The sequence below is a fragment of the Streptomyces sp. NPDC045470 genome, from assembly GCF_040646595.1.
Lineage (GTDB): Bacteria > Actinomycetota > Actinomycetes > Streptomycetales > Streptomycetaceae > Streptomyces.
In genome coordinates this window covers 57672-173014 of sequence record NZ_JBEZAN010000003.1, presented here as the reverse complement: position 1 = coordinate 173014, position 115343 = coordinate 57672, and the positions used below count along the sequence as shown (strand labels likewise).

Below are 115343 nucleotides of genomic sequence, written 5' to 3'. Positions count from 1 at the left end.
GCGCGACCTGTGCGGCGGCGTGGCACAAGGGGCGGACGCAGGCGGTGCTGGGCGCGGCGGGCGTGCGGGTGGCCGAACGGGCGCTGTGGCGTCCCGCGGTGTCCGACGTGCCGCCGGACGTCGAGCGGCTGCTGGCGGCCGGGCCGGTGGTGGCCAAGCCGGTCGCGGACGGTTCGAGTGTGTCGGTGCACCGGGTCGACTCGCGGTCGCAGTTGGCTCAGATCGCCGCCGAGCTGCGCTCCGAGGAGGGGGAACTGATGGTGGAACCCTTCCTTCCCGGGCGGGAGTTCACCGTGGCCGTGGTCGGCGACCAGGTGCTCCCCGTGATCGAGATCGAGCTGACGACGCCGGTGTTCGACTACACGGCCAAGTACCAGCCCGGGGCGGCCGTCGAGGTCTGCCCGGCGCGCATTCCGGCCGACTTCGCGTCCCGGCTGCAGGAGTCGGCCTTGCGGGCGCACCGGGCCCTGGGGTTCGGCAGCGGCACGTACTCGCGTACGGACTTCCGCTGCGACGTGGCCGGCGAGCCGATGTGCCTCGAAGTGAACGCGCTCCCGGGCCTGACGGCGACGAGCCTGGTGCCGCTCGCGGCGACCGGGGCCGGCTGGAGCTACCCCGACCTGATCCAGCGCATCGTGGACCTCGCGGCGCGCTGAGCCGGAGGCCCGCCGGGCACACCGCCCAGCGGGCCGACGCCGCATCCGGGTCAGGCGGTCGCGCGCCGGAGGTGCAGATGGCCGTCGAGCGGGTAGAGCGGCGGTGACGCCGGCAGGAGCCGGTCGAACGCGTAGCCGCACTTCTCCGCGACCCGGCAGGACGCCACGTTGTCCGCCTGGTGGAGGAGTTCGAGGCACTCCAGGCCGTCGGCCCGGAAGGTGTCGAAGGACCAGTCGGTGAGGGCCTGCAAGGCCCGGGGGGCCACGCCGCGCCCCCGGGCCCATGCCGCGGTCCAGTAGCCGACCTCGGCGACGGGTTCGCCGGGCACGGCGTTCTTGAGCACCACGTTGCCCGCCAGCCGCGGTGGCGCATCGGGGACCGCTTCCAGTACGGCGAAAGCGAGCCGGTCGCCCACAGCCCAGCCCTGCTTCTCGGCCTCGATCCGTCGCCGCCCGTCGGCTTCGCTCTCCATCGGAGCGCCGGCCCAGCGGCGTAGCTGCGGATCCCGGTACGCCTCGATCAGCGCGGCGACGTCGTTGTCGGTCCAGGGGCGCAGGGTGAGCGCGGGGGCGGCCGGCGTCGCGGCGGCCGTGAGTAAGACAGTGGTATGCACCGGCTGATCATAGGCGGGCAGCGCCCACATGCGAGCCTGCGAGTCCGCGAGCCTTCGGACTTGTGCCTGCGAAACGGCTGAGGCCCGCCGACGCAACACCACGACGACCGGCCTGTGCCCCGGGACGGCCCGACCCGCCCGGCCGTCCCGGACCTGATCGGCGCGGGCGTGAGGGCGTGAGAGTGCGAGGGCGTGAAGACGTAGGCGTACTGGGGCCGGTGCACGGTGCAGTTACGGGATCGGGATCTCCTCGCCCGGCGGGACGAAGAAGTCGACGCCGTCGGCATCTTCGACGTACCCCTGAGCGTCGACCGTGATGGCGGTCGCTTTCCCCTGCGACGTGATCAGTCACGCCAGCACCTGTTCCTCAGCGGGGTCTCGCCCGGCCGCTGGTCCCTCCGGTGCACGCGCCACCCGTCACCGGCAGATCCTGCTGGCCTCGGGTGGTGCCCTGCTCGGCCGCCTGCTCACCGGCGTTCGGGGCTGCCCGGCCATGGCCGTCCTCGGTAACAGAGTGAACCTGCTGCTCGCTGTCCGTCTCGGCTGGACGGCCATGACCTCCTGAAGAAGGGGGCGGGGCGGCCTACTTGACGCAGGTCTCGTCGGCCGCCGGCAGCTTCCCGGTGGCCAGGTACCGGTTGACCTTGGCGTCCACGCAGGCGTTGCCGTACCTGCCGTACAGGGCGTGGCGGTCGGCGCCCTTGAGCGTGAGGAGCTTGGAGCTCGGCAGCAGGCCGTGCAGCGCCACACTGCTCCGGTACGTGGTCCGCGGGTCGCCGGTGGCGGCCACGATCAGGACCGGGGCGTCGCGCCGTACCTGGGTGGGCTCTTCGCGCGGCCGGTCCCAGAAGGCGCACGGGCTGATGTTGTCGGCCATCGGGCCGAGCAGCGGATGCTTGGCACGGCCGCGCTGGATGTCCCGCCAGTAGACCTCGGGGTCGCGCGGGGCGGCCTTGTCCCCGCAGAGGATCGCGGTCTGTACGCCGCCGGGCTGATCGTCGGTCTGGATGAACCGCAGTACGCCGATGAACTCCGGCGACAGCCGGGTCGGTTGCCCGGCCACGGCCTTGGCGAGTACGGAGAGCTGCTCGCCGAGCCCGGCCCGAGCCCGGTCGGTGTCGTCGGCTATCGCGGCGAAGAGCAGGAGCGGCACCTGCGTGTCGTCGATACGGTAGCGTTCCGGCGCGGTGCCGATCGTCAGCGGACGCCGTGCGGACGCTTCGAGGATCCGGCCGATGGTGGCGAGCACCTCGGCGCGCGTGCGGCCGAGGTGGTAGGTGGCGTCGCGGCGGGCCGCCCAGTCGGCCCAGGCAGCGAGGGCCTGGTCGTTCTCCTCGATGGCGTACTGCAGTTGTCGGGGAGAGTAGTCGTCGGGAGCGAGCGCCCCGTCGAGCACCACCCGGTCGAAGCGGCCCGGGAACATCTGGGTGTAGACGGTGCCCAGGTAGGTCCCGTACGAGTACCCCAGGTAGGAGATCTTCCGTTCGCCGAGCGCGCCTCGGACGACGTCCATGTCGCGGGCCGTGTTGCGGGTGCTGATGTGGGGCAGAACCGTCGGCGCGGCGGCCCGGCACTTGTCGGCCAGGCTCTTCTGGAAGGCGACCTGACGCTCGAAGCTCGCGCGGCTCAGACCGGCCGAGAGGAAGTGGGTGCCCACGGGCCAGCCGCAGTTCAGCGGGGTGCTGCGGCCGACGAAGCGCGGGTCGAAGCCGATGATGTCGTAGCGCGGCCCGACCTTCTTCATCGCCTTGCGGATGTCCGGCGGGGACGCGAGGGCGGGCCCGCCGGGCCCGCCGTTGTTGAGCAGGATCGCACCGATGCGATGGCGGGTGTCGGTCGCCTTGAGCCGGGAGACGGCGATGGTGATCGTACGGCCCTGGGGGTCGGAGTAGTCGAGCGGTACGGTGGCGTCCGCGCACTGCACGCCGGCCCGGTCCAGGTCGCGGCCCATCGCGTCGTCGGGGCCCTTGGCGCAACTGCCCCAGCCGAGACGCTGGTGGTAGTAGCGGTCGAGCCCGGCCCCGGGGCCGGTGCGGCGGTCGGCGGCATCCGCCGTACCCGCTGCACTCGCCGTGGCGTCGTGGCTCCCGGCGGGGGCTGAGGCGGGTGCGGCGGCATGGGCCAGGCCGGGGGATGCGGTGAGGCAGGCTGCCAGGGCCAGGCCGGCCGCCGCGGCGCGGCGCACAGCCGGTCGGGCGGCAGCCGCCTGTCCGGCCGAGGCCACCGGGGCCGAGGCGGTCACCGGGCCCGGGGCAGTCGCCAGGTCCGAGGCAGGCACCGCTCCGGGAGAGGACAGCGGGCCGGGGGCAGTCATGAGGTCTCCTTGAGCTGCTGACGACGAGTGGGAGCGCAGAAGGCGGTCTCGGCGGCGGCACGGTAGTCCGCTTCGGCCTGTTCGGTGCTGGGCACCGCGGTGAGGGCGAGCGCGATGCTCCGGCTGCCGGGGCCCACAGCGCCCAGCGCGCGGTGTCCTCCGGGCACCGTCCCGCCGTGCCCCCACCACCAGCCGCCGCACTCCAGCGGCGAGGCGATCAGTCCCAGTCCGTACCGGGCGCCGGGCCACAGCCGGTCCGGGTCGGCGGGCACGGTGCGCTTCATCTCGGCCAGCCAGCGCGCGGGCAGCAACTCCCCGCCGAACAGGCCGTGGAAGAACCGGTTCACGTCGGAGGGGGTGGAGACCAACGCGCCACCGGCGCCGCCGAAGGTCATGTTCCACTCGGTGCCGTCGGTCAGCGGCGCGTCCGGCCCGTCGGTGGCGGAGAAGTAACTGTGCGAGTGCGAACCGTGGATACGTGTACTGTCACCGGGCCAGTAGGTGTCGCGCAGGCCGAGCGGCCGAAGAATCCGGCGGGTCACCTCCGCCTCGACGCCGTGCCCGGTGACCTTCTCGACGATGAGGCCCGCGAGGAGATAGTTGGTGGTCGCGTAGTGCCACTTCTTCTCGGGAGGCGGCATCTTCAGCGCGATGGCGATCAGTTCGCGGGGTTCGGCGTGGCGGAACCGCCACTGTTCCAAGGGTAGCTGGACGAGGGCCGCGGTGTAGTCGGGAAGGCCGCTGGTGTGCTGGAGCAACTGCCGTACGGTGATGGTGCGGCCGTCGTAGTCGTAGCCGTCGCCGCGGATCACCCCGGGCAGGTAGCGCTCGACCGGCGCGTCCAGTTCGATCCGGCCCGCCGCGGCGAGCTGCAGGACGACCGTCGCGGTGAACGTCTTGGTCACGCTGCCGATCCTGAACCGGTCCTCGGCCCGCATCGGGCGCCCGGTCTGCCGGTCGGCCACGCCACGGGCGGCATCCCACCGGCCGCAGCGCGGGTCGGTCAGTTCGGCGGCGACGCCCGGTATCCCGTGCCGGGTGACGAGCGTGTCCAGAGAGGCGGCGAGCGAGCCGCGCGCTGCCGCACAGTCGGCGGATCCGGCCGAGCGTCCGGCGGTGTCCGCCGCGCCCGCGCCCGGCCCGCCCGCGCCCGGTCCAGCCGTGCCCGTCCTGCCCGTGCCCGGTCCGGCCGCTTCCGCGACAGGCGCGACGAGGGCCAGGACGACCGAAGCCGTCGCCAACGCCGCCGCACACCGGCCCGGTCGGCGCGTCCCGGCGGGCGATCTCTTCGTCAGGTTCCGTGTGTGTCTCACGTCGACAGACGCTAGACGCACGGCTGTTCGTACGCACTGGAGAATTCCCCCAAGCACCGGTGTACCCAACCCCCTTGATTTCGGCCGGATCGTGCCGCGTCAGCCCGCCGCCCCAGGGCCTGGGAGACTGACGTGGGGAAGCGGGACCACACCCTTGCGTCGCGAGCGCCCCGTGTAGTCGGCTGTCCCTCATGGTGAAGCGGAGAATTGCCACACTGATCGCCTTCCTGGTCACCGGCTCCCTGGCCACGGGCGTACCGAGCCCCCGCGCGGAAGCCGCCGAGCCCGGCACCGGCGGTGCGTCGCCGTCCGCCGGGTCGTCGGCGCTGCCCGGTATCGACCTCGACACCGTGACCATCCCGGAGTTGCAGACGCGGATGGCGGACGGCTCACTGACCTCCTCGGCACTGACCCGGGCCTACCTGAGCCGGATCAAGACCGTCGATCCCAGGATCAACGCGGTCCTGCGCACCGATCCCACCGCCCTGCGCCAGGCCGCCGCCAGCGATGCCAGGCACCGGCGTGGCGACACCCTGGGACCGCTGGACGGCATCCCCGTCCTCCTCAAGGACAACATCGACACCCGCGACATGCCCACCACGGCCGGATCGCTGGCCCTGGCCGGCAGCCCGCCGGACACCGACGCCGCCCTCGTGACGCGGCTCCGGAAGGCGGGCGCGGTGATCCTCGGCAAGACGAACCTGTCGGAATGGGCGAACTTCCGCGCGACGAAGCCGACGTCCGGCTGGTCGGCGGTCGGCGGGCAGACCCACAACCCGTACGTACTGGACCGCAATCCCTGCGGCTCGTCCTCCGGTTCGGCCGCCGCGCTCGCCGCGTCGCTGGCGCAGGTGGCGGTCGGCACCGAGACGGACGGCTCCATCGTGTGCCCGGCGGGGATGACCGGGGTGGTCGGCCACAAACCCAGCCTCGGCCTGGTCAGCGGCGCCGGCGTCGTACCGATCTCCGCCGAGCAGGACACCGCGGGACCCATGGCACGTAACGTCACCGACGCCGCGCTCACCCTCTCGGTGCTCAGCGGCGGGGCCACCGGGCGTCAGGAGGACGCCGCCCGCGCCCTCGCGGAGGCGGCGGAACGGCAGCCCGGTTCGCTGCGCGGCAAGAGGATCGGACTGTGGCGGCTGCCGTCGCTCGGCGCCGAGGTGGACGCCCTGATGTCCCGTACGGCGGCACAGCTGCGCAAGGCCGGGGCGCAGGTGGTCGAGGTGACGCCCCCGTACCAGAAGCGGCTCGGCGAGCTGGAGTTCCCCGCCCTGCTGAGCGAGTTCCACCGGGACATCGACGCCTACCTCGCCACCCGCAAGGGCCCGCGCGACCTCGCCGAACTGATCGAGTTCAACCGCGCCCACCCGGCCGAACGCACCTGCTTCGCCGGTCAGGAACTGTTCGAGCAGGCCCTCGCCGCGCCGCCCACCACCGATCCGAAGTACCGGGCGATGCGCGCCGAATTGAAGGACCTCTCCCAGCGGTCCATCGACGAGACCCTGGCCGCCAACCACCTGGACGCCATCGCCGCACCGACGAACCCGCCCGCGTGGACGACGGATTGCGCGCGCGGCGACAACGACGTGATCCCGTCGTCCACCCCCGCGGCCGTGGCCGGCTACCCGTCGCTGACCGTCCCCGCCGGATTCCTGGGCGAACTGCCCGTCGGCGTGCTCCTGACGGCCGGAAACCACCAGGACGCCAAGCTGCTGGCGCTGGGAGCGGCGGTGGAGCACCGTCTGGACGCCTGGCGGGCACCGCGCTACCTGCCGACACTGGGGGACGGCGGCCCCCGGTGACATCACGCTCTCGCTGCCCGCGCGTTCCGGTCACGACCGTGACGACCGTGGGGACGTACGGGTAACCCCGCACCTCTCGTCGGGCCGACGCGGCGGCTCGTCGGCTCGACGGGTCGTCGGGTCGTCGGGGAGGTGACGGCAGCGATCCGCGAACCGGCGAAAGGACGGCGGATGCGCGTACTGACGTGGAACCTCTGGTGGCGGTTCGGCCCGTGGCAGGAACGGCGCAAGGCCATCCTCACCGTACTGCGCGACCTGCGACCCGATGTCGTCGGACTGCAGGAGGTCTGGGACGACGGAACGGAGAACCTCGCGCACCGGTTGGCGGACGAGCTGGGCATGACCTGCGCGTGGGCAGCGTCGAGAGCGCCGCAGCGCTGGCAGCGCAGGCTCGGCGACCCGACGATCGCCTTCGGCAACGCCGTCCTCAGCCGGTGGCCCGTCCTCGACCAGGAGGTGGCTCAACTGCCCGCCGGGCCGGACGACGACGGCCGGCTCGCCCTGTACACCCGGCTGGGCCACCCCGCCCACCCGGTGCCGTTCTTCACCACCCACCTGACCTCGGACGTCGACGCGTCCGCGGTGCGCTGCGCGCAGGTCGCGGCGCTCGCCCGGTTCGTCGCCGCCCGCCGTACCGGGACGGACTTCCCGCCGGTGATCACCGGGGACTTCAACGCCTGGCCCGACTCGGACGAAGTACGGCTCTTCGGCGGCTACCGCACCGCCCCCGCCGTCCCCGGCCAGGTCTTCCTCGACGCCTGGGAGTACGCGGACCCCGCCCAGCCCTCGGCGACCTGGGACCCGGCCAACCCCTACCTCGCGGGCTACCACGGGCCCGGCGTCCGCATCGACTACATCCACGTCGGCCCGCCGGGTCCCGGCGGACTCGGCCACGTGGAGTCCGTCCGGCGCACCGGGGACCGGGCGGTGAACGGTGTCTGGCCGTCCGACCATGCGGCCGTCCTCGCTGAACTGAGCGCCGCGGCAGGCCCGGTCGCGAACTGAGGTACCCAAGAGGCGAGGACCCGGAGCGAGGGGGATCACGAGATTCGGCATCACTCCCGGCCCGGCCTGGACTGGCCTGATGCCGACCTAACGGACAGCTAACGCTCGTCTGGCGGCGGCCCGAAGAGCGAGGCAGCTCACTCTTGGACATCGAGTGGTGCCGGAACGATACGGTGAGCAGGTGGCGTCAACACACAGCAGGTCAACGAGGGGTGCGGCGGCGGAGGCCATCACCTATCGGGCGGCGGAGAGCGAGAGTGACCGGTCCGCCGTCATCAAGGGCGAGTTCACCTCGGACACCGTTTTCGAAGTGGTGCGCTCCGAATTCGGGTTCACTCTTCGGCCAGTGCCACTGGATCCGCCGGTACACAAGGTATTCCCCGACGACGAGCCGGAAAGCGACGAGGTTCCGGGCGATTCGGGCGACGAGCGCCGGTTCGTCGCACTGGACGGCGATCGCGTGTGCGGCTATGTGGACACCGCGTACGAGCCCTGGAACCGGCGGCTGACCATCGTCGACATCGAGGTGGCCGGGCCGTACCAGGGACGGGGCATCGGCCGCACGCTAATGCACCACGCCGTCGAACGGGCCCGGGAGTGCGGCGCCGGGCACGTATGGCTGGAGGTCACGAACATCAACGGCCCGGCCGTCCGCGCTTACCAGCGGATGGGATTCGGCTTCTGCGGCCTGGACACGACGCTGTACAGCGGCACCGCGTCCGAGGGCGAGACGGCGCTGTACATGAGTCTCCTTCTCGACCCGCCCTCCGACGGGTCCTGGGCCGAGCCAGGTCCGCGTACCGGAAGTCTGACCGGTCTTTCTCCCGGAGCTGCGTGATCGCGTCTGGCATGCGCCAGTTCCCGTCGCGCGCCCCAAGGGCAGAGCCGCCTCACCGGGAGGCGGCCGGACCAGGGGAGCCCCCATGGCACCGACCGCACCCGACTTCGGTCCCCGCATCGACCCGTACGCACCGTACGACCCGCAGCGCGACTGCGACCCCACGGCCAAACCCGGCGTCACCGGCTTCCGTGACCTGGTGCTCGCCGCCTACGCGGGAACCCGGGACCTGGGCATCAGCCGGTCCTGCGGCAGCGGCGGACAGAGTGAACACAAGGAAGGCCGGGCCTGGGACTGGGGCGTCGAGGTCAACGGCCAGGCCCACCTGGCCGACGACTTGATCAACTGGCTGCACGCCACCGACCGGCACGGCAACACCCACGCGCTGGCCCGCCGCTTCGGCATCATGTACATGATTTGGAACCGCCGCATCTGGATGGCGAACCGCCCCGACGCCGGCTGGCAGCCGTACCGAGGCAGTAACCCCCATACCAACCACATCCACTTCAGCTTCTCCTGGCCCGGCGCCCGCAAGGAGACGACCTGGTGGACGGGCGAGGCTCCCCGGGCGACCGGCCGGGTGAGTGTGGGAATCCCGTCGGTGGTGGACACGGGTTCGGGGATGGTGATTTTTGGTGTGGACGCGTCGGGTGGGGTCGTGCATCGGTGGCAGAGCGTTCCTGGGGGTGCGTGGTCGGGTTGGGTGGGGTTGGGGCGTCCGGGGAGTCGGGCGGTGGGGCGGCCGTGGGCTTTGGTGGGGCGTTACGGGAAGTTGGTTGTCTTCGTGCGGGGGGATGGCGGTGTGCTGTGGCATACGTGGCAGTCGGAGGCGGGGGAGTGGGCGCCCGAATGGGTGGCGTTGGGCGGGCGGTTGGCGAGTGACCCGGCGGTGGTGCTGAGTCCGAACGGTGCGTTGTCGGTGTTTGCTCGGGATCCGGGTGGGCGTGTCACTCATACGTGGCAGCGGGGGCCGGAGCAGGGGTATGCGTGGAATGACGGGTGGGTGGACATGGAGGGTTCGGTCCGCGGGCGGCCCGTGGTGTTGGTGGGGAGGAGTGGGGGGATGGTGCTGTTCGCGCGCGGTGCTGATGGCGGGCTGCATCATCGCTGGCAGACGGGTGTCGGGGGGCCGTGGTCGGCGTGGGTGCCGTTGCACGGTCGTCTGGTGAGTGATCCGGCGGTGGTGCTGAGTCCCAACGGTGCGTTGTCGGTGTTCGGCCGCGACCCTGGCGGGCGGGTCACTCATACCTGGCAGCGTGGCCCGGAGCATGGTCATGCGTGGAACGATGGGTGGGTGGACATGGAGGGTTCCGTGCGTGGACGTCCCACGGTTCTTGTCGGCCGGGACGGTGGGATGGTGTTGTTCGCGCGCGGCACGGACGACGGGTTGCATCATCGCTGGCAGACGGGTACGGGCGGCCCGTGGTCCGGCTGGGCGCCGTTGCACGGCCGGCTTGTGAATGATCCGGCCGTCGTTCTCAACCCGCACGGTTCGCTCTCCGTCTTCGGGCGGGGTCCGGACAGCCGTGTCACGCACACCTGGCAACGCGGGCCCGAGCAGGGGCACGCCTGGAACGACACCTGGGTCGACATGGAAGGCAACCTGTCCGATGACCCGCCGGATGCCGAGACCGGGGTTGAGGCCGGGGCTGAGGCCGGGATTGGTTGCCATGCCCGCGCCGAGACCGAGGTCGGCGCCGACTCCGGTACCGTCCCCCTCCCCACCTCGACGTCCGCATAGACGTCGCAGGCTCCGCCGTACGGCCGTCCCGCGCACACGGGGGTGCGGGGCGGCCGTACGGCGGCTTCACAGGTGCCAGCGGACCTCGTCGGCCGGTGCGTAGCGGCACAGTGCGCCGGTCGACACCGATGCCTGTAGGTGGGTGGCGAGTTCGGGGTGGTGTGTCGTCAGGCGGCGCAGGCTGTCGCGGATGCGGGCGGTCACGTTCTTGCGGGCGCGGTCGGTCTCGTCGCCCAGTCGGCGGGGGCGCCCGGCGAGTCCGGCGGCGTTGCGGAGTTCGGTGAGGAGGGCTTCCCGCTCGTGGTCGTATGCCGCGGCCGTGCGGTCGTCGCCGCGGGCGGCTGCCCTGTCGATCTCGTCGTCGAGCACTTCCAGGCGTCGCCGGTAACGGGACTTCGCCTCGTCGTCCAGGACCACGTCGCTTCCGAAGGCGGCCGCCGCCGCGGCCATGGGCGCGCTGTCCGGGTACAGCAGGCGTGTGGCCGGGACGTCCTGGCCGGGGCGGCCGAGCAGCGTGTGCAGGTCTGCCAGCCCTTTGGCGTCGGGTACGTGGACGGTGCGGCCTGCGTAGCGGAGACGCCATACGGCGCCGTTGCGTACGAACTCCCGCTCGGGCAGAGCAGGTTGAGTGGGCGGTGTGGGGGAGGGGCGGAGGTCGCGGGACTGGTTGGCGATGTGGGGCATGCCCAGTTCGCGGGCTTCGGCCTCGGTGTCGCGGAGCAGCGCGGTGGCCCGGGCCGCGTCGTCGGGGCCCGCGCGGGCGAGCAGGGCGCGGGCCAGTTCCGTACGGGCGCGTACCGACCAGGGGCGGCCGTGGAGCCGGTCGGCGGACCGCCGGGCAGCGGTGAGGTCCCGTACTGCCGCTTCCCACTGCTCCTCGGCGGCGTGCAGCAGGCCCGACCACAGCGCTGCCGGGCCGCTGATGTCCCAGCCGAACAGGGAGACCAGCCACTGCCCCCGGTACGGCTCCAACGCGGCGTGCGCCTGGCGGCAGCGCGCCGGGTCCCGGGACGCCGCCGCGCTCTGCGCCAGCAGCCGGACCCGCAGCGGGGCGATGCCGCGCTCCAGCACGCTGTCGCCGGGCGGGCCGTCCCCGGGGCACGGCACCGCTCCGGCGGTCGAGGCGGTGCCCTGCTCCAACGCGGTGATGCCCGCCAGCACGTGGGTGTACAGCGGGTCCCGTCCCGGTGTGGCGTGGTGGGCCCGTTCCGCTTCCGGGAAGCTGCCCTGGAGGAGGGACAGTGCCCAGCGGTGGTGGCCGATGAAGTACTGGTAGTAGTTGGCGTGGGTGCCGCTGAGGGCCAGGGTTCGGGCGAGCAGGTCGTCGGCTTCGGGGAAGCGGCCCATGAACGCGTACACGACGCTGCGGTCGATGACCGAGATCATGCTGGTCCGGGGCAGTCCGCAGGCGTCCGCGCCGGCCACCATGGAGTGGAACTGCCGGAGGAACGCCGGGTCGTCCAGTTCGAGCAGGGCGACCCAGCGCATGGAAGCCGCCAGGTGCTCCATCCAGACATCGGCCCGGCGGCGGGACACCTCCATCAACTCCCCGGCGACGTCGACCCGCTGTGCCGCCGTGCGCGGCTCCCACACCGCGTGCAGGCGCGCCCACAGCCCCAGGTGCAGGGCATCGTCGTCGCCGGCGGCGCGGGCGGCTGCCACGACACGGCGGGCCACCTCCTCCACCGGCCCGCCGCCGGGAGTGCCAGGAGTACCACGAGCACCGGGTCTGTCGTCGGCGGGGCGAGCCCCGGTGACCAGTGCACGATGTGCCTCGCGCAGCGCCCGGGACTTGAGCCCGGTCCCGTCGCCCCGGCCGTCCGCGCTGTGCAGCGTGAGTGCCACGCGGCCCACGAGCACGGCGTCGCCCGTGCCGGACGCCAGTGTGGCGGCGTCCTCGTACACCAGCCAGGAACGCTCGTGCTCGCCGAGGAGTTGGAGTTCGGCACCGAGGTCGAGGGCGAGCAGCACGTGGCGGTGCGGATCGCCGGTCCCGAGCCGTTCCAGCGCGCGCCGGTAGTGCCCTACCGCCTCTTCGCTCGCCAGCCTGCTCACCGCGTGCCGGGCCGCGGCCACCAGGATGTCCACCGCCTCGCCGGCGTCGAGGGCCGGGCCGGCGAAGTAGGCGTGCCGGGCGAGGTCGGTCGGCCGCGCCCGGTCCCCGGCGCAGGCTGTGTCCCGCAGCGCACGTACGGCGGCGGCGTGCAGATGGCGGCGGCGCTCCTCCGCCAGCCCCTCGTACAGGGACTCCCGTACCAGGTCGTGGATGAAGACGTACGCGTCGGCCGCCGACGGCTCCAGCAGCCCGGCCTCGACCGTCTCCCCGAGCAGCCCGGCGGCGAGCGGTTCCGGTATCCCGGCTGTACGGGCCAGGGTTCCCCGCTCGAAGCGGCGGCCCAGCACGGCGGCGGCACCCAGCAGCCGTACGGTGGGCGCGCCGAGCAGCGACAGCCGCCGGTGCACCACGGCACGGACCCCGGGCGCGACGGCGGCCACGGACTGGCCGGCGGACCACAGGCGGGCCGTCTCCTCCACGAAGTACGGGTTGCCGCCGGTGCGTGCGCACACCTCGGCGGCCGTGGCCGCGTCGGGCCGGCTCCCCGCCGTACGGGCCACCAGTTCCTCGACCTGCGGCGGGGTCAGGCCCGTCAAGGCGACGGTGGTGGCTCGCGCCGCCAGCCGGGGCAGCAGCGGCCGCAGGGGGTGGTCGGGCCGCTGCACTTCCACGTCGCGGTACGTGCCGATCACGAGCAGCCGCTCGAACCAGGCGTGCTGCGCCGTGAACTCCAGCAGGTGCAGCGACGCGGCGTCCGCCCAGTGCAGATCCTCCAGCACCACGGTCACCGGGCGGCTCCGCGACATGACGGCCAGCAGGGTGGTCACCGCGTCGAACAGCTCGAAGCGCAGCGCGTCGCCGGCGCCCGTGCCCTCGCCCAGCAGTACGGAGAGCGCTCCTCCGGCGGCCGTCGCTGCCGCCTCCCACTCCTCGGCGGCCGCGCCGCGCCGCAGGCCCCGCACCGCCTGTGTCCACGGCCAGAAGCCGGGGGTGCCGTCGGAGTCCCAGCAGGTTCCGTGCACCACCAGCATGTCGCCGTGGTCCCGCGCCTCGTCCACCGCGCTGTGCACCAAGCTCGTCTTGCCGATGCCGGCCTCGCCCGTGACCAGCACCAGCCCGCCGTGACTGGCCCGCGCCCGCTCCAGACGGGATCGCAGCATCCGTACGCTGTGTTCCCGCCCGATCAGCGCGGTCTCCATGGGGCCGTCCTTCCGGGCGCGGGTTCGCGGATCATGGGCGGCGGCTCCTGGCCCGCGGTACATCCGCGTCCGGGCATCCGTGTCCGGACAGCCGGGCGCCGTGCCGCCGTTGCCTTGATAGCCGCAGGCCGGGACGGCGCGCGGCGTTACGGACCGAAGTCACCTTCCCGAGTGCACGGACCCGGGCCTCCGGATTCGCTCACGCAGAGGGCGGCGCGCTTCCCGGCGCACTTCCCGGGCGGATGACGGACTGCCGGAGCACACGGCGGCGCACTGCACGGTGTCGGTCACCTGTCAGGGGAATGTCGGCGGACCGACGGGGACCGACAAAGTCTGTCGGCCCGATGTCCACGCCTTGTCGGCGGGACCCGGCACTCTTCCAGTGATCCTGCCGGGTGCCCATCCGGCAGGCGCACGACACGCAAGGAATCACCATGACCCCTCACGTCACGATCATCGGCGCCGGCCTCGGCGGCCTCACCCTGGCCCGCGTCCTGCACATCCACGGCATCCCGGCCACGGTCTACGAGGCGGAAGCCTCACCGACGGCCCGCGCGCAGGGCGGGATGCTCGACATCCACGACTACAACGGCCAACCGGCCCTCCAGGTCGCGGGCCTGATCGACGCGTTCCGTACTCTCGTCCTGGAAGGCCGCCAGGCGATACGGATCCTCGACCGGGACGGGAGCACCCTGTTCGACAAGGCCGACGACGGCACGGGCGGGCGCCCCGAGGTGCAGCGCGGCGAGCTGCGGCAGATCCTGCTCGACTCGCTGCCGGCCGGCACTGTCCGCTGGGGCCACAAGGTCAGCGGCACCCGTGCCCTCGGTGACGGCCGCCACGAGGTGACCTTCGCCGACGGCTCCACCGTCACCACGAGCCTGCTGGTCGGCGCGGACGGCGCCTGGTCACGCGTCCGGCCGCTGCTCTCCGACGCCACCCCCGAGTACACCGGCAGGGCCTTCGTGGAGACCTACCTGTTCGACAGCGACAGCCGGCATCCGGCCACCGCGAAGGCGGTCGGCGGCGGATCACTGTTCGTGCTCGCGCCGGGCAAGGGCATCCAGGCTCACCGGGAGAGGGGCGGCACCCTGCACACCTATGTGGTGCTCACCGAGTCGCTGGACTGGTTCGCCGCCGTCGACTTCACCGACGCCACCGCGGCCGCCGCACGGATCGCGCGGGAATTCGACGGCTGGGCGCCGGAAATCACCGCGCTGATCACCGACGGCGACACCGCACCGACCCTGCGCCCCGTCCACGCCCTGCCGATCGGCCACCGATGGGACCGGGTGCCGGGAGTGACCCTGCTCGGCGACGCCGCCCATCTCTCGGCTCCGAACGGTGAGGGCGCCAACCTGGCCATGTACGACGGCGCCGAACTCGGCAAGGCCCTCGCCGCGCACCCCGACGACGTCGAGACCGCCCTCACCACGTACGAGCAGGCCATGTTCCCCCGCGCCACCGAAGCCGCCACCGAAGGCACCCGACTCCACGAATTCCTCTTCGGCGACGACGCGCCCCACAGCCTCGTCACCGCGTTCATCGAAGACGCGCAGCAGGACTCATGAGCTGCCGGCTGCACGGGGCCCGGCCGGCCCCGGCCGGCCCTCCCGCGCCCACGGCCGCAGCTTCTCCGGATTGCGGACCGCCCAGATCCGGGTGACCCGCCCACCGGAGACGTCGAACGCGGCCACCGTCATGACGACGCCGGCCCGCCGGGCCACCAGGCCCGGCACACCGTTGACCGACCGCTCCAGAAGTTCGAGTCCGGGAGCCCGGTCGGCCATGGCGACCAGGTACCGGGCGATGCGCGCCCCGCCCTCGACCGGGCGCAGGACGGCGCCGGCCAGGCCGCCGCCGTCGGCGGTCAGCACGGCGGCCGGGTCGAGAAGGCCGACGAGGGCCGCGATGTCCTTGGCCTCCCACGCCTCTTTGACCTGCCTCGGCACGTCCGCCCGGCCGGTCGCCGAGGACACCGGAGCGCGCGCGTCGCCCACCCGCCGCCGGGCGGATGCCGCCAACTGCTTGCACGCCGCAGGGGTACGGCCGAGAACGCCGGCTATCTCGGCGAACGGATACCGGAAGACGTCGTGCAGGACGAACGCCACCCGCTCGGCGGGCGTCATCGTCTCCAGGACGACGAGGAAGGCCATCGCCACCGACTCGTCCAGCACGATCTGGTCGGCGGGATCCGTGCCGCCGACGGGACCGGGACCGCCCGCCCGGCCCCACTCCGCGCGGTCGGGCAGCGGCTCGGGCAGCCACGCGCCGACATAGCGTTCACGACGGGCCCGCGCCGAGCCGAGCAGGTCCAGACAGATGCGGCTGGTCGTCGTCGTCAGCCAGGCGCCGGGGGACCGGATCTCCGCCCGCCGACTCCGCGGCAGTCCGTACCAGCGTCCGTAGGCATCCTGTACGGCGTCCTCGGCCTCGGTCACCGAACCCAGCAACCGGTAGGCGACATTGATCAGCTGACGTCGCTCGCCGACCGCCCCGTCCGCGCCGGTTCCGGCCCTACCGACAGTCCCCATGCTCCCGGCCGCCCCCTCGCCTTACCTTTCGCAGGCCCCCGTCGTCGAGTCGGTGAGACCTTATCGGCCTGCTGCCCAGGGACGGAAAAGAGGACCGCGACATGACCACTCGGGCGACGACGACGGAGACGGCGGCAACGGAGACGGCAACGGCGGCGAACCCACCGCGCCGCTTCTCGTTCCTGCGGATCGCGATAGCCCTCCAGACCCTGACCGTCTTCCTTCAGGCGATCTCCGCCGGACTGCTGCTGACCTCGCCCTTCGGAGCGACACTGCACAGTGTCGGAGCCCGTGTGATGTACGGGGCGTCGATGCTCCACGTCCTCGCGGCGGTGCTGGCATGGAAGCCGGGCGGCGGCCCGGCCCGACCGGTTTGGCACGCGTCAGGGTTTCTCGTACTCGCCTCGGCCCAGGTCGTGCTCGGCGTCGCGCATGTCCCGTCGGTCCATCTCCCGCTGGGTGTCCTGATGTTCGGCCTGAGTGTGCTGGCGCTGGCCCGGCGCTGATGTCCGGCCCGGGCGTGCCGGTCCTGGCCCGGCGCTGAAGTCCCGTCGCCGGGGCCCTGTGAAGCCCGTCGCCGCGACTCGACCTCTGGAGTCAGACCGTCGTCGCTCGATCGCCGCGGTCCGGCCGCAGAAGCTGCCGGATGTCGCGTACGGCCGCGCGTCCGGCGCGGTTGGCGCCGATGGTGCTGGCGGAGGGGCCGTAGCCGACGAGGTGGACACGGGGGTCCCGTACGGCGCGGGTTCCGTCCAGGCGGATGCCACCGCCGGGCTCGCGCAGTCGGAGAGGCGCCAAGTGGTCGACGGCGGCGCGGAAGCCGGTGGCGTACAGCACGGTGTCCGCCTCGACGGTGCGGCCGTCCGACCAGACCGCGCCGGTCCTGGTGAGGCGGTCGAACAGCGGCAGCCGTTCCAAGACGCCGCGTTCGCGCGCCCGTCGCACAGCGTCGGTCATCGGCAGTCCCGTCACGGACACCACGCTCTGCGGCGGGAGGCCCGCCCGGACCCGTTCCTCGACCCGAGCGACGGCCGCCCGGCCCTGCTGTTCGTCGAACGGGCCCGTGCGGAAGACCGGTGGGCGGCGGGTCACCCAGGTGGTCCCGGCGGCGGCCCCGGCGATCTCCAGCAGGTGCTGGACGGCCGAGGTGCCGCCGCCGACGACGATCACGTGCCGCCCTGCGAAGTCCTGCGGCCCGCGGTACGAGGAGCTGTGCAGTTGGCGGCCGCGGAAGACGTCCTGACCGGGGAAGCGCGGCCAGAAGGGCCGGTCCCAGGTGCCGGTCGCGTTGACCAGGGCCCGGGTGGCGTACGTCCCTTCCGAGGTGTCCAGCAGGAGCCGGCCGCCCGCGCCGTCGCGTACCGTCCGCACGTCCACCGGCCGGTGCACCCGCAGCCCGAAGGTCCGCTCGTACGTGTCGAAGTACGCGCCGATCACCTCGGAGGACGGCCGGTCCGGGTCGGCGCCGGCCAGCTCCATACCGGGCAGCGCGTGCATCCCGTGAACCTTCCCGTACGTCAGGGTGGGCCAGCGGAACTGCCACGCGCCGCCCGGCCGCGGCGCGTGGTCCAGTACGACGAAGTCCCGGTCCGGCTCGTATCCCACCCGCCGCAGGTGGAAGGCGGCGGCCAGGCCGGCCTGGCCGGCACCGGCCACGACGACCTCGGTCTCCCGCACCCCGATGTTGTTCATGTTTCTACCAACCAGGGTGGGGGCGAAAATCTTCCTCAGGGCCTCAGGGCCTCAGGGCACAGAGGCGCGGCGACTCAGGGCCGCGGCGACTCACCGTCCGCCCGCGACCAGCAGCGGTGCGGCGCCCGACGCGGAGGCCGGGCGCCCGCCGGACGCCGGGACCCCGGGCCGGGGAGGGACACCGTCGGGCAGCAGCCCCCGGGCGGCCAGCTCTGGCCGTACCCCCTCGCCGAACCAGTACGCCTCCTCCAGGTGCGGGTAACCGGACAGCACGAAGTGCTCGATCCCGAGGGCGTGGTACTCCTCGATCCGGTCGGCCACCTCCGTATGGCTGCCCACCAGCGCCGTTCCCGCCCCGCCGCGCACCAGGCCCACCCCGGCCCAGAGGTTCGGGGAGATCTCCAGCCTGTCGCGCGAGCCGCCGTGCAGGGCCAGCATCCGCTGCTGGCCCACCGACTCGCTCTTGCCCAGCGCCTGCTGCGCGGCGGCCACGGTGTCCGCGTCCAGGTCGCCCAGCAGCCGGTCCGCCGTGTCCCACGCCTCCTTCGCCGAGTCGCGCGAGACGGTGTGCAGCCGGATGCCGAAACGGACCGTACGGCCCTCCCGCGCGGCGAGCCCCGAAATCCAGTCGATCTTCTGCTTGACCTGCTCGGGCGGCTCGCCCCAGGTGAGGTACACATCGACGTTGCGGGCGGCGACCGGCCCGGCGGCCGCCGACGAACCGCCGAAGAAGATCTCCGGGAGCGGGTCCGGCGGCAGCGCGGTCAGACCGCCCTCCACCTGATAGTGCGCCCCGTGGAAGTCGAACGGGGCGCCACCCCACACACCCCGTACCACCTGCAAGAACTCGTCCGTACGGGCATAGCGCCGGTCGTGGTCCAGCGCGTCACCGAACCGCCGCTGCTCGGTGGAGTCCCCGCCGGTCACCACGTTCAGCAGCAGCCGGCCTCCGGAGATCCGCTGGTACGTGGCGGCCATCTGCGCCGCCAGCACCGGCGAGATCACCCCGGGCCGGAACGCCACCAGGAACTTCAGCCGGTCGGTGACCTGGGTGAGCGCGGTGGTGGTCAGCCAGGCGTCCTCGCACCACGTTCCCGTCGGTGTGAGGACCGCCTCGAAGCCCAACTGCTCGGCGGCCTTGGCGACCTGCGCCAGGTAGTCGATGTCGGGTGCCCGTACGCCGCTGACCGGGGTGATGCGGTCGCGCCGGACGCCGCCGTCGGTGTACGCGTGCCGGTCGACGAGGGTGCGCCCGTCGCCGCCGGTCGGCAGGAACCAATGAAGATGCACGGTCACGGTGTTAGCCGGCCTTTCCTGAAGAGCTGTCGGTGTGTGGGAGGCTGCCGGCGCCTGGGGAGCTGCCGGTGCCCTGGGAGCCGTAGGTACGCGGCGCCGTGCTCGAAGGCGGCAGGCCGCCGTTGAAACGGGTGTCGACGAAGGAGGAGAAGTCGACGCGGCCGGGGATCAGCCGGAGCGCGGCGAAGGTGTCGGCGATCTGCTGCTCGGACGCGACGGCCGACCGGTCGAGGGCCACCGTGACCGCCGTACCCCGCGTCCGTCTGACCGCCGCCAGCGCCACGTCCCGGGGCAGGCCGGTCTCCGCGGCCCACGCCTTCGCCCAGGCGTCCGGGTGCCGGTGGACCCAGTCCTGTGCCCGCCGCAGCCGGCCGACGTAGTCCTTGAGCGCCGCCGACTTCTCCGGGTCGTCCAGGGCGGCGGGCGCGGCGACCTGGAAGCTGAGACCGTTGACGACGCCTTCGCCGGTGGTCAGGATCCGCGCGTCGGTCTGGTCGAGAGCCTGCGAGGTGTACGGGTCCCACACCGCCCAGGCGTCCACCCGGCCGCGGCTGAACGCGGCCAGCGCGTCGGCCGGCTGGAGATGGTTGAGGGTCACGTCCTGCGGCGTCAGCCCGGCCTTCTTCAGGGAGGCCACGAGCTGGTAGTGCGCGGAACTGCCCTGCGCCACCGCGATGGACCTGCCCTTCAGCTGCGCGGGCCGGGTGAGCGGTGAGTCCTTCTTCACCAGTACTGTCTCACCCGCGGACGAGCCGTGCGTCGCCGCGATCACCTTGAACTTCGAGTTCGCCGCCGCGGCGAAGACGGGCGGCGTGTTGCCGACCCCGCCGACGTCCACCGCGCCGGCGTTGACCGCCTCCAGCAGGGGCGGACCGGAGGTGAAGGTCGACCACTGGATCCGGTAGGGCAGGTCCTTGAGTTCCCCGGCCGCCCGCAGAACGGCCTCCGAACCGCCCTTCTGGTCGCCGACGTGGAGGGTCACCGCCCCCTTGCCGTCCGTCCCGCCACGGGCCCCGCCGCTCCCCGAACCGTTCGCCCGGGACGCCCCGCCGCACGCGGCGAGCGTCAGGAGGAGGGGGAGCAGGAGGGCGGGGAGCAGCAGGGTGGTGCGCGCATGCTTGCGAGTTCCGTTCCGTCGCTCCACGTCCTCTGCCTCTGCCACTGCCATTGCCACCTGCGATCCCTCACTGCCCGACCGCACGGTCCACCCCCTCCACTCCCAGGCGGTCCAGCAACCGTGCGCGCCGGTCGGCGAACCGGGGGTCGGCGATGTCACGCGGGCGGGGCAGGTCGATCTTGTGCTCGTACGCGATCACGCCGTTCTCCATCACCAGCGCGCGGTCGGCCAGCAGCAGCGCCTCGTCCACGTCATGCGTGACGAGCAGTACCGCGCAGCCGCGCTCCTGCCACAGTTCGGCCACCAGCTTCTGCGCCTTGATGCGCGTCAGCGCGTCCAGCGCTCCGAACGGCTCGTCCAGCAGCAGCAGATCGGGTTCGCGTACCAGAGCGCGGGCCAGCGACGCCCGCTGAGCCTCGCCGCCGGACAACGTCTTGGGCCAGGCATCCGCACGGTGCCCGAGCCCCACTTCGGACAAGGCCCGTTCCGCCGAATCCCGTTCAGGTCTGCCCGGCAGCCCGAGCAGCACATTGCGCCACACCCGCTTCCACGGCATCAGCCGCGGCGCCTGGAAAGCGACCGCCTTGCGCCGCGGTACCAGCACCTGGCCCTCGACCTCCCGGTCCAGCCCGGCCAGTACCCGCAGCAGCGTCGACTTGCCGCAGCCACTGCGCCCGAGCAGCGCGACGAACTCACCCGGTGCCACGTCCAGCCGCAGCCCGTCGATGACGGCCCGGCCACCGAATGCCCGGCCGAGCCCCCGCACCCGTACGGCAGCGCCTTCCAGCACCTCCGTCGCTTCCGCCGCCTCGCCCCGCACGGCCTCCCGCCCCTCTCCTTCCGGTTCCACCGGTTCTTTCGGCGCGGCCCCCGTAACTGTCTCCGTCACCGGCCGGTGAACGTCGGTCGCCATTGCAGCAGCAGCCTTTCGAGAGTGCGGACGATGAAGTCGGCGAGCAGTCCGAGGACCGCGTACACCACCAGGCAGACCACGATCACGTCGGTACGGAAGAACTCCCTGGCCTGGTTCATCAGGAACCCGAGACCGTCGTCGGCGTTGACCTGCTCGCCGAACACGAGCGCCAGCCAGGCGGTGGCGAGCGAGTAGCGCAGCCCCGTCATGGCGCCCGGCAACGCCCCCGGCAGTACGACGTGCCGGATCAGCCCCCGGCGCCCGAGCCCCAGCGAAGTCCCGGCCTCCACCAACTGCGCGTCCACGCCGCGGATTCCGGCGTACACGTTCAGATACAGATGGAACGCGACACCGAGCGAGATCAGCGCGATCTTCGGCGCCTCACCGATGCCCAGCCAGATGATGAACAGCGGGATCACACCCACCCACGGCACGGACCGCAGCATCTGCACCACGGGATCCACCAGGTCCTCACCCAGCCGCGACAGCCCGGACGCCAGCGCCAGCAGCACCCCGGCGAGCACGCCGACCGCGAGCCCGACGGCGACGCGTTGCAGCGACACGAACATCGCCGACGGCAACGTCCCGTCGGACACCAGCGTCCAGGCCGTACGGGCGATCGTCCCCGGCGAGGCGAGGATGTCGCTCTCCAGGGCCCCGCTCGCGCTCAGCACCTGCCACAGCGCGAGCAGGAACACCGGCACCACGGCCCGGCGCAGCCAGCGTGGTGCGCTCCGGCGACCGGCCGACACCGGTACGACGGGGATCAGCTCCGGCCCGGTACGCGGCCCGGCCGTCGGCGCCGCCGGCGCAACCGGTCGCTCGTTGCGCGGGGGCGGCGCGACACCGGGCGGCGCGGCCTGATCAACAGTCATGAACACTCCAACTCAAAGAGCGGCGGCACGCGGAAGCGCACGCACCGCGCGCCTGCGGCGGCACCGGACCCGCAAAGGGGAAGTGCGGAGAGAAACAAGGGGGGAAGAAGACGGAGGAATCGTCAGAAATCAGAGGCCCGCCGCCCGGATCAGCGCCCGGATCGGCGGCCGATCGGCGCTGGACGGCCCGAGCAGGACCGGCGATGGGCCGGTGACGGGCCGACGTCAGCGCATCCGCTCGTCAGCGCAACAGCGCAACAGCGCAACAGCGCAACAGCGCAACAGCGCAACAGCGCATCGGCGCGTCGGTGCTCAGCGCATCAGCGCCGCAGCGACATCAACAGCCGCGGCGACACGCGGAGGACGCCACCCGCAGCAGGTCGATGTGACCGCGCGTGGTGAGCCGGGCTGACGTAGACATGTCGCTGAACGTAGCGGCGCGGCTGAAGAAGGGTCAAACGCCGTCTCGCCTGCTGGACCATTGTTGCGCGGGCGTTGCGCGCGGAGCGGGAGCCGAGACCGGTCGAGCGAGGCCGGGGCCGACGGCGAGACCGGGCGAGCCCCGTATGGGCAGGGGCGCGGCTCGGCCGGCCGGCGTGCCGGGATTCGTATGCCCGATCTGAGAGGATCGGTGCATGGCTGCTAGTTTCACGACGCGAGAGATCGACGTCAGGACCGGCTCGCAAGAGGTGGTCCACGACCTGACCCGGGAGTGCGCGTCCTTCCTGCGGGAGGTCGCCGACGGCCGGGACGGTCTGCTCAACGTTTTCGTACCGCACGCCACCATGGGCGTGGCCTTGATCGAGACGGGCGCGGGCAGCGACGACGACTTGCTGGCCGCTCTGCAGGATCTGCTCCCGGCGGACGACCGGTGGCGCCACCAGCACGGAAGCCGCGGCCACGGCCGTGACCACGTGCTGCCCGCACTGGTGCCGCCGCACGCCACGCTTCCCGTCGTCAGCGGCGAGCTGGCGCTGGGCACCTGGCAGTCAGTCTGCCTGGTGGACACGAACGTGGACAACCCGAACCGGCAGGTACGGCTGAGTTTTCTCGGATAGGCCGCGGTCGGTTCGTTCAGCTCTTGTCCAGGGCGGCGACCAGACTGGCCACGATGACGGTGTTGAAGACGAAGGCGACGACCGCGTTGGCCGCGACGGTCCGTCGCATTTCCCGTGAGGTGACGTTCACGTCGGTCGTGCCGAACGTCGTCATGACCGACAGGGCGAAATAGACGTAATCGGCCCAGACCACGGTTTCCGCGCCGGGGAATTCCAGTCCGCGCTGGTTCTCCACCAGGTCGTCGGCGTGAAAGGCGACCGCGAAGGACGCCATCACACAGATCCAGGCGTCCGCGACGAGGACGAGCGCCACCGCGACCCGGGGAGCCAGGGGCAGCGACGACGCGACATATCCGGGGCGCCACACCACCGCCACCGCGAGGGCGGCGACCGCGATGGAGATGGACACCCCGGGCCCGGGTGCGGTCCCGAGTACGTACCGCTGGACGACCGTGCCGCGGGCCGTGCGCCGAGCCCAGAGGCGGATCCGCTCCGGACCGGCCGTCGAAAAGGCGATCAGCGTGGCGACGAGATAACTGGAAAGGTAGGCGAACAGCGCGAAGACGCCGACGTCCGCCGTTGAGATCTGCATGACGCTGTCGTCGACCGCGAAGACCAGCACTGCCGCCGTGCAGGCCGCAATGGCGAAACTCCACGTTGCGCGACGGCGTTCGGAGAGCCAGGAATGCGCCAACGGGCTCCTCCACGTGTGATCATCGGGGAATGCGGCGTCGAGTCCGGTGCATTGCCCCGGGCTTGCTCATACCGTCAGACCGCCCGTAATGCACGCCTGCCCCGGAGCAACGGAGCAGCAGAATGCTAAGTGGTCCGACCCCGTTTTTGAGGCAGGCTCCCGGGGGTTGCGGAGGTTCCTCGGCGGGGACGGACCTGCCCAGTCTCAGTAGGGGCCGTCGGCCAGCGCCGCCGCGATGTTCCGGGCGGCGGCCGCGCCGGTTTCCATGGCACCCTCGATCCCACCGACACCGACCGACGCGATGTCGCCTCCGGCGAAGTGAACGCGCCCGTGGGGCTCGCGCAGCAGCGGAACGGCGCCGCTCAGGTTCCCGGGCCGGTGATGCGCCCACGCCCCCTGGGAGAACTGGTCGCTGACCCAGTCGTGACCGGCGGTTTCACGTACCTCGATGCCCGGGACGAAGGTCCGCAGCGCGTCCTGCACGCCCTCGCGGTCCCCGGCGCCGACGGCCGAGGGGCCGGAGGCGAAGCACACGACGAGCGTGTCGCCGTCGTGCCGGTACTCCACCCGGGCGGTGTTGACGGGGTTCTTGCCGACCGGGGCGAAGGCGCAGAAGGGTTCGACCTCGCCCCGGACCCGCGCCCAGATCTTGGCACTCCGCACCGGGTGTTTCCGGTCGATCATGGCGCGGGCCGGCCGGGCGACGTCGGGGGTGATGCGTACGTCGCCCAGGGTGTTGAGCGGCAGTGCCACGACGGCGGAGCGGGCTCGTATCCGCTCACCGGCGCCGGTGGTCACGAGGACGCCGGAGCCGTCGTCATCGATGGCGCTGACGGGGGTGGACAGCCGGATCTCTGCCCGCGATTCGCCGAGGACGGCGTCGAGGAGCCGCTTGGTTCCGCCCTCGATCGGCCAGAAACCGGCGGTCTCCAGGAACGCGCCCCAGTCTCCGAAGGTCGTGGCCGCCCAGAGGAGCAACTGTGCGACGCCCTGATCGTCGGGGGAGTGGACCAGCGTGGCCAGCGCCCCCTCAAGCACGTCCCTGTCGTGCACGGAGAGGTTCAGCGAGTCGAGCCTGGACGCGATGGTCTCCTTCTCGATCGCACGGTTGTCGACCGCGGTGACGTCGTACGGCATCGGGAAGCAGGCCCGTGCGTCGGCGAAGAACCGGGCGGCGAGGGGAGCGACGGCGTTGCTGTGGTCGAGCCGGCTGCCTGAGTGCACCGTGCCGTCGGCCAGCCAGTACACCGTGTCGATGTCGAGCGGTGCCGCCAGCGGGATGTCGTGGCGCCGGAGTTCGTGCCACACGTTCGGCTGGGTCCAGTGCACATAGGTGCCACCGAGCTCCACCTGACGGCCGAAGGCTTCGGCCAGGTGGGTCCGGCCGCCGACCCTGTCCCGCGCTTCGAGGATCAGCACGGAATGCCCGCTGGTGCCGAGGTCACGTGCTGCGGTGACGCCGGCGAAGCCCGCGCCGATCACCACTACGTCGTATGAGGTGTCGTGAGAGCTGTTGGTCATGGGCCGCTCCGTTCTGTGGTCCTCGCCGTATCCCTGACGAGCAATGTGTCGAACCGGAACCCGAACCTTAACTCGAATACGAATCGAGTTCGAGTTTTGGAAGGGCGTCCCTCGTCGTCAACTCGTCGGCGAGGTGCGCCAAGGGCGTGGCTGATACGATCTCGAATCGTGTTCGAGAAGATTCCGGCAAGTCGGGCGTCGGCCCGCCCGGCGGTGCAGCGCCGTGGGGTGGAGCGCAGGCGGGCCATCCTGGAGGCCGCCGAGGCCCTGCTCGAAGAGAAGGGCTACGAGGCCGCCACGCTCAAGGCGATCGGCGAGCGGGCCGGCATCCCGATCGCCTCCGTGTACCACTACTTCTCCGACCGGTACCAGGTCGAGGCCGAACTGATGCAGCGTCATGCCCATCGCCTCGATGCCCGCATCAGTGCCGCGCTGGACGGCTCCGGTCCGCGCACGCTGCGCGAAGCCGCCGACGCCGTCATCGACCCCCTGCTCGGCTACTTCCGCCGGCATCCCGGCTGCACCGAACTGTGGTTCTCCGGCCGCAGCGCGCCAGTCGTCGAACTGGTCCGCGCCTTCGACGCGGCGCAGGCCGAGCGGCTCCGGCACCTTCTCGTCGAGCGTGAACTCCTGCGCGCCGACACGCCCCGGATCGCCCTCCAGCTCGCCTTCGAGGTCGGTAATCGGCTCTTCGACATCGCGTTCCGGAACTCGGCCGCCGGTGACGACGCCACGATCGACGAGGCGCGACGGCTCATCACCGCCTACCTCGCCACTTACGCCGCGGACGGCGCCTGACGCGTAGGCGCCCACGGGCCGTCAGCCGGTGCGGCGGGGCGTCCGTCAACGCGGGGGCTCGACGATTTCGGGACGCGGTGTACCGACGGCGCAAGGCCGACGATGCGAGGAACGCAACCATCGTGCGCGCTTCCGACTCGCCCTCCCGAGTGCGGGAGCGGCGCCCTGATGATGGGTCATGTCCCGCTCCGTTCTGCTGCCGTTGCGGTGGGCACGCGCGGCGGCCCGGGGCGTGATCCGCTCGCCCTGCCGAGATGTGCGGGGCGAGAGGCGAGGTGTGAGTTGGGCGCCGCGAGATGTGAGTCGCGCCACTCGACATCGAATCGAGTTCGAGTTGTCATCGGGTCTGTGCCGTGGTCAAGGGCTCGGTCGGCGGCCGGTGTTGAGGGTGCACGTCATCGGGCCGGAGATTGACGATGCCTCCCCCGCTGCTTAAAGTCGAACGCGATTCGAGATCGAGAAGCGGTGGGGTCTGCCGCGCGCTGGTTGGTCGAAGGCCCGAGTGCCCCGGCGCGAACCCCCATCGCGCCCCCACGTAGCCGCTGAAACCCGAACAGAGCGCGACGCAACAACAGAGGAGTCCGGCGTGACGAGACCCGGCAGGGCCCCAGGGCGTCACGACTCCGCCGTCATCGGCTGTGTCCGCCGTCCGGGCGGAGCGGGAACGGACGCTCACATGCCTTGCCGACGAAGCCCTCAACGAGGGCACCGACGAGGCCGCCACCGACACCGAAGGCATGGAATGATCACCACAGGCATCACCTACACCTCGTTCACCGGCTGGGTCGATCCCCCCACCGATGCCGTGCCGTCACTCGAAGGCGAACTCACCTGCGACGTCGCGGTCGTCGGCGGTGGACTCGGCGGCATGGCGGCCGCGCTGCGGCTGGCCGAGCGCGGGGCGGACGTCGTCCTGCTCGAAGCCGGCGTCTGCGGCTGCGGGGCGGCCTCGCGCAACGCCGGCCAGTTGACCGGTGCCCCGGCAGGCGATCCCCAGATACTGAGCGCGACGCAGCCGCGCCGATTCCCCGGGATCGTTCGGTTCGCCGAGGAAGCCGTCCACTTCACCGAGAAACTGATGCAGCGGCTCGGCATCGACTGCGACTACGAGCCGACGGGCAACGTCATGGCCGCCGTCACCCGGGGCCAGCTCCGGAAGGCGCGGCGCAACGCGCGGGTCCTGCGGAAGGCGGGTGCGGACGCCGAGTTCGCCGACGGCCGCGCCCTCGGCCTGCCGGAAGGCTTCCTCGGCGGCATCCACGAGCGTGTCGGGGGCATGCTCAACCCCGGGAAGTTCGCGCTCGGTCTCCGCCGGGCACTGCTCGGGGCGGGCGTACGCGTCTTCGAGCACACTCCCGTACGGGCCGTGAAGCCCGGTGGCGCGGGGGTCGTCATCGGTGTGCCGCGCGGCCGGGTCCGTGCCGAGCGGGTCCTCCTCGCCACCAACGCCCACTCCCGCGACCTCGCGATCGCGCCGCGCCGCCTGGCCACGCCGATCTGGGTCAGCATGGCCGAGACGGAACCGATCGACCCCGTACGCCTGGAGGCGACCGGCTGGACGAGCCGCGCCGGCATCGCCACCCAGCACAACCTCATGCAGAGCTACCGCCTCACGTCGCGCGACACGATCGCCTTCGCCGTCCGCCGGATCCAGACCTCGCGAGGGGCGCTGGGGGCCCGCGAGCCGGACGCCGCGGTCGTGGCGGACCTGGGCCGCGGCTTCCACGACCGGTTCCCGTCCCTGCGCGATGTGGCGATCCGCCGGGCGTGGGGCGGGTGGATCGCGATGACACCCTCGTGGCTGCCGGTCGCCGGGGAGGCCGCGAAGAACGTCTTCTACGCCGTCGGCTGCAACGGCCACGGCCTCGCCCAGGCCCCCTACCTCGGCACCCTGCTCGCCGACCGGCTCGCCGACGGCGGACTCCACGGCGACCTCGGCGCCGTATGGCGGGAGCGACCGCGCTTCGCTCCCTCACCGGTCGCCAACGCCCCGGCGCTGCGGGCCGCCTGGGCACTCGACCGGCTGTCGGACCGTATGGGCACGCGATAGCCATGGGGACGAGCACCACGGGATACACGGCGGTGGAATTCGGCGGGGTCGGTGTGCTCGTGGGCCCCGGCCGGGGTGCCTATCCGTACGCCAACTCGCTGCTCGTACGGGGTACGACCGCGACCCTGGTCATCGACCCGTCGCTGTCCCTCGTCACGGACGCGCCCCCGGCGGACCTGGTTCTGGTCAGCCACGCGCACGAGGACCACATCGCCGGCCTCGGCAGTTACGACGTGCCGGTCCACGTCCACGAAGGCGACCTCGCCGCGTTGCGCTCCCGCGAGGCGCTGGTCGCCGGGCTGGGCCTGCCGCCCGACGCGGCCGGCGCCGCCGACCAGCAGCTACGGGACCGGTTCCACGTGCACGGACGTCCGGACGCGCACGGCTTCGACGACGGCACCGAGTTCGATCTCGGCGGACGTACGGTGACCGTCGTGCACCTTCCCGGCCACACGGCAGGCCACTGCGGCTTCCTGATCGAGCCGGACGGATTCCTGTTCGTGGCGGACATCGACCTGACGTCGTTCGGCCCGTACTACGGTGACCTCGGCAGCAGCCTCACGGAGTTCGAAGCGTCGATGCGCCGGTGCCGGGAGATCGACGCGCGCTGGTACGGCACGTCCCACCAGAAAGGTGTGATCGACGGTGCTGCCGCGTTCCGGCGCCGGCTGGACGCCTTCGCCGGCGTGGCGAAGCAGCGGGAGACGGCGCTCCTCACGTTCCTCCGCGAGCCGCGCACCGTCGAGGAGATCGCCGAGCACCGGCTGGTCTACCGGCCGCACGTCACGGGACCGCACGTGCGGCCGGTGGAGCGCCGGACGGCGGCGCAGCATCTGGACCGGTTGACAGGGGAAGGGCTGGTGGCGGAGGTGGAGCGGGGGCGGTTTCGGGCGGTGTAGGTCCGGGCCGGCGTCCGGGGTGCTTGCTGTGAGGCATCCTGGCCGTTCCGTATCGGTGTACCGGGAAAAACGCCGGCGCTAGTGTTCACACCCGGGCCGGCACGGCACGTGTGCCGTGGCGGGCCGGCCGGATGCAGGTACGGCGCGCAGGGGACGGCGGTGGGGAAGGCGTGGGGCGGCGATTATTCATCGCACTGGGGAGCGGGCGTTACTGCAACTTGCCCGAGGAGGACCAACTCCCGGCGGTGAGCGCGGACATCGTGGCGATGACGGAGCTGCTGGAAGGCTTCGGGTACCGGCGGGTCCTCGCCGGGCTGGGGGAGTACGACGGTGCCGAACAGATCCGCCGGAAACTGAGCCACTGGTCCAGGGACTGCGAGCTGACGGCCGACGACGTCGTCGTCCTGTACTTCGCCGGCCACGGAGTGGTGGAGGACCGGGGGCGCCACTATCTGCTGTGCTGGGACTCCCGGGACGACGATCTGGCCGCGACGGCACTGGCCACCGAGGACGTGGTGCGCATTCTCTGCCAGGGGCCGCTCCGCCGGCTGCTGGTCGTCCTGGACACCTGCGCGGGCGGGGCCGGAGCGGCGGAGGGCGCCGGGGTCGCGCTGCAGACCATCGCGTACCGGCAGAGCGGTGGTGACGCTTCGACCGGGCTGTGGTTCCTGGCGTCCGCCCGCCGGAAGGACGTCGCCCAGGAGGGGACGTTCGTATCGGCGTTCCGGGCCGCCGTGGACACCACGACCGGCCGTACGGGGCAGCGGCAGCAGTACCTGGACCTCACCGAACTGGTCAAGGCGGTCAACGAGCGCCTCGACGCCGACGGCCGGGGTCAGCGCGCGGAGCTGGCGAGCGGGCTGGTCACCGGACTGGCACCGTTCCTCCCGAACAGCGGCTTCCGTGAGGACCTGCCGCCGGTCGGCACGGACCTGGAGGTCCAGCGCCGAGTGGCCAGCCGCGATCTCACGGAACACTTCGGCCCCCGCTCGCGGGGCGTCGAGTTCGAGTCGGAGCAGGGGATCTACTTCAGTGGCCGGGTCCGCGTCCTGTCGCACCTGGTGCGGTGGCTCACCGCAGCCGACGGAGACGGGCGTGGACGGGTCGTCACGGGGAGCCCGGGGTGCGGCAAGTCCGCGGTGCTGGGCAGGGTGGTCGCCCTGTCCGACAGCCTCTACCGCGATCGGCTCGACCTCTCGGGCGTCGACCCGGCGACGATCGTCCCCGAAGGGTGCGTCACGGCCGCCGTGCACGCGCGGCACAAGCGGCTGGAAGAGGTCGTCGAGAGGATCGCCCAGACCCTGGGGGCGGAATACGGCGGAACGGCGGCCCTCCTCCAGGAACTCACCCGGCGGGGACGGCGGGGCGCGCCGGTCGTCATCGTGGTCGATGCCGTGGACGAGGCCGGCTCGGACACCGCGGCGGACGCCGGCGGACACGGCGAACCACGCCGGATCACCCGGGAACTGCTGCGGCCCATGTCGGAGATCCCCGGCGTACGGCTGCTCGTGGGCACCCGCCACGAGCTGGTCACCAGCCTGGGCCCCACCTTCACCGTGCTCGACCTGGACGACCCCACCTACCGGGCCGACGAGAACGACGTGACCGGCTATGTGACGAAGGTGCTGCTGGCCGCCGAGGAGCCCGGGGTGCCGACGCCGTACCGCGAGCGGCAGGAGCTGGCCCGTACCGTCGCCCGTGAGGTGGCGAGCCGGGCCGCCGGCGTCTACCTCTACGCGCGGACCACCGCCCGGACCCTGCGCTCCGACAGTGCCGCGGTGGACGTGTCGAAACCGGGCTGGGCCGACGACCTGCCCAGCGAGATCGGCGAGGCCTTCGACGACTACCTCGCACGCTTCGGCCCCGACGAACCCCGGGTCCGGCGGATGCTGCTGTCGTTGGCCTTCTCCGAAGGGAAGGGGCTGCCCCGCGGGCACATCTGGACGACGCTCACCTCCGTCATCTCGGGCGCGCCCTGCACCGAGGAGGACATCGCGTGGGTGCTCGACGTGGCCGAGGCGTACATCGCGGAGGTGACGGACGACGACCGCCGCTCGGCCTACCGCCTCTACCACAAGGCGCTGGCCGAGCACCTGAGGAGGACCGCCGACCGGTCTCCGGAGGAGATTCAGAGGGCGGTCGTCGATGCTCTGACCGCTACGGTGCCCCGGTCGCCCGACGGGACCTCGCCGGACTGGTTCGCGGCCCCGCCGTACGTGCGGCAGCATCTGGCCACGCATGCGGAGGCTGCCGGACGTCTCGTCGGGCTGATCAACGACCCCGGCTTCCTGCTGGCCAGTGAGTCGCTGGCGCTGCTGCGTGCCCTGGCGTCCGTGTCGGTGGACGAGGCGGCGGACGGTCCGCGTCGCATCCGCAGTTCCTACGAGCAGATCGCCCACCGGATGACGCCCGGCCGAGCACTGAGCCACCGCGCCGCCGACCTCCAGTTGTCGGCACGGCGCTGCGGGGCGGACGGACTCGCCGAACGTATCGACGGCCTCGGCGTGGCACTGCCGTGGTCGGCGCGGTGGGCCTGGTGGTCGACCAGTGGGGCGCACCGGCTGCTCAACGGGCATACGGCATGGGTCGGCTCGGTGGCCGTCGGCGCTCTCGACGGACGTCCCGTCGCGGTGACGGGCGGGCGTGGCAACGACCGAACGGCCCGGGTGTGGGACCTGACCACACAGCAGCAGATCGGCGAGCCGCTCGTAGTCGGCATCGGCGTCAGCGCGGTCGCGATCGGCGACATCGGTGACTACACGGTCGCCCTGACCGGAGGGGTGGACGGTAGCGTACGGATCTGGGACCTCTCGGCAGGACAGGAGTACGGAACGGGGCTGGCGGGTCACACCAACACCGTCATGGACATCGCGATCGGTGGCCTCGACGGATCCCCGGTAGCTCTGACGGCGAGCGCGGACGGCACCGCGCGTCTGTGGGACCTGACGAACAGACGCCAGCTGGGACGGAACATGACAGCGCACAAACGCACCGTCCACTCCGCTGCGCTCGGGGAGATCGACGGCCGTCCCTTTGCCGTCACCGGGGGCGCCGACAAGCGGGCCTACGTCTGGGACCTCACGGGCTTGCTGAGCGGCGCCGAGCCGGAGCCTGACGGTGCCTGGCTCACCGGCCACACCGATGGCGTCACTGCCGTGGCTACGGGGCGGCGGGAGGGACGCGCGGTGGCGCTGCTCGGCGACAACAGCGGCATGGTCTCCCTGTGGGACCTGGCGGAACGTCGGCAGATCGGGGAGCCCGTGGCGGCCCATGTGGACTTCTTGCGCGGCGGTGTCACCTCGGTCGCGATCGGTGTGCTCAACGGCGATCCGGTGGCGCTCACCAGCGGCAAGGACGAGGCCAAGCTCTGGGACCTGCGTACCCTGCGGCAGCTCGCCCACCCCTTGCGGGGGCACGTCGGTCAGATCACGGACAGCGCCCTGGCCGACCGCCCTGACGGTCCGATGGCGGTGACGGTGGGCATGGACCGCATGGCCCGTATCTGGGATCTGACGGCGGACCGGCCAGCCGGCAACCACACACGCCGGGTACAGGCACTGGCCTTCACCGAGCACTGCGGCCGGCCGTTGGTGATGACCGGCAGTGAGGACGGCACGGCCCGGGTGTGGGACCTGCGCACCCGGGACCAGGTGGGCCGGCCGATGGAAGGCCATGCGGGCACCGTGGACTCGGTGGCGCTGGGATCGCTGGACGGCCGGGTGCTCGCCGTGACGGGCGGGTCCGACAGCATGATATGGCTGTGGGACGCGTTGCGGGGCGCCCCGCTGGGCTCGCCACTCGAAGGGCACACCAACAGCGTGAACTGCCTTGCCCTGGCCACGGTGGCGCGCCGGACCGTCCTGGTCAGCGCCAGCGGCGACGGCACCCTGCGGATCTGGGACGTGGCCACGCACCGGCCGCTGGTTCCGCCGCTCAGTGGCCATATCGGTTCTGTGGTCCGTCTGGCGGTACGGCAGTGCGGCCGCGGGATCGAGATCGCCGTCGCCACCTCGCTCGACCACGCTTACGTGTGGGGGGTCACCGGCGACGGCGGGGATCTGACCGCGACCCTGCGGCACCATCTCAGCGTCGAGGACTGGAAGCGTACGGCGCGGACCGTCGGTGTGGCCTTCTTCGGAGCCCGGCCCGTGGTGATGTCCACGCACGAGGGAAACACGGTCCACCTGCACGACATCAGCTCGGGCATGCTGGTCGGCAGCCCTTTCACGGGGCATGTGAGCATGGTGTGGTCGGCCGTACTGGGGCGCCTCGGCACGCGCGATGTCGTGGCTTCCATGAGCTCCGACAACACTGTCCGGATCTGGGACCCGGAGGCCGGCAGCCCCCTGGGGGCGCCACTCGCCGGCCAAGTGGCGGCCCCCGTAGGCCGGTTGCCCACCGGCCTCGTCTTCGGCCGTGTCAGGGGCGGAACGATGGGAATCACCGCCTTCTTCCGCGAGGTACGGGTGTGGGACCTGACCACCATGCAACCGGTGGGCGAGCCGCTGTGCGGTGGCGACATGGGGCTCGCGGCGGTGTCCATCGCGGAGATCTCCCGCGGACGCACCGTGGTCACAGGCGCCCGTAACGGGACGGTACGTGTACACGCCGTGGGGGACGGCCGGGGCACCGCTCCGCACCTTGCTTCCGCCCGCACCCTGTGGTCCATGGTGACCAGCGGTGTGGACGACGAATGCCTCCTGGCCAAGTGCGGCTTCTCGGCCTTGGAGGTCTGGAACATGAGCCGTCGGGAGTTGCTGTGGGAACAACCGGGGCACTGGGAACTGACGCGCATCCACCGGCTCGCCGACCGTGTGCTGATCCTGGCCGTCTCTGCCGAGGACTGGTCCATCCACGTCTGGGACCTGATCACCAAGGCGCCCGCGTGTCCCCCCATGCTCGGCCACAGCGCACGCATCCAGAACATGCGGACTGCCACGCTGTGCGGACACGAACTCGCCGCCAGTGCCTCGCTCGACGGTACGGTCCGCCTGTGGGACCTCCGTACGGGCGAGCCGTTCGGGGCGTCGCTGGACGACCACCCGTCGGGAGCGTACGACGTGGACCTCGGTCTGATCGGCGGGCGCGGCGTCGTGCTGACCGGCGCGGGCGACGGGCGACTGCGGATGTGGGAACACGCCACCGGTCACGCGTTGCCGGTCGGCATCGACCGTTCCCCGTCCCCGCTCACCACCGTACGGCTGTCCATCTTCCACGACCGGCCCACCGCCCTCGTGGCCGACAGTTACGGTCTGGTGCGGGTCTGGGACCTGGGGACCGCCGACTGCTTCGCCGAAGCCGACCTGGGAGGCGATATCAACGACGTGGCCATGACCGACGACGGGCAGGTGTTCTTCGCCACCGACATGGGCCTGGCCGCCCTGTCCTTCCGCCGGGCGACGGACCGCCTGCCGGAGGAACGCCCATGACCCGCATAGTCCTGGTGCACGGCATCGGCCAGCAGTTCGGCGGTGGGCACTCGCTGGCCGAGAGCTGGTACCCCTGCCTTGCCGACGGCCTCGCCCTCAACGGCGCCCGGGTGGACCGGGCGGACGTGACCATGGCGTTCTACGGGGACCTCTTCCGCCCCGCCGGGCACCGTGGTGTCGGCGTGCCGGACCTGGACGCCTCCGACGTCACCGACGACCTGGAGCGCGCGATGCTGCTGGCGTGGTGGGAGCAGGCCGCCCGCCAGGAGGCAGGTGTCGAGGGGCCGGGCGACCGTACGCGGCTGAGGACCCCGTACGTCGTCCAGCGGGCCCTGAACGCCCTCAGCCACTCGACCTTCTTCGCCGGGCTGAGCGAACGGCTGATGATTCTCAGCGTCCGTCAGGTGCGGAGCTACCTCACGGATCCGGCGGTACGGCGGCAGGTGCAGAGCCGGATGACCGCGGCGGTGACCGACCGGACCCGGGTGATCGTGGCCCATTCGCTCGGCTCGGTCGTGGCGTACGAATGGCTGTGCGCTCACCCTGAGCGGCGTGACCTCGCCCTCGTGACCTTGGGCTCGCCGCTCGCCGTCCGGAACATCGTCTTCGACCGGCTGCGGCCCGCTCCGGCGGAAGGGCGTGCTGCCTGGCCGGCGGGCGTGAGCACCTGGTGCAACATCGCCGACCGCGGTGATGTCGTCGCCCTGGTGAAGACCCTGGCACCGGCCTTCGGCGACCGGATCGAGGACCGGCTGGTCCACAACGGCGCCAAGGCGCACGACGTCAGGCCGTACCTGACGGCGCGGGAAACCGGTGAGGCCGTCGGCTCCGGCCTGGAAGGCGGAGCCGACGGCCTGCCGGGGGACTCCGGGCACCGCTGACCCGGCAGACCGCCCCGCGACTTCAGGTCCGCGCGGACTCGGCGCCCCGGCGGTCGCTGTTCTTGCCCTTCGGCTCCGGTCGTCCTGCCACCGGTACGCCCAGGGGGCGGGCGAGGCCGGAGACGCCCTCGTCGAGGCGCTGGAGGTGGCGCAGGACGCGGTAGGTCACCGTGCCGGGGTTCGGGGCGCCCGAGCCGTCGGATTCGAGGAGGGAGACGATGGTGGCGCCGGAGCTGACCTGGGCGTCGGTCGTGTCGCCGCGTACGTGGGCGGTGATGGTCTCGATGTTGTGGGCGATGCGCCGGCCGACGCGTTCCAGACGGGGGTCGGCGGCGATCGTCTTGCTGTAGGGGAGCAGTTCGGCGGTGGCCGCCAGGGAGCGGGCGTGGTAGGCGCTGGTCTCCAGGAGGGCGACGAGGTAGCGGACGGTCTGGCGGCGTACGCGCAGCGGGCTGATCGGGTGGGTCAGCGGACGGGTGGAGGCGCGCAGTTCGTCCAGGGCGGTGTCCAGGTCGCGGGAGAGGCCCAGCAGGTCGGTGGCGGGGCCGCCGCTGAGCTGGTCGACGGAGGCGGAGACGACCTCGTCGAGTTTGGTCAGGACGGTGCCGAGGAGGTCGTCGGTGCGCCGGTCGGTGTGGACCGGCAGGACCACGGCGGCGGCGATGATGCCGCAGGCGGCGCCGAGGGCGGTCTCCTCGACGCGCAGAATGAGGACGTCGAGGCTGTAGGTGTTCAGGAGGGTGTAGAGCAGGCCGAGCATCGCCGTGACGAAGAAGGACATCAGGGCGTAGGAGAGGGGCGCCGTGAAGAACATGGCGAACACGAAGAGGAGGATGAGCGCGAACGCCGTCCAGGTGTGGTTGCCGACCAGGCCGGCGAGCCCGACCCCGGCGACCACGCCGAGGACCGTACCGAGCAGCCGCCGGTAGCCCTTGATGATGATCTCGCCCGTCGAGGCGGTGTTGAGGAAGACGACCCAGCAGGTCAGCACGGCCCAGTACCAGCGCTGGGCGGACAGGAACTCGCCGCCGACGATGGCGAGCGTGGAGCCCACCGCGATCTGGAACGCGGCCCGGGTGGTGGGACGCTGGAGCCCCCCGCGGTCGTCCTCCTCGGGCTCCTCCGCGCCGCCGGCCAGCGCGATGTCCTCGGCGTCGAACTCCTCACGGGAACGGGTCGTGGCGGGGGTGTCGTCGGACTCGTCCTGCGGCCCGTCCAGCGCGAGCCGCAGCCCCAGTACGGAACGGGCGGCCTCACCGATGCCGCGGAACACGTCCTGGACGGCGATCGAGGCACGCGGCAGGTTGTCCTCGTCGCGGTAGCCGAGCAGCCGGTTGCGTACGTGGGCGACGGCCGTGCCCGGCTGGTCGGACGCTCCCCGGGACACCAGCAGGTGCAGGGCGTTGAGGTCACGGCGCAGCGTGACGGTCGCGGCGTCCTCGGCCGGCATCTTCGCCGTGGGCAGCGGTGCCTGCGGCAGGTGGAGGGTGAGGGTGTCCGCGCTCTCGGCGGTGCGCGCGTTGAGCAGCAGGACGCCCAGCCGTTCGGTGGCGATCTCGGCGTCCGCGATGCGGCGTTGCAGCAGCGCGGCACCGGCCGCGTCCCGCGTGCCGTCCTCCAGCCGGCCCTGGATCATCAGCGCCGACTCGTGCAGCCGCGCGGTGTGCCGCCGCAGGTCGTCGAGGACCTTGTCGAGCTGCTCGGGACGGGCGTCCAGCAGCTCGATGTGGGTGGCGACCAGTTGGGCGACCCGGGCCCGGAAGGCGCCGCGCAGCCACCGCAGGATGCGCTGCGGTGTCTCCGGTACGACGGTGAAGCGGACGACGGCGCTGCACGCGAAGGCGACGGCCAGGGTGAGCGCCAGGACGGGCAGGGCGGACACGGTGGCGCCGACGAACAGGGAGACGAAGTAGGTCTGGAAACCGATCAGACCCAGGGCGGTCCCGCGGTCGCCGAAGCGGCGGCAGTAGACGGCGCCGAAGATGAGGGCGACGAAGAAGATGTCGCCCGCGATCACCTGACTGTGCAGCAGCGCGCCGAGGGAGACCGCGGCGAGCGCCGTCGGCAGGCCGAGCGCGAGGGTGAGCGCCTGGCCGCGTACCTGCTTCTCCTTGATGGCGAAGGTGGCGACCATCGCCGTCATGGCGCCCGCGACCAGATGCGTGACGTCGGTGCCGACCACGGCCAGGACGACGAGGGTGAGCGCGATCGCCGCCACCGTCCGCAGTCCCGCCATCAGCCGCAGCAGTCCCGGGTCGGACGCCGCGAATCGGTCCCACACGCCGGTCAGGCTCCGTCGTATCTCTGCCCCCACGCTGCCGTACTCTCCCGTCTCTGCCGTGAACTGCCAACGCTTCAGCATCCCATGACCGGGAATTGGCCGGTGGCGGTTGCGGGTGGGGGGACGGTGTTTGTGGCGGGGTTGTGACGATCCGGGAAAGGTGCGGGGAGAGGCCGACGAGGTCGGGCTCGGCCGCCGTCGCTCACGCGTATTCGGGTGATCGCGCGCTATTTCACGGCCGGCGGGGCCGGTGGAGCTGGTGGGGCCGGGACCAGCGGGTATGGCGCAGTCAGTGGTGGAGAAGGTTTGCCGGCGCTCTTATACCTATGCCGACTCCATGCCGATGTCTCTGTCGGTCTCTACGCCGTTCCTGCGTCTCGTCCAGGGCGAATCCGTTCGTAACGGCAGTGGTCAATGTCCTTGTTTATGCGGCGGTCGGCGCCTGCGCTTATGCGGCGCCCGATGATTACGGTGCGGAGAAGATCGCGGAGTTCGCGGAGCTGATGAGGTTCGTGGAGCTGGTGGAGTTCGCGGAGTATTGCGGGTGGCTCAACACCGTTGCTTTTGCACGGCGGTTCGGCTACGGCTACGGCGAAGGCGGGCTGGCGGGCGGGCAGAACGGCCACAGCGCCGGCGGTCACGCCCCGAGGACCTCGGAGAGGTTGTAACGGACCGGCTCCTCCAGTTGTGCGTACGTGCACGACGCCGGTTCGCGGTCGGGGCGCCAGCGCCGGAACTGGGCGGTGTGCCGGAACCGGTCACCCTGCATGTGGTCGTAGGCGACCTCCAGCACGCGTTCGGGGCGCAGCGGCACCCAGGACAGGTCCTTCTTGCCCGTCCACCGGCTGGGGCCGCCGGGCAGCCGGCCCGCCGCCTGTGCCTCCTCGCTGGTCCACTCCTCCCACGGATGGCCCGCGACGGACTCCATCCGCAGCGGCGCCAGCTCCTCCATCAGCTCCTGACGTCGGCGCATGGGAAAGGCAGCGCACACACCGACGTGCTGGAGGCGGCCTTCCGCGTCGTACAGGCCCAGCAGCAGGGATCCCACGACCGGGCCGCTCTTGTGCGGTCGCAGACCCGCCACGACGCAGTCGGCGGTCCGCTCGTGCTTCGTCTTGACCATCACCCGCCGGCCCGGCCGGTACGGCATCCCGGGCGGTTTCGCGACGATCCCGTCCAGCCCGGCCCCCTCGTACTGCTCGAACCAGTCGCGGGCCACGTCGAGGTCCTCGGTGACCGGCGCGGTGAACACCGGATCGGCGGACCCGCGCAGCGCCGTCTCCAGGGCCTCCCTGCGGTCCCGCTGCGGTACGGGCATCAGCGACTCGTCGCCCAGCGCCAGCAGGTCGAACGCGACGAAGGACGCCGGAGTCACCTCCGCCAGACGGCGTACCCGGGAGTCGGCGGGGTGGACGCGCTCCAGCAGGGCGTCGAAGTCCAGTTGCCCGTCCCGGGCGATGACGATCTCACCGTCCAGCACGCAGCGTGGCGGCAGCTCGGTGCGCAGGGCGTCCACCAGCTCGGGGAAGTAGCGGGTGAGCGGCTTCCCCGAACGGCTGCCCAGCTCGATCTCGGCACCGTCGCGGAAGACGATGGCCCGGAAGCCGTCCCACTTGGCTTCGTACTGTATGCCGGGCGGGATGTCCGGGGCGGCCTTGGCCAGCATCGGCTCCACCGGGGGCATCACGGGAAGATCCATGCGGCGATTGTGCGGCGAGGGGTGCGGCCGGGCAGCGGTACGCGCCCGCCGAGGGGCGGCGGGTGCCCGTACGGCCTAGTTTGGTGGCATGGGAGAGTCGCTGGAGCTGGACGTGGGCGGGCGGACGGTCCGGGTGTCCCATCCGGACAAGGTCTACTTTCCGCAGCGCGGCTTCACCAAGGCCGACGTGGTCCGCTACTACCGGAGCGTCGGCGACGGCGTGCTGCGCGCCCTTCGCGACCGGCCCACCACGCTGGAGCGGTACCCCGACGGCGTGGAGGGAGAATCGTTTTTTCAGAAGCGGGCGCCGAAGAACCTCCCCGACTGGATTCCCACCGGCCGGATCTCCTTCCCCAGCGGCCGGTACGCCGACGAGATCTGCCCCACCGAGCCCGCCGCCGTCCTGTGGGCGGCCAACCTCGGGTGTCTGACCTTCCACCCCTGGCCGGTCCGCCGGAGCGACACCGACCATCCGGACGAGCTGCGCATCGACCTCGACCCGCAGCCGGGCACCGGCTATGCGGACGCGGTACGGGCCGCCCTCGCCCTGCGTGACGTCCTCGACGGCCTCGGCCTCACCGGCTGGCCCAAGACGTCCGGCGGCCGCGGCCTGCACGTCTTCGTGCCCATCGCGCCCGACTGGACCTTCACCCAGGTCCGGCGCTCGGCGATCGCGGTGGCCCGGGAGCTGGAGCGGCGCGATCCCGGGCGGATCACCACCTCCTGGTGGAAGGAGGAGCGCGGCGCCAAGATCTTCGTGGACTACAACCAGACCGCACGGGACCGCACCATCGCCAGCGCCTACTCCGTACGGCCCTTCCCGCACGCGCCGGTCTCCGCGCCCCTGAGCTGGGAGGAACTGACCGACGCCGTACCGGAGGACTTCGACGTCGCCACCATGCCGGCCCGCTTCGCCGCACTGGGCGACCTGCACGCCGCCATGGACCGGCACCCCTGCCGTCTGGAGGCCGCGCTCGAACTCGCCGACCGTGACGAGCGCGAGCACGGGCTCGGAGACCTCCCGTACCCGCCGGAGCATCCGAAGATGAAGGGCGAACCGAAGCGGGTGCAGCCGAGCCGCGCGAAGAAGTGACGCGCGCGGCACGGCTCCGGCGTGTCCCCTCAGAAGGCCCCTCGTACGCGCAGTTCGCCACCGGACGCTCCGTCCGGAGCCCGGGCCGTTGCCGCGTACGTGTCGTCCTTGGCGTCGCGGCCGCCTTCCGCGTGGTTGTACTGGCCTGCGAAGACGTGCCGCCCGGCGGGCACGGTCCGGCCCGGCTTCAGCGTCCACCGGTAGACCAGCACGCCGTCGTGCTCGTCCACGGACACCGTGAAGTCGGCCGAGGGCAGTGTGGCCCAGTGGCCGGTGTCCAGCACGCCGCCGGTCTGCGTGATCCGCAGCTCCACGGTGAGCGTGGTCAGTGGCCGCTCCGTCCGAAGGGTGACGTTGCTCTGCGCCCAGTAGGCGTTGCTGTGCGGATCGACCGAGCCGTCCGACCACAGCGGGCCGTCCTCGGTACGGGGCGGAGGAGCGGGGACGGCAGGCCGGTCCTCTCCGGGCCCGGCGGGACCGGCCGGGCGCGTCGTCACCTTTCCCGGACCGGGAGGCTGCACGACCGTCGCCACCGCGTAACCACCGGCGACGAGCGCCCCCGCCGTCGCGGCGGCCGCGAGGACGACCCGCGGCCACGGTCGGGACGGCGCCCGGCGGCGTGGCTCCGCGCCACTCCCGGAGGAGCCCGCCATGCCGCGCTCCGTCCGCGCGAGCATCCGGGCGCGGTCGGGGCGGTGGGCCCGCGCCGCGCCGCGCAACTGCGCGCGCACGTCGTCGTCCGCCATCACTTCCTCCTCCCCGCGAGGCCGTCCACGGCCCCGGCGTCCAGATGCCGCTGGAGTTCCGCCATGCCCCGGGAGGTCTGGCTCTTGACCGTACCGACCGATATGCCCAAGGCCAGGGCGGTGTCCCGTTCCGACAGGTCGAACGCGTGCCGCAGCACGACGCACGCGCGCTTACGGAACGGCAGCCGCTCCAGCGCCTGCCGGACGTCCACGACGGCAGCCACGTCGGGGCCGTCCGACCCCTCCGAGCGCTGGGACCAGAACAGGGCGACACGGCGCCGCTCGCGCACGGTGCTGCGGATCCGGCCGCGGGCCATGTTGGCCACCACGCCCCGGGCGTAGGCCACCGGGTGGCCCGCGTCGCGCACGCGGTCCCATCGGTGCCACAGGGCGAGCAGCGCGTCCGCCGCCAGGTCGTCGGCGGCGTCCGTCTCGCCGGTGAGCAGATGGGCCAGGCGGGCCAGTTCGGCGTGATGCCGCTCGAAGAAGGCGTGGAACTCCGCCGACGCGTCATCGGTGCCGGGGGCGGCGCCCGCGCTTCTCGGAGGGGCGGCGGACGAGATCATGCCGGTCCTTCGGGCTGCGGCGGTTGCGGCCGGTGACCGGTACGGGGGAAAGGGCTGACCACGGGCGGGCTCTCTCGGTCGGGGACACTCTGTCAGGCCCTCAGTTGCCGCCGGTGCGGGAAAGGTTGCCGTCGGTGTGGGAAAGGCTGCTGCCCGTGTGGGTGAGGCTGCCGCCGGTGGGGAAGGCTGCCGTCGCCTGCCGGACGGTCGTCGGCGTCGTACGGGCGGAGCTCCCCACGGGTGCGTCACGTGGGGAGCCGCGCCGTCAGGCCCGGGTCCGGGCCGCGGCGTGCCCGGCGTCCGGAGCTACTTGCACGCGGCCGCCGCCCGTACGGGGGAGGGCCGGGCGGCGGGGGAGAGGCGGTTCACGAACCGCAGCCGCTCCACCGGGTACGCCTTCGGGTACTTCCGGTTGATGATGTCCAGGTTGTCCGCGAGCCGCACGTCCGCGGTGATCAGGGAGAGGCGCAGCATCTTGTTGGTCTGACCGACCACCTGCGTGTCCTTGGCCTCCAGGTTCTGCCCCGTCGCGGCGGCCCGGGCCCGCAGTTCGCCGAGCACGGCGGTGCTCGCGTAGGTGCCGCTCTTCTTTCCCGACCGGTTCTTCAGGAAGGTGTTGAGCCAGGCACGCTCCTGGTTGCCGCCCGCGCCGAACTCACTGTTCACCTGCGGCACGATGCACGGCCGCCGCTTTCCCAGGGCGGTGTCGAGCCGGTTCAGGTACGCCGTGGACTGTTTCGCGTGGATCAGCACCCCGGTGTCCAGCGAGACGTACTCCTTCGGGGCCCGGGGGGAGGTGCGGGACTGCTCCGGGGGCGTGGCGGCGGGTGCGGCTGCCGCGGACACCGCGGTCGCCGTCACGGCCAGGCAGACGGCTGTCAGGGACTTCGTTCCGGGCGCTGTGCGACGCATGTCTTTCCTGCCTGCTGTCGGGGTGGGCGGACCGGCTACGTCCCGTGTGTTCCGGGGACGTGGCGGGCGAGGGTGGCAGGAAAGGGGTGCCCGGGGGGCAAGCCCTCAGCGTGAGGGGGCGGCAATGTCGCACGAACCGGTGAACACGGCGCGGGGCGCACCACCTGCGGCCGACGCGGCCCCGTACGGGTGCGGGACCGGTTCTCCAGCCTCCGCAGAGCGTTTTTCCCAAGCTGGGAAAAGCGCTGGTACGTGCTGGTACGCGGACCGGCTGCACTGCTGCACCTGGCGGAGCGCACGCTTCGTGCGGCTAGCGCTCGTCCCCGCGATCCCGTCGGCCCTCGTTCCCGTCCTTCGTGACCCACCGGTACGCGGCCTCCGCCGTGAATTCCTTCTGCCCGCCCGGCAGGAACAGCCCGGCGCTGCCGAACGCCGGGTCCGCCACCGTCTCCGGTACGTACGGGACCGCCACGCACCGCATCCCCGCCCGCCGTGCCGCCTCGGCGCCGGGCGGCGCGTCCTCCAGTACGACGCAGGTCTCCGGCGCTGCGCCCAGCCGTCGTGCCGCCTCCAGGAAGACGTCGGGCGCGGGCTTGCCCTGCGCGACCTCTTCGGCGGAGACGAGAACCGGCAGCCACGCGTCCAGACCGGTGGCCGCGAGAACCGTCTCGATCGCGGACCGCGAGGAGCCGGAGGCCACCGCCAGCGGGTGCCCGGCCGTGTGCAACCGTTCCACGAACGCCCGCATCTCGGGGAAGACCTCGGTGTGCGCCCGTGCCAGTTCGAGGTAGGCGCGGTTCTTGCCGGCCAGCAGCTCGTCGAGGGGCGCGTCGATGCCGTACTCCCGCTTGAGCGTCTCCAGGGTCTCGCGGGTGCCGATGCCGATGAAGCGGGTGTGGTCTTCCCAGGTGAAGTCGGTGACGCCGTACCGGGCGAGGACCCCGCGTCCCGCCTCGTAGTAGTTCGGCTCGCTGTCCACGAGCGTGCCGTCCAGGTCGAAGATGACGGGCGCGGGGGAAGCGGCGGGACGGGTGGCGTCGGCGGAAATGCTCATGGGCCCAGCATGCCAAGGCGCGTGTCAGCGTGGCCCGGTGGCCCCGCCCACCGCTTCGACCAGCGGCAGCATCCGGTGCGCCACCCGTTCCCGCAGGGCCACCTCGGTCCGCGTACGGACCACACCCGACATCTTGATCAGCCGCTGGATCACGTCCTCCAGGTGCGCCGCGTCCCGAGCGACGACCCGGGTGATCAGGTCCCCGCCGCCGGTCGTGGAGAACGCCTCGATGATCTCCGGCACCTCGGCCAGTTCCTCGGCGACGTCTTCCAGATGCCCCTGGGTGACCTCGATGTGCACGAAGGCGAGGACGGGATGGCCGAGCGCGGCGGGCGAGAGGCGGGGCCCGTACGCGGTGATCACCCCGTCCCGCTCCAGCCGGTCCAGGCGCGCTTGTACGGTGCCCCGGGCGATGCCGAGGATACGGGCGTACTCCCGCACGCTGGTGCGCGGCTGTTCCAGCAGCAGCCGCAGGATCTTCGCGTCGAGCGTGTCCACGGCCATGGGCCAACGGCCTCCTCGGGAGCGGTGCGGGGCCCGACGACTGTACCAACGGTCCACTTGTCGATGCGTACGACGGCCGGTGGCCGGTGGCCGATGGCCGGCGGTCAGCGGCCGCGGCCCTCGGCCACCGCCTACTGGCTTCCGGTCACCGGCTACCGTCTACCGGGCCCCGTCCCGCCACCATCCGTCAGCAGACACCGTCGCCGGGCTTCGGGTTGGCCAGCCTGAAGACGGGCCGCAGTTTCAGGCCCGCCCAGGTGCCGAGCAGCGCCGTCGCACCCCAGATCCAGCCGTGCAGGCTGCCGGAGGCGATGCCGGCGAGGTAGGCACCGATGTTGCAGCCGCCGGCGAGCCGGGCGCCGACGCCCATCAGGACGCCGCCCGCGACCGCCGCGACCGCGGTGCGCCACGGGGTGCCCCGGTGCAGGGCCCAGGTGCCGCCCAGCGCGGCCGCGACCGCCGCGCCGATCATGATGCCGATGTCGGTGAGGCTGGTCCTGTCGGCCAGGACGGGGCCGGACAGCGCGTGCGCGTTCGCGGGCTTCTGCCAGTACGACCAGGTCTCCGGATGCCCGCCGAACGCACTCACCAGCTTCGCGCCCCACAGGCTGAACGCGCTGGTCACCCCCCACGCGCCGCCGGACACGAGGAGCACGCCGGCGCCCAGCACCGCCAGTACCGCCGCGCCGGCGGCCAGCGGCCACGAGCCGCGCAGGACCCGGGCTGCCCGGGTCCTCGCCGACGGCACCGGGCCGGTCGGCGGCGGGTTGCGGCGTGCCTGGACCGCTCGGCTGACGGCCACGACCACGGCCAGCGCCAGGATGGTGACGACCCACGAACCGAACCAGCCGATGTGGTCGGCGAACACGACGGGCTCGAACGCGGGCAGGTTCCGCCACAGGTCGAACTGCCAGGCGGCCAGGGTCGAACCCGCGACGAAGCCGCCCAGCGTCAGCACGATGGAGGTCTGTCCCGACCCCACCGCGAACAGGGTGCCGGAGGCGCAGGCACCGCCCAGTTGCATGCCGACGGCGAAGACGAACGAGCCGAGGAGCAGTCCGACGCCGAGCGGCCCCCCGGAAGGCTCGGGAGCCGACCCGAACAGCCCGGTGCTGGTGCCGATGACCAGGGCGAACAGGGTGGCTGTCGTACCCAGCAGGAGTGCGTGGGCGCGCAGCCCGGCCCCGTTGCCCACGGCGACCAGCTGCCGCCACGCCGAGGTGAACCCGAACCGGGAGTGGAACAGGGCCACCCCCAGTCCGAGTCCGAGCAGCAGGAGGACGCCGGGCTTCGCACCGTACGAGGCGAAGACGTGGACCGACAGCGCCACGGCGATCAGCAGACCGGCGGTGAGCGGCAGCCGGCGGACGGGCGGAGCCGAAGGAGCGGCGGGACGGGGCCGGGAGGTGGGGGAGGGGGCGAGCAGAGCCGGGGCGGGGCGGGGGGTTCCGACGAGTGGATCAGGGGGTGCTGTGGTCACAGCGGGCTCCGTGAGGTGAGCGGTGAGCGGCGGGCCGGGCCGGGCAGGGGAGGGGGCGGACGGCGCGGGTCGGTACCGGACGGTGCCGGGGTGCCGGAGGCGCACGTCACCCCGGAAACGCCGGGGGCGGGGAAGTGATGATCACGGACGTCGGCGCCTGCGGTGCGGCGCCGGCGGCAGGCTTCAGCGGGGACAGAGCCCGTCGTCGACGCACCAGGCCGAGTTCGCGAAGAGCGCGAGACAGAGGAGGCGTGCGGGTGCGGACATGACGACGAGGGTAATGCGTGGACGATGCACGCGGTCGCGGTGTTCCGTCATCCGGACGCGGAAGTGAGACGGGGTGGAAGGCCGGGAGCGGGTGCGGGAGGGGCGCGGAGGACCACGGATGAGACGCGGACGGCACACGGGCCCGAAAACGGTGCGTTTCGAGCCGTCGGGCGATCTTTCGCGCCATTGGCCATCTGCTGGCCCAGGGGTCGCTGTCGGAGCTGTGCCAATGGCACAGTATTTTCCGGCTCTGTTGAGCCAACAGTAGTGTTGATGTTGTCATAGGCGGGTCGATGGCGCTGCGGATCTCCGCGGCGCCTTTTTGATGCGAAGACGCGGAGCCGCGCCCACGGAGCGGCGCGCCGGCGGCCGCGTCACCGAGCCGAGGCGCCGGAGCCGAGGCGCCGGGCCGGACGACAACAGAGCTGAACGACAACAGAGCTGAACGACACAGAGCTGAAGTGACACCGAGCTGATCGACGCAGGGTCGAACAGCGCAGAACCGATCGCCAAGGGGTGGAAACCGTGTTGAAGAGGGTGTTCGTGGCGCCGGACCCGGGACGGCTGCGGCTGCGCAGCGCCGCGCGGGCCGTCGTGGGTGTCGGGCTGGCGGTGGCCGTGTGCGCCGCCGTCGGCCACTCACTGGTCGGTGCCGTGGTGGGCGGGGTCGCCGCGCTGCTCGCCCTCTTCACCGTCGCGGACACGACGGTGCGCGGGCAGTTGGTCTCCACCGCCCTGCTGCCGGTGGTCGGCTTCCCGGTGCTCGCCGCCGCCGCGCTGCTGCACGACCACCCGCTGGTACGGGACACCGCCTTCCTCGTCACGGTCGGGGTGGGCGTCTACGCCCGACGGTGGGGCCCGCGCGGCAACGCCCTCGGCATCTTCGCGTTCATGTCCTTCTTCGAGGCCCAGTTCCTGCGCACGGTGCCCGAACAGCTGCCGGAGCTGTACGCCGCCACCGTGCTCGCGCTCCTCGCCTGCTCGGCCGTCCGCTTCGGACTGTGGTGCTACGAACGCCGTACGCCGCCGCCCGCCGTCCCCGTCCTCCCGGGCGGCCGGGGACTCGCCCGTGCCACGACCCGTCAGGCGCTCCAGGCGACCGCCGGCGGAGCCGTCGCCCTGGCCGCGGGCCAGCTCCTCTCCCACGAACGCTGGTACTGGGCGGTCGGCGCCATGTGGTGGATCTTCGTCAACACCGCTTCGCGCGGCGAGACCGTGGTGCGCGGCTTCCGCCGGATGCTCGGCACCCTCCTCGGAATCCCCGCCGGCCTGCTGATCGCCGTGCCCCTGCACGGAGCCCTGGCACCCACGGCCGTCCTGCTCGCCGTCTGCGTCTTCTCGATCTTCTACGCGTCGCCGGTCTCGTACACCTGGAACATGCTCGCGGTGACCCTGATGGTCGGCCTGCTGTACGGGCTGCTGGGCGTCCTCGACCCGGGGCTGCTCGCGCTGCGCCTGGCGGAGACCGGCGTCGGCGCGCTCAGCGCGCTGCTGGCCGTCCTGGTCGTGCTGCCTGTCACCACGCACGCCACGACGGACGCCTGGATCCAGCGCGCGCTGCGCTGCGTGCACCACTGCACGGCCGAGGCGGCGGCGCGCATCGCGGGCACGGAGAGCGCCGACCCGGCCCCGCTCGTCGCGGAGCTGGAGGTCCTGCTCCGCAAGGTACGGATGTCCCTCGCCCCGCTGGTGCATCCGCTGGCCCCGATGCGTGCCCGCCGGGAACGGGCCCGGCAGGTGCTGGCGCTGCTGGACGACTGTGCCCGTGAGGTCCGCGGGCTGGCGTCCATCGCCGCCGACCCGGTGGCGTCGCACGACGCCCGGCTGACCGCCGCCTGCCAGCGGGTGGAGGCCGCCGTCGAGGCGCTCACCGCTCCGCGGCAGCCCCGCGAGGCCACGGCCGCCACCGCGGCCGCCGCACCGCACGCGCCTGCCCTGGAACCGGCGCTCGCCCACCTGCACGGCCTGGAACGCGCTCTGGCCGAACTGGCCGCCCCGCTGCGCAGCTCCCCGCGTCCGCCGCTGGCCGACGCCTGACGGGGACGGCCGCCGAGCCCGGCCGGTGCGCCGCCGCCGGACGAGGTGAGCCCCTGCCCGATGGCCGGTGTCCGACGGCACGCGCCCGTGAGCAAGCCCCCGGCGGCCTGTTAGCGTCGGCGCGTACAACTCCGTACGACACGCAGGGCGGACGAAGGGCAGGCGTGACGCCGATGGGTACGACAGGCAGCGGACGGCGGGCGTACATCGGGTCCTTCACGTCGGCAGGCGGGCGTGGCATCAGCACGGCGGAGGTCGACCCGGAGACCGGCGCCCTGGCTTTGCTGCACGCCACGGCCGAGGTGCCCGACCCGAGCTACCTCACCGTCTCGCCCGACGGCCGCCGCCTCTACGCGGTGAGCGAGACGTCCGACGGCGCTGCCGCCGCCTTCGCCCTCCACGGGGACGGTCCGGTGCCGCTCGGCGCGCCCGTACCGGTGCGGGGCGCCGCCCCGACTCACCTCGCCCTCTGGGGCGGCCACCTGCTGACCGCCAACTACACCTCCGGCAGCGTCAGCGCTCTGCGCGTAGCGGCCGACGGCAGCCTCGCGGAGCCGGCCGCCGTGCTCCGGCACGAGGGCAGCGGCCCGAACCCCGACCGCCAGGAGGGCCCGCACGCGCACGCCGTGTCGCCCGACCCCTCCGGCCGCTGGCTGCTCAGTGTCGACCTGGGCACCGATTCGGTACGCGTCTGCACACTCCACCCGGAGAGTGGGGAGCCGGTGGTACGTCACGAGGTACGGCTGCGGGCGGGCAGCGGGCCCCGGCACCTCGCCTTCCACCCGCGCGGCGGCCATGCGTACGTCGTCAACGAACTGTCCTCCACGGTCACGCCGTGCCGCTGGGACGCCGCCACCGGCACCCTCACGCCGCTGACCGAGACGGCGATCCTGCCCCCGGACGCGGGCGACAACCACCCCTCCGAACTGGTCGTCTCGCCCGACGGCCGGTTCGCCTGGGCGGCGAACCGGGGCCACGACAGCATCTCGGTCCTGGCCGTGGACCCGTCGGGAGACGGCCTCGCCCTGGTCACCACCGTGCCGTGCGGCGGGCACTGGCCGCGCGACCTGGCACTGCACCCGGGAGGGCGGCACCTCTACGCCGCCAACGAACGCTCCGGTGACGTGACCTGGTTCTCCGTCGACCCCACGACCGGGATACCGGAAGCCGGCGGCTCGATCGCGGCTCCGGCCGCTTCCTGCGTGGTCTTCGCCTGAACTGCCGCACGGCCTGTCCGTACGGAAGTCGTACGGACAGGCCGTGCGGCCACATGGCTTCAGGAGCGCGGGATCGCGCAATTACCGCGCCGGTGCGTGCTGTCCCGCCGCCTGCAGCGTGATGCCCAGCGCCGACGCGTAGTTCGACAGCACCAGGCGGCCGACCGTCCCGTACGCGCCCAGGGGCTCCGCCGCCGCGCAGCCCGCCTCCGCGGCCGCCGCCCCCACCAGGCCGTCGGCGATCTCGGGGCCGATCAGGTACGGGGCCAGGGCCAGTTGCTGCGAGCCCGAGGAGCGCAGCTCCTCCGCCGTCCGGGAGATGGCACCCTCCTCGTCCAGCGCGGCGGCCAGCACCGGCACGGCCAGGCGGGCGGAGAGCAGCATGCCGGTGATCCCGGCGGCCTGGACCGCCTCCTCGCCGCCGACCGTGGCGAGGACGATGCCGTCGGCGGCCGTCGCGACCGTGAACAGGCGCGCCCGGTCGGCGCGGGCCAGACCCGCTTCGGAGAGGCGGACGTGCAGCGCCTCGGCGAGCAGCGGGTGCGGGCCGAGCACGTCGGTCAGTTCGGCGGCCGAGCCGCTGTTCATGACGGCCTGGCGTATCCGGCGGAGCAGCGCGCTGTCCGGTCCGGCCAGCAGCGGTACGACCACCGCGGGCGGGCCCTGCCGCTCGGGCTGCGAGCCGTCGCCGGTACGCGCCTTGTGCTCACCGGCGGCCTGCGCGAGCACGGCCTCCAGCGCCGGGTACTCGGCGTCGCCGCCGTCCACGAAGCCGATCCGGGCGTCGAGGCCGGGCAGCTCGGAGCGGGCGATGCTGGTCACCTCCGCCGCCAGGCTGCGCGTGGCGGCGGAGGGGGTGCCGGGAACGGCGAGGACCAGGGAGGGCGCGCCCTCGGGCGCGGCGACGGGTTCCGGCCGACGGTGGCGACCGGACTGCCGGGGACGCGGCATTCGTACAGGCAGGCCAGGTGCGGCGCCCGAGCTCGGAGAAACTTCGTCAAAACGGGGCGAGCCGGGTGCGGGCCCAGTGGGGGAACTCATGGCGTCGCATGTTAACGCCTCGGGGGTCCCCCGCGCGGCGGGAGGGCTCGGCCGGGAGGTATCCGTCCCGAATTGTCCCGCGCGCCGTATGGGCAGGTCAGAGCCCGAATCGAGCGTCGGTGCGAGCCTGCCGGGGCTCCGGGGGCGAGGGCCGGGACGCGACCCGCCGGGCGCTGTCCCGCGCGCGCTCCGGGCCGTCCGCCGACGGAACGATTCGCCGGACATCCGCGACAACTTCCGGAATTCATCAACTTCCGGAATTCACGGCCGTCCCGGCGCCCGCGCCACGGCGCCGTTTCCTGCCGCGTCCCGTCACCGCCCCTACCGCGAGATCCGCAGCAGCTTCCCGTCCGTGGGCAGCAGCAGCCGTCCGGTGGCCAGCGCCGCGGCGACGCGCAGCGCCCCGCCCAGCGGATCGCCCTGCGCCTCGACCCGCCGGGCGTGCGGCAGCAGCTCGTCGAACGCCGTGCGCAGCGGCGCCAGCAGAGGCTCGCCCAGATGCAGAAGGCCTCCGGTGAAGGCCACCACGCTGCCGTCCGCGGTGGGGCAGACGGCAGCCGCCGCCTCCGCCAGGTGCCGCGCGGCCGTGTTCAAGATGTCCGCCGCCACGGGGTCGTGCCCGGCGCAGGCGGCGACCTCGGGCGCGAACGACGCCAGGACGGCCGTCCGGTCAGCACGCGGGTACAGCATGCCGGGCAGCTCGGCCGCAGGGCCCCACAGCGCCTCCATACGGGCCAGCAGCGCGGCCGAACCGCCCGTACGCCCGTCATACGCGCGCAGCGCCGCCTCCAGCCCGGCCCTGCCGATCCAGGCGCCGCTGCCGCAGTCGCCCAACAGGTGCCCCCAGCCGTCGGCGCGGCGCCAGCCGCCGGCCGCGGTGAGGTCCGTACCCGTCGCGATGACGCCGGTGCCCACGGCGACGACGGCGCCCGGCGTCTGGCCGAGCGCCCCGGCGTACGCGGTCACGGCGTCGGCGGCCAGCGCGAGCCGCCGCACGCCGAACGCCTCCGCCAGGGCCCCGGGCAGCTCGGCGCGCAGCTCCGTGCCGAGCGACGCCATGCCCGCGGCGCCGACGCACACGGCGTCGAGGCGCCGGGCACCCGTGTCCCGCATCAGGTCCTGCGCGGCCGGCACGAGCTGCTTGAGCAACTGGTGGGCGTCCATGCCGTTCGGGCCGGTGCCGATCGGCTCCTGGGAGGTGTACGAGGCGAGCGGCCGCGCGTCCCCCTCGTCCGCGCGGGCGACGGCGATCCGCAGCCCGGAGCCGCCCGAGTCCACGCCGAGGACGTGACCGGGCGCCGGGCCTGCCGCACCGCTCCGGGGCTCAGCCAAATCCGCGCGCGTCCTGCTTGAGGGCGGTGTCCACGGTCAGCGCCGTGGCGACGACCAGGCTCCGCAGCGGCTCGGGGAGCTGGGCGTGGACCTGCAAAACGTAGTTGTCCGCGGTGGTGAACATCGTCTTGGCCAGGCCCTCCCAGGTCTTGGTGATCCGGGCGACCTCGGTGTCGGTGTGGTCGACGATGGCGAAGTTCCAGGCGCGCCAGTTCTCCGCCTTGATGGCGCCGATCTGCTGTCCGCCCGCCATCATCGCAAAGTTGATCTTTCCGATGGCGTTCTGCTGCACGATCTCGCCGACGGGCTGCCCGTCGGGCCGCTCCACCAGCACCTTCGACTTGATGAACTTCGCGGGGCGGGTCAGCGCCAACTGGGGCTGACCGTAGGCGTCCCGGATCTCCAGCCGGTGGGTCATGTACTGGTCGAGGCTGGAGACGATCCGCAGCACCTTCTTCGCGGTGCTCTGACCGACCTGGACGACCGTGCCGAGGGTGTTGCCGTGCTGGTCGAAGACGCTGTACTCGTTCGTCACCTCGATCAGCTTGGCCTTCTGGTTCACCACCAGCACCGGTTCGGTGAACAGCGTGCCGCCGCCCTGGGCGGTGGGGGCGACACCGGCCTGCTGCTGCACCTGGTACTGCACCTGCCCCGGATTGCCACCCGGCTGCCCGTAGCCCGGCTGCGCTCCCGGCACCGGCCCGCCGTGCATCGGCTGACCGGCTCCGGCCTGCTGCCCGGCCGGTACCTGCTGCCCGGCCTGCGGCGCGTACTGCTGCGGCATCGGCTGGACGGCGCTCTGCTGCTGGGGCGCGTACCCCGGTCCGGGGCCCTGCTGGCCATACGGCTGTCCGCCCTGCTGCTGAGGGGCGCTCTGCTGCCCGGCCTTCACGTACGACGGCTGCTGTGCTTGCTGCTGCTGGGCCGCCTGCTGCGGGGCCGGTGTCTGCGCCTGGGCCGGCCGGCCCTCGTGCGTGTGCTCGGTCCACCGGGACCCGTCCCACCAGCGCAGCCGGTCGGGCGTGCCCTGCGGGTCGGCGTACCAACCCGCAGGGATGTTCGCGTTCGTCATGCGGGCACACTATCCCGCAGGGTCAGGGCAGTCTCCAGTCCACCGGCTGCGCGCCCTGCCGCACCAGCAGGTCGTTGGTCCGGCTGAACGGGCGCGAGCCGAAGAACCCCCGGTCCGCCGACATGGGGGAGGGGTGCGCGGACTCCACCGAGGGCAGGTCGCCGAGGAGCGGTCGCAGATTGCGCGCGTCACGGCCCCACAGCACCGACACCATCGGACGGCCCCGCGCGACCAGGGCCCGGATGGCCTGCTCCGTGACCTCCTCCCAGCCCTTGCCGCGGTGCGCCGCCGGTTTGCGCGGCGCCGTCGTCAGCGCCCTGTTGAGCAGCAGGACGCCCTGCCGTGTCCACGGCGTCAGGTCGCCGTTGGACGGCCGCGGCAGCCCGAGGTCGGAGGCCATCTCGCGGTAGATGTTCTCCAGGCTCCCGGGCAGCGGGCGGACGTCCGGCGCGACGGAGAAACTCAGGCCCACCGCGTGGCCGGGCGTCGGATACGGGTCCTGCCCGACGATGAGCACCCGGACGTCGTCGAAGGGTTGTTGGAAGGCGCGCAGCACATTGCTGCCCGCCGGGAGGTACGTACGCCCCGCGGCGATCTCCGCCCGCAGGAACTCGCCCATCCTGGCGATCTGTCCGGCGACCGGCTCAAGTGCCTTGGCCCAGCCGGGTTCGACGATTTCATGAAGAGGTCGTGCAGCCACGACCGTCACCCTACTGGCCGCAGGGTGATCCTCTTCAACCGACGGCCGGATCCGCCGCCCCGCTCAGCCGACGGCGGCTGCCCGTACGCACAGCACGTCCGGCAGGTGCGAGGCGAGCTGCTGCCAGCTGTCGCCGTCGTCCGCGCTGGCGAAGACCTCCCCGTTGCGGTTGCCGAAGTAGACGCCGGCGGGGTCGGTGTCGTCGACGCACAGCGCGTCCCTGAGCACCGTGCCGTAGTGATCCTCTTGGGGCAGACCGTCGCTGAGCGCCTGCCAGCTCGCACCGGCGTCCTCGGTGCGGTACACCCGGCAGCGGTGTTCCGCGGGGACGCGGTCGATGTCCGCGGTGATGGGGAAGACGTACGCCACGTCGGCCCGGCGCGGGTGGGCCGCCGTCGCGAACCCGAAGTCGGAGGGCAGTCCGCCGCCGATGTCCGTCCACTTCGCGCCCGCGTCGTCGCTCCGGTAGACGCCCCAGTGGTTCTGCAGATAGAGCCGGTCCCGGTCCACCGGGTCCTGCGCGATCTTGTGTACGCACTGTCCGAACTCCGGGTCCGGGTCGGGCAGGAACACCGCCTTCACACCGCTGTTCGACGGAGCCCAGCTCCGGCCGCCGTCCTTCGTACGGAACACGCCGGCGGCGGAGACCGCGACCGTCACCGCGTCTGCGTCCCGCGGGTCCGTGATCACCGTGTGCACCGCCAGCCCGCCACCGCCGGGCACCCACCGCTCCCGGGAGGGGTGGTCCCACAGGGGGCGGACCAGCTCGAACGTCTCACCCCCGTCCGCCGACCGGAACAGTCCGCCGGGCTCCGTCCCGGCGTACACCACGTCGGGCGCGGCCGGGCCCGCCGGATGGAGCTGCCACACCCGTTCCAGGGAAGTCTCCGTGTCCGGCGGGTACTTGACGGGCGGGCGGGACGGTTCCCGCCAGGTCTCGCCGAGGTCGTCGGAGTGGAAGACCGAGGGGCCCCAGTGGGTGCTGTCCGCCCCGGCCAGCACCCGGGGTGCCGGGCGGCGGGTGTCGATGCCGATCGCATACACCGCCTGCGCGGCGAAGTGCGGCCCGCTCAGCTCCCAGTCGCCGTGCCGCCGCCGACCGATGAACAGCCCCTTGCGCGTGCCCACCGCGAGGAGGACGTCTGTCTTGTTCGAAGTCTTGCCGGATGCCATGCCGAACACCTCCGGGACGCCGTTGTCTCAGATACCGCTCAGTCTGCACCCGACCACTGACAACGGCCCTCCGGCGCCCCATCCGCGCAGGTCAGAACGTATGTGCCCGCCGTTCTCGGCCGGTGCGGAGCGGCCGTCCCGGCACACGGGAAGGGCCGGCCCCCTGTCGCCAGGGGGCCGGCCCGTCGCCGCCGTTCGGTCGTGCCGCGTCAGTGCCGTTGGTTACGGCCGATGGTCACGCGGTAGATCACCAGGACGATCACCGAACCGATGATGGCCGCGATCCACGTCGAGAGGTGGAAGAAGCCGTTGATCGACTCCACCCCGAAGATCACCTTGCCGAGCCAGCCGCCCAGCAGACCACCGACGATGCCGATCAGCATGGTGACGAGGCATCCACCGGGGTCCTTACCCGGCATCAGTGCCTTCGCGATCGCACCCGCCAGCAACCCGATCAGGACCCACGCGATGATTCCCATGGCAGCTCACCTCGTTCACAAATAAGATCAAAACGCTTCGACTCTGGTGTTTCCCGCTTTTGCGGATCGAAACACTGCAAGTGCATCGGTTCTTCATACGATCCCTCCGGACGCCTCCTTGGGCCTGCCCTCTCCGGCGCCTCGGCGCGGGTGCGGCGCTCAGGGGCGTCGCCGGCGCCGGCGGACGCGGCGCAGCGCATCCGGAGGGCGTCAAAAATCGCTCGAACGAGACGCCCCGGGGCGCTTATCGTGAGCCGGTCGGCCCAGTGCGGAGCTCCGGGCCGACCGGCCGGTCGCGGCGGTACGGGGGTACGCCGCGAGCCGGACGGTACAGCGGCGTGGAACGACGTGCGGGGCCGGACCCATCGGGGCCGGCCCCGTTCGCGTGCGCCGACGCGCCCCCTCGCACCCCCGCCACAAGTACGAGAACCGTCGTAGTTTGACAGCCCCCGTACTACGAGGGCTATCGTACGAAGCGTCAAGCCGAAGCATCACCGAACGCGGGAGTCCGTCGTGAGCGCACTGTTCGAGCCCCTCACCCTCCGGTCGCTGACCATCCCCAACCGCATATGGATGGCTCCCATGTGCATGTACTCGGCGGCGCCGGACGGTCCGGAGCAGGGTGTGCCCAACGACTGGCACTTCCAGCACCTGGCCTCGCGCGCCGTCGGCGGTACGGGGCTGATCCTGACCGAGGCGACGGCGGTGAGCCCCGAGGGGCGCATCAGCCCGTACGACCTGGGGCTCTGGAACGACCGGCAGACCGCCGCGTTCCGCCGCATCACCGACTTCCTGAAGGCGCACGGCTCCGTCCCCGGCATCCAGATCGCCCACGCGGGGCGCAAGGCCTCCACCGAGCGTACGTGGGTGGACCGCGGCGCCGCGATCGCTCCCGGTGAGGGGCACGGATGGCGGCCGGTGGGCCCGAGCCCGCTGGCGTTCGACGAGACGTCCGCCGAGCCGGCGGAACTGTCGGCCGAGGAGATCCAGGAGATCGTCGGGCAGTTCGCGGCGACCGCGCGGCGGGCCCTGGAGGCGGGCTTCGAGGTGGCGGAGATCCACGGCGCGCACGGCTACCTGATCAACGAGTTCCTCTCGCCCTACACCAACCGGCGCACCGACGAGTACGGCGGCTCGTACGAGAACCGCACCCGGTTCGCGCTGGAGGTCGTGGACGCGGTGCGGGCCGTGTGGCCCGAGGGCCTGCCGGTGTTCTTCCGGATCTCGGCGACGGACTGGCTGTCGGAGAACGCGGACGACGAGCGCGAGGGCTGGACCGCCGACGACACCGTACGCTTCGCCGCCGACCTGAAGGCGCACGGCGTGGACCTGCTGGACACCTCCACCGGCGGCAACGCCCCCGGCGCGAAGATCGCGGTGGGCCCCGACTACCAGGTGCCCTTCGCCGAGCGGGTCAAGAAGGAGACCGGGCTGCCGGTCGGTGCGGTCGGTCTGATCACCGAGGCCCAGCAGGCCGAGAAGATCATCGTGGACGGCCGGGCGGACGCCGCCCTCATCGGCCGTGAGCTGCTGCGCGACCCGTACTTCGCCCGTAACGCGGCCCGCGAGCTCGGTGCCGACATCCACGTCCCGAACCCGTACCACCGCTCCTGACGCGTGCGGCGCGCCCTGCCGGACCGGATGCCCGTACGACGGGCGCCCGGCCCGGCAGGGCGCGCCGCCTCCGGTCGCTGTTGTCATGGGCATGTCAGTCAGTCGACCGTGTCATCAGTCACTACGGCACCCCGTGCACAACGAAAGAGCGCTGGGGTTAGCATCTGAGCACCGCCTAGCTCGAAAGATGGACCTGTGACTGTCAACGAGGACTCGTTCACAAACTGGAAGAACCGCGAGGAGATCGCGGAGTCGATGATCCCGATCATCGGGAAGCTGCACCGGGAGCGGGACGTCACGGTCCTGCTCCACAGCCGCTCCCTGGTGAACAAGTCGGTGGTCAGCATCCTGAAGACGCACCGATTCGCGCGCCAGATAGCCGGCGAGGAGCTCTCGATCACCGAGACGTTCCCGTTCCTGCAGGCCCTCACCGCTCTCGACCTCGGTCCTTCCCAGATCGACATCGGCCGGCTCGCCGAGACGTACAAGGCCGACGACCGCGGCCTGTCGGTGGAGGAGTTCACCGCCGAGGCCGTCGCGGGTGCGATGGGCGCCGACAAGATCGAGTGCCGGAAGGGGCGCGACGTCGTCCTCTACGGCTTCGGCCGCATCGGCCGGCTCGTCGCCCGGCTGCTCATCGAGAAGGCCGGCTCCGGCAACGGCCTGCGGCTGCGTGCCGTCGTCGTCCGCAGGGGCGGGGAGCAGGACATCGTCAAGCGGGCCTCGCTGCTGCGCCGCGACTCCATCCACGGCCAGTTCCAGGGCACCATCACCGTCGACGAGGCGAACAGCACCATCGTCGCCAACGGCAACGTGATCAAGGTGATCTACGCCGACGACCCGTCGGAGGTGGACTACACGGCGTACGGCATCAAGGACGCCATCCTCATCGACAACACGGGCAAGTGGCGCGACCGCGAGGGACTGTCGAAGCACCTGCGCCCCGGCGTCGACAAGGTCGTCCTGACCGCGCCGGGCAAGGGCGACGTCCCCAACATCGTGCACGGCGTCAACCACGACACGATCAAGCCGGACGAGCAGATCCTGTCCTGCGCGTCCTGCACCACCAACGCCATCGTCCCGCCGCTGAAGGCGATGGACGACGAGTACGGTGTGCTGCGCGGTCACGTCGAGACCGTCCACTCGTTCACCAACGACCAGAACCTGCTGGACAATTACCACAAGGCCGACCGCCGCGGCCGCTCGGCGCCGCTCAACATGGTCATCACCGAGACCGGCGCCGCCTCCGCCGTCGCCAAGGCGCTGCCCGACCTCCAGGCGAAGATCACCGGCAGCTCGATCCGCGTCCCGGTGCCGGACGTCTCGATCGCCATCCTCAACCTCCAGCTCGCCCGGGAGACCAGCCGCGAGGAGGTCCTCGAACACCTCCGCGACGTGTCGCTGACCTCGCCGCTGCGGCGTCAGATCGACTTCACCAGCGCCCCCGACGCGGTCTCGAACGACTTCATCGGCTCGCGCCACGCCTCGATCGTCGACGCCGGTGCGACCAAGGTCGACGGCGACAACGCGATCCTCTACCTCTGGTACGACAACGAGTTCGGCTACTCCTGCCAGGTCATCCGCGTCGTCCAGTACGTCTCCGGGGTGGAGTACCCGACCTACCCGGCGCCGGTGACCGGCTGATCCGGACACCCGGCTGAACCGGACCGGACCATCGGCCGACCCGGCCGGTCCGGCCACCCGGCCACGAGGCGGCAGCAGGAAGGCGACCGGCCCTGAGAGGCGCTCAGGTCGCGCTCCCGCTGCCGCCGTCGGCCGTCACCCTCGGCGGCCGGCACCGGCCGTCACCACCGGCCGTCGCCGTAACGCCGGTGCAGCTCGCTGATCTCCTGGTCGTCACGGGCGGCCATGGACCGCGTGCGCCGTACGCCGGCCTCTATGACGAAGAGCACGAGCCCGCCGACGAGCACCGAGCCGAGCAGTAACACCACCACACATTCCACATACACCTCCTACCCGGCGTCCGCCGTGTTGCAACGGGCTTCCCCGCCGCACCCACCGCAACCGGTCCGCCGGTCACGGCGGTACGTGGAAGGTGTACGCGTGGCCGCAGGCGTCGCAGGCGAAGCGGCCGTTCAGTCCGTCGTTGGCCGTCTGGCAGCGTGGGCACGGTGCGGTGGTGAAGTATTCCGGCCACCGCTTGCCCGCGTCCCCGGTGTCCACGCCACCCGGCCTCGGCTCGCCCTCGGTCATCCGGACGCTCCACAGTTGCACGACCACCCGCCATCCGGTCCCTGAATTACCTGAGCACCACACCGGCTGCAATACATGACTGCTCCTCGACCCGCACCACAGCACCCCGCGCCCAGACCGAGTACACCTATCTCAACATCGCCACGCCGTTATTCAGAGAATGTCCGGAAACGGCATGGCGTTCCGGTTGTGGGACGTCGCAGGGACCTCTGGAGCACGTCGCGGCGCCGACTGTCCCACCCGGAGGCCGACGGAGGAACCCGTCCCCTGGCCGGCAGGCGTCTTTCAGCCAGGCGCGCCGCCGTCCCTGCCGATCCGGGTGGCGGGATCCGGCGCGTACGAGCAGGACGCCGCCCGTCCGGCGCGCCGCCGTTCGGGTACGCCCCCGCCCGCGTACGACGTGGCCGAAGGGGCCCCGGCCGTAGGCTGACCGGCGCCGGGGCCCCGGCCGGTTCACCGGGGTCCGGGGAGTCACCGGGCGTGAGCGGCCGGGGCCGGGGTACGCGAGCGGTTCCGGAAACGGAGGAAGGGTGGACGACGTGCGCAGTGTGGGTGTGGAGGAGGAACTGCTGCTGGTGGACGCGCGGACCGGCGAGCCGCGGGCGCTCTCGGCGGCGGTCCTCGCGGCAGCGTCGCGTGACCCGCTGGGCAACGAGGAGGTCTTCGAGAGCGAGCTGCACCGGCAGCAGCTGGAGTTCGCCACCCGGCCGCAGACGGACATGGGCGACCTGGCCAAGGAGATACGGCGCTGGCGGGCGGAGGCGGCACGCCACGCCGAGGGGCTGCGGGCGTCGGTGGCCGCCCTGGCCACCTCGCCGCTGGAGGTGAGCCCGACCATCGGCAGCGGCGAACGCCACCAGTGGCTCGCGGAGAACTTCGGCCTCACCGCCCAGGAACAGCTGACCTGCGGCTGCCACATCCACGTCTCCGTGGACTCCGACGAGGAGGGCGTGGCCGTACTGGACCGGATGCGGCCCTGGCTGTCCGTGCTGCTGGCGATGAGCGCGAACTCACCGTTCTGGCAGGGCGGGGACAGCGGGTACGGCAGTTACCGCAACCGGGTGTGGGGACGCTGGCCGTCGGCCGGCCCGGTCGAGGTGTTCGGCACCGCCGACCGCTACCACGAGCAGGTCGGCGACATGACCGCCAGCGGCGTGCTGAAGGACGAGGGCATGGTCTACTTCGACGCGCGCCTGTCCCGTACGTACCCCACCGTCGAGACCCGCGTCGCCGACGTGTGCCTGGACCCGTCCACCACCGTGCTGCTGGCCACCTTGATCCGTGGCCTGGTGGAGACGTCGGTACGCCAGTGGCACGACGGCGTCCCGCCCGGCCGCCACACCGTCGCGCTGCTGCGCCTGGCCACGTGGCGCGCCGCCCGCTCAGGGCTGGAGGGCGAACTCATCCACCCCGTCACGATGCGTCCGGCCCCGGCCGAGGCCGTCGTACGGGCCCTGTTCGACCATGTACGCGACGCCCTGGAGGACAGCGGCGACCTCGTGCCCGCGCAGGAGGCACTGGCCACCCTGCTGAAGACGGGCAACGGCGCTCGCGTACAGCGGGAGTTGCTGCGCAGCGCGGGCAGTCTGCGGGGCGTGGTCACCGAGTGCGTACGGCGCACGCTCGACTGAGACGGGCCCGCTGCCGGTACGGTCAGGGGAGCGGGCCCCGCCCAGCTCCGGACAGCCTGCCGTGATCGGAGCGGACATGGACGATCTGAGGGACAGGACCGCCGTGGTCACCGGTGCCGCGAGCGGTATCGGGCGGGGCATGGCCGAGGCGTTCGCCCACGAGGGCATGCGGGTGGTGCTGGGCGACGTGGAGGAGGCGGCGCTCCAGGCCACAGCGGCGGGACTGCGGGACGGCGGCGCCGACGTGCACGCCGTCGTCACCGACGTGGCCGAGGCGGACGAGGTCACCGCGCTCGCCGAATCCGCCCTGCGCGCCTACGGCGCCGTACATGTGCTGTGCAACAACGCGGGTGTCCACACGGGCAGCAAGCCGAGCTGGGAGAGCACCCTCGACGACTGGGCCTGGATTCTCGGCGTGAACCTGATGGGCGTCGTGCACGGCATCCGCACGTTCCTGCCCGTCATGATCGAGCAGAACGAGGAGGCGCACATCGTCAACACCGCCTCGATGGCCGGTCTCCTCCCGGGCGGCTCGCTGTACGGGGCGACGAAGACCGCCGTCGTCTCCCTCTCGGAGACGCTGCACCTGGAACTCGTCGAGAGCGGGCGCAAGCCACGCGTGTCCGTACTGTGCCCCGGCCTGGTCGACACGGACATCTACCGCTCCCAGCGCAACCGGCCGCCCCGCTACTCCGACGCGGGCCCGGTCCCGGGCAACTGGTCGCCCGACGCGGCCCGGAAAGCCTTCGAGGATTTCGGCGTCCCCCCGCGCACCATCGGCGACGAGGTGGTGCGGGCCATCCGGGAGGAGCGCTTCTACGTCCTGACCCACCCGGAATACCGGGACCACATCAGGCACCGGGCCCAGCAGATACTCGATGGCGAGAACCCGACGCTGCTGCCGCCGCCGGGGAAGTGAGCCGGGGTGTGCGGGGCGTCGTCGTGACCGCCCGGGGCTAGGCTCGCCGTATGGCAGCGGCACGGTGCATCGGCGAGAGTTGTGCCGTGGTGGCCGTCGCCGCCTCGGCCGGAGGCGTGTTCGCGCTGCTGGAGCTGTTCGGCTCCTTCACCACGGGGCCACCGGTGCCGACCCTGGTCGTCCAGCACCTGAGCCCGCGCCACCGCACGCTGCTCGACACGATCCTCCAGCGGCGTACGCGGGTGCCGGTCGCCATGGCCCGGGACGGTGAACGGGCCGCGGCCGGGCGGGTCTACCTGGCGCCGCCCGACCGGCATCTGCTCATCGGTCCCGGCGGCATCCTGACCCTGTCCGACACGGAACGGGTGAACCGGGTCAGGCCCGCCGCGGACCGGCTGTTCACCTCGGTCGCCGAGACCTACGAGGACCGTGCCTGGGCCTTCGTGCTCAGTGGGACCGGACGCGACGGCGCGGCGGGCGCCCGGGCCGTCAAGGACGGCGGCGGTACCGTCGTGGTCCAGGACCCGGAATCCGCCGACTACCCCGGCATGCCCCGGGCCGCGCTGGAGGCCGGCGCGGTGGACCATGTGCTGGCCCTGCACGACATCGAGGAGATGATCCGCACGTTCGCCGCTTCCGGGCAGAAGACCTGACGGCGGGACTCCGGGCGGGCGGGCCGGAACAGGTGCCCGGCCGCTCGCCTGTGGTCGCGGAGGAAGGCGGGGATGCCGGCCCGGGCCGGGTAGTCGGGCAGCGGTGCGGGCCGGTCGTCGAGGAACGCGGTGATGACGGCTGCCGCTCGCCGGTCGTTGTCGTCCAGACCGTTCCACATGTGGTGGCCGACGCCGGGCAGGTACTGGGTGCGCCGGATGGCGGGGTCGGCCGCGAGGACGCCGGTCTCCCACTGCCGAACCTGTGAGGTGCACTCCGCGATCATCAGCGTCGCGGGTGTCCGGGACCGCTTCAGCAGCGGGGCGAGGGAAGGGGAGGGGGAGTCCTCGATCGTTTGTTGGACACGGAGGCTGGCGGCGGCGCTGAAGGAGAAGTTCCGCGCCGTGTCCTCGACCGGAACGCGGCGCGCGTCCCGTGCGCAGTAGGCGGACGCGGTGTCGCTGCCGAGGTCGGCGGCGCGCAGTCCTTCGTCCCGTCGGACCGGGTCGGCGACCGCGACCCGGTGCGGCCGCTGGTCGCGGCGATCGACCGCGTCGTGGTGGACCGTGTCCTCGCGGGCGGCACCACACAGATCGCGGTCTCGTTGTGGGCCGCCCTGCACGGGCTGGTGTCCCTCGAACTCGCCGGCGCCCTCGAAGGCGCCGCAGCCGAGACCGCTTTCCGGTCGACGATCGACGCCTTACTGCGCGGCTGGGCAACTTCCGACGCCTTCCCGGGCCTTCGGGGTGCGGACATGGTGCCGTGAGACCGCGTTCGGCCCACCTGGCGGTCCGGGGCTGCAATACATTGGCGTGACAGCGGCGGGCCCGGTCCGGTCCGGCGCGGGTGGGTGGGGGAGGCATGTCGGGACAGACCGTCGCGAACCTGATCGAGAAGCTGCAGCCCGGTGGACCGGGGCCGTCCCGTCTGTGGTGTGCCCAGTGCGCCGTCCTGCTGGACGTGGACGGTACGGCGATCTCGCTGCACTTCGACGGCTCGCAACTGCTGTGGCACAGCGACCCCGACGGAGCACGTCTGGACGATCTCCAGTTCACCCTGGGCGAGGGACCTGGCCTGGACGCGGCCCGCGACGGCGCCCTGTGCCTGGTCGCCGACCTGTCCCGCTGCGGCTCCCGGTGGCCGATGTTCGCCGCACAGGCACGGGAACTGGGTATCCGGGCGGTCTTCGCCTTCCCCCTGCGGCTCGGTGCGCTGCGGGTCGGCGCTCTGACCTGCCACCGGCGCACGCCCCACCGGCTCGCGCCGGAGAGCGCCGCCGGCGCGCTGACGCTCGCGGACGCGCTGACCCTGTTCCTGCTCGGCGGCCGGCACGCCGGTCCGCGGTTCCTGAACCCTGCGGACCTGCACCGTTCGGAAGTCCACCAGGCCACCGGGATCCTCAGCGTCCACCTCCGGGTGCCGCTGGCCAGCGCCCTGGCGCGGCTGCGCGCCCACGCCTTCGCCACCGAACGCCCCATCACCGAGGTGGCCCGCGATGTGGTGGCCGGGCGCCTGCGCCTGCCGCGCGATGCCACCAGCGCTTGACCGTACGGACCCACGCGCACACGACGAAGGTGCGGGACGGCCGTACAGCCGCCCCGCACCGGGCATCGCACGCCGGCCCGCCCGGGGGCGGTGGCGCGTCAGGTGGTCAACGTCAGTCGTTGACGCAGGTGTTGCCGAAGGTCGGGTTGAGCAGACCGACGATGTTGATGCTGTTGCCGCAGACGTTGACCGGCACGTGGACCGGAACCTGAACGGTGTTGCCGGAGACCACGCCCGGCGAGTTCAGCGCCGCGCCCTGGGCCCCGGAGTCGGCAGTCGCGAGGCTCGCGCCGCCCAGGATGATGGCGCAGGTTCCCGCGGCGGCGACGGCAGTCTTGATGGCACGCGACATGGAATGTTGCTCCTCGTACATTGAGAAAAAGGACAGGCGGCCTGGCGGGGACACCCGGTGCCCGCCACCACGGCTGGTGGGCCGCCGACCACCAATCAACCCGATGCGGCGCCGTTTGTCGCGAAGAACGGAAGGTGTTCACTCTATTTAGGGTGGAGATCGAATCAGCGTATTATTTATCCAGGTCGGGGCCGGATTGACCGTCCCCCTGCCGGAGGCGGGCGGCCGGCGCCCGGCCGCCGGCCGCCACGGTCCCTACGGGCCGCAGGTCGCGTCCCGGATCGCCGATGTGGTACCGGCTCTCCTTCGCCACGAGGTGCCCGCGTGCCGCGTCGGCCGCGCTGCCCGTGCCCTTGGCCGCTTCCCGGGCGCCCTCCACCAGCGGGCGTGGCGCTGCGCTGCCCCGGCACCACCTCGCCGGGGCAGGGCGCCGCTCCGGCGGGCACCGCCGAAATCGCCAGTGCGGCGGCGCCCAGCAGCGCCGCCGCACTGGCGAAACCTTTACGCGCACCGGCCGCTCCACGCGGCCCGCGTAACCCGCCCGGGACCTCCGGTCTTTCCCGTACCGGTCTCCCGTCCCCTGTCCCGCACTCACGCGAGGCGACTCCTTCCGCCCTCTGCCGCACGGTTCGCAGCCGTCACTGTTGTGGACGGGAACATGCAAGCGGCCGGCTGTTCACCCCGACAACGAACCCGACAAGTCGGTGGGCGGCTTCCGGACGCGTGGGGAGAGCGGGGCGAGGTGTGGCCGTTCGGGGAGGGGCGCGGTACCCCGGGCGGGAAGGGCGCGTCAGTCGATGTTGATTTTGAAGGTGGAGGTGGTGTTGCGGATGTTCTCCGCGTTGTCGCGGAGGGTCAGACGGTGGAAGGCCGCCTGGCCCACGGCCGGTCCGCCGGCCGCTTCGTTGGCCCAGACACCGAAGCCGGACCGGTCGTTGTACTCGTCACCGCTCTTCTTCGCCCCGGAGACGGTCACGTCGGACAGCTCGGTGTCCTGGACCGGGTGCTGCGGCTGCTGGCCGACGTAGTTGGTCTGGAACATGATGCCGTGGTACGTCGGGTCGGTGATCGCGGCGCCCTTCACCCGGATCGCCCGGAAGGGCTTCGACGCCGAGTAGAGCCAGATGCCGGGGAAGGTCTGGCCGTTCCAGAAGTGGCCGCCCGCGCGCTCGATGCCGAGGTTCTCGAACGTGGTCTGTCCGGGCCCGAAGCCGTTCATCGGGATGCCGAAGTCCAGCGACGAGATGGTCACGCCGGCGTAGACCAGGGTGTCCACGACGCGGACGTTGCGGAAGGTGTTGAGCTGCCCGCCGTACACGGCCAGGCCGGCGGCCCGCCAGGTGAGCTTGGAGGTGAGGTTCTCGTAGACGTTGTGCGTCTGTTCGCCGCCGCCCGAGTCGAGCGCGGAGAACAGCGCGAAGGAGTCGTCGCCGGTGGCCCGCGCCTCGTTGTTGGTCACCAGGTTGTCGCTGGAGCCGTTGGTCATGTTCAGACCGTCGGCGAAGGTGTTGCGGATCCGGTTGTTCCGGATCGTCATCCGGTCGGTGTTGGCGCCCCAGTAGAGGCAGACCATGTGCTCGGCCCAGATGTTCTCGATGGTGATGCCGGAGATGTTCTGGAAGTCGAAGACCTTGCCGGGGCCGTCGATGCGCGAGGTGTAGTTGCCGAAGTAGGCGAAGCCGGCGAACGTCGAGCCGTCGGCGCCGTCGGCGGCGCGGAAGCCCACGTCGGTGTTCTGCTGGCCGGCCGGGGCGTGGAAGCGGGTGAACCACGGCCCGGCGCCGAGCACCTTCACCGGCTTCAGGTAGACCTGGAACTTGCTCGACGTCTGGTAGTCGCCCGGCGGCAGATAGACGCCCTTGATCCTGCCGGTGGTGTCCATCCGGGCCCGGTCCAGCGCGTTCTGCACGTCCTGGTGACCGAAACCGGCCGGTTCCACGAACGCCTGCCGGTCCGGGTTGGGCGCCGCGGCCACCTTCTCGAAGTCGACGAAGTCGATCGCGTACGTGGAAGGGTTGTCGGCGTCCTTCTGGAGCCGGACCTTGCTGCCCGCCGGAACGGTGCGGCCGAGGTCGAGATGCGCCTCGTCGTAGATGTGCCGGGCCGGGCCCGCGCCCGGGTCGTTCACCGGGGCCGCCTCCGGGCCGTACAACCAGGCGTACTTCGACGTCAGGTCGAAGGGCTTGGCCTTCTGGCCGTTCACATAGACGTTGAGCTTCGCGTTCGTGCCGCCGCCGCCCGGTGCGTCCGGTATGGAGAAGCGGGTGACCAGGGTGCTGGTCTCCACCGGGGTGGTGAACTCCACGTACTGGCCGGTCTGCTTCAGGGTCACGGCCCTGCGCCCCGACGCCTCGCCCGCCAGGTCGCCGATCCTGCGGTTCGGGCCGACCACCTGCGCGCCGCCGCCGGTGGCGCCGGACTCGGCCTCGACGGTGGTGTACGGCATGGTCGCGCCGGTCGCGGCTCCGGCCCCGGCCCGCCGGGGCTGCGGTGCGGGCTTCGCGAGCGACGGCCTGAAGGCCGCGCGTGACGAGCCCTGGCCCGCCGCGACGGTCCGGGTGACCGTAGGCCCGTCGGGGGACTGGTTGCCTGCCGCGTCCCGGGCCCGCACGGTGTAGGCGGTCCGGTGCGGCGTGCCGCCGGGCGCGGTGGTGTCCTCCCAGTGCGTCGCCGTGGCAGGCAGTCCGGCACGCAGCCGGCCGTCGGCGTAGACGTCGTACCCGGACGCGCCCGGAGCCCGCTCCCAGCGCAGCGTCGCGCCGTCCAGCCGGACGTCGCGCGGCGCCTCGGGGGGCGCCGTGTCGCCCGACGCCGCGGGGAACAACGCGAGTTCGCCGACCCGCTGCGCTCCGGCCACCCGGACGTACCGCACCGGCGCGCCGTCCAGGCGCAGGGTGACGTGGCCCTGGCGGGACCGGGAGTCGGACAGCTCGACGAAGTCGCGGCCGTTGGCGGAGCCCTGGAGCTGGACCTGCTGGGCCTTGCCGGGCAGTGTGAGCTCGACCCGGTCCAGGCGGCGGGTCGCGCCGAGGTCGGCCTGTACCCAGCGGGCGGCGCTGCCCTTCGCGTAGGTGTCCGGGTCGCCGTCGTGGGCGCGGGCTGCCCCGTCGCCACCGAGGCGCGCCGCCAGCGGGCCTGCGCCCGAGCCGGCCGGTCCGGTGGCGGCTTCGGCGGCGAACGCCTGCCAGCCGGTCGCCAGCAGGCCGGTGCTGAGCACGGCGGCCAGTACGGGCCGCCAGGCCCTTCTGCGTGATGGAGTGGTGTGTTGTGTGGAGCCCATGACTTTCCCTTCTGTGGGGAGAGGGCGGCGGCCGTGCCCGGGTCAGGCCCGCAGCCAGACCGCCGTGTCCTGCGGCAGCGCGCCCACTGGAGTCAGCGGGCCCGATGCCAACAGAAGTTCGGAGTGCGGGGGCAGCGCCATGGCGGCCGTGCCGAGGTTGACCAGGCACAGCACGCTGCCGCCGCCCGGCACGTCGCGCGCGAAGGAGAGCACCTGCGGCGCGTCCGTGGGCAGCCAGCGCAGCGGGCCCGCGTCCCGGAAGGCGACGCGCAGCCGCAGCGCGGTGCGGTACAGCGAGAGCATCGAGACCGGATCGGCGGCCTGCCGTTCGGCGGCGTACCGCTCCCAGCCGTCGGGGCGGGGCAGCCAGGACGGGCCGTCGCCGTCCGCGTGCCAGGGCAGCGGCACCCGGCAGCCGTCCCGGCCCGGGGCGGTCCCGCCGGACCGGGCGTACATCGGGTCCTGGATCAGCTCGCGCGGGATCTCGGCCTCCGGCAGGCCCAGTTCCTCTCCCTGGTAGAGGTAGACGGACCCGGGCAGCGCCAGGGTGAGCAGCGCGGCGGCGCGGGCCCTGCGGGTGCCCAGGGCGAGGTCGGTGGGGACTCCGAAGCGTTTGCGCGCGAAGGCGAATCCGGTGTCCTCGGCACGCCCGTAGCGGGTGACCGTACGGGTCACGTCGTGGTTGGCCAGCAGCCAGGTGGCGGGGGCGCCGACGGGGGCGTGCGCGGCCAGCGTGAGGTCGATGGAGGCGCGCAGTTCGGCCGCGTCCCAGGGGCGGGCCAGGAAGTCGAAGTTGAAGGCGGTGTGCAGCTCGTCGGGGCGCAGGTAGCGGGCGAACCGCTCGGGGTCGGGCAGCCAGATCTCCCCGATCAGCACGGCTCCGTACGCGTCGGCCAGCCGCCGCCAGGAGCGGTAGATGCCGTGCAGTTCCGGCCGGTCGTGGAAGGGGTGCGGGCCGCCGTCACGGGGCATGTCGGGCAGGCCGTCGGCCTTGGCGAGCAGCGCGGCGGAGTCGATGCGTACGCCGTCCGCGCCGCGCTCGAACCAGAACCGCAGCACGTCCTCGTGCTCGCGGCGGACCTCCGGGTGGCTCCAGTCGAGGTCCGGCTGCCCGGGGCTGAACAGGTGCAAGTACCACTGCCCGTGCTCCGTACGCGTCCAGGGCACGCCGCCGAACTCGCTCACCCAGTCGTTCGGCGGCTCGGTGGAGGGCGGCCGGAAGTGGAACAGGTCCTGTTCCGGCGATCCGGGGCCGGCGGCGAGCGCCGCCCGGAACCACGGGTGCTGGTCGGAGACGTGGTTCGGCACGATGTCCACGATGGTGCGCAGGCCCAGCCCGTGCGCCTCGGCCAGCAGTTTCTCCGCCTCGGCGAGGGTGCCGAAGGCCGGGTCGACGGTGCGGTAGTCGGTGACGTCGTAGCCGCCGTCGGCGAGGGGGGAGAGGTACCAGGGGGTGAACCACAGGGCGTCCACGCCGAGTTCCGCCAGGTACGGCAGCCGGGCGCGGACCCCGGCCAGGTCACCGGTGCCGTCGCCGTTCCCGTCGGCGAAGGAGCGGACGTACACCTGGTAGATGGCGGCGGTGCGCCACCAGTCCGTGCGGGACAAGGGGAGTCCTTTCGTACGCGGTGCGAGGTGTACGGGGGAGCGGGGGACGGCGCGGTGCGGTCAGCCCTTGAGGCCGCCCGCGCCGAGACCGGCGACGATCTGCCGCTGGAAGGCCAGGAACAGCGCGATCAGCGGCAGCGAGGCCAGGACCAGGCCCGCCACCAGGCTGTTGAGCGGGGTGTCCTGGGCGACGCGCTGGAGGAAGACGCTCAGCGGCTGCTTCGCCGGGTCCGGCAGGACCAGCAGGGGCCAGAGGAAGTCCTTCCACGCGGCGACGACCGACAGGATCGACACCACGGCGAGGATCGGCCGGGACAGCGGCAGCACGATCCGCCACATGGTGCCCAGCGGCCCGGCACCGTCGATGCGGGCGGCGTCCAGCAGCTCGTCCGGCACGCGGTCGAAGAAGTTCTTCAGGAGGTAGATGCTGAAGGCGTTGGCGGCGGCGGGCAGCCAGACCGCGCTCGGACTGTCGATCAGGTTGCGGTGGAACAGCGGGACGTCGACGACCGTGAGGTAGACGGGCACCAGCAGCGCGGTCGCGGGCATCATCAAGGTGACCAGCATCAGCCCCAGGACCACGTTCCCGAACCGGGGCCGCAGCTTGGACAGCGCGTACGCCGCCGGTACCTGCACCGCGAGCTGGACCAGCCAGGCGCCGCCCGCCAGCAGCACCGTGTTCAGGAAGTAGCGGGTCAGGTCCATCTCCCGCCAGGCACGCCCGTAGTTCTCCGGGTGCCACTCGGCGGGGACGTAGGTGGGCGGGTTCTGCGCCAGTTCGGCCGACGTTTTCATCGCGCCCGTCACGGCCCAGTACAGCGGCACCAGGAACGCGACGGTGAACAGCGCCAGAGCCACGGCCAGCACCGACCAGTAGACCAGCTTCCCCTTGCGGGTGCGCAGGACGGCGGGACGGACGAGCGTACGGGTCGAGGCGGCCATCAGCCCTCCTTGGTGCGGGTCAGGCGCAGATAGAGGGCGGAGAACGCGGCGAGGACGAGGAGCAGCAGCAGGCTGAGCGCGCTCGCGGTACCGAAGTCGTTGTAGACAAAGGCATAGCGGTAGACGAGGAACATCACGGTGACCGTGGAGTCGTCGGGCCCGCCGCCGGTCATCACGTACGGCTCGGTGAACACCTGCATCGTCGCGACGATCTGGAGCAGCAGGAGGACCAGCAGCACGAACCGGGTCTGCGGAACGGTGACGTGGCGCAGCCGCTGCCAGAGGCCGGCGCCGTCCAGCTCGGCGGCCTCGTACAGCTCGCCCGGGATGGTCTGGAGCGCGGCGAGATAGATCAGCGTGGCGGTGCCCATGTTGGCCCAGGTGGAGACGATCACCAGGGAGACCAGTGAGGTGGACGAGGAGTCGAGCCAGGCGGAGGTCGGCAGGTGGAGGGTGCGCAGGACCTCGTTGAGCAGCCCCGGGCCCGGGTCGTAGAACCACTTCCACATCAGCGCCACGACCACCGGGGGCAGCATCACCGGCAGGTAGACCAGCACGCGGAAGTACGCGCGGGCGTGCCGGAACTCGTTCAGCAGCACCGCGGTCAGGAACGGCACGAAGAAGCCCAGCACCAGCGCGTACGCGGTGAACACCGCGGTGTTGCGCCACGCCGTGGCCAGCAGGGGGTCGGCGAAGAGCTTCTCGAAGTTGCTCAGACCCGTCCAGGTGCTGCCGGTGGCGAAGTTGACGTCCTGGAAGGCCAGGAGCACGTTGCGGACGATCGGCCACCACGAGAACAGCGCGAAGACCACCACGGCGGCGCACAGGAACCCGTACGCGGTCAGGTGCTCGCGCACCGAGCGGCGCAGGCGGGCGGCGCGCCGCCCGTGCGTCGCAGTGGCCGGTGACCGGGACGACGGCTTCTTCAGCAGGGGCGCGGTGGTCATCGGAGCGCGCTGTAGATCTGGTCGGCCTTCTTCTGCGCGGTGGCGAGCAGCGCGTCGATGTCGGCGTCCTTGTCGGTGAGGACCGCCTGCATCGCGTTGTCGAGCACGGCGTAGACCCGTTGTGCCTCCGGGGGTTCGAGGACACCGGTGACGCGGGGCGCCGCGTCCATGAAGGGCTGGTAATTGCCTACGGGGATGTTGGCGTACCTGCGCTTGGCCGCCTCCACCCGGTCGCGGACGGAACCCTTCCAGATGTCGGGGGTGGGCGGCATGGGCAGTCCGACGGGCAGCTTCGCGGCGAGGTTGTCCCGGATGTTCTGCTCGACGAGGTCCGGGTCGAGGTACTTCCATTGCAGCCACTTGATCCCGGCCGCGATCTTCTTCGGGGACGCCTTGGGATTGATCATGTACCCCTCGCCGCCGATCAGGGTGGCCCTGCCGTCGGGTACGGGCGCGAGCCCGTAGTCCTGGTACCTGCCGCCGAACTGCTTGGCGATGACGGTGATGTTGTCGGCCGCGGCGATGTACATCCCGAGTTTGCCGCTGCCCATCATGCGCTGGACGTCCTCGGCCTGGAGCAACTGTTTGCTGCCCATCGAGTTGTCCTTCCAGCGCATGTCGTGCAGAGCCTGGAGGGTGGCCCGGCCGGCCGCCGAGTTGAAGGCGGCCCTCCAGCGGCCGTCCTGCTCGGTGGCGATCCGGCCGCCCCGGGAGTACAGCTCGGCGGTGAAGTGCCAGCCGCCCTGGTTGTTCTTGGAGAAGTCGGCGTAACCGGCGGTGTTGTCGCCGAGCGCGGCGATGCGCTGCGCCGCGGTCCGGACGTCCGCCCACGTCCGCGGCGGCTTGTCCGGGTCGAGCCCGGCCTTCTTGAACAGGGTGCGGTTGTAGAGCAGCCCCATCGAGTAGTTGGCGGTCGGCAGGCCGTACTGGCGGCCCTTCTCGTCCTGGAACACCTTCATCAGCTCGTCCTGGACGTCCGCGCGGTGCGGCATGTCCTTGACGTGGTCGGTGAGGTCGGCCGCCTGATGCTTCGCCAGCAGGCCGCGGGCGTCGTTGAAGTATACGTAGAAGACGTCTTCGAGTTTGCCGCCCGCCAGCTTGGCGTTGAAGGTCTTCGGGTCCATGAAGCCTTCGTGCGGCACGATGTCGATGCCGGGGTTGGCCTTCTCGAACTGCTGCACATGCTTGTCGAAGAGCGCGCGCTCGAACGCCTGCGTCGTGGGCGGCTGCCCGTTGACGGTGAGCCGCACCGTGCCGCCCGGGGCGTCCTCGGCGCTGTCGCTGCTGCTGGTGCCGCAGGCGGTGAGCGCGGTCAGGGACGCGACGGTGAGGCAGGCGAGCGTGCGTCCGCGTTTTCTCGTGGATGACATCGGTGGACCCCTCTGAGCGTGAGCGAGGCAGCGAGCGAGGCGGCGGGCACTGGCGCTCACTCAAGCATTGGGGTCAGGGGAGCGCAATATCGCGCGCGTAATCTGCAAATTATCGACAGCGTCTTGGGCAGCTCGAAGCCGACGCTGCCGGGGCTTCCGGCACTTTCGGCGGCTTTCCGGCGGCCGTGCGGGCTACCGCGTGGCGCGCGGCCCCGTCGATCCCCGTACGACCAGCTCCGGTTCGAACAGGATCTCGTCGCGGACCACCTCCCGGCCGTCGATCTGCGCCGTCAGCAGTTGGACCGCGGTACGGCCCAGCGCGTCGATCGGCTGCCGGACGGTCGACAGCGGCGGCTCCGTCACAGTCATCAGCGGCGAGTCGTCGTACCCCACCACCGACACGTCCTGCGGCACCCGCAGCCCGCGCCGGCGCGCGGCCCGCACCGCGCCCAGTGCGATGATGTCGCTGGCGCAGACGATGCCGGTCACCCCGGCGTCCAGCAGTCGGGAGGCCGCCGCGTGGCCGCCCTCCATCGAGTACATCCCGCGCACCACGTGCTCCGGCGGCAGCCCGGCGCCGCCCGCGGCCCGGGCCACCGCCTGCCCGGCGGCGAGCTTGCGCCGCGAGGGCACGTGGTCGGACGGGCCGAGCGCCAGGCCGATCCGTTCGTGCCCGAGCGAGGTGAGGTGGCGCCACGCCTGCTCCACCGCGACCGCGTCGTCGGTGGAGACGCAGGGGAAGTCGAGGCCCGGGATCGGCGCGTTGACCAGCACCACGGGCAGGCTCCTGGCGTGCAGCAGCCGGTAGTGGTCGTGCGGCGCGTCCGCCTGGGCGTACAGCCCGCCCGCGAACACCACGCCGGAGACCTGCTGCTGGAGCAGGAGGTCGACGTAGTCCGTCTCCTGGATGCCACCCGGTGTCTGGGCGCAGAGGACAGGGGTCAGTCCGCGCTGGGCGAGCGCGCCCCCGACGACCTCGGCGAAGGCGGGGAAGATCGGGTTCGACAGCTCCGGCAGCACCAGCCCGATGAGCTTGCCGCGCTCGCCGCGCAGTTGGGTCGGCCGCTCGTAACCGAGCACGTCCAGTGCCGTGAGTACCGCCTGCCGGGTGGCCTCCGAGACACCGGGCCTGCCGTTCAGCACCCGGCTGACGGTCGCCTCGGAGACGCCGACCTTCTTCGCCACCTGCGCAAGTCGTCGCGTCATGTACGCAACGCTAGCGCAAACGACGCAAGTATTTGCGGGGTCACGGGAACGCGAGCGGGCCCGAGGGCGGGTGCGGCGGCGCGAGAGCGCACCGGTGCCCGTCGGACCCGCTCCGCCGCGGCCGTCGCCGTCACATCAGGACGGCCGGCCGCGGCCGGTTCAGCGGACGAACTTCCAGCTGACCTGCGGGACCATGTCGGTGCCCGCGGGCACCAGCTTGCGGAAGGCCGCCTGGCTGAGGTCGATGTGGGTCGGGGCGCAGGACGGGCACTTGTCCTTGACCGGCACGGTGATGGTCCTGCCGTTGTACGAGACCTGCACCTTGATACCGGCACAGAGCGGGTCGTTGTTCGGGTTGGGCGAGGTCCAGTAGGAGGCCGAGACGGCGACCAGGTCCTGCGAGGTGGCGTCGATGGGCGTGCCGCAGGCGCCGTAGCCCTTGTCGTTGTAGTAGGTCATCTTGCCGTTCATGGTCTGGCCGATCGGCACGGCATGGGCCGTGCCCGTGCCGAGGGCGATGCCGGTGACGGCTATCACGCCGCAGACCGTCGTCTTCCAGCGTCTGGATGCGCGCATGATGTCTCCTCGTCCGAGTGGGTTCGGGTACGTTCCGGGAGATTTCTCGGGCAGCCGTTGCCGGGCGGCGGTGCGCCCGGCGATGCGCAACGGCAGGGAGCGGCCGACGCGTTGCCGCCGTCGGCGCGCGCTCGGCGCGCCGGCGCTCGGGCTTCAGGGGGCGGCGGCTCACGGAGCACTCCCGAGCACATGAGTGTCATGGACCGCGGCCGCCTCACAACCCCCAATGGGCTCAGATGTCCTGAAGTCGCGGAAAATGTACGCCGTATTGGCCCGGAACGGACGGTTGGCGTCCACTGCCGGAACCGGACGCGCGGGCCTCGTCCCCGGGCGGGGAACCTCCCGGGGGTAAGCGGCTCAAGCCGGGTGTGAGGGTGACTCGTACGATGACGCCGGAACTGATCGTGATTTTTCTGGAGGGGCCGGATCGTGCCGAGTGGGACCGGTGGAGGACGCGGGCGGCGGCAGGGAGCGTACGGCGTCGATGCCCCGTACGCGTTGTTCGGCCTCGGCTGCGGAGCGGTGGGGTCGACGTTGGCGGGGTTCGGCACGCTGTCGGGGCCCGGGATCGGGGTGGCCTGGCTGCCGTTCCTGTGTGCGCTCGTGATGGCGGTCGCCTTCGCGCTGTACGTGCACGCCACCCGGCGGGGCAAGTTCGCCGTCTGGGAGGACCTGCTGGACGGGCTGGAGCTGCGCGGGAACGAGCGGCTCCTGGACCTCGGGTGCGGGCGCGGCGCCGTGCTGCTGGCGGGCGCCCGCCGGGTGCCGCAAGGCCGGGCGGTGGGGGTGGACCTGTGGCGCGGCGTCGACCAGACGGGCAACGCGGAGAGCGCCACGGAACGCAACGCGCGGGCCGAGAGTGTCCAGGACCGGGTGGAGCTGCGCACCGGCGACCTGCGGGACCTGCCCTTCGGTGACGGCGAGTTCGACGTCGTGCTGTCCAGCCTGGCCATCCACAACATCAAGGGCGCCGAAGGGCGGCGCCGGGCGGTGGCCGAGGCGGTGCGCGTCCTGCGTCCCGGCGGGCGGCTGGTGATCGTCGACATCGGCGGCTCCGTGCCCTTCTACCGCGACGTCCTGGGGGCGTTGCCGGTCAGCGGGCTCGGTGTCCGCTCGGCGGGCTGGCGGATGTGGTGGGGCGGGCCGTGGATGCGTACGCGCGTGGTCACCGCGTCCGGCTGACCGGCCGCGCGTCCCGAAGGAAGCGGGCCGGCCGGCCGTGGCACAGGCTCTCAGCCCGAGAGGGCGACGTCGGTCACGTGCCGGCCCAGGAGGTCGTGCAGCAGGGCGGTGGTGGGCAGGGCGTGGTGGAGGTAGACGTGCTCGCGGCGGTGCTCGATGACGGCGAGCATCTTGCGGAGGGTGGCCGTGGCGTCGTCGCGGCGGCCGGCGTGGTGCTGGGCCTGGGCGAGCAGGCCGAGGTGCAGGGGGAGCCGCAAGTGGGAGCGGGAGGGCCGGAGTTCGGCGAGGCTGTCCCGCATCTGGGTGACGCCCTCGTCGTCGTGGCCCAGGTGGGCCAGGGACCAGCCCTCGGTCAGGCGCAGCATCGCCTTCCAGTACAGCAGCCCGTGCTCCCCGGCCAGCCGTGCCCCTTCGGCGGAGGAGGCCCGCGCGGTCTCGGCGTCGCCTTCCCAGGCGGCGAGGACCGCGTCCACGTACAGGGCGAAGGACCGGTCGGAGGGCCTGCTCTCGTACGCCGTCAGGCCCTGCAACTGGCTCCGGCGGGCGCGGGCGGTGTCCCGGTCGCCCAGGATCCAGTGGGTGAAGGCGTCGTAGGACCGGCAGGAGACCCGCGGGTCGTGCTGGAACGTACGGGCCAGGGCGCGGCCCTCCCGGGCGAAACGATCCGCCAGCCCGACACCGCGCTCCAGTTCCGCGAGTGCCTCCGGCAGCCGGCCGCGTACGTGCAGCGCGACGCCCTTGCCGTACGCCGCGCCCAGCAGGGCCACCGGATGGCGCGTACGACTGCCGATGTCCCGCAGCAGCCGGGAGAACTGCCGTGACTCGTCGTACCGGCCGGTGACCAGGAACGCCGAGCACAGCGCCCACAGCACCGAAGGGTCCTCGGGCGCCCGGGTGACCGCCCCGAGGGCGCGGCCACGGGTCAGCGCCGCTTCCGCCTCGGCGTCACCGTACCCGCGGACCATGGCGAGCAACTGCCCAAGCTGGATGTACAGCCGCTGCTCCAGCGCGCGGGCGGACGCGTCGTCACGGGGCAGCAGGCCCGCGAGGTGCACGGCCCGGCGCAGCCACGTCTCGACCTTCTCGTACGCCAGGTGCTGCTCGGCCTGCTCGGCGGCGCGCAACAGCCGGGGGAGGGCCTGCCGGGCGGGCAGCGCGTCCTGCGCGTGCCAGGTGTGGTGGGCCAGGCGCTCGAACTCCTCGTCACCCACCTGGGCGCCGCCGCGGGTGCACAGCGATTCGGCCACCCGGGCGTGCAGCCGGTGGCGTTCGTCGCGCGCGAGCACGTCGAGCAGCGTCTCGCGGACCAGCGCGTGCACGAAGTGCAGCCGCCCGGGGTGGTGCGGGTCCTCGCCGAGCAGACCCGCCCGTATCGCCGCCGTCAGGGAGGACGCCACCGGTTCGTCCTCGGTGGCGGTGCGGTGCAGCAGGTCCGTGTCGATCTCGGTGCCGATGACGGCACACAGCCGCAGCACCCGCAGGGCGGGCTCCGGCAGCGCGGCGAACCGCTGGCGCAGCGCCTCCCGCACCCCGGTCGGCACCTGCGCCCGCAGCACGTCGGTGGCGTCCGCGTCGTGCAGGCGCCGCGCGTCGCCGAGCAGCGACAGCAACTGCATGACGAAGTACGGGTTGCCCTTGCTGCGCTCGTGCAGCGCGTCCACGACGTCCGCGCCGACCCCGCGCCCGGCCTGCGCCTCCACCAGGGACGCGACGGCACTGCGGGACAGCCCGCCGAGCCGCAGGGTCTCGGTCCTGGGGCCCCGCAGGACGTCGGCCAGCACCCGGCGGATCGTGGCGTCGGAGTCCGCCTCGAAGTCCCGGGCGGTGAGCACGATGCTGATCCGGTGCCCGTGGCGGCGGGTGCCGAGCAGCCGCAGCAGGTCGAGGGAGGCGGCGTCGGCCCAGTGCAGGTCCTCCAGGAGCAGGACCAGCGGCCGCTCGGCGGCCAGCGCGAGCAGCACTTCGCACACCGCGTCGTGGGTCAGGAACCGCGCCTGGGCCCAGTCGTTCTCGTGTCCCTGCCCGCCGGGCCCGGCCGACCGCTCGGGCATCACCGGGGCGAGCAGCGTGTCGAAGGGCGCGGTGGCGGTGCGGAAGGCGTCCGGCCGGGTGGCCGACAGATGGCGCAGCACCTGGGTCCACAGCCAGTACGGCGGTACGCCCTCACCGGGGAAGCAGTGGCTCCAGACCACGTCGAGCGCGTCCCCGGCGGTTTCCAGCGCCGGGGCCAGCTCCATCAGCAGCCGCGTCTTGCCGACCCCGGCGGCGCCGAGTACGCAGGCCAGGTACCCGTGGCCGGTGGTCGCGCCGGCCGATGCCGTCGTCAGGCGGTGCAGCTCCTGGTCCCGGCCGGTGAACGGCCAGGGCGCCGCCGCCCCTTCGGGCCCGGAGCCCGGGCAGTCGTCCGGGGCGGGCGCCGGCCGGGCGGGCGGGCGGGCGACGCCGTGCAGGCGCCGTGGCCCTGTCACCCGTGTGCCTCTGGCCGGTCCCTGCACCGCCGCGCCTCGGTCCGCGTTCCGCGCGGAGCGACGGGGCCGCGCGGCCCGGGCCGGCGCGGCGGCTTCCTGCGGCCGCGCGGCCGCGTCCGCCGCGGCGTGCTGCGACGGGAAGTCCGCTCCCCGCGACGCGCTTCCCGGACGGCCGGGGGAGTCGGGGGAGCCGGCCGGGCCGTCGGGGGCCGGAGCGGCCGCGAGGCGGGCCGCCGGACCGCCGTCGTCCAGTTCCTGCCGGAGGATGGCGGTGTGCACCCGCTGGAGTTCGGCGGCGGTGTCCACGCCGAACTCCTCCACCAGGTGGCAGCGCGTCCGCTCGTACACCTCCAGCGCCTCGGCCTGCCGTCCCAGGCGGGACAGCGCCGTCATCAGATGCCCGACGAGGCGTTCACGGGCCGGGTTGCGGCGTACCTCCAGGCCCAGTTCGGCCGCCACCTCCTCGGCGGCCCCGAGCGCGAGCCGGGCCTCCGCGCAGGACTCCAGCGCGGTGAGCCGGACCTGCTCCAGGCGGGCGGTCTCGTCGGAGAGCGGCGGCTGGGCCCCGAACTCCGTGTAGGGCGCGCCGCGCCACAGCTCCAGGGCCTCGGTGAGCCGGTCGCGGGCGCCGCGCGGGTCGCGCCGGTCCAGGAGCTGCCGTCCGTCGGCGACCATCTGCTCGAAGCGGAACGCGTCGACCTGCTCCGGGGCGAGCTGGAGCACATATCCGGGAGCCTGGTAGCGCAGGACGGACGAGGTGCCCTGGCCGGCTGCCGGGGCGAGCACCCGGCGCAGGTGGGAGAGGTGGCTCTGGAGGGTGGCGACGGGGTGCCGCGGCGGCCCCTCGCACCAGAGCTCCTCGACGAGCAGTTCGGTGGGGACGACTCTGCCGAGGCGGACGAGCAGCAGGGCGAGCAGGGCCCGCCGCCGTGGCGGGCCGAGGGGGAGGTCGGCACCGCCGAGCCGGGCGGACATCGGGCCCAGGACGCGCAGTACGGGCTCGGGGGCGGGCCGGGGCCCGGCGGTGCCCGGAGGCTCCGGCAGGGGTGTGGGGGGCGGGGTGTGGGGTGTGCACATGTCGGTCCCAATCGTTCTCACGCCGGCGGCTGTGCAGGGGGACGTGCCGGACCGTAACCGGATCCATCCGGAAAGTGATCATGGCATATGTGGCGAGGCGTTCAAAGATCGGCAACCAGCCACGGGCAATCGTTCGGCAAGCGGAACGACAAGGAAGCGGAAAGCCGCGGCGGGATGGCCGGCAGGCGTCCGCCAGCGGCCGGACCAAGGGGCCGCAAGGGGGGTGGCACACGATGGCGCCGACCGCCCGACGGTCCGGCCGACCACCCGTCGCCGGACCCGGGCGGGCGCGTCGCACCGGACCGAAGCAACCACCTCGCGAACAGGGACGACATGCTCACAGAAGGCCACGACAGCAGCGCCGGGCGCCGCCCGGCGCACCCCGGCGCGGACCGCACCGGCTCCCCGGCCGCCCGTCGGCCCGCGACCGCCTGAGGGGTGCCGTGCGCTCAGCGATCCTCTTCCCCGGTCAGGGGGCGCAGTTCCGCGGTATGGGTGCGGACGTCTTCGGACGGTATCCCGGTCTCACCCGGTTCGCCTGCGACCTCCTGGAATACGATCTCGTCGCGCTGTGCCGCGACGACCCGGACGGACTGCTTTCGCAGACGCGGTACACCCAGCCCGCCCTCTACACCGTCAACGCGCTGCACACCTTCGAACGCACACGGCGCGAGGACCGGCCGGCCGACTGCTACCTCGGGCACAGCCTCGGCGAATACAACGCCCTTCTGGCGGCCGGCGTATTCGATTTCGAGACGGGCCTCGGACTCGTCAAGAAGCGCGGCGAACTCATGGCCGCGGCGAGCGGCGGCGGAATGACCGCCGTCCTGCACACGACCGCCTCCCGGCTGGACGAGATCCTCGCGCAGGACGGCATCGACGGCATCGACGTGGCGGGGTACAACACCGACGAGCAGATCGTCGTGGCCGGTCCCGCCGGACCGCTGGGCACCCTCCACGCAGCGCTGGAGCGCAGGAAGATCCGCTTCGCGCCGCTCCGGGTCAGCGCGCCCTTCCATTCCCGTTACATGGCGTCCGCCCGCGCCGAATTCGAGGAATACCTCCGGAAATTCACCTTCGCCGACCCGGACCCGGACGTCATCGCCAATGTCACCGGGCGGCCGTACGAAAAGGGCGCCGTCGCTGCCACGCTGAGCGCACAACTGGTCGAACCGGTGCGCTGGACGGACAGTGTCCGCCACCTCCTTTCCGTCGACCCGGAAACGGAATGCGAAGAGATCGGCGGAAAGTCACTGCTGCGCATGGTGGAAAAGATCCGGGCCGCCACCCCGCCCGCACTCCCCGACCCCCACGACTTCCCCGGCCCCCACGAACCCAGGACCTGAGGCATGGACAGAACACAGAAGATCCAGCAATTCATCGAGGAGCGCTTCCTCGTCGAGTTCGGCGGTGAGGTGACGCCCGAGACGGACCTCTTCAAGGCGGGAGTCATCGACTCCTTCGGCTACATCCAGCTCATGTCCTTCATCGAGGACGAGTTCGCCCTGCGGATCTCCGACGACGATCTCCTCGCGAACGTCTTCGTCTCGCTCGCGGACCTCGACGCCTTCGTCGCGGAGATGGCCGAAAAACGCGCCCGAGCGGGTGCCGGACAAGGAGGCGCACCGTGTGCGGACTAGCCGGCTTCATCGCCCCGGCGCTCCCGGCCGACGAGGCGCCCGGGGTCATCACCTCGATGCTGGCGCACATCCGGCACCGGGGGCCGGACGAGGCGGGGTACTACCTCGACGACGGCGTCACGATGGGCGCGGTACGCCTGTCGATCGTCGGGCTCGCCACCGGCGCGCAGCCCATGGCGGACCCCGGCGAACGGTACTGGATCTGCTTCAACGGTGAACTGTACAACCACATCGAACTGCGCGAGGAGCTGCGCCGGCTCGGCCGGCCGTTCCGCACCGACTCCGACACCGAAGTGGTGCTCCAGGCGTGGATCCAGTGGGGCGAGGCGTGCCTGCCGCGCTTCAACGGCGCCTTCGCGCTCGCGATCCGTGACGCGCACTCCGGCGACCTGGTCCTCGCCCGCGACCGGTACGGCAAGCGCCCGCTGTTCTACACCGACCACGGCGACGCCTTCCTCTTCGCGTCGGAGATGAAGGCGTTCCGCGCGTTCCCGGGCTTCGGATTCACCCTCGACCCGCGCGAGCTGGCCTCCGTCTACGCCCTGTGGACCCCGCTGCCCGACCGCACCCCGTTCCAGGGCATCCGCCAGCTACCGGTCGGCGGCGTGCTGACCGTACGCGGGGACCGCCGCAGCCTGCGCACGTACGAGGAACTGCGGGTCGACGCACCGGCGTTCACCGGGACGGAGGCCGAGGCGGCCGCCCACGTCCGGGAGGCGCTGCGCACCAGCGTCGAACTGCGCCTGCGCAGCGACGTCGAGGTCGGCGTCTACCTCAGCGGCGGCCTCGACTCCTCCATCGTCACCAAGCTGGCCACCGATCTCTCGCCGCACCAGGTGCGCACCTTCTCCGTCCAGTTCGAGGAGGCGTCGTTCGACGAGTCGGACAGCCAGCGGGTGGTGGCCGGCCACCTCGGGACCCGGCACTCCGCCATCTCCGTCTCCGGCGCGGACATCGCCGAGGGGTTCGAGTCGGCGGTGTACCACGCCGAGGTCCCCGCCTTCCGTACCGCCTTCGTGCCGATGTACCTGCTGTCGCGCCACGTACGGGACGCCGGGATCAAGGCGGTCCTCAGCGGCGAGGGGGCCGACGAGGCGTTCCTGGGGTATTCGCTGTTCCGTGAGACGCTGCTGCGCGCGTCCTGGGACGACCTGGACGAGGACGAGAGGCAGCGCAGGCTCGCGGGCCTCTACCCGGAGCTGGAGCATTTCGGCCCCGCGCACCGCACCCATCTCACGGGCCTGTTCCGCCAGTTCGCCACCGAAAGCCTGCCGGGGCTGTTCTCCCACGAACTCCGCTACCAGAACGGCCGTTTCGCCGTACGGCTCCTGAAGGAACGCGACGAACCGTTCGCGGATCTCCTCGCCATGGTGCGCGCGGACCCCGGATTCGCGGCCCTGTCGCCGGTGCAGAAGGCGCAGTGGCTCGAATACAAGACGCTGCTGGCCGGCTATCTCCTTTCGACGCAGGGGGAGCGCATGAGTCTGGCCCACAGCGTCGAGAACCGCTGTCCGTTCCTCGATCCCGCCGTCGTCCGAGCGGCCGCCTCGGTGAACCTGCGCTTCGACGACGGATTCGAGGAGAAGGCGATCCTCAAGAAGGCGTTCCGCGGTGAACTGCCGGAATCGAGCCTGACCCGCCCCAAACAGCCCTATCGCGCGCCGGGTGCCGCCGTGTTCAAGAAGCAGCGTCCCGACTATCTGGACCTGCTGCTCTCCGACGCGGAGCTGGCCAAGCTCGACTGGGTCGATCCCGTCTTCGCGAGAAAACTCGTCAACAAGATCATGACCACCCCTGACGAGCAGATCAGCACCAAAGAGGACCAGGCGTTCGTCTACCTGCTCTCGACCGCGGTCCTCCACCAGCAGTTCGTCCTCGACCGGGAAAGGTATATGGGTAACCCATCCGAAGCCGGGCTCATCTTGCGTACGACCGTGGACCACCGCCGGGCGCGGCTGAGCGCCGGAGGAACCCGATGAGCGATCCGCAGGCCCCGCACCCGGACGACGTGGCGGTCATCGGCCTCGCCCTCCGCTTTCCCGGCTCCGAGAACCTGCCGGAGCTGTTCGGCCATCTCGTCGAGGGCCGGTCGCTGATATCCGAGGTGCCGCCCGAACGCTGGTCCAAAGAGCGCTATTTCGGCGAGCCGAAGAGCGGCACCGACCGCACGAGCAGCGTCTGGGGCGGCTTCATCGAGCACGCCGACCGCTTCGACGCGTCGTTCTTCAGCATCTCGCCGCGGGAAGCCGAGAGCATGGACCCGCAGCAGCGGTTCGCGCTGGAACTCTCCTGGCAGGCGATCGAGGACGCCGGATACCGGGCGAGCGCCTTCGCGGGCACCCGGACCGGTGTCTTCATGGGCGTCTGCCACGCCGACTACGCGGAACTCATGGAGCGCGAAAAGGCGCCCACCGACGTGTACTTCCCCACCGGTACCGCGTATTCCGTCATCGCCAACCGCGTCTCGTACTTCTTCGACTTCCAGGGCCCGAGCATCACCAACGACACCGCGTGCTCCAGCTCGCTGGTCTCGGTCTACGAAGCGGTCTCCGCGCTGCGCAACGGCGAGTGCGGCCTCGCACTGGCCGGCGGCGTCAACCTGGTCTGGTCGCCGAAGCACTTCGTCGCCTTCAGCCAGGCCGGCATGCTCTCGCGCACCGGCCGCTCGCGCGCCTTCGACCAGGACGCCGACGGGTACGTACGGGGCGAGGGCGGCGCGGTCCTCGTGCTGAAGCCCCTCGCGCGGGCGGTGGCGGACGGCGACCAGGTGCACGCCGTGATCAAGGGCATCGCCACCAACCACGGCGGGCGGACCAGCTCCCTGACCGTCACCAACCCGGCCGCGCAGGCGGACCTGGTCGAAGGGCTCTACACGAGCGCCGGCATCCGCCCCGACTCGGTGACGTACATCGAGGCGCACGGGCCGGGCACCCCGGTCGGCGACCCGATCGAAGTGGTCGCGCTCAAGCGGGCGTTCCGCGCCCTGCACACCGCGTACGGCACCGAGCCGCGGCCGGAGAGCTGCGGCATCGGGTCGGTCAAGACCAACATCGGGCACCTCGAAGGCGCCGCGGGCGTCGCCGGGATGGTCAAGGTGATCGGCGCCCTCGCCTGCCGGACGCTGCCCGCGACGGTCAACTTCACGCGGCAGAACAAGCTGGTCAAGCTCGACGGCAGCCCGTTCCGCATCGTGCGCGACACCCAGCACTGGGACGCGCCGCCGCCCGCGCCCGACGGCAGCGCGGCGCCGCGCCGCGCGGGCGTCAGCTCCTTCGGCTTCGGCGGCACCAACGCGCACGTGGTGCTGGAGGAGCACCGGCCGGCGGCCGACGACGCGCCGGCCGCCGAGCCCGGCGGCCCGCACCTCGTACCACTCTCCGCGAAGACCCCCGACCGGCTGCGCGCCGTCGCCAGCGCCCTCCTCGGCCATCTGCGCGCGTCGGAGGACGGGGACGGCCCCACCGCCGGGCTGCGGCCCGTACAGCGGCTCGCCGACATCGCGTACACCCTCCAGACCGGCCGCGAACCGATGGCCGCACGCGTCGCGTTCCTCGTGAGCGACCGCGCCGAACTGGCCGCGTCCCTCGGCGCCTTCCTGGACGGCACACTCGCGGACTCCGCCGTGCACACCGGCGCCGGGACGGCGGCCGACGACGCGGCCGGGCTCCTGGAGGCCGCGACGCGCTGGGCCGAAGGCGGCCCCGACGAGGACTGGGCGGCGAAGTACGCCACGCAGGACGAGAACGCCCGCCCGCGCCGCGTACGGCTGCCCGTCTACCCGTTCGCCCGCGAACGCCACTGGTTCCGCGCCCCCACGGCGGGCAGCGCGCCGGACCCCGGGACGGGCACAGCGCTGCACCCGCTCCTCCACCGCAACACCTCCAGCCTCTCCGAACAGCGCTACACCTCCGCCTTCACGGGCGACGAGCCCTTCCTCGCCTCCCACCAGGTACGCGGCGCCCGCGTGCTGCCCGCCGCCGCGTACGTGGAGATGCTCCGTGCCGCGGTGGTGGCGGCCGTGGGACACGGCGACGGCCCGAGCCCGGCCGTCCGCCTGCGCGACATCGCGTGGCTGCGGCCGCTGATCGTGGCCGACGCCCCCGCCGAGGTGCAGGTGGGACTCTTCCCCGGGGAGGACGACGACGGCGCCGTCTCGCTCACGGTGTACACAGGTCCCTCGGCACTCGATCCGACGGCCGTCGTCCACTGCTGGGGCACCGCCGAGACGGACGCCCCCGAGGAGCCGCCGGCCCTCGACCTCGACGCGCTGCGCGCGGCCTGCCCGACCCCGCACGAGCCCGCCGACGCGTACGCCGCACTGCGTGAGCAGGGACTCCAGTACGGCCCCGCGATGCGCGGCATGACCGAACTCCGGCTGGGCGACTCGGAACTCCTCGTCCGGATCGAACAGCCGCGCTCCGGCGACGAGGGCACCGGACACGTCCTGCCGCCCAGCGTCCTGGACGCTGCCCTCCAGGCCACCCTGGTCCTGATGGCGCACACCGCGTCCGGCCCGGCCGCAGGGCCGGCGCTGCCCTTCACGCTGGACCAGGTGGACATCCACCGGCCCTGCACCTCCGGCACCTGGGCCTGGGTACGGCGCAGCGGCGACAGCGGCGGCACCGACACCTTCGACATCGACCTGTGCGACGCCGAGGGCGTCGTCGGCGCACGCCTGCGGGGACTGGTGCAGCGCGCCGCGCCGGCCGAAGACGCGTCCGCGCAGCCCGGCGCCCCGGCCGCCGGCAGCGCCGCGCCGCGTGTCGTCGCGGGCACCTGCCGCTGGGTGGACGCGCCGCCCGCCACGGACGGGCCCGGCACCACCACGGTGCACGGCTTCCTCGCGGGACGGGCCGCCGGCCACGCCGCCGCGGCCGCGGACGCCGCCGGAATCCCCGTGACCGCGCTGCCCGCCGTCACCGCCGACCGGGTCGCCGACGGCGTGGACGCCGTGCTCGGGCTCCTCGTCGGACGGCTGCGGGACGTGCTCGGCGCCAGGCCGGACCGGGCCCACCGCTTCGTCGTCCTCGTGGACGACCGGGTGCCCCGGCACTTCCACGCGCCGCTCACCGGCCTCTTCCGGACCGCCGCTCTGGAGAATCCGCTCGTCGGCGGGCGCCTGGTACGCGTCGCCGGACTCGACACCGCCACGCCCGAGCGGATCGCCCGACTCCTCGCCGAGGAGGGTGCCGACCCGTACGACGCCTGCGAACTCCGGCGCCCCGAGGACGGTGCCGCCACCCGCCAGGAGTGGCGTCCCGTGGACGTCGCGCTCGGCGACGGGCCGCGCGTGCCGCCGCTGAAGGAAGGCGGCGTCTACTGGGTGACGGGCGGCCTCGGCGGGCTCGGACAGCACCTGGCGCGGTACTTCGCGCGCTGCCCCGGCGTCACCGTCGTCCTGAGCGGCAGGACGGAACTCCCGGAAACGGGCGGCGCCACTCTCGCCGCGCTCCGCGAAGCCGGTGTGGACGCGCACTACGTGGCCGCCGACATCGCCCGCAAGGACGACGTGGAGCGCGCCGTCCGCACCATCACCGGCGAGCACGGCCGGCTCGACGGCGTCGTGCACGCCGCGGGCGTCCTGCGCGACGGGTACCTGCTGCACAAGGACACCGCCGACGTCCCCCTGGTGACGGCGCCCAAGGTACGCGGCGCGCTGCACCTCGACGCCGCGACCCGTGACCTCGCGCTCGACTTCTTCGTCGTCTTCTCCTCCGTGGCAGGCGTGTACGGGAACTCCGGGCAGGCCGACTACGCCGCGGCCAACGCCTTCCTGGACGCCTTCGCGCAGCACCGCCAGGCCCTCGTCGGCGTCGGGGAACGCTCCGGTCGCACCGCCGCCGTGAGCTGGCCCCTGTGGGCCGACGGTGGCATGACGGCCGACGCCGTGACGCGCGCGACGATGCGGGCGGAACGCGGCTGGGAACCCCTGCCGACCGAGGACGGGCTGCGTGTCCTGGGCCGCGTCCTGGACGACGACGCCCCCGGCCATGTCGTCGTGGCCTTCGGGGCGGACGCCACCGTCGGCCTTGAGCGCCGCCTGCCCGCCGCCGGTGCGGTGCCGGGCACGTCCGGCTCGTCCGGGGGGTCCGGCACGTCCGGTGAGCCCGCGACCGCTCCTGAGCTGGGCGACGGTGAACTTCTGGAGCGTGCGGCCGACCTGCTCAAGCACCACCTGGGCGAGGTGCTGCACCACGATCCGGCCGCGATGGACGCGTCGGTCAACCTCGTCGAGTACGGGATCGACTCGCTCAGCATCCTGGAGATGACCGCGCGCCTCGAAGCGCTCTTCGGCCAGCTACCGAAAACGATCTTCTTCGAGTACCTCACGATCGAAGGGGTCGCCGAGTACTTCGCCGGAACGCACCGCGACAAGCTGCTGGCCGTACTGGGAGCGGCGGAGGGGCCGGAGGGCGGCGACGACACGCAAGCGACACCGGCCGGCGAACCGCCCGCCCCGCGAGCACGGTTCGCCCGTACGGCCCGAGCGCGTACCGCACCGGCCCGTACCGGCCCCGCCCGGCCCGCCGCACCCGCGCGCGACGCCCGCGACGACGGTGATGACCGCGACGACCGCCACGACCGCCACGACATCGCCGTCATCGGCATCTCGGGCACCTACCCGGGCGCGGACACGCTCGACGAGCTGTGGACGCTCCTCGAAGAAGGCCGCCACACCTTCGAAGAGGTCCCGCGCGACCGCTGGGACCACGACGCGATCTACAGCCCCGACCGCGGCGTCCCCGGCAAGAGCGCCATCCGCACCGGCACCTTCCTCCGCGACATCGACCGGTTCGACCCGCGCTACTTCCGCATCTCCAAGCGCGACGCGGAACTGATGTCCCCGGAGGTGCGCCTCTTCCTCCAGACCGGCGTGGAAGCCCTGGAGGACGCCGGGTACTCCCGCGAGACCCTCCAACGGCAGTACGACGGCGACGTGGGCGTGCTCGTCGGCGCCATGAGCAACCACTACGGGCTGCACGGCTTCCAGAACAGCCTGCTGCGCGGCTCACCCGCCAGCGGCAGCTACACCGGGACGCTGCCCAACATGCTGTCGTACTTCTACGGGTTCACCGGCCCGTCGATCTTCCTCGACACGATGTGCTCCGGCTCGTCCACCTGCGTGCACCAGGCCGTCCAGATGCTGCGCGCCGGCGAGTGCCGGATGGCCGTGGCCGGCGGCGTCAACCTGCTCCTGCACCCCTACAACCTCGTCACCTCCTCGCACGAGCACTTCACCACCGCCACCTCCGACGTGATCCGCAGCTTCGGGCTCGGCGCGGACGGCACGATCCTCGGCGAGGGCGTCGGCGCCGTCGTCCTCAAACCGCTCGTCGACGCCGAACGCGACGGCGACCACGTGTACGGCGTCATCAAGGGCACCGCCCTGTCCAACGCGGGCGCCCGCAACGGCTTCACCGTCCCCAGCCCGCACGCCCAGGCCCGCGCGATCGACAAGGCGGTCCAGGACGCGGGGATCGACGCCCGCACGGTCAGCTACGTCGAAGGGCACGGCTCGGGGACGTCGCTCGGCGACCCCATCGAGGTCAAGGCGCTGACCACCGCCTTCCGCAAGCACACGGAGGACTCCGGGTTCTGCGCCCTCGGCTCGGTCAAGTCCAACATGGGGCATCTGCTGCACGCGGCCGGCATGGTCGGCCTGGCGAAGGTCCTCCTCCAGCTTGACAAGCGCACCCTCGTCCCGTCCCTGCACAGCGCGGAACTCAATCCCGACATCGACTTCTCCGGCACGCCCTTCCGCGTACAGCGCGAACTCGCCCCCTGGGAACCGGCGGTCACCGAGGACGGCGGACGCACCGTCGTCCACCCGCGGCGCGCCGGGCTCACCTCCATCGGCGCGGGCGGCATGAACTCGCACATCATCATCGAGGAGTACGTCCCGGACGCCGCCGCGCGCCCGTACGCCGCCACCGACGGCCGCGACGAACTCTTCGTCTTCTCCGCGATGACCGACACCGCGCTGGAGTCGTCCCTCGTCCGCTTCCGCACGTATCTGGAACAGGCCGACCCGGCCGACCTGCCGTCGATCGCCCACACCTTGCGCGTCGGCAAGAACGAACTGCCCCGCCGCTGGGCCTTCTTCGCCAAGGACGTCCAAGAAGCCCTGCGGGCCGTCGAACGCCGGCTCGCGGGGGAGGACGACCTCGACGCGGCCCTGGCGAGCGACGATCCGCGTGCCGCTGAGGCCCGCGAACTGGCCGTGACCTGGACCAGCGGCAAGAGCGTCGACTGGGCCCGGCTGACCGGACCGCGCCGGCTGCGGCGGGTCCCGCTGCCCGCCTACCCGTTCGAGCGGGTGCGGTGCTGGGTGCCGCAGGAGGACGGCGCGCCGTCCGTCCTCGCGCCGCTCGCCCTGCGCGACAAGCTCCACCCGTTCCTCGGCCGCAACGAGTCCGACCTCGACGGCCTGCGGTACGGCCTCGACGTGCACCTGGACGACCTCGGCGACTACGGCTACCAGCAGGACAAGGAACCCCGCGTCGTCCCCACCTTCGCCGTCGACCTGGCGCTCGCCGCGGCGAAGGTCTCCGGTTTCACGGCCGACCCCGTGGTGCGCGGCCTGCGGCTGCCCGCCCCGGTCGCCTGGGACACCACCGAGCGGCTGGTCACGACGGTGATCGAGCCCGCGGGCGAAGGCGCGGCGACCGGCGCGGTGTTCGCGCAGGGCGCGTCGGGCCCCCGTACGCTCGTCGCCGCCTTCGAGGTGTACGACGCGCACGAGGCGGGCCCGAACGCCCGGCGCTCCGAGCGCGGTACGTCCCCCGCCGGCCTGCGCGACAGCGCGGTCCGCGCGCTCGGGGCCGACGAGGTCCGGGCGGAGCTCGCCGAGGGCGGAATCGTCCACCCGGCGCTGCTCTCCGGGGTCGCGGGCGCGTACTGGCTGCCCGACGGACGGCTCGTCCTGGACGTCACCGTGCCGGAACTGCGGCGCGACACCGTACGGCGCAACGTCACCATCGCCCCGCACGTCCTCGCGGCCGTCGCCCAGGGCCTGCGGCTGGACGCGAAGCACCGCGGCCTGCCGCACTGGCGGGAGACACGGCCGCACCGGATCGCGGAAGTGCGCGTCTTCGGCGCGGCGGATGACGGCGAGGTGGCGCACGTCGTCCTCGTGCCGGACCCCGCGTCCGCCGGTGACCGGCCGTTCCAGGGCACCGTCCGGCTGCTGGACGGCAGCGGCGAGGTGCTTGCGGAGTGCGGGGGAGTCGGGTGCGACGACGACGGCGTACGTGACGACGTGCCGCACGAACCACGCGAGCGGCAGCGCGTCGCGCGCCCGCAACCCGTGGCCCCCGGCGACGGCCTCACCGCGTTCGCCGTCGCCGAGCTGCGGACCCTGGCGTCCGGCATCCTCAAGTACGAGCCCGCCGAACTCGACGCCCACACCGGCTTCGACGCCTTCGGCTTCGACTCGATCTCCTTCGTCACCTTCGCCCGGCTCATCGGGGAACGGTTCGGCGCCGAGGTGACGCCCGCCGCGTTCTTCGACGTGAACACCTTCGACGCGCTGGCCCGGCACCTCGTCGCGGAGTACGGGGAGCCCGTGCGGGCCGCGTACGAGCGGTCGGGGAGCGCGGGCGCGGGGGCCGCCCCGGCGGCCACCGCCACCCCTGAGCCGACGGCCTCCGCACGCACCGCACCGGCCCCCGCGGCCGTACCGGCCCCCGCCCCCGCGCCACCGGCGGACCCGGCACAGCCCATCGCCGTCGTCGGCGCCGCGGGCCGCTTCCCCGGCGCGCCCGACCTCGACACCTACTGGGCCAACCTCGTCGCGGGCCGGGACTCGGTCACCGCCTTCCCCCTGGACCGCTACGACGCGACGTACCGGCGCGTCGCCGAGGCCGCCGACTTCCCCCGGCACGCCGGTGTCCTGGACGACGTGGACGCCTTCGACGCGGAGTTCTTCCGCGTCTACCCGCGCGAGGCGGAGCTGATGGACCCGCAGCACCGCCTCGCCCTCGAAACGGTCTGGAGCGCGCTGGAGGACAGCGGGTACACGCCCGCCGACCTGCCCCGGAACACCGGCCTGTTCCTCGGTGTCTCGGGTACCGACTACGCGACGCTGCTCACGACGTACGGGGTGGAGCCGGACGCGTTCACCTCGACCGGCAACGCGCACTCGATGCTCGCCAACCGCATCTCGTACGTGCTGGACCTGCGCGGTCCCAGCGAGCCGGTCGACACCGCCTGCTCCAGCTCGCTGGTCGCCGTCCACCGGGCCGTCGAGGCCATCCGGTCGGGCGCGTGCGAGGCGGCCGTGGCCGGCGGCGTCAACCTGCTGCTCAGCGTGGACACCTTCGTCAGCGCGCACCGCGCCGGGATGCTGAGCCCGGACGGCCGGTGCAAGACCTTCGCGAGCGACGCGGACGGGTACGTGCGCGGCGAGGGCGTCGGTGCCGTGGTGCTCAAGCCGCTGGCCGCGGCCGAACGGGACGGGGACGCGATCCTCGCCGTGCTGCGCGGCAGCGCGGAGAACCACGGCGGCCGGGCCAACTCGCTGACCGCGCCGAACGCCGACGCCCAGGCCGAACTGGTCACCACGGCGATGCGCGGCACCGACCCCGACACGGTCGGCTACATCGAGGCGCACGGCACGGGCACCGCACTGGGCGACCCCGTCGAGGTACGGGCCTTGCACACCGCGTTCCGCCGGCTCGGCGCCACCGGCCGGGCCGCCTGCGGACTCGGGTCGGTCAAGACGAACATCGGGCACCTGGAGGCGGCCGCCGGCATCGCGGGGCTCCTGAAGGTCGTCCTCGCCCTGCGGCACGGCGTCCTTCCGGCGACGCTGCACTGCCGCGAGATCAACCCGTACATCGAACTCGACGGCGGCCCGTTCCGGATCGTGCGCGAGAACGAGCCGTGGCCGCGCCCGCGCACGGCGGACGGCCGGTCCGCGCCCCGGCGCGCGGGCGTGAGCAGCTTCGGCTTCGGCGGCGCCAACTGCCATGTCGTGGTGGAGGAATACGTGCAGGACGATGCCGGTACCGAGGCCCCGGAGGCCAGCGAGACAGTGGACGCCACCGACACCACCGATAACACTGACGTGATCGTGCCCCTCTCGGCACGGACGCCGCAGCAGCTGACCGAGGCGGCGGGAAACCTCCTCGCGTACCTCGAAGGCCCCGAGCCGGCCGCCCTCCGTTCGGTCGCCTGGACCCTCCAGGCGGGACGCCAGGCGATGGCCGAGCGGGTGGGCTGGGTGGTCCGCTCGCGCGCGGAACTCATCGGCAAGCTGCGCGCGTTCGTCACCGGCGGAGAACGGCCGGAGGGCGAGGCGGCCCGCAGTCAGGTGCTGGCGCGCTGGACCGAGGGGGCGGCCGTCGACTGGCGCGCGCTGTACGGGCCGCGCGTACCGAAGCGGGCCCACCTGCCCACGTACCCGTTCGCCCGCGGGCGCTACTGGATTCCCGGCACGCGCGCCGAGGACGCACCCGAGGACGCACCCGAGGCCGCATCCGAAAGCGCGGCCGACCACAGTCCGGCGATCGGTACGACACTGCTGACGCCGCGGTGGACCCCACGGCCCGTGCCGCCGAGCACCGACGCCGGCAGCACCGCCGACCACCGCGTCGTGATCCTGTGCGGCGCGCTCACCTCCGCGCGCGGAGCGGTCGAGCGCAGCGTGCCCGGTGTGCGCTGCTTGACCGTCGAGTCGGCCAAGCAGCGCTTGGACAGCCGCTTCAGGGACGTGTCACAGCAGGTCTTCGAGAGGGTCCGGGACGTCGCCGCCGACGCGCCCGGCGGCAGCACCACCCTCGTCCAGGTCGTGACACCGGCGGACGGCGACGAGGCGGTCACCCTGGCTCTCGCCGGGCTGCTCCGCACCGCCTCACTCGAATGTGCCTCTCTGACAGCCCAGTTGATCGCCTTCCAGGGCGCCCGAACGGAGGACGCCGTGGCCGCCGCCGTCGTGGCGGACGCCCGCGACACGGACGCCGACCTGATTCGCCACGAGGGCGCCGAGCGTTCCGTACGTGCCTGGCACCCGGCAGCGCCCCCGGCGGACGCCGCGGACCTGCCGTGGCGCGCGGGCGGCGGATACCTGATCACCGGCGGCGCGGGCGGTATCGGCGCGGCCGTGGCCCGCCGCATCGCACGGGACGTCGAACGTCCGGTGCTGGTCCTCGTCGGCAGGTCGCCGCAGGACGCCCGTATCGAAGCGCTCCTGGGCGAACTGCGCGCCACGGGTGCCGTCGCCCGCTACGAGTGCGCGGACGTCTCGCGCTGGGAGGAGGTACGCCACCTCCTCGTCCGGGTCCGGGAGCACGCCGGTGAACTCTCCGGGGTCGTGCACGCCGCCGGCGTCCTGCGCGACGCCTCGCTCACCGGCAAGACGGCCGAGGACTGGGCGGAGGTGCTCGCGCCGAAGACCGACGGTCTGGTCCATCTCGACCGGGCCACCCGGCACGACCCGCTCGACTTCTTCCTCACCTTCTCCTCGGGCGCCGCGATCACCGGCAACCCGGGCCAGGCGGACTACGCCACGGCCAACGCCTTCCTCGACGCGTTCGCCGCGCTCCGCAACGCGCGGGTCGCGGTGGGGGAGCGGGCCGGCCGCACCCTCTCGGTCGCCTGGCCGCTGTGGAAGGACGGCGGGATGACCGTCGACGCGGGCGCGCTCGCCCGGCTGTGGCGCAGCCGTGGCCTGGCGCCGATGGAGACGGCCGACGGGCTCGCGGCGCTCACCCGCGCCTGGCGGCTGGGCGCGGAGCAGGTGTGGGTGTACCACGGTGACGCGGCACGGGTGCCGGAGGCTTCGGGCCGTACCGCCGCCGCGCAGGCGCCGGTACGGGCGGCCGGAGCGGCAGCGGCCCCGGCGGACGGGCGCCTCGCGCGCGAAACCCTGCGCCTGCTGGTCGCGCTCTTCGCCCGGGTCACCAAACTCCCCGCGCGGGCCGTGGACGCCGACGGGGAACTGGGCGCGGCGGGCCTCGACTCGATCCTGATCGTCCAGTTGAACAAGGAGCTGGCCGCCGTGTTCGCGGACGTACCGACGACGCTCTTCTACGAGTTCCCGACCCTGCGCGCGATCGCCGGTCACCTGGCGGCCGAGCACCCGGAGGCGGCGCGTGCCTGGACCGGTGAGCCGGCGACGGCTGCCCCGGCGCCGCCCTCCGGTGCGGCGGCGGACCGTACACCCGCGCCGAACGCCGCTCCCGCGCTCCGCTCCGCCGCCCCCGCGCCGTACGCCGCCCCCGCGGAGCGCGAACCCATCGCGATCATCGGTCTCAGCGGCCGCTACCCGCAGGCCGCCGACCCCGCCGCGTTCTGGGAGAACCTGAAGGCCGGGCGGGACTGCGTCGGCGAGATACCCGCCGACCGCTGGCCGCTGGACGGCTTCTTCGAGCCGGACCGTGAGAAGGCGGTCGCCACCGGACGCAGCTACAGCAAGTGGGGCGGCTTCCTGGACGACTTCGCCGCGTTCGACCCGCTGCACTTCCGGATCGCGCCGCGGGACGCCTACGCCATGGACCCGCAGGAGCGGCTGTTCCTCCAGGCGGCGTGGCAGGTGTTCGAGGACGCCGGGTACTCCCGCGAGGAGATCGCGCGCCGGCACGGCAAGCGCGTCGGCGTGTTCGCCGGAGTCACCAAGACCGGCCACGGACGGCACGGCGCCGGGCGCCTCCCCTCGGGGGAGACCGTCGTCCCCGCGCTGTCCTTCGCCTCGCTCAGCGCCCGTACGTCGTACGTCCTGGACCTGTGCGGGCCGAGCCTGACCATCGACACGATGTGCTCGGCCTCGCTCACCGCGGTCCACGAGGCGTGCGAACACCTCTACCGGGGCGCCTGCGAGATGGCCGTCGCCGGTGGCGTGAACCTGTACCTCCACCCGCTCGACTACGTCGAACTCTGCCGCTCCACGATGCTGTCCACGGACGCCCGCTGCCGCAGCTTCGGCAGCGGCGGCGACGGCTTCGTCCCGGGCGAAGGCGTCGGCTGTGTCCTGCTCAAGCCGCTCTCGCGCGCCCTCGCCGACGGCGATCACATCCGCGCGGTCGTCCGGGGCACCAGCATCAACCACGGCGGACGGTCCAACGGCTACACGGTGCCCAGTCCCCGGGCCCAGGCGGAACTGCTGCGCGACGCCCTGGCGCGCGCCGGTGTCGCGGCGCGCGACGTGAGCTGCGTCGAGGCGCACGGCACCGGTACGGAACTGGGCGACCCGATCGAGATCAAGGGCCTGACCAGTGCCTTCGAACAGGACACGGCGGACCGGCAGTTCTGCGCGATCGGCTCGGTGAAGTCGGCGATCGGCCACCTGGAGGCCGCGGCGGGCATCGCCGGGCTCACCAAGGCCGTGCTCCAGCTCCAGCACCGGCAGCTCGTCCCGAGCCTGCACGCCGAAGAACCCAACCCGAACATCGCCTTCGAGAAGACACCGTTCTTCGTACAGCGCGAGCTGACACCGTGGGAGACGGACGGGGGCCCGCGGATCGCCGCGGTCTCCTCGTTCGGCGCGGGCGGCTCGAACGCCCACGTCATCCTGGAGGAGTTCGGCGAGCGGTACGGCGCCGGTCCCGCGCCGAGCACGGCGGCCGGCCGCGACCAGCTCTTCGTGCTGTCGGCCCGTACCCCCGAGCACCTGCGCCGCTCCGCCGAACGCCTGGCGGCCCACCTCGGCAGCGACAGCGGTACGGACACCGACCCGGCCGCCCTCGCCTTCACCCTCCAGACGGGGCGCGAGGCCATGACCGAACGCCTCGCGGTGGTCGCGGCCTCGGCACGGGACCTGCGCAGCGCCCTGCTCGCCCACCTCGACGGCGCGGACACGGTGCCGGGCGTCCACCGGGGCACCGCCGGGAGCGCACAAGGCGCCTTCGCGGAGCTGGCTGCCGACGACGACCTCCAGGAACTGCTGGTCGAACGCTGGGTACGGGCCGGGAAGCTGGACCGGCTGGCCGCGCTCTGGACCGGCGGGGTGCCGCTCGACTGGCGCGTACTGCACGGGGCGGAGACCCCCCGGCGGATCGCGCTGCCGACGTACCCGTTCACGCGCGACCGTTACTGGATCGCGGATCTCGACCCGGTGCGCGAGGAGGCCGCGGGAGGCGGACGGTCCGACGGGCCGCCGTCGGCCACCGAGCCGGTGACCGCTGAACCCTCGGTGCCGGTGGAACCCTCCAGGCACCTGGAACCCTTGGAGCGCCTGGACGAGCGGGTCGCCCGCGTGGTGCGGGACAAGCTGGCGCGGGCCCTCGCCATGGGCGAGGACGAGATCGACGGCGCGCTCGCCTTCGCCGACTACGGCGTCGACTCCATCCTCGGTGTCCGTCTCGTCCACGAACTCAACGAAGCGCTCGCCCTCGACCTGTCGACGAGCGTCATCTACGACCACAGCTCGGCCGACCGCCTCACCGCGCATCTGCTGACCGACCACCGGGACGCCATCACGTTCACCGACACGCCGGAACAGGCCGCCACCGCTCCTGTACCCGTCACCGAGCCCGCATCCGTCCCCGCACCCGCCGCCGGGACGCGGCCCCGGCCCGGCCGTTCCGCGTCCGCCGGCCCCCGGCCGCCCATCGCCGTCGTCGGCATGAGCGGACGCTTCGCCGGCTCCGACACGCTGGACGACCTCTGGGAGCACCTGGTCGACGGCGACGAACTCGTCACCGAGGCCACCCGCTGGGACCTGTCCGGCCCCGACCCCGCCGACGCGGCGCGCCGCTGCACCCGGGGCGGCTTCCTCGACCGTATCGACGCGTTCGACCCGCTGTTCTTCAACATCTCGGGCGTCGAGGCCGCCACCATGGACCCGCAGCAGCGGCTCCTGCTGGAGGAGTCGTGGAAGGCCCTGGAGGACGCCGGCTACGCGGGCCGGCAGCTGAGCGAACGCCGCTGCGGCGTCTACGTCGGCTGCTGGAACGGCGACTACGCCGAGCTGATCGGCGCCGACGCCCCCGCCCAGGCGTTCTGGGGCAACACCGCCTCCTTCATCCCCAGCCGGGTCTCGTACTTCCTCAACCTCAAGGGCCCGGCCGTCGCCGTCGACACGTCGTGCTCCAGCTCGCTCGTCGCCCTCGACCTCGCCTGCAAGGACCTCTGGTCCGGTGAGACGGAAATGGCTCTGGCGGGCGGCGTCTTCGTCCAGTCCACACCGCGTCTGTACGAGCTGGCCGGGCGCGCCAACATGCTCTCGCCGACCGGGCGCTGCCACACCTTCGACCACCGCGCGGACGGCTTCGTGCCGGGCGAGGGCGTCGGGGTGCTGGTCCTCAAGCGGCTCGACGACGCGCTCGCCGACGGTGACCACGTGCACGGCGTGATCCGCGGCTGCGGCACCAACCACGACGGCGCGACCAACGGCATCACCGCCCCGAGTTCCGTCTCGCAGGAGAGCCTGCTGCGCGAGGTGTGCGACAGCTTCGGTGTCGACGCCGGGCACATCCAGCTCGTCGAGGCGCACGGCACCGGCACCAAGCTCGGTGACCCCATCGAGTTCGGCGCGCTGACCCGGGCGTTCCGGGCGAGCACCGACAAGACCGGTTACTGCGCGCTCGGTTCGCTCAAGACCAACCTCGGGCACACCCAGTTCGCGGCGGGCGTGGCCGGCGTACTGAAGGTCCTGCTCGCGCTGCGGCACCGGCAGATCCCCGCCTCGCTCCACTTCGAGAAGGCGAACGAGGCCGTACCGCTGGACGGCAGCCCCTTCTACCTCAGCACCCGCACCCACGCGTGGCAGGCGCTGCCCGGCGTCCCGCGCCTCGGCGCCGTCAGCTCCTTCGGCGCCAGCGGCACCAACGCCCACGTCCTCGTCGAGGAGGCACCGCCGGTGCCGCGCTCCCGGCCCCGCCCGCGGACCCCGGGCCACCTCGTGGTGCTGTCCGCGCACTCCCGTGAGCAACTGGCCGAGCAGGTGACGCGCCTGGCGGCGCACTGCCGCCGCGAGCCGTCGCCGGACTGCGGCGACCTCGCCCACACGCTCGTCGTCGGCCGGGAGCACTTCGCGCACCGCTTCGCCTGTGTCGTACGGGACGGTGCCGAACTGCTGCGGATCCTGGACGAAGGGCTCGACGGGCCGCACGCGTTCACGGGCGGCCCGGGTGCTTCCGACGGCGGCACGGCGAGCCTCGGCAGCAGCACCGAGGGCGCGTCGGACCGTACGGGCGCGGATACCCTGGCCGGCCTGAAGTCCCTCGCCGAGCGCTACGTACGGGGCCACGACCTCGACCACGGTGCGCTGTTCACCCCCGGCGCCTACCTGCGCGTGCCCCTGCCGACGTACCCGTTCGCCAAGGAGAGCCACTGGGCGACGGACACACCGCCCGCCCGGACCGAAGCGTTCCGGCCCGCGCCGGCACGACCGGCCGTTGCACGGCCCGCAGCGCCCGCGCCGCGTTCCCTCACCGCCGTCGCGCCGTCGCCCGTGCCCGGCACGGCCGGCGCGGTGCGCACCGTAACGGTCCTGACCGGCGAGGAACCGATCCTCCGCGACCACTCGGTGGGCGGCCGACGGATCCTGCCGGGCGTCGCCCACCTGGAGATGGCCCGCGAGACGGCCCGGCACGCCCTGGGCGCCGACGCCACCACACCGCTGCGCATACGGGACATCACCTGGGTCCAGCCGCTCGTCGCCGACGGCACGCCCACCCAGGTCGAAGTCCTCGTCAGCCCGGTGGACGAGCACACCGTCTCCTTCCGCGTCACCTCCGGGACCGCCGACCCCGCCGTCTGCTCCGAAGGGCGCGTCAGCCGCTCCGACACACCGCGCCCGCCCCGTACCGACCTCGCCGCGCTCCGCGCGCTCTGCCCGACGCCGGTGACCCCCGAGCGCATCAGCGCGGCGCTGGTGGCGATGGGCATCACCCACGGCCCGTCGCTGCGCGCGGTCCGCGCGGCGTACGCGGGCGACGGCGTGGTCCTCGCCGAACTGCGCATGCCCGACACCGCCGACCGGCCCGCCACGCCGTACGTCCTGCACCCGGCGCTGATGGACTCGGCCGTACAGGCGTCGATCGCCCTGCAACTGGCCGGGGGAGAGGCGTCCCGCGAGACGGTGGTGCCGTTCGCACTGGAGCGGCTGGAACTCTTCGCGCCCTGCACGGACTCCATGTGGGCCGTCGTCCGCGTCGCCGACGACGGCGCGGCGAGCGCCCTCAGCAAGCTCGACATCGACCTGCTCGACACCGACGGGGCGGTGTGCGTCCGGATGACCGGCTACACCTCGCGCCGGGTGAAGGAGCCGCTGCCGTCCCTGTTCGCGCCCGTGTGGGAGCCGCTGCCGGGCACCGGGACGGACGGCGGTGAGCAGGCGGCCGTCCCGTCCCGCACCGACCGGGTCCTGGTCGTCGGCGGTACGGCCGCCGAGCGTGCCGCGGTCGCCGTCCGGCACCCGCGCGCCACGGCCTGGCCGCTGGCCCCGTCCGCGCCGCTCGACGAGGTCACCGCGTTCCTCGCCGCCGCCGGGCCCGTCGACCACCTCCTGTGGCTCGCCCCCGGCACCGCGCCCGCACTCACCGACGCGGCCGCCGTGGTGGCCGCCCAGGAGGACGGCGTCGTCGCGGCCTTCCGCATGATCAAGGCCCTGCTCCGCACCGACCACGACGCCCGCCCGCTCGGCATCACCCTCGTCACCCGGCGCGGCCTGGCCACCCACACGGCCGAGGACATCCGCCCGGCCCACGCGGGCCTGCACGGCCTGTTCGGCTCGCTCGGCCGCGAGTACACCAACTGGACGGTCCGGCGCGTCGACCTCGACGAACCCTCCGGCGCCCCGGAGGAGGCGCCGGACACCTGGCTCGCCGCCGTCGCGGCGCTCCCGGCCCACTCCCAGGGCGACACCTGGGCACGGCGCGCCGGCCAGTGGCTCGTCCGCCGCTGGGCCCCGTGCGACGCCGGTCCCGCGCCGGCCGCCCCGTACCGCGAAGGCGGTGTGTACGTCGTGATCGGCGGCGCCGGGGGCGTGGGCACCGCGTGGACCCAGCACCTGGTCGAACGGTACGGCGCCCACGTCATCTGGATCGGCCGCAGCCCGCACGACGCGTCGGTGGACGCCAAACTGCGGACCGTCAGCGGCCGCGGCGACGTGCGGTACCTCTCCGCCGACGCCGCCGACCCGGCGGCGCTGCGCCGGGCCCACGCCGAGATCAAGGCCCGGCACCCGCACATCCACGGCGTCGTGCAGGCGGCCCTCGTCCTGCGTGACCAGAGCTTCGCCAAGATGGACGAGACCGCCCTGCGGACGAGCCTGGCCGCCAAGGTCGGCGTCAGCGCGGCCATGGCCGAGGTGTTCGACGGCGAGCCCCTGGACTTCGCGGTGTTCTTCTCCTCGGTCCAGTCCTTCACGACCGCGGCGGGTCAGGGCAACTACGCGGCCGGCTGTACCTTCGCCGACGCCTACGCCCACCAGCTGTCCCGGCAGTGGACCTGCCCGGTCAAGGTGCTGAACTGGGGCTGGTGGGGCAGCCTGGGCAGCGCGTCCTCCGACTACCACCGGCGGCGCATGACCGGCTGGGGCTTCGCCTCGATCGAACCGCCCGAGGCCATGGACGCGCTCGGCACCCTCCTCGGCGGCCCGCAGCCGCAGATCAGCTTCACCAAGCTGACCCGGCCCGACGCCCTGGAAGCCGTCGACCCCACCCTCCGCACCACGGTCTACGGACGGTCCCCGGCGGCCCGCGTGACCGTCGGCGCGGCGGACGACCTGGCGGGAGACGCCGCGAACCTGCGCGCGGTGGCCGACTGGCGGCGCACCGCACGCGACCCGATGCTCGGCCGTATGCTCCGCGGCCACCTCGAAGCGCTCGGCGCCGTCGGCCCGGACACCCCGGCCCCCGGCGAGATCACCCGCGACGACGCCCGCCGGATCGGCCGGCAGGCCGGCCTCCTCGACCGCTACACGACCTGGCTCGAACACGCCCTGCGCGTCCTGCCCGACACCGCCCCGCCGCTCGCCACGCTCTTCCGCGAGTGGGACGACCGCCGCGCCGCCTGGTCCGCCGACCCCGACAAGAAGGCCGAACTGGAACTGGTCGACGCCACCCTGCGGGCCCTGCCCGACATCCTGACCGGCCGGACCCGCCCCACCGACATCCTCTTCCCGCGCGGCTCCGTCGAACTGGTCGAGGGCTGCTACCGCGACAACCGGGTCGCCGACACCTACAACCGCGCACTGGCCGGCGCCGCCGTGGACATCGTCGCGCAACGGCTGCGCCAGGACCCGGGCGCGCGCCTGCGCATCCTGGAGATCGGCGCGGGCACCGGCGGTACGAGCGTGGGCCTGTTCGCCGCGCTGCGCCCGTACCGGGACCACATCGAGACCTACACCTACACCGACCTGTCCAAGGCGTTCCTCAACCACGCACGGACCGCCTACGGACCCGACGCGCCCTACCTCTCCTGCACCCGCTTCGACGCCGAACAGCCGCTGTCCGGACAGGGCATCGACGCCGGCAGCTACGACCTGGTCGTCGCCGCCAACGTGCTGCACGCCACCCGCGACACCCGCAACACCCTGCGCAACGCCAAGGCCGCCCTGCGCGACGGCGGCTGGCTCCTGCTGAACGAACTGGTGGCGTTCGACGTCTTCAGCCACCTCACGTTCGGCCTGCTGGAAGGCTGGTGGCTGTTCGAGGACGCCCCGCTGCGCATCCCCGGATCGCCCGCGCTGTCGCCCGAGAGCTGGCGCGACGTGCTCCACAGCGAGGGTTTCCCGGAGGTCGTCTTCGTCCTGCCGCAGGCCCGGGAGCTGGGACAGCAGATCATCGCCGCGGAGAGCGACGGGATCGCCCGGCAGCGGGTGGTGGGGGGTGATCGTCGGTCGGTGGCTCCGGTGGCTCCGGTGGCTCCGGTGGCTCCGGTGACTGAGGTGACGGAGGTGACGGAGGTGGCTCGTACGGTGGACCGGGCCGTGCCCGAGCCCGAGTTCGTCCGTACGGAACCCGTCCGTACAGAGCCGGCCCTCCCCGCCGCGCCGGCCCCCGCCCCTGCTGCCCCCACCGAGGCCGACCGCGCCGCGGCCCTGGCCGCCTACCTCCGCGACAAGGCCGCCGAGACCCTCGGGGTGCCCGCGGAGCGCATCGACGCCGCCCAGCCGCTCAGCACGTACGGCATGGACTCGATCCTCGTCCTGCAACTGACCAACGCACTCCGCGAGGATCTCGGCGAGGTCTCCTCCACGCTGCTGTTCGACGCCGAGTCCGTGGACCAGTTGTGCGCCCACTTCCTCACCGCCTCGGCCGACCGCGTGGACGCGCTGGTCGCCGGGCTGCGGCCGGAACCGGCGGCGGAGGACCCGGCCACCGCGCCCGCGCCCGTCACCGCGCCCGCCCCCGCCGAACCGCCGGCCGCCGCCCGGGAAGCGGCTTCCGCCGCGCATTCCGTCAGCGCCCTCTTCCAGGCGGCCTCGCGTGCCGGCAACCTCCAGCAGGGCAGTGAACTGCTGACCGCGGCGGCCCGGCTCCGGCCGCGGTTCACCTCCGCCGAGACCGGCCACGAGCCGGAGATCCTGCGGCTGGCGGACGGCGCGGAGCGGCCCGCGCTGGTCTGCCTGCCGTCCCTGATCGCCCCCACGGGCCCGTACCAGTACGTCAAGTTCGCCGCCGCACTCCGCGGCCGGCGCGAGGTGTGGACCGCCGGGCAGCCCGGCTACGGGACCGGTGACGCGCTGCCGCAGACCCTGGCGCACGCAGCGGCAGCACAGGCCGACGCCCTGCTCCGGCGGTTCGCGGGACGGCAGTTCGCCCTCGCCGCGTACTCCTCCGGGGCCTGGCCGGCCCACGAGGTCGTACGGCGCCTGGAGGCGGCGGGCGCCCCGCCGGCCGCACTGGTCCTGCTCGACTCGCCCGGCTCGACCGGCGGCGCGGACCCGACCGGCGAGTCCCTGTGCCACCGGATGGCCGGGATCTCGCGCCTGCTGCTCGACCGGTTCCCCCAACTGCCGCTGGACGGCGACCAGCTCACCGCGATGGCCTGGTACGCGGAGCTGCTGGACGGCTGGCGGCCGGGCCCGGTGACGACACCGACCCTCTTCGTGGCCGCGCGGACCCCCGTGGACCAACTGCTCGGAGACGGCCGCAGGCCCGCCTGGCTGCTGGAACACGCCCGCGTGGAGGTGGCCGGCGACCACTTCTCGATGCTCGACGAGCACGCGGAGACGACCGCGCTCGCCGTTCACCAGTGGCTCACCACGCACCTGCGATGACACCGCACGGCACGCCGGGCCGGCCCTGCGCCCAGGGCCGGCCCCGGCACCCGCACGACGCACCACCCGTACCCGGACGTGAGGCACACATGGCACACATGGCAGACACCGCAGGCACCGCAGACAGGGCAGACATGATCGGCGGCGGCAGCGCCGCCCCGGCGCGGCTCGTGGTCGGCATCACGGGGGCGACCGGCGCCGTGCTCGGCGTACGGCTGCTGGAGCGGCTGCGCGCGCACGGCGGCGTGGAGACCCACCTGGTGATCAGCCGGTGGGCGCGCAGCACCATCGAGTGGGAGACCTCGATGAGCGTGCGCGAGGTCGGCGCGCTCGCCGATGTCGTGCACAGCCCGGAGGACCAGGGCGCGGCGATCTCCTCCGGCTCGTTCCGTGTGGACGGCATGGTGATCGCCCCGTGCAGCATGAAGTCGCTGGCCGCGATCCGCATGGGCTACGCCGACGGTCTGATCGCCCGCGCCGCCGACGTCACCCTCAAGGAGCGCCGCAAGCTGGTGCTGGTGCCGCGGGAGGCGCCGCTGAGCGAGATCCACCTGGAGAACATGCTCACGCTGGCCCGGATGGGCGCGGTGATGCTGCCGCCGGTGCCCGCCTTCTACCAGCACCCGGCGACGGTCGACGACATCGTGGACCACACCGTGACCCGGGTGCTCGACCAGTTCGGCATCGACACGCCCAAGGCGTACCGCTGGGACGGGATGTTCGCGGCCCGCCGGCAGGCCGGCGCCGCGGCGGAGCACCGCGCGGCCGCGGTGCCCGCCCCCGGCCTCCCCTGACCACCGCCCCTCCTGTCCTTCCCGGCCCGCACCGCCCTGCCCTGCCCCGCCCCACCGACAAAGGATGAGCAGCCGCCCATGAAGCACCTCACCAGCCTCCGCGACTACCTGGAAGCCCTGGCCGAACTCGACGACCTGCGGGTGATCGACGACGAGGTGGACCCCGTACTGGAGATCGGCGCGATCGCCCGCTACGCCACCGAGCACCGGGCCCCGGCCCAACTGCTCTCCCGTATCCGCGGCTGCCGGCCCGGCTTCCGGGTCCTCACCGCGCCCGCCGCCCTGAGCAGCCGCCCGGGAGCGCCCTACGCGCGGCTCGCGCTCGCCCTGGGCCTGCACCCGGACACGCCGCCACGGAAGCTGATGGACGGCCTGGTCGCCGCACAGTCGGCACCCCCCGTACCGCCCGTCACCCTGGACTCCGGCCCGTGCCAGGAGAACGTTCTGCTCGGCTCCGAGATCGACCTGACCCGGCTGCCGTTCCCGCTGCTCCACCAGGGCGACGGCGGCCGGTACGCCAACACCGTCGGCACGTTCGTGCTGCGCAGCCCGGACCGCAAGTGGACCAACTGGGGCATCGCGCGTGCCATGCTGCACGACGCGCGCCGCATCGTCGCCTTCACCGGCTCGCCGCAGCACATCGGCGTCATCGACGACATGTGGCGGGCGCGCGGCGAACGGACGCCCTTCGCGCTGGTCCTGGGCGCCGAGCCGGCCGTCCCGCTCGTGTCGACCATGTCGCTGCCCGAGCACGTCGACGAAGCGGCCTACCTGGGGTCCTACTTCGGCGAGCCGGTCGAGGTCGTACGGTGCAAGACCGTCGACCTCGAAGTGCCCGCCACCGCCGAGATCGTCATCGAGGGGTACATCGACCACGACGAACTGCTGCCGGAGGGACCGATGGGGGAGTTCGCCGGCTACGTCCCCGAGGGGAACTGGTCGCTGCCCGCCTACCACGTCACCGCGGTCACCCACCGCGACGACCCCGTCATGCCGGTGGTGTGCGCGGGCAAGCCGGTGGACGAGGACCACACCCTGATCGGCCTGACCCACTCGGCCCGCTGGACCCACTACCTGCGCGAGGCCGGCATCCCGGTGGCCGCCGCCTGGATGATCCCGGAGACCGCCGTGCACGTGCTGGCCGTCACCGTCGACCCGGACTGGCGCGAGCGCACCTCGTTCACGTCGTCGCAGGAGCTGTGCCGGGCGGTCGGCGAGGCCGTCGACGCCTTCCCGCACGGCGGCTGGTGGGTCACCCGGATCATGGTCCTGGACAACGACATCGACCCGACGGACGTCCGTGACGTGCTGTGGGGCTTCGCGACCCGCTCGCACCCCACCGACGGTATCCACGTACTGCCCGACACCGCGATCATGCACCTGATGGTCTGCTACCACGAGAAGGAGCGGGCCACCGGCACCGGCCCGACCGTCGTCTTCGACTGCGTCCGCGAGGACGAACTGAACAGCACGGCCTTCGCCGACAACTACCCGGCCGACGTGCAGCGCCGCACCTTCGAACTCCTGGCGGGCGCACGGCCGCTGTAAGCCCGGCGGCCACCGGCCGGGCCGCCCCACCGCGCGCCCGGGGTGCCTACAGCTCCCCGGGCGCCGGGCCCGGCTTCTCCGAACCGTCGCCCGCTCCGCCGTCGCCCGCTCCACCGCCGCGGCACCAGCTTTCGAGGACGCTCAGCACCCCGTCCGCGGCGAAGAACGCCCCGGGCAGGGCCACCCGCCGCACGACCGAGCAGGACACGTCGCCCTCGTGCCACTGCTCACCGGCCACCCCCGCCGCCATGACGGTGTATCCGCGCAGCAGTACCGCCAGTTCGCCGGCCCGGTTCCAGGGCCGGGCGCGCGGGTCCCCGCCCAGCGCGGCCGCCGCGGACAGGCCGGGCAGGGCCGTCAGCACCTCGTGGTCCAGGGAGCGCGGATAGACCTGCCCGACGCAGCCGATGACACGGGAGAAGCCGAGGTGCCGCGCGACACGCCGTTCGACGCGGTCCAGCGCGGCGCGGTCGCCGCCGAGCAGGTCGAGCATGTCCTGGGCGGTGCCGACCGGGCCCTTGACGCCCCGCAGCGGGTACCCGTCGGCCAGTGTCCGCAGCCGCACGGCGGCCCGGCGCAGGCCGTGCGCGACCGGAGCGGCACGGCCCCGGCGGCGCAGCAGCTCCGCGACGGCCCCGGCCCGGCCGGACAGGTGCTCCAGCGACAGCCGTACCCGTACCTGCGTGATGTTGTCGGTGATGTCGCAGGACGTCAGGCCCTTGTGGATGTGCTGATGTCCGGCGAGCGCGTTGAACTCCTCCACCCGGGCCTTGAGGTCGTGCCGCGTCCGGCGCTCCCGCTCCGTGATGGAGGCCAGATCCACCCGGTCCACCACCCGCGCGTACGCAGCGGTCACACCGGGCGGTACCGCCACCCCCTCCGCCGCCTGCGCCCGCAGCACCGCCAGCCACAGTTGCCGCTCCAGCACCACCTTGCGCTCGGCCGACCAGAGGTCCGCCAGCGCCGGGGACACCCAGTCGCGGGCCAGGACGTCGTCCGGCAGGCTTCCGCGGAGACCGCCGGCCGGCTCAGCCGCCGGCGCGGGGGAGCGGTGGGGGCAGGAAGCCGCTGGAGCGGAAGAAGGCGAGGTAGCGGTCGAGGAGGGCGGCGTCGGTGGGCGGGCAGCGCAGTCCGCTGTCCCGCAGGCCCCGTTCGGTGTTGGCGCGTCCGAGCCGTGGGAAGACGTCATCGAGGTACATCTCCTTCACGCTGATGTCGGACTTGTTGCTGCGGTCCACACAGAGCGAGACGAACGGAGCCGTAGGGCTGCCGGGATTTCTCGCGACATGCCGCACCAGCTCCGCCACCCAGGCGTCGTACGGCAGTTCCCGGATGTCGTAGCCCGCCGCCCGCATCCGGTCCACCATGTCGGCCAGCCGGGCCGGCCGGGGGTTGGTGAGGTGGTAGGTGCGGCCGTCGGCCGGTTCGTGGGTCGCCAGGTGCACCACGGCGGCGGCCACATGGTCGACCGGCACGAAGTCCAGCGGCAGCGGCACGGCCGGCGCCACACCCGTCTCCGCGATGACGCGGAACAGCGAGCTGATGGCCGTCTCGGTGTTGCAGATGCCGGTGTGCTCCTCGCCGGTGACCTCGTACGGGCGGTGCACCGCCACCGGCAGCCCCGCCTCCGCCGCCTCCGCGAGCAGCCGCTCGGCCACCCACTTGCTCTCCGCGTACCCCATCGACAGATGGTCGGCGTGGGCCGGCAGGGTGTCCTCGTCCACCTCCCGCACCCCGGCGGTGCCGAAACCGGCCAGCACCGCGACGGTGGACAGGAAGTGCAGCGGGACGCGCCGCCCGGCGGCCAGCCGGACCAGTTCCCGGGTGCCGCCGACGTTGGCCGCACGCAGCGCGGCGTACGGGTGCAGGAAGCTGACGTGCGCCCCGGCGTGGAGGATCAGGTCGGCGGTCTCGCCGAGCTGCCCGAACCGCTCTTCCGACAGTCCCAGGCGCGGGACGGTCAGGTCGGCCGGGAAGCAGGTCAGCCGCTGCTCGTACGGGGACAGGTCCAGGCCGTACCGGGCGGCGTTGGAACACACCCGGCGCCGCGCGTGCGCCGCGTCCCGGGCCCGTACGGGGCACAGCAGTTCGGCGCCCGTGACCCGCGCGAGCCGGTCGAGCAGGAACGCTCCTATGTAGCCGGTGGCACCGGTGACCAGGACGCGCGCCGGGTCACGTGGGCGGGGGACGGGGCCCTGCACCGGCGGCAACCGCAGCCCGAGCCGCGCCTCCTTCAGGAAGTCCGCCTCCGACGCGGGCGCGGAGCCGGACCGGCGGCCGGCCCGGCTGTCCCGCAGCGCCCGGTCCACCGCCGTCGCGTACGCGCCGAGCGTCGGTGCCCGCAGCAGGCTGCGCACGAGGAAGGTGCCGTGGGCCGCGTCCATGCGCAGCGCGGTCATGGTCCTGGTGGTCACCTCGGCGATGAGCAGCGAGTCGCCGCCGAGGGCGAAGAAGTCGTCGTCGGGAGCCGGCCGGACGCGCAGGACGTGTTCCCAGACGCCGGCGAGCACGGTCAGCAAGCCGGAGCCGACTCCGTCCGCTGGGCCTCCGGAAGCCTCGGAATCCAGCCCTTTGAGGGGCAGTTGCCCGTTTGCGTTCGTGTCGCCGTTTCCTGTTGCACGCGTTTGCCGGGCAGGCGCCGCCGGTGCGAGGAGGGCACGCCGGTCGACCTTGCCCGCGCCGGTGACCGGGAAGCGGTCCAGGACGTGGATGCGCCCCGGTACGGCGGGCGCGGGCAGCCAGGACCCCAGGTAGGCGCGCACCTGGTCGGCCGGGACCGCCGCGCCGGGGCGGGCCGGCGTCACGAAGGCCACCGGCTGGGCGCGCGTCCCCTCCCCGTCGATCTCCACGACGGCCTCCGCGACCGCCTCGTGCGCGCGCAGCCGCGCCTCGACCTCGTCCAGTTCCACCCGGAATCCGCGCAGCTTGACCTGCCGGTCGCGGCGCCCCCGGTACTCCAGCGTGCCGTCCGGCCGCCACCGGGCGCGGTCACCCGTGCGGTACAGGCGCCCGCCGGGACGGGGGCCGAACGGGTCGTCGAGGAAGCGTTCGGCGGTCAGCTCCGGGTCGTTGAGGTACCCGATGGCGATGCCGTCGCCCCCGACGAGCAGCTCGCCCTCCTCGCCCGGCCCGGCGGGGGTGCCGTCGTCGCGGAGCACGTGGCAGGTCGAGTTGGGAAAGGGGCGCCCGATGGGCACGGAGGCAGCGTCGGCGGGCAGGTCCCGTACGACGTACGCGCTGGAGACGACGCTGTTCTCGGTGGGCCCGTAGAAGTTGACGAGGGTGATCCCCGGGCAGGCGGACAGCACGCGGCGGCACAGCCGCGGATCGAGCGCCTCGCCGCCCGCCGAGACGAACCGCAGGCTCCGCAGCGCCTCCGGCCGGGTGCGCGCCACATGGTGCAGCACCCCCGCGGTCAGGAAGGCCACCGCCACGTCCTCCTCGCGCAGCAGCCGCTCCAGCGCGTCCACGGACAGCAACTGCTCCCGCTCGGCGACGACGAGGCAGGCGCCGGACAGCAGCGCCGTCCAGATCTCGATCGTCGAGGCGTCCGAGGAGCAACTGTAGGCGTGCAGCACCCGCTCGCCGGGCACCGGGGGAGCCAGCCAGGGGCCGGAGGCGGCCAGCCGCACGACGCCGCGGTGCGGGACGGCCACCGGCTTCGGGCGGCCGGTCGAGCCGGAGGTGAACATGACGTAGGCGCAGTCCTCCGGGGCGACGGTCACGCCTGGAGGGGCGGGGTCGCCGGCCGGTGGGGCGGAGTCTCCGGCCGGTGGAGCGGGAACGCCGGCCGGCGCGTCCGCTCCCGGGTCCGGCGCGGCGAGACCGCCGTCCACACAGGCCCGCAGCCTGCGCACCCGGCTCGTGCTGCCCGGCAGCGCGACGGCCACCCGTACGTCCGCCTCCTCGGCCATGGCGCGCAACCGCGCGGGCGGGTACGCGTCGTCCAACGGCACGTACGCGGCACCGCACTTGACGACGGCGAGGAACGCCACCAGCGCCTCGGGGCACCGGCCGCCGAGCACACCGACCGTGCTGCCGGGACGGACACCGGCGGACAGCAGCCGCCGGGCGAGGGCGTCGGAGTGCCGGCTGAGCTCGCCGAAGGTCAGGGTACGGTCGCCGTGCCGGACGGCGGGCGCCCCGGGGGCGGCCCGCGCCCGCTCCTCGAACAGTTCGTGCAGGCAGCGGTCGCGAGGGTACGGCGTGGCCGTGTCGTTCCACGGCGCGTGCCGGTCCGGCCGGCCGGGCACCTGGGAGGGTCGCAGCATGGTCAATACCTCGGAACGGTCGGAGTGCCACGGTCGGAGCGCCCGGACGGCCGGGGCGCCGGGTTCCGGGCGGAACCGGGTGGCCCGGGTCGGCTGAAGGCGGTGGGAGAGGAGACGGAGGCGGCGGTGCGGCACCGCGCGGGCCGCATCCGGACGGTCACGCCGACGGTGGACCGCCGGGTCCCCGTGGCCGGGCCGCACCGGGGCCGGGAGCCCGTTCCGGCGTGTCCTCCATGCCACCCGAAAAAAGCGGGTGCACTAGGCAGTTACCCAGCAATCCGATGCCGCTGTTCACTCTTGCGGATGATGTGGAACGTTCCGGTGAGCAAACGTGAGCCTCGTCGTGAGCGGTGTACCACCGCCCGTACCGCGATGCGCCCCTCGGCCGGGGAGGCGTGACCCGGACGAAGGGTTTGCGAGCAGTCCCGGATGCGAAGAAATCGTGGCGGGCGTGTTCATGTGCGGGAGGACGGACCGGCGTCGGGCCTTCGGGAACCGGCCGCCGACTCCCCGGCCCGCACGCCGTCGGCCGAACACCCGGGCACCGCGCGTCCAGGGCCGGTCCGGTCACGTCCGTCCGTGCTCGGCACGTCCGTCCTCGGCATGTCCGTCCGTGCTCGGCCGGGCGCCGGCACGGCGTACGGCAACCGGCTTCGGAGCACGTCGCGTAACGGGATCCGCACCCGACACCGCGCCGGTTCCGCCGAACCCGCCGCGACCCCACCTCCGCCCCTCGTACCGCTGCCCCCGTACCGCCCCGTGGAGGCCCCGCATGCCTGATGAGGAGACACCGGTGTCACCGTGCCCCGGCCCGCCGTCCGTCGGCCGCCCTGCCCGGCCGCCCGACGACGCGAACGGCCGGGCACCGTCCCGTGATCCGCGGGCGCTGTGGCCCGCGCTCGGCGCGTCGCGGGAGGCACGGCGCGGCGCGCTGCTCGCCCCGCTGACGCGCACGGCAGGACCGCCACCGCACCGGCAGCACATCACCTGGGTGGGAGACCTCCAGCAGGGCGACGGCGGCAAGGGGGCCATGACGGACCGGCTGGCCCCGGCCCACCAGATCGTCGTCCGGGTGCAGGGCGGTGACAACGCCGGGCACACCACGGTCTTCACGAACGCCGCGGACGAGGTGCACACGCTCAAGAACCATCTGCTGCCCTCCGGTGTGCGCCACCCCGGCGTGCTCGCCGTCATCGCCAACGGGGTCCTGGTCAACCCGCGGACCCTGGCCGGCGAGATCGCGTCGTCCGCCGCGTACGCACCGGAGCTGCGCCGGCGGCTGGTGGTCAGCGACCGGGCCCATCTCGTCCTGCCGCTGCACCGGCTCGTCGACGGCCGGCAGGAGAGCGGCGGCGGACGCTGCTCGGACGTGATCGGCACGACCCGGCGCGGCATCGGCCCGGCCAACGTCAGCAAGGCCAACCGCATCGGCATCCGGGTGCGCGACCTGCGGGATCCCGACCTGCTGCGGCGCCGGATCGAGCAGAACGTGCGCTTCTTCGGCCTGCCGTCCGGCCACGCCGATGCCGACCTGGCCTGGCTGGAGACGTACCGTGATCCGCTGCTGTCCGTGGCGGCGGACACCGTCGCGCTGCTCGGCGCGGCGGCCGACGCGGGCTATTCGGTCCTGCTGGAGGGGGCCCAGGGACCGGTGCTCGACCTGGAGCACGGCACGTACCCGTACGTGACGACTTCGCCCACCGCCTTCTACTCCGTCACCAGCGGCACCGGTCTGGACGGTTCGCTCGTCGGCCACCGGGTCGGCGTGCTGAAGGCGTACCAGACCATGGTCGGCAACGGCCCGTTCGTCACCGAGGACGCCGGCGAACTCGGTGACCGGCTGCGTCGGACCGGGGAGGAGTTCGGCACCACCACGGGCCGCTCCCGGCGCTGCGGCTGGCTGGACCTCGCGCACGCACGGTGGGCGGCCGGCCTCAACCGCTACACGAGCGTGGTGGTGACCAAGCTCGACATCCTGGACGGCTTCGACCGCATCGGCGTGTGCGTGGGGTACGTCCTGCCGGACGGCGGGTACGGCGAGTTCGTACCCGACAACGCGTACCTGGAGCGCTGCCGCCCGCTGTACTGCTGGCTGCCCGGCTGGCGCCGCAGCACGCGCGGCCTGACCCGCTACGACCAGCTCCCGCCCGAAGCCCGCGACTTCCTGCGCTACATCGCCGACTTCCTGGGCGTCGAAGTGGCCGCGGCCGGTACCGGACCGGCCGAGCGGGACCTGCTCGTCGACCCCGCCACGCGCCTGGCCGGCCTGCTGCCGTCGCACGCGGCGGCGGGACCGCCGCGGGCGGCCCGTACCGAAGGAGAGACGAGGACCCCTTCATGACACCGGACACCGAACGCGGCCACGGGCCCTCCGCACGGTCGGACACACCCCGGCCGGGCGACGCCCAGCCGGTCCGCCCACCGGCCGGGCACGCGTTGCGGAGCCTGTGCGTGTTCTGCGGCGCGAGCGCGGGCGTGCGTCCCACACACGTCCAACTCGCCACGAGACTCGGGCAGGCGTGCGCCCGGCGCGGTATCCGCATCGTCTACGGTGCCGGTGGCGTCGGCGTGATGGGCGCGCTGTCCGACGCGGTCCTCGCGGCGGGCGGCCGCATCACCGGGGTGATCCCGCAGGCCCTGATGGACCGGGAGTACGGGCGGCGCGACCTGACCGAGCTGCGGATCGTCGGCTCGATGCATGAACGCAAGGCCCTGATGCACTCCCAGAGCGACGCCTTCCTCGCCCTCCCGGGCGGCTACGGCACGCTGGAGGAGCTTTTCGAGATCACCGCGTGGGCCCAGTTGCGCCTGCACCACAAGCGCATCGTGCTGCTGGACGACGGCGGCTTCTTCGGCCCGCTCACCAGGATGCTGGACCACGCCCGCGACGAAGGGTTCCTCTCCGACGCCGACCGGCAGCTCGTCCGGCACGCCAAGTCCGTGGACGACGCGCTGCACCTGGCCGCCCTGCCGCCCGGCCCGCACTCGGAGCCCGCCGCGATCGGTCCCGGACAGACCTGACACCCCGTGAGGCGGCCACTGGACGGGACGGGCGGCTCCCGCCCCTCCCGCCAGGCCGAGACAAGGAGCAGCCCCATGCCTGACGACGGAGGACTCCCTCGCTACCCCTTCTGCTTCCGGGGCGACCGGCTCGCACCCGAACTGGCCGAGTCGGTGGCCCACCGGCCGATCCTGCGCGTACGCACCAACACCGGCACCGACGCCTGGCTGGTCACCGGCCACGAGCAGGTGCGCTCGGTCCTGCGGGACCGCCGCTTCAGCCTCACCCTGACCTCCGACCCGTGGATGCCCCGGCAGGACCCCCTCGTCCCGCCGCTCTCGATCACCGACATCCGTACCCACTCCGAGAAGGCCGGCCTCCTCCAGGAACTCTTCCGGGGCGTGGGCCCGCACCAGCAGCACCTGACGCCGGAACGCGTCCGGGAGATCGCCGCCGGCCTGCTCGGCACGTTCCTGGCCGGGGAGCAGCCGGGCGACCTGGTCGACGGGTTCATCATGCCGCTCTCCCGCGCGCTGACCATGGAACTGCTGGGCCTGGACCCGGAGGGCTGCCCGGACAACACCACGCTCTTCACGATCTTCCGTACGGGTCCGCAGAGCCTCCCCGCGGTACCGGACAGTTGGGCGCTGGCCCAGCAATGGATGCTGGAGCGGCTGCCCGGCCTGCGCGCGGACGGCACCGGTCTGCTGGGCCGGCTCCTCGCCCTCAGCGACGCGTCCGGCGTGCTCGACGAGGAGGAGGTCGCCGACCTCTTCGTCTTCCTCCTCATCTCCCAGTTCGGCAACCCGGCCACCTTCCTCGGCGCCGCGAGCGTAGGGCTGATGAGCCACCCGGAGGTGCTGGCCCGGCTGCGGGCGGACCCCGCGCTGCTGCCGCAGGCGGTCGACGAACTGCTGCGCTGGACGGTCTTCCTCGGCGACGCGCTGCCCCGCAACGCCCGCGAGGACGTGCTGCTCGACGACGTCCTGGTACGCAAAGGCGACCTCGTCCTGGTGTCCACCGACGCGGCCAACCACGACCCGCGGGTCTTCCCCGACCCGCAGCGCCTGGACATCGACCGGCCGCCCGGACCCCACCTGCGGTTCAGCGACGGGCGGCACCGCTGCCCGGGCGGGCCGGTCGCCCGGATGCAGGCCGCGGAGACCCTGCGCGTGCTGCTGGAGCGGACCGCGGACCTGCGCCTGGCGGTACCCGCCGACGAGATCGCCTGGCACCGTTACTACGCCGTCACGCTGCCGGTGGCGGTGCCGGTCCGCTGGACGGCCCGCGGCGAAGGGTGAGGGCCGGGGTGCCGACCCGGTGGGCCGGTGCCCCGCAGGGGCCGCTCAGCCCGTGAAGCCCTGCTCCGCAGGATCGTGTCGATACGGGCCCGGTGGGCCGCTTCCCACTGGTCGAGGGTCTCGGCGGCCTCCTTGGCCAGCTTCTTCTCCGCGGTCAGGAGCACCTCGTCCCGGCGGGCCGCGGGGGTGACCACGACGCCCTCCTCGTCGGCCACCACGATGTCACCGGCCCGAACGGTCACCCCGCCGCAGCGCACCGGGCCGTTGAGCGGCGCGACGGCCGCCTTGGTGCCGGGCACGGGGATGACGCCGCGCGCGTACACGGGGAAGCCCGCCTCCCGTACCTCGGCGAGGTCACGGGTCAGCCCGTCGGCCACGATCGCCGCGACACCACGGCGCTGCGCCACCGCGCACACGTTTCCGCCCGTCAGCGCGTGGTCCATGTCGCCCGACTCGACGACGAGGACCGAGCCCGGCTCCGCGCGGTGGACCGCCGCGTGCAGCATGAGGTTGTCACCCGGAGGGCACCGCACGGTGAACGCCGGCCCGGCGACGCGCGGGACCGGGGACCACAGCGGGCGGATACCGGCGTCCATGACCTGCCCGCGCCCCAAGAGATCGGCGAGGGTGGTCGACGGGACGCCGCTGAAACCTGAGATGTCGTTCATGCACTCCTCCTCCCGGTTCCGGAGTCCGGTGCGGTCGGATCCGGCCGGGCACCGCCACACACGGAGGACGGACCGCGCCGGGCCGCCAGGCCGCTGGAGCCGTACGGGGCCGCCTCGGCTCCCGCGTCCGCCGGCCCGAACGACCCCCGTGCACAAGCGCTTCCGGCCGCCGTAATGTGATCATCCTGCCACGTGTTCCCCGGGCTCCCCGGGGTCCGCCATCACGTACCGCACCTACGGAGACGATTGCCATGCCCCTGCGCTGTGCCGTGCTCGACGACTTCCAGGACATCGCCACGACGGCCGCCGACTGGAGCCCCGTCCGGGACCGCGTGGACGTCGTCTCCTTCACCCGGCACTTCGCCACCGAGGACGAACTGGCGGCGGAACTGGCCGGGTTCGACATCGTCGTCACCCTGCGCGAACGGGTGTCCTTCCCGGCCTCCCTGTTCGCCCGGCTGCCCCGGCTCCGGCTCCTGGTCGCCTCCGGCATGCGCAACTCAGTGATCGACTTCGCCGCGGCGGCGGAGCACGGGGTGACCGTGTGCGGCACACAGAGCGCCGCCACCCCGCCCGTCGAGCTGACCTGGGCGCTGCTCCTGGGCCTCGCACGCGGCGTGATGGCCGAGAGCGACGCGCTGCGCCGGGGCGGCCCGTGGCAGTCCACGGTCGGCGCCGACCTGCACGGCCGGCGTCTCGGGCTGCTCGGACTGGGCAAGATCGGCAGCCGGGTGGCCCGGATCGGTACGGCCTTCGGCATGGACGTGGTGGCCTGGAGCCAGAACCTCACCGCGGAGCGGACCGCCGAGGTCGGCGTCGGCCGCGCGGCGAGCAAGGAGGAACTCCTCGCCACCAGCGACTTCGTCTCGGTCCACCTGGCGCTGGGCGACCGTACCCGGGGCCTGCTCGGCGCGCCCGAGCTGGCGCTGCTCAAGCCGACCGCGTACCTGGTGAACACGTCCCGGGCGGCCATCGTCGACCAGGACGCCCTGCTCGCCGCGCTGCACGAGGGCCGGTTCGCCGGCGCGGGCATCGACGTCTTCGACACCGAGCCGCTGCCCGCCGACCACCCGGTACGGACCGCGCCCCGGCTGCTGGCCACGCCCCACCTCGGCTACGTGACCTGGGACAACTACCGTACGTACTACGGCCAGGCGGTCGAGGACATCCAGGCGTACCTGGCGGGTTCACCGGTCCGCCTGCTCGGCTGACGGCGGACCGGCGGCTCGGCTTGACCGGCGGCCCCGCTGGATCGGTGGCTCCGCTCGACCGGCGGCCTCGCTGGGTCGGTGAGCACCAGCCCCGCACCTCCGATCGGGCGGCGCACCCGGCCGGCGCGCCACCCGACGGCGTCAGTCGCCGTTCACCCCCGGAGCCGGGGTTCTAGAGGGCGTTGGCGAACCGCTTGAACGCGGCTTT

At 72.8% G+C, this 115343-nt stretch carries 77 protein-coding genes and 1 pseudogene (2 of these 78 cut by a window edge); 35 read left to right on the top strand and 43 right to left on the bottom strand.

Going from position 1 to position 115343, the window contains the following annotated elements; translation table 11 throughout:
• On the top strand, positions 1 to 656 hold the 3' portion of the coding sequence (locus AB0A97_RS11155; protein ID WP_361147710.1) for a D-alanine--D-alanine ligase. It extends 382 nt beyond the left edge of the window; the window shows 656 of its 1038 coding nt (coding positions 383-1038); the start codon falls outside the window, past its left edge; the stop codon is at positions 654 to 656.
• Between the two features lie 50 nt (positions 657 to 706).
• Here the strand turns inward: AB0A97_RS11155 and AB0A97_RS11150 are convergent, their stop codons facing one another.
• From AB0A97_RS11150 to AB0A97_RS11140, 3 genes are all read right to left on the bottom strand, one after another.
• Positions 707 to 1270 carry a GNAT family N-acetyltransferase gene (locus tag AB0A97_RS11150; protein ID WP_361147708.1) on the bottom strand — a complete coding sequence of 188 codons (564 nt, stop codon included), beginning with the start codon at positions 1268 to 1270 and terminating at the stop codon, positions 707 to 709.
• Positions 1271 to 1853: 583 nt separating this feature from the next.
• Complete coding sequence (locus AB0A97_RS11145; protein WP_361147706.1) at positions 1854 to 3584, bottom strand: alpha/beta hydrolase; 1731 nt, start codon at positions 3582 to 3584, stop codon at positions 1854 to 1856.
• Entirely contained in the window at positions 3581 to 4825 is a 1245-nt protein-coding gene (locus AB0A97_RS11140; protein WP_361147705.1) for a serine hydrolase domain-containing protein, read from the bottom strand. The genes AB0A97_RS11145 and AB0A97_RS11140 overlap by 4 nt, the downstream gene beginning before the upstream one ends.
• A 263-nt stretch (positions 4826 to 5088) precedes the next feature.
• Here AB0A97_RS11140 and AB0A97_RS11135 point away from each other — a divergent pair, with 263 nt between their 5' ends.
• The 4 genes from AB0A97_RS11135 to AB0A97_RS11120 all read left to right on the top strand — a co-directional run bounded on the left by AB0A97_RS11135 (position 5089) and on the right by AB0A97_RS11120 (position 10286).
• Positions 5089 to 6702, top strand: a complete 1614-nt coding sequence (locus AB0A97_RS11135) for an amidase (protein ID WP_361147703.1) — start codon at positions 5089 to 5091, stop codon at positions 6700 to 6702.
• Positions 6703 to 6873: 171 nt separating this feature from the next.
• Positions 6874 to 7707: an endonuclease/exonuclease/phosphatase family protein gene (locus tag AB0A97_RS11130; RefSeq protein ID WP_361147701.1), complete on the top strand. Its 834-nt coding sequence runs from the start codon at positions 6874 to 6876 to the stop codon at positions 7705 to 7707.
• A gap of 181 nt (positions 7708 to 7888) precedes the next feature.
• Positions 7889 to 8545 (top strand): GNAT family N-acetyltransferase, encoded by a 657-nt coding sequence (locus AB0A97_RS11125; RefSeq protein WP_361147699.1) that lies wholly within the window; start codon positions 7889 to 7891, stop codon positions 8543 to 8545.
• A gap of 85 nt (positions 8546 to 8630) precedes the next feature.
• Positions 8631 to 10286 (top strand): hypothetical protein, encoded by a 1656-nt coding sequence (locus AB0A97_RS11120; protein WP_361147697.1) that lies wholly within the window; start codon positions 8631 to 8633, stop codon positions 10284 to 10286.
• A gap of 66 nt (positions 10287 to 10352) precedes the next feature.
• On the opposite strand, the gene AB0A97_RS11115 is transcribed toward AB0A97_RS11120, so the two are convergent.
• The gene (locus AB0A97_RS11115; protein ID WP_361147696.1) at positions 10353 to 13541 is read right to left on the bottom strand and encodes an AAA family ATPase; all 3189 of its coding nucleotides are present in this window, start codon (positions 13539 to 13541) and stop codon (positions 10353 to 10355) included.
• Positions 13542 to 13975: 434 nt separating this feature from the next.
• Between AB0A97_RS11115 and AB0A97_RS11110 the strand changes: the two genes are divergently transcribed.
• On the top strand, positions 13976 to 15112 hold the full coding sequence (locus AB0A97_RS11110) for an NAD(P)/FAD-dependent oxidoreductase (protein ID WP_361147694.1): 1137 nt from the start codon (positions 13976 to 13978) through the stop codon (positions 15110 to 15112).
• Here the strand turns inward: AB0A97_RS11110 and sigJ are convergent.
• Complete coding sequence (gene sigJ, locus AB0A97_RS11105) at positions 15107 to 16075, bottom strand: RNA polymerase sigma factor SigJ (RefSeq protein ID WP_361147692.1); 969 nt, start codon at positions 16073 to 16075, stop codon at positions 15107 to 15109. The two genes, AB0A97_RS11110 and sigJ, sit on opposite strands and share 6 nt — an antisense overlap.
• A 101-nt stretch (positions 16076 to 16176) precedes the next feature.
• Between sigJ and AB0A97_RS11100 the strand changes: the two genes are divergently transcribed.
• Positions 16177 to 16581 carry a hypothetical protein gene (locus tag AB0A97_RS11100; RefSeq protein ID WP_361147690.1) on the top strand — a complete coding sequence of 135 codons (405 nt, stop codon included), beginning with the start codon at positions 16177 to 16179 and terminating at the stop codon, positions 16579 to 16581.
• A 91-nt stretch (positions 16582 to 16672) separates the two neighbouring features.
• Here the strand turns inward: AB0A97_RS11100 and AB0A97_RS11095 are convergent, their stop codons facing one another.
• From AB0A97_RS11095 to AB0A97_RS11070, 6 genes are all read right to left on the bottom strand, one after another.
• Entirely contained in the window at positions 16673 to 17767 is a 1095-nt protein-coding gene (locus tag AB0A97_RS11095) for an NAD(P)-binding domain-containing protein (RefSeq protein WP_361147688.1), read from the bottom strand.
• 90 nt (positions 17768 to 17857) lie between these two features.
• Entirely contained in the window at positions 17858 to 19063 is a 1206-nt protein-coding gene (locus AB0A97_RS11090; protein ID WP_361147686.1) for an LLM class flavin-dependent oxidoreductase, read from the bottom strand.
• Between the two features lie 4 nt (positions 19064 to 19067).
• A complete protein-coding gene (locus AB0A97_RS11085) occupies positions 19068 to 20165 on the bottom strand; it encodes an ABC transporter substrate-binding protein (protein ID WP_361148751.1) in 1098 nt (365 codons plus the stop codon).
• A gap of 82 nt (positions 20166 to 20247) precedes the next feature.
• Positions 20248 to 21093 (bottom strand): ABC transporter ATP-binding protein, encoded by an 846-nt coding sequence (locus AB0A97_RS11080; protein ID WP_361147684.1) that lies wholly within the window; start codon positions 21091 to 21093, stop codon positions 20248 to 20250.
• A complete protein-coding gene (locus AB0A97_RS11075; protein ID WP_361147682.1) occupies positions 21066 to 21968 on the bottom strand; it encodes an ABC transporter permease in 903 nt (300 codons plus the stop codon). The genes AB0A97_RS11080 and AB0A97_RS11075 overlap by 28 nt, the downstream gene beginning before the upstream one ends.
• 337 nt (positions 21969 to 22305) lie before the next feature.
• The gene (locus AB0A97_RS11070; protein ID WP_358970165.1) at positions 22306 to 22389 is read right to left on the bottom strand and encodes a putative leader peptide; all 84 of its coding nucleotides are present in this window, start codon (positions 22387 to 22389) and stop codon (positions 22306 to 22308) included.
• A gap of 214 nt (positions 22390 to 22603) precedes the next feature.
• Between AB0A97_RS11070 and AB0A97_RS11065 the strand changes: the two genes are divergently transcribed.
• Positions 22604 to 23026: a YjbQ family protein gene (locus tag AB0A97_RS11065; RefSeq protein ID WP_361147680.1), complete on the top strand. Its 423-nt coding sequence runs from the start codon at positions 22604 to 22606 to the stop codon at positions 23024 to 23026.
• 16 nt (positions 23027 to 23042) lie between these two features.
• Here the strand turns inward: AB0A97_RS11065 and AB0A97_RS11060 are convergent, their stop codons facing one another.
• Positions 23043 to 23618 carry a DUF1345 domain-containing protein gene (locus tag AB0A97_RS11060; protein WP_361147678.1) on the bottom strand — a complete coding sequence of 192 codons (576 nt, stop codon included), beginning with the start codon at positions 23616 to 23618 and terminating at the stop codon, positions 23043 to 23045.
• Positions 23619 to 23924: 306 nt separating this feature from the next.
• Positions 23925 to 25241, bottom strand: a complete 1317-nt coding sequence (locus AB0A97_RS11055) for an NAD(P)/FAD-dependent oxidoreductase (protein ID WP_361147676.1) — start codon at positions 25239 to 25241, stop codon at positions 23925 to 23927.
• Positions 25242 to 25409: 168 nt separating this feature from the next.
• On the opposite strand from AB0A97_RS11055, the gene AB0A97_RS11050 reads away from it, so the two are divergent.
• From AB0A97_RS11050 to AB0A97_RS11030, 5 genes are all read left to right on the top strand, one after another.
• The gene (locus tag AB0A97_RS11050; protein WP_361147674.1) at positions 25410 to 26039 is read left to right on the top strand and encodes a TetR/AcrR family transcriptional regulator; all 630 of its coding nucleotides are present in this window, start codon (positions 25410 to 25412) and stop codon (positions 26037 to 26039) included.
• Positions 26040 to 26781: 742 nt separating this feature from the next.
• A complete protein-coding gene (locus AB0A97_RS11045) occupies positions 26782 to 28089 on the top strand; it encodes an FAD-dependent oxidoreductase (protein WP_361147672.1) in 1308 nt (435 codons plus the stop codon).
• 2 nt (positions 28090 to 28091) lie between these two features.
• Positions 28092 to 28988, top strand: coding sequence for an MBL fold metallo-hydrolase (locus AB0A97_RS11040; protein ID WP_361147670.1), 897 nt, complete (start codon positions 28092 to 28094; stop codon positions 28986 to 28988).
• A gap of 131 nt (positions 28989 to 29119) precedes the next feature.
• The gene (locus AB0A97_RS11035) at positions 29120 to 34417 is read left to right on the top strand and encodes a caspase family protein (protein ID WP_361147668.1); all 5298 of its coding nucleotides are present in this window, start codon (positions 29120 to 29122) and stop codon (positions 34415 to 34417) included.
• On the top strand, positions 34414 to 35298 hold the full coding sequence (locus AB0A97_RS11030) for a hypothetical protein (RefSeq protein WP_361147666.1): 885 nt from the start codon (positions 34414 to 34416) through the stop codon (positions 35296 to 35298). The genes AB0A97_RS11035 and AB0A97_RS11030 overlap by 4 nt, the downstream gene beginning before the upstream one ends.
• Before the next feature lie 22 nt (positions 35299 to 35320).
• Here the strand turns inward: AB0A97_RS11030 and AB0A97_RS11025 are convergent, their stop codons facing one another.
• Entirely contained in the window at positions 35321 to 37660 is a 2340-nt protein-coding gene (locus AB0A97_RS11025; RefSeq protein ID WP_361147664.1) for an FUSC family protein, read from the bottom strand.
• Positions 37661 to 37986: 326 nt separating this feature from the next.
• On the opposite strand from AB0A97_RS11025, the gene AB0A97_RS11020 reads away from it, so the two are divergent.
• On the top strand, positions 37987 to 38247 hold the full coding sequence (locus AB0A97_RS11020) for a hypothetical protein (RefSeq protein WP_361147662.1): 261 nt from the start codon (positions 37987 to 37989) through the stop codon (positions 38245 to 38247).
• Here the strand turns inward: AB0A97_RS11020 and AB0A97_RS11015 are convergent.
• Positions 38217 to 39278 (bottom strand): ATP-dependent DNA ligase, encoded by a 1062-nt coding sequence (locus AB0A97_RS11015; RefSeq protein WP_361147660.1) that lies wholly within the window; start codon positions 39276 to 39278, stop codon positions 38217 to 38219. The two genes, AB0A97_RS11020 and AB0A97_RS11015, sit on opposite strands and share 31 nt — an antisense overlap.
• An 88-nt stretch (positions 39279 to 39366) precedes the next feature.
• Here AB0A97_RS11015 and ligD point away from each other — a divergent pair, with 88 nt between their 5' ends.
• Positions 39367 to 40371 (top strand): non-homologous end-joining DNA ligase, encoded by a 1005-nt coding sequence (gene ligD, locus AB0A97_RS11010; protein ID WP_361147658.1) that lies wholly within the window; start codon positions 39367 to 39369, stop codon positions 40369 to 40371.
• 29 nt (positions 40372 to 40400) lie between these two features.
• Here the strand turns inward: ligD and AB0A97_RS11005 are convergent, their stop codons facing one another.
• From AB0A97_RS11005 to AB0A97_RS10975, 7 genes are all read right to left on the bottom strand, one after another.
• Entirely contained in the window at positions 40401 to 41117 is a 717-nt protein-coding gene (locus AB0A97_RS11005) for a hypothetical protein (protein WP_361147656.1), read from the bottom strand.
• A complete protein-coding gene (locus AB0A97_RS11000; RefSeq protein WP_361147654.1) occupies positions 41117 to 41683 on the bottom strand; it encodes a SigE family RNA polymerase sigma factor in 567 nt (188 codons plus the stop codon). Before AB0A97_RS11000 ends, AB0A97_RS11005 begins: the two co-directional genes overlap by 1 nt.
• Before the next feature lie 100 nt (positions 41684 to 41783).
• The gene (locus AB0A97_RS10995) at positions 41784 to 41921 is read right to left on the bottom strand and encodes a hypothetical protein (RefSeq protein ID WP_361147653.1); all 138 of its coding nucleotides are present in this window, start codon (positions 41919 to 41921) and stop codon (positions 41784 to 41786) included.
• Between the two features lie 68 nt (positions 41922 to 41989).
• A complete protein-coding gene (locus AB0A97_RS10990) occupies positions 41990 to 42595 on the bottom strand; it encodes a hypothetical protein (protein ID WP_361147651.1) in 606 nt (201 codons plus the stop codon).
• A gap of 310 nt (positions 42596 to 42905) precedes the next feature.
• Positions 42906 to 43649: an HAD family phosphatase gene (locus tag AB0A97_RS10985; protein WP_361147649.1), complete on the bottom strand. Its 744-nt coding sequence runs from the start codon at positions 43647 to 43649 to the stop codon at positions 42906 to 42908.
• A gap of 24 nt (positions 43650 to 43673) precedes the next feature.
• Positions 43674 to 44153 carry an Lrp/AsnC family transcriptional regulator gene (locus AB0A97_RS10980; RefSeq protein WP_031010262.1) on the bottom strand — a complete coding sequence of 160 codons (480 nt, stop codon included), beginning with the start codon at positions 44151 to 44153 and terminating at the stop codon, positions 43674 to 43676.
• 187 nt (positions 44154 to 44340) lie between these two features.
• Entirely contained in the window at positions 44341 to 45633 is a 1293-nt protein-coding gene (locus AB0A97_RS10975; protein ID WP_361147647.1) for a YeeE/YedE family protein, read from the bottom strand.
• A gap of 792 nt (positions 45634 to 46425) precedes the next feature.
• Between AB0A97_RS10975 and AB0A97_RS10970 the strand changes: the two genes are divergently transcribed.
• Together AB0A97_RS10970 and AB0A97_RS10965 are read left to right on the top strand one after the other, a co-directional pair.
• Positions 46426 to 47937: an FUSC family protein gene (locus AB0A97_RS10970; protein WP_361147645.1), complete on the top strand. Its 1512-nt coding sequence runs from the start codon at positions 46426 to 46428 to the stop codon at positions 47935 to 47937.
• A 173-nt stretch (positions 47938 to 48110) separates the two neighbouring features.
• The gene (locus AB0A97_RS10965) at positions 48111 to 49154 is read left to right on the top strand and encodes a lactonase family protein (protein ID WP_361147643.1); all 1044 of its coding nucleotides are present in this window, start codon (positions 48111 to 48113) and stop codon (positions 49152 to 49154) included.
• Positions 49155 to 49235: 81 nt separating this feature from the next.
• Here the strand turns inward: AB0A97_RS10965 and AB0A97_RS10960 are convergent, their stop codons facing one another.
• From AB0A97_RS10960 to AB0A97_RS10935, 6 genes are all read right to left on the bottom strand, one after another.
• Positions 49236 to 50105, bottom strand: coding sequence for a hypothetical protein (locus tag AB0A97_RS10960; protein WP_361147641.1), 870 nt, complete (start codon positions 50103 to 50105; stop codon positions 49236 to 49238).
• A gap of 411 nt (positions 50106 to 50516) precedes the next feature.
• Complete coding sequence (locus AB0A97_RS10955) at positions 50517 to 51527, bottom strand: BadF/BadG/BcrA/BcrD ATPase family protein (RefSeq protein WP_361147639.1); 1011 nt, start codon at positions 51525 to 51527, stop codon at positions 50517 to 50519.
• The gene (locus AB0A97_RS10950) at positions 51520 to 52599 is read right to left on the bottom strand and encodes a phospholipid scramblase-related protein (protein ID WP_361147637.1); all 1080 of its coding nucleotides are present in this window, start codon (positions 52597 to 52599) and stop codon (positions 51520 to 51522) included. The genes AB0A97_RS10955 and AB0A97_RS10950 overlap by 8 nt, the downstream gene beginning before the upstream one ends.
• A 22-nt stretch (positions 52600 to 52621) precedes the next feature.
• Positions 52622 to 53299 (bottom strand): uracil-DNA glycosylase, encoded by a 678-nt coding sequence (locus AB0A97_RS10945; RefSeq protein ID WP_030019129.1) that lies wholly within the window; start codon positions 53297 to 53299, stop codon positions 52622 to 52624.
• A gap of 63 nt (positions 53300 to 53362) precedes the next feature.
• Entirely contained in the window at positions 53363 to 54472 is a 1110-nt protein-coding gene (locus tag AB0A97_RS10940) for an exo-alpha-sialidase (RefSeq protein WP_361147635.1), read from the bottom strand.
• Positions 54473 to 54681: 209 nt separating this feature from the next.
• Entirely contained in the window at positions 54682 to 54951 is a 270-nt protein-coding gene (locus AB0A97_RS10935; RefSeq protein WP_361147633.1) for a GlsB/YeaQ/YmgE family stress response membrane protein, read from the bottom strand.
• A gap of 513 nt (positions 54952 to 55464) precedes the next feature.
• Between AB0A97_RS10935 and AB0A97_RS10930 the strand changes: the two genes are divergently transcribed.
• Positions 55465 to 56565, top strand: a complete 1101-nt coding sequence (locus AB0A97_RS10930; protein WP_361147631.1) for an NADH:flavin oxidoreductase/NADH oxidase — start codon at positions 55465 to 55467, stop codon at positions 56563 to 56565.
• Between the two features lie 195 nt (positions 56566 to 56760).
• Positions 56761 to 58209 carry a glyceraldehyde-3-phosphate dehydrogenase gene (locus AB0A97_RS10925; protein ID WP_361147629.1) on the top strand — a complete coding sequence of 483 codons (1449 nt, stop codon included), beginning with the start codon at positions 56761 to 56763 and terminating at the stop codon, positions 58207 to 58209.
• 161 nt (positions 58210 to 58370) lie between these two features.
• Here AB0A97_RS10925 and AB0A97_RS10920 read toward each other — a convergent pair whose 3' ends face one another.
• Together AB0A97_RS10920 and AB0A97_RS10915 are read right to left on the bottom strand one after the other, a co-directional pair.
• Positions 58371 to 58517 (bottom strand): hypothetical protein, encoded by a 147-nt coding sequence (locus tag AB0A97_RS10920; RefSeq protein WP_361147626.1) that lies wholly within the window; start codon positions 58515 to 58517, stop codon positions 58371 to 58373.
• An 85-nt stretch (positions 58518 to 58602) separates the two neighbouring features.
• The gene (locus tag AB0A97_RS10915; RefSeq protein ID WP_361147623.1) at positions 58603 to 58779 is read right to left on the bottom strand and encodes a hypothetical protein; all 177 of its coding nucleotides are present in this window, start codon (positions 58777 to 58779) and stop codon (positions 58603 to 58605) included.
• A 539-nt stretch (positions 58780 to 59318) separates the two neighbouring features.
• On the opposite strand from AB0A97_RS10915, the gene AB0A97_RS10910 reads away from it, so the two are divergent.
• The 5 genes from AB0A97_RS10910 to AB0A97_RS10890 all read left to right on the top strand — a co-directional run bounded on the left by AB0A97_RS10910 (position 59319) and on the right by AB0A97_RS10890 (position 63525).
• On the top strand, positions 59319 to 60410 hold the full coding sequence (locus tag AB0A97_RS10910) for a glutamate--cysteine ligase (RefSeq protein ID WP_361148749.1): 1092 nt from the start codon (positions 59319 to 59321) through the stop codon (positions 60408 to 60410).
• Positions 60411 to 60486: 76 nt separating this feature from the next.
• Positions 60487 to 61329: an SDR family NAD(P)-dependent oxidoreductase gene (locus tag AB0A97_RS10905; RefSeq protein WP_361147620.1), complete on the top strand. Its 843-nt coding sequence runs from the start codon at positions 60487 to 60489 to the stop codon at positions 61327 to 61329.
• Positions 61330 to 61379: 50 nt separating this feature from the next.
• Entirely contained in the window at positions 61380 to 61982 is a 603-nt protein-coding gene (locus AB0A97_RS10900; RefSeq protein WP_361147617.1) for a chemotaxis protein CheB, read from the top strand.
• A gap of 356 nt (positions 61983 to 62338) precedes the next feature.
• Positions 62339 to 62746, top strand: a complete 408-nt coding sequence (locus AB0A97_RS10895) for a WHG domain-containing protein (protein ID WP_361147615.1) — start codon at positions 62339 to 62341, stop codon at positions 62744 to 62746.
• 95 nt (positions 62747 to 62841) lie between these two features.
• A complete protein-coding gene (locus AB0A97_RS10890; protein ID WP_361147612.1) occupies positions 62842 to 63525 on the top strand; it encodes a GAF and ANTAR domain-containing protein in 684 nt (227 codons plus the stop codon).
• A gap of 112 nt (positions 63526 to 63637) precedes the next feature.
• Here the strand turns inward: AB0A97_RS10890 and AB0A97_RS10885 are convergent, their stop codons facing one another.
• The 8 genes from AB0A97_RS10885 to AB0A97_RS10850 form a co-directional block, all read right to left on the bottom strand.
• Positions 63638 to 63877 (bottom strand): chaplin, encoded by a 240-nt coding sequence (locus AB0A97_RS10885; RefSeq protein ID WP_361147609.1) that lies wholly within the window; start codon positions 63875 to 63877, stop codon positions 63638 to 63640.
• A 790-nt stretch (positions 63878 to 64667) separates the two neighbouring features.
• Positions 64668 to 67157 (bottom strand): discoidin domain-containing protein, encoded by a 2490-nt coding sequence (locus AB0A97_RS10880; protein WP_361147606.1) that lies wholly within the window; start codon positions 67155 to 67157, stop codon positions 64668 to 64670.
• A 42-nt stretch (positions 67158 to 67199) separates the two neighbouring features.
• Positions 67200 to 68765 (bottom strand): alpha-amylase family glycosyl hydrolase, encoded by a 1566-nt coding sequence (locus AB0A97_RS10875; RefSeq protein ID WP_361147603.1) that lies wholly within the window; start codon positions 68763 to 68765, stop codon positions 67200 to 67202.
• Positions 68766 to 68825: 60 nt separating this feature from the next.
• On the bottom strand, positions 68826 to 69707 hold the full coding sequence (locus AB0A97_RS10870) for a carbohydrate ABC transporter permease (protein ID WP_361147600.1): 882 nt from the start codon (positions 69705 to 69707) through the stop codon (positions 68826 to 68828).
• Positions 69707 to 70654 carry a sugar ABC transporter permease gene (locus AB0A97_RS10865; protein WP_361147597.1) on the bottom strand — a complete coding sequence of 316 codons (948 nt, stop codon included), beginning with the start codon at positions 70652 to 70654 and terminating at the stop codon, positions 69707 to 69709. Before AB0A97_RS10865 ends, AB0A97_RS10870 begins: the two co-directional genes overlap by 1 nt.
• Positions 70651 to 72024 carry an extracellular solute-binding protein gene (locus tag AB0A97_RS10860; protein WP_361147594.1) on the bottom strand — a complete coding sequence of 458 codons (1374 nt, stop codon included), beginning with the start codon at positions 72022 to 72024 and terminating at the stop codon, positions 70651 to 70653. Before AB0A97_RS10860 ends, AB0A97_RS10865 begins: the two co-directional genes overlap by 4 nt.
• Before the next feature lie 192 nt (positions 72025 to 72216).
• Positions 72217 to 73230 (bottom strand): LacI family DNA-binding transcriptional regulator, encoded by a 1014-nt coding sequence (locus tag AB0A97_RS10855; RefSeq protein WP_361147591.1) that lies wholly within the window; start codon positions 73228 to 73230, stop codon positions 72217 to 72219.
• Positions 73231 to 73389: 159 nt separating this feature from the next.
• Entirely contained in the window at positions 73390 to 73806 is a 417-nt protein-coding gene (locus AB0A97_RS10850; protein WP_361147588.1) for a cysteine/serine endopeptidase inhibitor, read from the bottom strand.
• 522 nt (positions 73807 to 74328) lie between these two features.
• Between AB0A97_RS10850 and AB0A97_RS10845 the strand changes: the two genes are divergently transcribed.
• Positions 74329 to 74988 (top strand): class I SAM-dependent methyltransferase, encoded by a 660-nt coding sequence (locus AB0A97_RS10845; RefSeq protein WP_361147585.1) that lies wholly within the window; start codon positions 74329 to 74331, stop codon positions 74986 to 74988.
• A 50-nt stretch (positions 74989 to 75038) separates the two neighbouring features.
• Here the strand turns inward: AB0A97_RS10845 and AB0A97_RS10840 are convergent, their stop codons facing one another.
• Entirely contained in the window at positions 75039 to 78533 is a 3495-nt protein-coding gene (locus tag AB0A97_RS10840) for a BTAD domain-containing putative transcriptional regulator (protein WP_361147582.1), read from the bottom strand.
• Positions 78534 to 78976: 443 nt separating this feature from the next.
• Here AB0A97_RS10840 and AB0A97_RS10835 point away from each other — a divergent pair, with 443 nt between their 5' ends.
• The 6 genes from AB0A97_RS10835 to AB0A97_RS10810 all read left to right on the top strand — a co-directional run bounded on the left by AB0A97_RS10835 (position 78977) and on the right by AB0A97_RS10810 (position 104683).
• Complete coding sequence (locus AB0A97_RS10835; RefSeq protein WP_361147580.1) at positions 78977 to 79879, top strand: ACP S-malonyltransferase; 903 nt, start codon at positions 78977 to 78979, stop codon at positions 79877 to 79879.
• Between the two features lie 3 nt (positions 79880 to 79882).
• Positions 79883 to 80173 (top strand): acyl carrier protein, encoded by a 291-nt coding sequence (locus tag AB0A97_RS10830; protein ID WP_361147577.1) that lies wholly within the window; start codon positions 79883 to 79885, stop codon positions 80171 to 80173.
• Positions 80161 to 82152, top strand: coding sequence for an asparagine synthase (glutamine-hydrolyzing) (gene asnB / locus AB0A97_RS10825; RefSeq protein WP_361147574.1), 1992 nt, complete (start codon positions 80161 to 80163; stop codon positions 82150 to 82152). Before AB0A97_RS10830 ends, asnB begins: the two co-directional genes overlap by 13 nt.
• The gene (locus AB0A97_RS10820) at positions 82149 to 102341 is read left to right on the top strand and encodes an SDR family NAD(P)-dependent oxidoreductase (RefSeq protein ID WP_361147571.1); all 20193 of its coding nucleotides are present in this window, start codon (positions 82149 to 82151) and stop codon (positions 102339 to 102341) included. Before asnB ends, AB0A97_RS10820 begins: the two co-directional genes overlap by 4 nt.
• Positions 102342 to 102475: 134 nt before the next feature.
• Positions 102476 to 103135, top strand: a complete 660-nt coding sequence (locus AB0A97_RS10815; RefSeq protein WP_361148747.1) for a non-oxidative hydroxyarylic acid decarboxylases subunit B — start codon at positions 102476 to 102478, stop codon at positions 103133 to 103135.
• A 78-nt stretch (positions 103136 to 103213) separates the two neighbouring features.
• Positions 103214 to 104683, top strand: a complete 1470-nt coding sequence (locus AB0A97_RS10810; protein ID WP_361147568.1) for a UbiD family decarboxylase — start codon at positions 103214 to 103216, stop codon at positions 104681 to 104683.
• A gap of 46 nt (positions 104684 to 104729) precedes the next feature.
• Here the strand turns inward: AB0A97_RS10810 and AB0A97_RS10805 are convergent, their stop codons facing one another.
• Positions 104730 to 105656 carry an adenylosuccinate lyase gene (locus AB0A97_RS10805; RefSeq protein WP_361147566.1) on the bottom strand — a complete coding sequence of 309 codons (927 nt, stop codon included), beginning with the start codon at positions 105654 to 105656 and terminating at the stop codon, positions 104730 to 104732.
• 55 nt (positions 105657 to 105711) lie between these two features.
• A complete protein-coding gene (locus AB0A97_RS10800; RefSeq protein WP_361147563.1) occupies positions 105712 to 108954 on the bottom strand; it encodes an amino acid adenylation domain-containing protein in 3243 nt (1080 codons plus the stop codon).
• 772 nt (positions 108955 to 109726) lie between these two features.
• Here AB0A97_RS10800 and AB0A97_RS10795 point away from each other — a divergent pair.
• From AB0A97_RS10795 to AB0A97_RS10785, 3 genes are all read left to right on the top strand, one after another.
• Positions 109727 to 111295 (top strand): adenylosuccinate synthetase, encoded by a 1569-nt coding sequence (locus tag AB0A97_RS10795; RefSeq protein ID WP_361147560.1) that lies wholly within the window; start codon positions 109727 to 109729, stop codon positions 111293 to 111295.
• Positions 111292 to 111975, top strand: coding sequence for a TIGR00730 family Rossman fold protein (locus AB0A97_RS10790; RefSeq protein ID WP_361147557.1), 684 nt, complete (start codon positions 111292 to 111294; stop codon positions 111973 to 111975). The genes AB0A97_RS10795 and AB0A97_RS10790 overlap by 4 nt, the downstream gene beginning before the upstream one ends.
• A gap of 75 nt (positions 111976 to 112050) precedes the next feature.
• On the top strand, positions 112051 to 113256 hold the full coding sequence (locus tag AB0A97_RS10785; RefSeq protein WP_361147555.1) for a cytochrome P450: 1206 nt from the start codon (positions 112051 to 112053) through the stop codon (positions 113254 to 113256).
• Between the two features lie 68 nt (positions 113257 to 113324).
• On the opposite strand, the pseudogene AB0A97_RS10780 reads toward AB0A97_RS10785, so the two are convergent.
• Positions 113325 to 113924: pseudogene (locus tag AB0A97_RS10780) on the bottom strand (RraA family protein); the annotation flags it as partial.
• A gap of 251 nt (positions 113925 to 114175) precedes the next feature.
• Between AB0A97_RS10780 and AB0A97_RS10775 the strand changes: the two are divergent.
• On the top strand, positions 114176 to 115135 hold the full coding sequence (locus tag AB0A97_RS10775; RefSeq protein WP_361147552.1) for a D-2-hydroxyacid dehydrogenase family protein: 960 nt from the start codon (positions 114176 to 114178) through the stop codon (positions 115133 to 115135).
• Between the two features lie 172 nt (positions 115136 to 115307).
• On the opposite strand, the gene AB0A97_RS10770 is transcribed toward AB0A97_RS10775, so the two are convergent.
• Positions 115308 to 115343 carry the end of a peptidoglycan-binding protein gene (locus AB0A97_RS10770; protein WP_361147550.1) on the bottom strand. The gene runs 417 nt beyond the window's last position, so 36 of the gene's 453 nt are visible here — the last part of the coding sequence; its start codon lies off the right edge, out of view — the gene reads right to left on this strand; it ends in the stop codon at positions 115308 to 115310.

Excerpts from the sequence above, each read along its gene's own strand:
- AB0A97_RS11135 (WP_361147703.1), top strand. The coding sequence starts at position 5,089 with ATGGTGAAGCGGAGAATTGCCACACTGATCGCCTTCCTGGTCACCGGC.
- AB0A97_RS10790 (WP_361147557.1), top strand. The coding sequence starts at position 111,292 with ATGACACCGGACACCGAACGCGGCCACGGGCCCTCCGCACGGTCGGAC.
- AB0A97_RS11000 (WP_361147654.1), bottom strand. The coding sequence starts at position 41,683 with ATGATCTCGTCCGCCGCCCCTCCGAGAAGCGCGGGCGCCGCCCCCGGC.
- AB0A97_RS10985 (WP_361147649.1), bottom strand. The coding sequence starts at position 43,649 with ATGAGCATTTCCGCCGACGCCACCCGTCCCGCCGCTTCCCCCGCGCCC.
- AB0A97_RS10960 (WP_361147641.1), bottom strand. The coding sequence starts at position 50,105 with ATGCCGCGTCCCCGGCAGTCCGGTCGCCACCGTCGGCCGGAACCCGTC.
- sigJ (WP_361147692.1), bottom strand. The coding sequence starts at position 16,075 with ATGGGGACTGTCGGTAGGGCCGGAACCGGCGCGGACGGGGCGGTCGGC.
- AB0A97_RS10950 (WP_361147637.1), bottom strand. The coding sequence starts at position 52,599 with ATGACGAACGCGAACATCCCTGCGGGTTGGTACGCCGACCCGCAGGGC.
- AB0A97_RS10855 (WP_361147591.1), bottom strand. The coding sequence starts at position 73,230 with ATGACGCGACGACTTGCGCAGGTGGCGAAGAAGGTCGGCGTCTCCGAG.
- AB0A97_RS11040 (WP_361147670.1), top strand. The coding sequence starts at position 28,092 with ATGGGGACGAGCACCACGGGATACACGGCGGTGGAATTCGGCGGGGTC.
- AB0A97_RS10800 (WP_361147563.1), bottom strand. The coding sequence starts at position 108,954 with ATGCTGCGACCCTCCCAGGTGCCCGGCCGGCCGGACCGGCACGCGCCG.
- AB0A97_RS11100 (WP_361147690.1), top strand. The coding sequence starts at position 16,177 with ATGACCACTCGGGCGACGACGACGGAGACGGCGGCAACGGAGACGGCA.
- AB0A97_RS10965 (WP_361147643.1), top strand. The coding sequence starts at position 48,111 with ATGGGTACGACAGGCAGCGGACGGCGGGCGTACATCGGGTCCTTCACG.
- AB0A97_RS11130 (WP_361147701.1), top strand. The coding sequence starts at position 6,874 with ATGCGCGTACTGACGTGGAACCTCTGGTGGCGGTTCGGCCCGTGGCAG.
- AB0A97_RS10940 (WP_361147635.1), bottom strand. The coding sequence starts at position 54,472 with ATGGCATCCGGCAAGACTTCGAACAAGACAGACGTCCTCCTCGCGGTG.
- AB0A97_RS10775 (WP_361147552.1), top strand. The coding sequence starts at position 114,176 with ATGCCCCTGCGCTGTGCCGTGCTCGACGACTTCCAGGACATCGCCACG.
- AB0A97_RS10830 (WP_361147577.1), top strand. The coding sequence starts at position 79,883 with ATGGACAGAACACAGAAGATCCAGCAATTCATCGAGGAGCGCTTCCTC.
- AB0A97_RS11025 (WP_361147664.1), bottom strand. The coding sequence starts at position 37,660 with ATGCTGAAGCGTTGGCAGTTCACGGCAGAGACGGGAGAGTACGGCAGC.
- AB0A97_RS10810 (WP_361147568.1), top strand. The coding sequence starts at position 103,214 with ATGAAGCACCTCACCAGCCTCCGCGACTACCTGGAAGCCCTGGCCGAA.
- AB0A97_RS11005 (WP_361147656.1), bottom strand. The coding sequence starts at position 41,117 with ATGGCGGACGACGACGTGCGCGCGCAGTTGCGCGGCGCGGCGCGGGCC.
- AB0A97_RS11080 (WP_361147684.1), bottom strand. The coding sequence starts at position 21,093 with ATGGCGACCGACGTTCACCGGCCGGTGACGGAGACAGTTACGGGGGCC.
- AB0A97_RS10820 (WP_361147571.1), top strand. The coding sequence starts at position 82,149 with ATGAGCGATCCGCAGGCCCCGCACCCGGACGACGTGGCGGTCATCGGC.
- ligD (WP_361147658.1), top strand. The coding sequence starts at position 39,367 with ATGGGAGAGTCGCTGGAGCTGGACGTGGGCGGGCGGACGGTCCGGGTG.
- AB0A97_RS11055 (WP_361147676.1), bottom strand. The coding sequence starts at position 25,241 with ATGACCAACAGCTCTCACGACACCTCATACGACGTAGTGGTGATCGGC.
- AB0A97_RS10915 (WP_361147623.1), bottom strand. The coding sequence starts at position 58,779 with ATGACCGAGGGCGAGCCGAGGCCGGGTGGCGTGGACACCGGGGACGCG.
- AB0A97_RS10900 (WP_361147617.1), top strand. The coding sequence starts at position 61,380 with ATGGCAGCGGCACGGTGCATCGGCGAGAGTTGTGCCGTGGTGGCCGTC.
- AB0A97_RS11065 (WP_361147680.1), top strand. The coding sequence starts at position 22,604 with ATGGCTGCTAGTTTCACGACGCGAGAGATCGACGTCAGGACCGGCTCG.
- AB0A97_RS11115 (WP_361147696.1), bottom strand. The coding sequence starts at position 13,541 with ATGGAGACCGCGCTGATCGGGCGGGAACACAGCGTACGGATGCTGCGA.
- AB0A97_RS10865 (WP_361147597.1), bottom strand. The coding sequence starts at position 70,654 with ATGACCACCGCGCCCCTGCTGAAGAAGCCGTCGTCCCGGTCACCGGCC.
- AB0A97_RS10880 (WP_361147606.1), bottom strand. The coding sequence starts at position 67,157 with ATGGGCTCCACACAACACACCACTCCATCACGCAGAAGGGCCTGGCGG.
- AB0A97_RS11070 (WP_358970165.1), bottom strand. The coding sequence starts at position 22,389 with ATGTCTACGTCAGCCCGGCTCACCACGCGCGGTCACATCGACCTGCTG.
- AB0A97_RS10990 (WP_361147651.1), bottom strand. The coding sequence starts at position 42,595 with ATGCGTCGCACAGCGCCCGGAACGAAGTCCCTGACAGCCGTCTGCCTG.
- AB0A97_RS10785 (WP_361147555.1), top strand. The coding sequence starts at position 112,051 with ATGCCTGACGACGGAGGACTCCCTCGCTACCCCTTCTGCTTCCGGGGC.
- AB0A97_RS11030 (WP_361147666.1), top strand. The coding sequence starts at position 34,414 with ATGACCCGCATAGTCCTGGTGCACGGCATCGGCCAGCAGTTCGGCGGT.
- AB0A97_RS11110 (WP_361147694.1), top strand. The coding sequence starts at position 13,976 with ATGACCCCTCACGTCACGATCATCGGCGCCGGCCTCGGCGGCCTCACC.
- AB0A97_RS11015 (WP_361147660.1), bottom strand. The coding sequence starts at position 39,278 with ATGGATCTTCCCGTGATGCCCCCGGTGGAGCCGATGCTGGCCAAGGCC.
- AB0A97_RS10980 (WP_031010262.1), bottom strand. The coding sequence starts at position 44,153 with ATGGCCGTGGACACGCTCGACGCGAAGATCCTGCGGCTGCTGCTGGAA.
- AB0A97_RS11045 (WP_361147672.1), top strand. The coding sequence starts at position 26,782 with ATGATCACCACAGGCATCACCTACACCTCGTTCACCGGCTGGGTCGAT.
- AB0A97_RS11145 (WP_361147706.1), bottom strand. The coding sequence starts at position 3,584 with ATGACTGCCCCCGGCCCGCTGTCCTCTCCCGGAGCGGTGCCTGCCTCG.
- AB0A97_RS10905 (WP_361147620.1), top strand. The coding sequence starts at position 60,487 with ATGGACGATCTGAGGGACAGGACCGCCGTGGTCACCGGTGCCGCGAGC.
- AB0A97_RS10815 (WP_361148747.1), top strand. The coding sequence starts at position 102,476 with ATGATCGGCGGCGGCAGCGCCGCCCCGGCGCGGCTCGTGGTCGGCATC.
- AB0A97_RS11060 (WP_361147678.1), bottom strand. The coding sequence starts at position 23,618 with ATGCAGATCTCAACGGCGGACGTCGGCGTCTTCGCGCTGTTCGCCTAC.
- AB0A97_RS10870 (WP_361147600.1), bottom strand. The coding sequence starts at position 69,707 with ATGGCCGCCTCGACCCGTACGCTCGTCCGTCCCGCCGTCCTGCGCACC.
- AB0A97_RS11075 (WP_361147682.1), bottom strand. The coding sequence starts at position 21,968 with ATGACTGTTGATCAGGCCGCGCCGCCCGGTGTCGCGCCGCCCCCGCGC.
- AB0A97_RS10890 (WP_361147612.1), top strand. The coding sequence starts at position 62,842 with ATGTCGGGACAGACCGTCGCGAACCTGATCGAGAAGCTGCAGCCCGGT.
- AB0A97_RS11035 (WP_361147668.1), top strand. The coding sequence starts at position 29,120 with ATGCAGGTACGGCGCGCAGGGGACGGCGGTGGGGAAGGCGTGGGGCGG.
- AB0A97_RS10860 (WP_361147594.1), bottom strand. The coding sequence starts at position 72,024 with ATGTCATCCACGAGAAAACGCGGACGCACGCTCGCCTGCCTCACCGTC.
- AB0A97_RS10885 (WP_361147609.1), bottom strand. The coding sequence starts at position 63,877 with ATGTCGCGTGCCATCAAGACTGCCGTCGCCGCCGCGGGAACCTGCGCC.
- AB0A97_RS10935 (WP_361147633.1), bottom strand. The coding sequence starts at position 54,951 with ATGGGAATCATCGCGTGGGTCCTGATCGGGTTGCTGGCGGGTGCGATC.
- AB0A97_RS10850 (WP_361147588.1), bottom strand. The coding sequence starts at position 73,806 with ATGCGCGCATCCAGACGCTGGAAGACGACGGTCTGCGGCGTGATAGCC.
- AB0A97_RS10840 (WP_361147582.1), bottom strand. The coding sequence starts at position 78,533 with ATGTGCACACCCCACACCCCGCCCCCCACACCCCTGCCGGAGCCTCCG.
- AB0A97_RS11120 (WP_361147697.1), top strand. The coding sequence starts at position 8,631 with ATGGCACCGACCGCACCCGACTTCGGTCCCCGCATCGACCCGTACGCA.
- AB0A97_RS11095 (WP_361147688.1), bottom strand. The coding sequence starts at position 17,767 with ATGAACAACATCGGGGTGCGGGAGACCGAGGTCGTCGTGGCCGGTGCC.
- AB0A97_RS10795 (WP_361147560.1), top strand. The coding sequence starts at position 109,727 with ATGCCTGATGAGGAGACACCGGTGTCACCGTGCCCCGGCCCGCCGTCC.